Raw genomic sequence first — 114,678 nt, forward strand, 5'->3', positions numbered from 1 at the left:
CGGTCACAGGGCCGCGGGGATGAAGATCTCGACGCGGCGGTTGAGCTGCCGCCCCGCGGGGTTGTCGGCGCCGTCCACCTCGTTCGCCGCCACGGGGCGGCTCTCGCCGTATCCCACGGCCTCCAGCGGGGCGCTCACGCCGCGCTGCTGGAGCGCCTCGACCACGGCGCGGGCCCGGCGCTCGCTGAGCTCCTGGTTGTCCTCGTCGGATCCGATGGCGTCCGTGTGCCCGGACACGACCGCCTTCGCGACGCCCAGCTTCGCGAACACCGCGGCCACGGACTCGATCGTCGGGACCGCGTCGGGGCGGATGTCGCTGCGGGCGAAGTCGAACAGCACGCCGTCCTGGAAGGTGATGGTCGTGCCGCACGACGTGATCGGGTTCAACGCGGCCAGCGGGGGGAAGACGCCGAGCCGGGGGACCGGCGCGATCTTCTCGACGGTGACCGGCGTGCCGTTGACCGTGCCGGTGCCGTCGCCGAAGTTCTGGATGGTGACGGTGCCGTCGGTGTAGTTCCCGGCGCCGTCGCCGAAGTTCTGGATGGTGACGGTGCCGTCGGTGTAGTTCCCGGCGCCGTCGCCGAAGTTCTGGATGGAGACGTCGCCGTCGGTGTAGTTCCCCGAGCCGTCGCCGAAGACCTGGATGCTCTTGGTCGCATCGACGTAGTTCCCCGCCCCGTCGCCGAAGTTCTGGATGGAGATGGTGCCGTCGGTGTAGTTTCCGGCGCCGTCCCCGAAGTTCTGCACCGTGACGCCGTTGAGGGTGAAGCTTCCCGAGCCGTCGCCGAAGTTCTGGACCGATCCGTCGGGCCCCGTGAAGGTGCCCGAGCCGTCCCCGTACAGCAGCGCGGTGCCGGTCCCGGAGATGACCTGACCGCCCGCGTCGCACTGCGCCGCGGAGACCGTCACCCCCGGGATGTCGCTGACGTCGCGCTGCAGATCGATCGCGAAGGAGGAGGCGGAGGAGTCCAGCAGCGACAGATCCGGCAGCAGGAAGAGCGGCACCGGCGGGAACTGGCCGACGTCGTACCCCGGGACCGTCGCCACGGACGGCGTCGGGGATGTGTCGGGCGTCGGCGAGGCCGCGGAGGATGGCGTGCCAGACGCGCCGGCCGAGGCCGACGGGGCGGCGTCCGGAGCGACGGCGACCGAGCAGCCCGCGAGGGCGAGAGCGACGATCCCGGCGCCGATCCCGCACAGAAGCGGGCGAGCGGCGGGGACCAGAGAGGTGCGGTGCATGTGCATCAGGCTATCGGCGCGGTGTCGCGGGGATGTCGCGGACGTGTCGCAACCCTGCGACACGGCCTCCGAGACGATCGCACGCCACGCGCACGACGGACGGGGAGCGGAGCGGTTGTCCGGGAGACGCCCGCACGAGAGCATGGACGGGTCGCCGCCTCCCGCGGCGGGAGGAGGTCGTCATGGGATCGCCCGGACCGGTGCGCGTGCGGCGGATCTACGAGGAGCCCGCCTCGGACGACGGCCAGCGGGTCCTCGTGGACCGGCTCTGGCCGCGCGGCGTCAGCAAGGAGCGCGCGGCGCTCGCCGAGTGGCTTCGCGACGTCGCTCCGTCCACCGCGCTTCGTCAGTGGTACCAGCACGATCCGGACAAGCTCCCGGAGTTCGCCCGACGCTACGAGGAGGAGCTGAGAGACCCCGAGCGCGCGGCGGCCCTGGCGCACCTGCGGGACCTCGCCGCCGCAGGTCCCCTCACCCTGCTGACCGCCTCGCACGGCGGCGACATCAGCCACGCGGCGGTGCTGCAGCGGCTGCTCACTTCGTCCTGACCACAGCGCCGGTGCGTCGCCGCAGCTCGGTCGCGGCCGCGGTCACGGCGCCCACGATGCCGTCCCGGTCGACGGTCGCGTCCGCCGACCAGGTCACCGCGAGGGCGGCCGCGGGCCAGCCGGCGTGATCCGTCACGGCGGCGGCGACGGAGCGGAACCCCGGAGTCACCTCCCCGTCCTCGGTCGCGTGCCCGGCACGGCGGACCTCCCGCAGCACCTCCCGCAGCTCGGCGGGCCGGGTCGGGCCGCGCCCCGTGCGGTCCGCGAACGCGGAGGCGTCCGGGTACAGCGCCCGCACCTGCGCCGCGGGGAGCGCGGCGAGCATGGCCCGTCCGGTCGCGGTGAGATGGGCGGGCAGCCGGACGCCCACGTCCGTCACCAGCGCCGGGCGCCGGGCCGCCCGCTCCTCGACGATGTAGAGGACGTCCCGTCCGGTCATCACTGCCAGGTGCGCGCTCTCGCCGATCCGGTCCGCCAGACCCGCGACGACCGGACGCCCGAGCCGGGCCAAGGGCTCCTGGCGGGCATAGCCGCCGGCCAGCTCGAAGGCCGCGGTGCCGAGACCCCAGCGGCGCTCCTGCGGCAGATGCACGACGAACCCGTGATCCTCCAGCGTCGCGAGGAGGTGGTAGACCGTCGAGCGGGGGATCGACAGATCGCGGGCCAGGGCCGACGCCGCCACCGGTCCCGGCCGCCGGGCCAGATGGCGCAGGATCCGCAGCGTCTGGTCGGCCGCCGGGACCTGCGGACGATTGTCTGGGATCACAGACAAAGGTTGCCACAGCGATCGACCGCCCGGAAGGCCCGCGGTGTGGAATCGAGGCATGCCGGATCCCTCTCCCGTCCTCGTCGGCGCCGCGACGCTGACTCCCGCCGCCGTCGTCGCCGTCGCCCGCGACGGCGCCCGTGTCGAGATCGCGCCCGAGGCGCGCGCCCGCGTGGCCGCCGCGCGCGGGGTCATCGACGCGATGGCCGCCGATCCCCGTCCGCACTACGGCGTCTCCACGGGCTTCGGCGCGTTGGCCACGACCTTCATCGCGCCTGAGCGGCGCCGTCAGCTCCAGGCGAGCCTCATCCGCTCGCACGCCGCCGGCACCGGTCCCGAGGTCGAGACCGAGGTCGTGCGGGCGCTGCAGCTGCTGCGCCTGCAGACCCTCGCCTCCGGCCACACGGGGGTGCGGCCGGAGGTCGTCGACGCCTACGCGGCCATGCTCAACGCCGCGATCACGCCGATCGTCCGCGAGTACGGGTCCCTCGGCTGCTCCGGCGACCTCGCCCCGCTCGCGCACATCGCTCTCGCGGCCATGGGGGAGGGCGAGGTGCGGGGAGCGGACGGCGCCGTCCGCCCGGCCGCCGACGCGCTCGCGGACGCCGGCATCGAGCCGCTCGTCCTCGTGGAGAAGGAGGGGCTCGCCCTCATCAACGGCACGGACGGCATGCTCGGGATGCTCCTGCTCGCCCTCCACGACCTGGACACCCTGATCACGACGGCCGACCTCGCCGCGGCCATGTCCATCGAGTCGCAGCTCGGCACCGACGCGGTCTTCGCCGCGGACCTCATGGCCCTGCGCCCGCAGGTCGGGCAGGCAGCCTCCGCCGCGAACCTCCGCGCCTTCCTCGGATCCTCGCCGATGGTCGCGAGCCACAAGGGCCCGGAGGACGGACGCGTGCAGGACGCCTACTCACTGCGGTGTTCGCCGCAGGTGCACGGCGCGGCGCGCGACACGATGGCCCATGCCGCCTCCATCGCCGAGCGGGAGCTCGCGAGCGTCGTGGACAACCCCGTCGTGACCGCGGACGGGCGCATCGAGTCGAACGGCAACTTCCACGGCGCCCCGGTGGCGGCGGTCCTGGACTTCCTCGCGATCTCCGTCGCGGATGTGGCGTCCGTCTCCGAGCGCCGGACCGACCGCGCCCTCGACCCGGCGCGCAACCACGGCCTCCCGCCCTTCCTCGCCCACGAGGTCGGCGTGGACTCCGGCCTCATGATCGCCCAGTACGCCGCCGCCGGCATCGTCTCCGAGCTCAAACGCCTCGCCGTCCCGGCCTCGGTGGACTCGATCCCCTCCTCGGCGATGCAGGAGGACCACGTCTCGATGGGCTGGGCCGCGGCGCGAAAGCTCCGCCGGGCGGTCGACGGGCTGGCCCGGGTCCTCGCCGTCGAGATCATCACCGGCGCCCGCGCCCTGGACCTGCGTGCGCCGCTGGAGGCGGGGCCCGCCACCGGCGCGGTCCGCGACCTCGTGCGCACGGTCGCCGCGGGGCCGGGCCCCGACCACTTCCTCTCTCCCGACATGGAGGCGGTGACCGAGCTCGTCCGCTCGGGGGCCGTCGCCCGCACTGCGAAGGAGCACGCGAATGTCTGACCCGTCCTCGACCGGCGCACGTCCGCCGGTCCGCGCCCCGCGCGGCAACCAGCGCACCGCGAAGAGCTGGGGCGCCGAGGCCGCCAAGCGGATGCTGATGAACAACCTCGACCCCGAGGTCGCCGAGCACCCAGAGGACCTCGTCGTCTACGGCGGCACCGGCCGCGCCGCGCGCAGCTGGGAGGCGTACGACGCGATCGTGCGCACGCTCGACGAGCTCGAGCCCGACGAGACGCTGCTCGTGCAGTCCGGCAAGCCCGTGGGGGTCTTCCGCACCCACGAGTGGGCGCCGCGGGTGCTCATCGCGAACTCGAACCTCGTGGGCGACTGGGCGACCTGGCCGGAGTTCCGCCGCCTGGAGGAGCTCGGGCTCATGATGTACGGCCAGATGACGGCAGGATCCTGGATCTACATCGGTACCCAGGGGATCCTCCAGGGCACGTACGAGACGTTCGCCGCCGTCGCCCGGTCGCTCGGTCGCGACTCGCTGCGCGGCACGCTGACGCTCACCGGGGGTGCCGGCGGCATGGGCGGCGCGCAGCCGCTCGCCGTCACCCTCAACGAGGGCGCGGTGCTCATCGTCGACGTCGACGAGTCGCGCCTGGCCCGCCGGGTCGATCACGGCTACCTCGACGAGTACACGACCGACCTCGATGCCGCCATCGCGCGGGTCGTCGCCGCGAAGGAGGCCGGCGAGGCCCTCTCGGTCGGCGTCGTCGGCAATGCCGCGGAGGTGTTCCCGGAGCTGCATCGACGCGGCGTGCCGATCGACATCGTCACCGACCAGACGAGCGCTCACGACCCGCTGGCGTACCTGCCCGTGGGGATCCCCTTCTCGCAGTGGCGGGCGGAGGCCGAGCGCGACCCCGAAGGCTTCACGGCCCGGGCACGCGCCTCGATGGCCGCGCACGTCGAGGCCATGGTCGCGTTCCAGGATGCCGGCGCGGCCGTCTTCGACTACGGCAATTCGATCCGCGCCGAGGCGAAGCTGGGCGGCTTCGACCGCGCCTTCGAGTTCCCCGGCTTCGTGCCGGCGTACATCCGCCCGCAGTTCGAGGAGGGGCGCGGCCCGTTCCGGTGGGCGGCGCTCTCCGGGGATCCCGAGGACATCCGCAAGACCGACCGCGCGATCGCGGAGCTCTTCCCCGAGGACACGGCGCTGCACCGCTGGCTGGAGAAGGCGGGGGAGAAGGTTCGCTTCGAGGGGCTGCCCGCACGGATCTGCTGGCTGGGGTACAAGGAGCGTCACCTGGCGGGACTCAAGTTCAACGAGATGGTCGCCTCGGGGGAGCTGTCGGCTCCGATCGTCATCGGCCGCGATCACCTCGACTCCGGCTCCGTCGCGTCGCCCTACCGTGAGACGGAGGCGATGAAGGACGGTTCGGACGCGATCGCCGACTGGCCGCTGCTGAACGCGCTGCTGAACACGGCGTCGGGGGCGTCGTGGGTGTCGCTGCACCACGGCGGCGGCGTCGGGATCGGTCGGTCGATCCACGCCGGGCAGGTCACCGTCGCCGACGGATCCGAGCTCGCCGCGCAGAAGCTCGAGCGTGTGCTGACGAACGATCCGGGCACCGGCGTCATGCGGCACGTCGACGCGGGCTACGAGCACGCCAAGGACATCGCCCGCGAGCGCGGTCTCACGGTCCCGATGGGCCTGTGACCCGCGCAGTTCCCCATCGAGTGGTCAGTTTCTGCGGGTTCGGACGGCCCCGACCCGCAGAAACTGACCACTCGGCATCACCCAGAGGGAGGATGGCACCGTGCGCACGCTGATCACGAACATCGCGGAGCTGACGACCAACGACCCGCGGCTGGCGGCGGACCCGACGGGCGCGGCGGACTCGACGGGCGCGGCGGACTCGACGGGGACGGCGGACCCGACGGGGACCCTGCACGATGGGGCGGTGCTCGTCGAGGACGGGCGGATCCGCTGGGTCGGGCCGATCGGTGACGCACCCGCGCCGCGCGAGGCCGATGAGACCGTGGACGCCGCAGGGCGTGCCGTGATCCCCGGCTTCGTCGACAGCCACAGCCACCTCGTGTTCGGCGGGGATCGCGCTGCGGAGTTCGAGGCGCGGATGGAGGGTCAGAAGTATGCCGCGGGCGGCATCCGATCCACCGTCGCCGCCACACGCGCGGCCACGGACGACGAACTGCGCGCCCGGCTGCGCGGCCTCCTTGACGAGATGCACGCCCAGGGCACCACGACGGTGGAGGTCAAGAGCGGATACGGCCTGGACGTCGCGACCGAGGAGCGGCTGGTGCGGCTGGCGGCCGAGGTGACCGAGGAGGTCACCTTCCTCGGGGCGCACGTGGTGCCGGCCGAGTACGCGGACGACCCGGACGCGTATGTCGATCTCGTGACGGGGCCGATGCTCGACGCCTGCGCTCGGCACGCCCGGTGGATCGACGTGTTCTGCGAGACGGGCGCCTTCACGGTCGCCCAGTCGCGCCGGATCCTGGAGGCCGGGATCGCCCGAGGGCTGCGCCCGCGGCTCCACGCCAGCCAGCTCGGTCCCGGGGACGGCGTGCGTCTCGCGGTCGAGCTCGGCGCCGCATCCGTCGACCACGGCACGTTCCTGACCGACGACGACGTTGCGGCGCTCGCGGGGTCGGACACGGTCCTCACGCTCCTCCCGGGCGTGGAGTTCTCCACGCGCCAGCCATACCCGGATGCGCGGCGGCTCATCGACGCCGGCGTGACGGTCGCCCTGGCCTGCGACACCAACCCGGGATCCAGCTTCACGTCCTCGATGCCGTTCTGCATCGCCGTCGCCGTGCGCGACATGCGGATGACGGTCGCGGAGGCGGTGTGGGCGGCCACCGCGGGCGGTGCGGCGGCCCTGCGCCGGGACGACGTCGGCCGCATCGCACCGGGTGCCCGCGCCGACCTCGTCCTCCTGGACGCGCCGACCCGCGTGCACCTGGCCTATCGGCCCGGCGTCCCGCTCGTTCACCGCGTGTGGAAGGACGGCCTCCCCGTCGCTTGATCCCGGATCCGCGCGAGTTTGGGGCGCCCTCCGGGGAACCGGGGCGCGATACGGGGCCGGAACGCCCCAGAACCGGCCCCAAACCGGGGTCACGCACGCCCCGAACCGGGGTCACGCACGGTCGCGCAGGGACTCCTCACCGTGGCCGCGCGCGCAGTGCGCACAGCAGTAGACGACGCCGTCCGCCTCCACGCCGTGACCGATCACGCGGCACCCGCAGTGGGCGCACGTCGGTGCCATGGCGTGGATCGCGCACTCGAAGCTGTCGAACGTGCGCGTGCGGCCGGCCTGGGTGACGGTGAACGACCTGTCGTAGACGTTGCCGCAGACCTCGCAGACCGCCGTCGTCGTCGATCCCGCCGCAGCGTCGACCGCCCCGCTCATGCGGGGACCTCCTCGGCCTCCTCCAGCCGGGCACGGAGCATCCGCTTGCCCTGCTCGCCGGCCTTGAGGCTGTTGTGCTGCACCTTGCGGAACCACTCGGCGAGCTCCACGTCGCCGGCCTGCTCCGCGTCCTCGATGTACGTCTGCATCTTCCAGGCGTTGCGCAGCGACGCCTCCAGGACGCACACGAGGTTGTAGTTCTCGTCCTTCATCGCCCGTGCGGGCTGGTCCTCCATGATCGATCCTCTCTGTCGGGATCACCCCACCCTCGCGCGGGCAGGGCGGGGAGCCGAGGGGCTGGCGGACGCGGGGGCACGTGCGTATCCTGAACCGGCTCGGCCGGCCCGCGGGCCGGATCCTCGGCGTAGCGTGGACGGCATGACACGCATCCTCCTCATCGGCGGCCACGGCAAGATCGCCCTCCTCCTCGAGCCCCTGCTGGCCGCGCGCGGAGACGAGGTGACGGCCGTGATCCGCGACGCCGCCCAGGCGGAGGACGTCCGCCGCGCCGGGGCCGACCCGGTCGTCTTCGACGTGGAGCGCGAAGACCGCGCCGCGCTCGCCGCCCTCATCGCCGGACACGACGCGGTCGTGTGGTCGGCCGGCGCGGGCGGGGGAGACCCGGCGCGCACCCGGGCCGTGGACCACGATGCGGCGATCCGCTCGATGGACGCGGCGGCGGACGCCGGCGTCGGCCGCTACGTGATGGTGTCGTACTTCGGATCCTCGTCGGATCACGGCGTCCCCCCGGAGCACTCGTTCCACGCCTATGCCGAGGCGAAGGCGGCCGCGGACGAGCATCTGCGAGCCACGGCGCTCGACTGGACCGTCCTCGGGCCGAGCAGGCTCACCGACGCCGCGCCGACCGGACGGATCGACGCGACGGCGACGAGCTCGGGGGAGGTGCCGCGGGCGGACGTCGCGGCCGTCGTCGCCGCGGTGCTCGCCGATCCGTCCACCGTGCGGCGCACGATCCGGTTCAACACGGGAGGCGTCCCCATCCCGGAGGCGGTCGCAGGTCGAGCCGGCTGACGGATTCGGGGCGCGTTTCGGTGATCCGGGGCGCGTTCTGGGGCCCGGAAGCCCCAGAACGGACCCCGATCCCCCGGAACAGACCCCGGCTCAGCCGCGGGCGGCGAGCGCGGCGAGCAGCTCCAGGACGCCGAGCGCGGCGAGACGCACGGTGCGCCCGTCCTCGGCGTCGGCGGTGGCGTCGACCTCGGCGAGGTCCGCGCTCACGACCCGCGGATCCGCGGCGATCGCCCGGACGAGGGCCCGCAGCTCCCACGCGGCGAACCCGCCGGGGACGCTCGCCGGGCAGCCGGGCGTCGCCGCCCGGTCACAGGCGTCGACGTCGATGTCGAGGTGGACGCGCGGATCCGCGCCCGCTCCCGCGATCTCGACGGCCTCGGCCACGACGTCGTCGATCCCGCGACGGCGCACCTCGTCGATCGTGATGACCCGGATGCCCCAGTCGGCGGCGCGGGCGGCGTACGCGGCGGAGTTGGCGAAGTCCGCGATGCCGATCTGCACGATCCGCCGCGGATCGATCCGCTCCCGCTCGGGCGCGTCCTCGACGAGGCGGCGCACGGGCGAGCCGTTGGAGACGCCGTCGCGGAGGTCGAAGTGCGCGTCGATCGTGATGAGTCCCGACGCGCCCGCGCCCCGAGCGACCGCGTAGGTCAGGGAGTTGTCGCCGCCGAGGGCGATGACCAGGCGCGCCGTCTCGGCCAGCGCTCGGACCCGGTCGACCGTCCGGGCGACGCCGTCGTCGCCGTCGGGCTCGGTCACGTCGCCGGCGTCGGCGATGCGGAGGAGAGCGTCCAGGTCCTGCACCGGCGGGCCCATCACGGTCGGGCTATAGCGGCGCAGGGCCTCGCGGATCGCCGCCGGCGTCGCATGCGCGCCGGTGGGCGACAGCGACGTGCGCCAGGTGGGCACGCCCAGGAGCACGGCGTCGGCCGGGCCGTCGGGGGCGGGCCAGTCGCCGCCGCGCGGCCAGAGGGGATCGTGGGAGAGGGCCATGGCGGCTCCGTTCGAGTCAGACGCCCGGGATCAGGGCGTGGGCGACGGTGAAGATGGCCAGCCCCGCGAGCGCCCCGACCACCGTGCCGTTCAGGCGGATGTACTGGAGGTCCCGGCCGACCATCAGCTCGATCTTCTCGGTCGTCTCGGCCGGATCCCAGCGCTCGACGGTGTCCGTGATGATCGACGCGATGTCGTGCCGGTAGCGGTCGACGAGGAAGACGGCGGCGTCGGTCACCCACCCGTCGACGCGTGCCTGCAGGGCGGCGTCGGTGGAGAGGCGACGGCCGACGTCGGCGAGGGCGGCGACCGCGCGGCGGCGCAGGCCGCTGTCCTCGTCCGCGAGCGCGGTCAGCAGGCCGTTCTTGGCAGTGGTCCAGGCCTCGGCGGCGAGGGCGGCGACCTTCGGGCTGTCGAACACCGTCGCCTTGGCGTTCTCGAGCCGTGCGCGGGTCGCCGGATCGTGCTGGAGGTTGTCGGCGAGGCGGGCGAGGTAGCGGTCGACCGCGTGCCGGGCGGGGTGGGCGGGATCGGCCTGGACGGCGCGCACGAACTTGAGCGCCTCGTTGTAGGCGGCCTCGTCGACGAGCCGTTGGGCGACACGCGGGACCCAGGACGGCAGGCGCCGCGAGATCAGCCCCTCGAACGTGTCGCGATTGGCCGCGAGCCATGTCTCCAGGCTGTCGACCGCGAGGTCCACGGCGCCGTGATGGGCGCGGCTCTGCACGACCTTCTCCAGCCACCCGCCCGCGGCCGGGCCCCATTCGGGCTGGACGAGGTGCTCGCGCGCGAGGTCGGCGATCAGGTCGCGCACGTCGTCGTCGCTGAGCGCGCGGAGCACGGCCGCGGCGACGGTCGCGCCCTCCGCGGCCACGCGTTCGGCGTGCCGCTCCTGACTCAGCCACTCGCCGAGCCGCGCGGCGATGTCGGTCTCATCGAGCTTGGTGCGCACCACGTCGGCGGCGAGGAAGTTCGTCTCGACGAACTCGCCCAGGGAACGCCCGATCTCGTCCTTGCGGTTGGGGATGATCGCCGTGTGCGGGATCGGGAGGCCCAGCGGACGCCGGAACAGCGCGGTGACGGCGAACCAGTCGGCGAGGGCGCCGACCATGCCGCCCTCGGCCGCGGCACGGACGTAGGCCAGCCACGGGTACCGGTTCTGGAGCCAGAACGCGATGACGAACGCGACCGCCATCACGAGCAGCGCGACGAGGGCCACGGCCTTCATGCGCCGCAGCGACCGCAGGCGCTCGCGGTCGGCCTCGGAGAGCAGGGTGGGCGGTGCGGTCACCATGGTCGCTATCCTGCCACCCTCGTCCTGCCGACCCCGGACGCGCGGTCCGCGTGCCCGGGGAGGCCTCGGCGCCGTGTGCTGACGTCCGCCGACATCATCGGTCCGGCGGGGGATCGACCCGTTCCCGGCCGGATCCGGTCTACGCTCGGAGCGTGATCGAAGACATCAAGAAGCGCGCCCTGCACCGCGCCAGCATCCTGGAGGGCCAGCTGCGCGGGGTGACGCGGATGATCGAGGGCGAGGAGTACTGCATGGACATCATCACGCAGTCCCGCGCCATCCAGCGTTCGCTCGAGTCCCTCAACCGCCTCCTGCTGGAGAACCACCTCCGTACGCACGTCTCCCACATGTTCGACGAGGGCGGCCCCCAGCGCGATCAGGCCGTCGAAGAGCTGCTGAAGGCGTTCGACTTCAACTCGAAGTAGTCCGTCGGCGGGGGGACGTTTCGTCTCGTCGCTGCGCTCCTCGCTCAACGACCGCGAGCCGGGATCCGCTCAGGCGTCGAGCACCTCGAACGGCGGCAGGCCTGCGATGAGGCGCCGCGTCTGCACCGACAGCGTGACGAGGGACCCGATGAGGCGCACGACGTATCGGGGATCGGCGCGATCGCGCAGCCAGGCGTTGGGATCGTTCACGATGCCGGTCTGCGCGTCGACGCGGACGCGGTAACGGTCCAGGATCCACTCGAGGGGACTGCGTCCGCCGATCCGGTACTCGTGCGCCTCCTCCGGGATGCCGGTGAGGGTCAGGAAGGCGTTGTAGCGGATCGCGCTGCGGTCGCGGCGCGTCGTCCAGGTCATCCGATCGATCGCGTACAGCGCGGCGTCGTCGTCGGTGGGGGCGTCGATCGCCCGGACCTCGGCCAGCGGGAACTCGTCCGTCGCCTCGTACCCGAGGTGCAGCGCCGCCAGCGCCTCGCCGGTGCGGACGTACGCGCGGATGTCGGCCACGAACGGGATCCGCGGCAGCACGCGCTTCAGATCCGCCTCGTAGCGGCCGCGATACTCGGGATGGTGCAGGATCGCGTACACCGCGGAGAACACGTCGTCCTTCGTCAGCTCGTCGTCCTCGTAGACGCGCCGATACCGGGCGAGCGTCTCGTCGGTGATGTTGTCGACGCGCCGGTACCCGTCCACCACGACCTCGTCCTCCGTCGCATCGAGGCCGTCCAGGGCGTCGAGGTCGAGGCCGGCGGGCGCGGCGAGCGGCTCCCAGCGCCAGCGCGCGAAGACCTGGGCGTCGCCGACGACGTGGAGGTCCGGGATCGCGTCGACCATCAGCGGGACGTCCGCGCCGCGGGCGTTGACCGCGATGGCGCGGTTGGGGTGCGCCGGGGTCGGGAAGAGCCGGGGGAGCTGGTAGGTGCAGTTGTTCATCCGCTGCGTGGGATCGAAGTAGATCGGGGTGCGGACGAACGGGCGGTACACGCCCTCCCGGTAGCCCGCCTCGGAGTGGGTCGTCTCCCGGTCGCGGTCGACGTCGCCGAGGTTGACCCGGTCCCAGCTGCCCCGACGCGGGTCGCGGGTGACGAGCGTCCGCGGGCGGATGCCGCCGGCGGCGAGGGAACGGACCCGTCGCCGTTCGCCGTTCAGGAAGTCGACATGCCGGCGGACGTTCGCGCGCAGCAGCGTCCGGTCGAAATTGACGCACCACGCGTCCCGGTTGGTCTTGAGCCCGTTCGAGGACAGCGCGAACACCCCGTCCGGCCCGGACAGCGCGCGGAAGGCGCCGAAGCGCTCGTCGCGCTGGTTGAGCCAGTCGCCGGCGGCGTTGGGGAGGATCTCGCGGAACTCGGATCCGCGGAGGGACGCCTCGGTGCGCAGTGCGTCGAGCTTCTGCTCGCGGGTCATCGCGTCGCCCATGCTGCGGTAGCGGATCCGGGCGGGGCCGACGTGACCGGCGCGCTTGACGAGGACGGCGATCACGACGCCGGTCATGATGTCGAAGACGTTGCCGCCCTCGTTGCGTGCCGCGTCGCCGACCCGGCCGCGGATGCCGCCGCGCAGGTCGTAGAGGAAGACGTCGCTGAACTCGTCCCCGAAGGCGAGCCGCACCCCGTCCGCGGTGTTGCCGTCGACGAACCCCGAGTTGGACACGAACGCGATCACGCCCTCGTCGCCGATGCGGTCGGTGGCCCACCGGAGCGCGCGGAAGTACGAGTCGTAGAGCGAATTCTTCAGGGTCGCCGTGGAGCGTTTCGCGTAGGTCTCCTCGATCCTCGCGTCGAGGGCGGGGTAGCGGGCGTTCTGGTTGTCGTCGTTGGCGCTGCGCTGCCCGACCGAGTAGGGCGGGTTCATGACGATCACGTCGATCGGCGCGCGGCGCTGCCGTTCGAGGCGCTCGGTGTTCTCGGGGAACACCCCGCCGGCCAGCTCGTGGTCGCGTTCGTCCATCGCGAAGGTGTCGGTGAGGCTGATGCCGGGAAAGGCCGCCTCCCCGGCGTCCGGCGTCGTGCCGGTCAGCTCGCGGAACACGCTCTCGAGGTTGACGGCGGCGATGTAGTAGCTGAGCAGCACGATCTCGTTCGCGAAGAGGTCGTGACGGTACTTGTACGCGAGGTTCTCCGGCGGGACGAGGCCGAGCTGGAGGAGGCGGGTGAGGAACGTGCCGGTCCCGGTGAAGGGATCGAGGATCCGCACGCCCCGGTCGCCCAGGCCGCGGTCGAAGGCGGCCCGGAACGCGTCGTCGGCCGACCGGAGGATGTAGTCCACGACGTCGACCGGGGTGAAGACGATGCCCATCCGGTCGGCGAGCTTCGGGAACGCCTTCGCGAAGAACCGGTCGTAGAGCGTGACGAGGAGGCGCTGCTTGGAGGTGAAGTCCGGGAGACGGCGGATGTGGTCCGTGATCCCGGAGTAGAAGGACTCGAGCGGTTCCCGTTCACGGGCGAACGCCGCGTTCTCGGAGAAGGAGTCGATCACCTCCTGCATCGTCAGCGACACGGGGTTCGCCCGGGTGAACGAGTCGTCGGGGAACATGGCGTCGAAGACGGGCATCGTGATCAGGTGCTGCGCGAGCAGCTCGATCGCCTCGTCCTCGGCGATCTCGGGATTGACGGTGGCCCGGAGCGCCCGGAGGAAGGCCTGGAAGCGACCGCGGTCGCCCGGGGAGGAGTCCAGGTGCGCACCGATGAGCGTGACGTACGTCTGCGCGATGCCGGAGACGTCGTCCGCCCAGTCGTCCCAGTACAGTCGATCGCCGACCTTCTTCACGAGCTTGGCGTAGACCGCGTCCTTCCAATCGTCCGCGCCGAACAGCGGGAGGGCGGGGGAGACGGCCGCCGTCCTCGTGCGCGTCACGCGGTCGGCGGCGTCCAGGTCGTGATCGACCGCCCCGATCTCCCCGGGGGCTCGCGTGCGGGATGACGATGCGACCAGGTCGACATGAGCGACGACCACGGTCTCGGGGGAGCGGCCGGTCAGACCCATCCGGTTGATCTGGGCGTCCAACCGCTCGTCGTGGGAGCGAAGCGCCTGGAGGACCTGCCAGACGACCCGATAACGCTCATTGTCCTTCAGCGCCTCCTCGCCGGAGATCTGCTCCGGGATCGCGACGGGGAGGACGATGTACCCGCAGGTCTTCCCTACCGCGCGACGCATCACCCGTCCGACGGCCTGCACCACGTCGACCTGCGACTTGCGCGCGCTCAGGAACAGCACGGCGTCGAGGCCGGGGACGTCGACGCCCTCGCTGAGGCAGCGGGCGTTCGTCAGGACGCGCGCGGTCGGCGGTCCCGGACGCTCGATCCCCGGATCCTCGCGCAGCCACTGCAGAAGCGCGCCGCGCTCGGTCGCGTTCATGGTGCCGTCGACGTGGCGGCACTCGACGCCGAGATCATCGGTCGGGTCGTCGTTCAGGCGGTCCTGGAGGTGGGCGCGGACCAGGTAAGGGAAGTCCTGCTCGACCTTTCGTGACGTCTTGATGTCCCGCGTGAACGCCACCGCGCGGCGCATGGGGGCGATGTCCCCGCCGAACCCGTCGGCGAGATGACCGGACTGCCGCTTGGCCAGCGCGTTCCAGCAGCCGATGAGCTTGGCGACGTCGGTGAGGGGGAGCTCGTAGGATTCGAGCCGGAGGTGCTCGACGAACGATCGGGCGACCTGGTCCTCACTCACCCCGAGAACCAGGACCTTGTAGTCGGTCAGCAGGCCCCGCTCCACCGCCTCGCCGAAGCCGAGTCGGTACACGACGGGGCCGAACAGCGTCTCGTCGTCCATCGAGACGAGCTCGACGTCCCGCTGCCGGGCCTGGCTCTTCGCTTCCGGGGCGTAGATGCGCGGGGTCGCCGTCATGGAGAGGCGACGTTCGGCGTCGATGATCCGCGGATCGTGGATCTTCACGAACTCGGAGGGGTCCTCGTCCTCGGCGAGGCGGACACCCGTCGTGCGGTGGGCCTCGTCGCAGATCACCAGGTCGAAGGCGGGGACCCCGAGGCCCTGTGCGTCGCTGACGGCTTGGATCGACTGGTAGGTCGAGAAGACCACCGTCATGCCCTCCGACAGGTCGATCTCCTCGAGGAGCCGGAACAGCGTCGCCCCGTCCGTCGTCGCGGGGGCGGCGAGATCCTCCAGGGCCACGGTCGTGAGATCGCCGTTCGCGACGCGCCCGAGTCGCGGATCCGATCCGATCGCGAACGCCCGGAACGCCATGTCGGGGTCGTGCTCGCGGGACCACTCCTCCAGTGCCTGCTGCAGGAGCGCCAGCGACGGCACCGCGAACAGGACCGTGGACCGGCCGCCGCCCTGCTCTCGGGTGTAGCGCTCGGCGATCTTCAAGGCGGTGAACGTCTTGCCGGTGCCGCAGGCCATGACGAGCGTGCCGCGGTCGAGGCGGTCCTGCGTGAACGCGCGAAGCGTCGCTTGGACGGCCTCGTGCTGATGAGGGCGCAGCTGTCGACGGCCGTGGAGTCGCGGCGCCCGTTCCGGGGCGGTCAGGCGGTAGCTGGACCAGTCGATCTGGCTGTGGCGTAACTCCTGGAGCGTGATCCGGCTGATCCGCTTGGTGCGGTTCTTCAGCGCGTCCTCGGCGTTCGTCGACCATCGCCCGGACGTCGTGTCGACGACGATCCCGCCGGCGAACGGCTCTCGGCCGACGGCCTCGAAGAAGGAGTCCAGGTCGGACTTGCGCATCCGGTGGTCCGAGGCGAAGAACTTGACCTGGATGGCGAGGAGGTCTCCGTCGGTCGTCTCCGCGACGAGGTCGATCCCGGTGTCCCCGCGCCCGTCGCGCCCCGGCCAGTCCCGCCACAGCCAGACGTGGCGGAACTGGCCGGATCGCAGGGGATCGAGCCGCAGGTAGTGACGGACGAGCTCCTCCAGGTAGGCGCCCTGGACGCGCCGCGAGTCGGCCATGGCCCGGAACTCGTCCAGCAGCGCGTCGAGGGGAGTCTCGCCCGGCTCCTCGGACACGAAAGCGGGGGAGACGGGGAGGTCGTCCTCGGTCGGCATACGGCTTCGCTCCCGGTTCGGCGGCGCGGTCGGACGGGGTCGTCGACGCGTGTCTAAAACCCCGTGGCGTTAACCTATCGGAAGCAAGCCTTCGTCTTCTCGCCGGGGGCGATTACCAAGGAAGGGTGACCACCGCCTCCCGTGACCCCCGTGTCGTGCTCGGGGAGCGGATCGCGCAACTGAGGGTGCGCAGTCTGCTCACGGTCAACGGACTCGCCGCCGCGTGCGAGCTGGACCCGTCGAACCTCCGCAAGATTGAGAAGGGCGAGGGGAATCCGCGTCTGGCCACGGTGCTCAAGATCGCCGGCGTCCTCGAGATCGATCCCCGCGACCTGTTCGACGGACTCGACCCCTACGGTCTCACCGGCAAGGACCGTCCGCAGCCGCTCAGCGGCTTCGACGCGTCGTTCTGGCGCCGCGGCGACCGCATCGCCTGACGCGAGGCCGGGGTCTCCGGGGCGGCGCGGGTGAGCGCCATCGGCGCCGGGTGCGTCGTGGTGCTCTTTCGCTCTCGACGCCGAACGCCCGGCTCGGCCTTTCGGCGAGCCGGGCGTTCGGCGAGGGGGATGCGTGCGGTGCGGGGCGCGATCAGCCCAGCGGCGGGATGTCGTGGGGGATCGTGAGGACCCGGGCAGCGGCGGCGTGGCCGGCCGACAGTCGCTCCGCCATCTCCGCCCCCTCGAGCGTCGCCACCAGGAAGCCGGACGCGTAGGCGTCTCCGGCGCCGACCGGCTCCACGACCTCCACGCGGGGCGCCGGGACGAACACGGGCTCCGCGGACCCCTCGAACGCGGTGGCGCCGACGTCGCCGTCCTTCACGACGAGCAGTCCGGCATCCGGGATGTGGGCGCGGATCTCGGCGGGGGTGGCGGTGCCCCAGAGGCGCTCGGCCTCGTCGCGCCCGACGAAGGCGATGTCCGCACGGTTCGCCAGGCGCGCGAGCTCGCGCGCGGCGTCCTCCAGGGGCCACAGCGCGCGGCGGTCGTTCACGTCGAACGACACCAGCGCGCCGGCCTCGCGGGCGTCGTCGAAGAGGTGCTCGACCATCGCGGCGCAGCTGGCGGACAGCGCGGGGGTGATGCCCGTGGTGTGCACGATCCGGACCCCCGCGAGGCGCTCGGGGGAGAGGAAGCCGACGTCCATCCGCGAGGCGGCGGACCCGCGCCGGTAGTAGTAGACGGTCGAGGACTCGGCGCCGGGGTCCTTGAACATGACGCCGGTGGGCGCCTCCTCATCGCGCTCGACCCACAGTTCGACGCCCCGGGGCCGCAGTTCGTCGAGGATCCGCTCGCCGAGGGGATCCGAGCCCAGGCGCGAGGCCCAGGCGGCGGGGTGCCCGGCCGCGGCGACCTGAGCGGCCACGTTGGACTCGGCTCCGGCCAGCCCCAGGGTGGCGTGGGCGGCCGCGGAGAGCGGCGCGCCGTCCGGGGTCACGAGGAGCATGCACTCGCCCACGCAGACGAGCTCGGGGACGACGGAGGAAGCGGGGGAGGTGGTGGCGTTCGTCATGATGGCGGGAGTGAGACCGGTTCTGTGTCGGGGATCGGACTGGGATCGCGGTGGCGGAGGTCGGGGAAGGCGCGGACGAAGAGGATCGAGGCGGCGAGCCCCACGGCGGCGAACAGCGTCGCCGCGAGGTAGGCGCCCTGGGGGCCGCCGGTCTGGTCGATGAGGAAGCCGGCGATCGCGGATCCGGCGGCGGCCCCGATCAGCTGGCCGGTGCCGGCCCAGCCGAACGCCTCGGCCGTCTCCGAGAACTTGACGCTCGCCGTCGTGATCGCGAACAGGACCGCCAGCGCGGGAGCGACGCCGATGCCGGCGACCAGCAGCGTGCCGCCGAGCCAGAACACGTTGAGCGAGACCATGGTCAGCGCGAGCCCGACCGTGACGATCGCGAGCCGGCGCGCCATGGCCCACGGCCCGATCGGCACCCGGCCGCTGGCGAGGCCGCCGACGAGGCTCCCGAGCGCGAACACCGCCAGCACGATGCCGGACTCGATCCCGCTCTCGTGCTCGCCGCCGTGGCCGAAGGTGGCGACGACGCCGACCTCGACGGCCGAGCAGGCGCCGATGAGGAGGAAGCCGATGACGGTGGCCATCAGCACCGGGGGCTTCAGCACGACCCGCCCGAAACCGTGGCGGCTGCGCGGGATCCGCACCCGCCCGACCTCGGGGGAGAGGATGAACCAGGCCCCGCCGGCGACGAGGATCGCGGCCACGAGCAGCAGGCCCTGGATGGTCCCGATCTGGGTCGAGACCAGGGTGATCGTGACGGGCGCGAGGATCCAGATGATCTCCTGCAGCGACGCGTCCAGCGAGAACAGCGGGGTCAGCTGCGACGAGTTCACGAGCTTCGGGTAGATGGTGCGCACGGCCGCCTGGACGGGCGGCGTCGACAGTCCCGCGACCAGGCCGAGCGCCATGTAGCCGGGGACGGCGAGCGGAAGCAGCGCCAGCGCGAGGAACGCCAGCACGCAGACCGAGAGGGTGAGCGTGAGCACCCGGCGCATGCCCCAGGCGCCCATCCAGCGGCTCGTGATCGGGCCGGCGACCGCCTGGCCCACCGAGGCGGCGGCCAGGGCGAGCCCCGCCGCCCCGTAGGAGCCGGTGGTGTGCTCGACGTGGAGGAGGATCGCGAGGCTCGACATGCCGTTCGGGAAGCGCGCGGTCAGCTGCGCGGCGATCATGCGCCCCACGCCTGGAGTGCGCAGGAGTTCGCGATATCCCGATGCGGCCACGCGACCACGTTACCGGGGTCGCGACCGTGCCGTGGGGCGTCGAACCGGGGGCCCCGGCGCGACACGCCGACGACACGCCGGAGGGCGGATTCCACAGGCTGGGGAATGTCGGAGGCCGGTTCTAGCGTCCCCCCTGTGGAGGGATCCGCCGGGGCGGTCCGCGAGGCCCGGGAATCCGCGCTTCGCGGGGCTCGGATCCGGGTGATCGCCTGTGGATGAAACCGTGGACAACCTGTGTTGTATCAGGGGAGAGCGGTGGAAAACTACATGGATGTAACTACTATCCCTTGTGGTCGACCCGAATGTCGGTCCCCATATGTAGTATTGAAGTCCCGGTGAGGGTCCACCGGGTGAACACCGGGTTTTGAGGGGAAGAAGAGGCAGAACATGTCCATCACGGTTTACACGAAGCCTTCCTGCGTTCAGTGCAACGCGACGTACCGCGCGCTCGACGCCAAGGGCATCGAGTACGAGATCCACGACCTGTCGGAGGACCCGGCGGCGCTGGAGCAGGTCAAGGCCCTGGGGTACATGCAGGCGCCGGTCGTCGTCACCGACGAGGACCACTGGTCGGGCTTCCGTCCCGACAAGATCGACGAGCTCGCCTCGCGACTGGCGTAAGGCCGATCATGAGCGCCGTCGCAACCGCCGCGCCGCTCCTGGTCTACTTCTCGAGCGTGTCGGGCAACACCGCGCGTTTCATCGAGAAGCTGGGACTGCCGGCGAAGCGCATCCCGCTGCACCGCGGGGACGAGCCGCTCGTCGTCGATGAGCCCTTCGTCCTCGTCACCCCCACCTATGGCGGTGGCCAGGGGCGTGGCGAGGAGAAGGGCGCCGTCCCCAAGCAGGTGATCCGGTTCCTCAACGACGAGCGCAACCGGCGACACATCCGCGGAGTGATCTCCGCGGGGAACACGAACTTCGGCGATGCGTTCTGCCTCGCCGGCGACATCGTCAGCCGCAAGTGCCACGTGCCTCACTTGTACCGGCTCGAAGTGTTCGGCACACAGGAAGACGTCGATCGCGTGAGCGACGGATTGGAACGATGGTGGGTATTGCAGTCCAGCATGCAGAGCATGACGCAGTGAAGGAAGAGGCGGCCTTCAAGGTCAACCCGGCGTACGAGGGGCTGGACTACCACGCCCTCAACGCCATGCTCAACCTCTACGACGCGAACGGGAAGATCCAGTTCGACGCCGACAAGCGTGCCGCGCGGGAGTACTTCCTGCAGCACGTGAACCAGAACACGGTGTTCTTCCACTCCCTCAAGGAGCGCCTGGACTACCTCGTGGAGAAGGAGTACTACGAGGGCGCCGTCCTCGAGAAGTACTCGTTCGACTTCATCCAGAAGCTCAACGACCTCGCCTACTCGAAGAAGTTCCGCTTCGAGACCTTCCTCGGCGCGTTCAAGTACTACACGAGCTACACGCTGAAGACCTTCGACGGCAAGCGGTACCTGGAGCGCTTCGAGGACCGCGTCGTGATGACGGCCCTCGCGCTCGCGGACGGCGACGAGAAGCTCGCCGTCAGCCTCGTCGAGGAGATCATCTCGGGTCGCTTCCAGCCGGCGACCCCGACCTTCCTCAACGCCGGCAAGGCGCAGCGCGGCGAGCTCGTCAGCTGCTTCCTGCTGCGCATCGAGGACAACATGGAGTCGATCGCCCGCGGCATCAACTCCGCCCTGCAGCTGTCCAAGCGCGGCGGGGGCGTCGCCCTGCTGCTGTCGAACATCCGCGAGTCGGGCGCGCCGATCAAGCAGATCGAGAACCAGTCCTCGGGCATCATCCCGGTCATGAAGCTCCTCGAGGACAGCTTCAGCTACGCCAACCAGCTCGGCGCGCGTCAGGGCGCGGGCGCGGTGTACCTCTCCGCGCACCACCCGGACATCATGCGGTTCCTCGACACCAAGCGCGAGAACGCCGACGAGAAGATCCGCATCAAGACGCTGTCCCTCGGCGTCGTCGTACCGGACATCACCTTCGAGCTGGCGAAGAACGACGAGGACATGTACCTGTTCTCGCCGTACGACGTCGAGCGTGTGTACGGCGTGCCCTTCGGCGACATCTCCGTCACGGAGAAGTACCGCGAGATGGTCGACGACCCGCGCATCAAGAAGACGAAGATCAACGCGCGCGAGTTCTTCCAGACCCTCGCGGAGATCCAGTTCGAGTCGGGCTACCCCTACATCATGTTCGAGGACACGGTGAACAAGGCGAACCCGATCAAGGGCCGCATCAACATGTCGAACCTCTGCAGCGAGATCCTCCAGGTCAACACGCCGACCACGTACAACGAGGACCTCTCCTACAGCCAGGTCGGCAAGGACATCTCCTGCAACCTCGGCTCGATGAACATCGCGCTGGCGATGGACGCGGACGACCTCGGCCAGACCGTCGAGACCGCGATCCGCGCGCTGACCGCCGTGAGCAACCAGAGCCACATCGGCTCGGTCCGCTCCATCGAGGACGGCAACGACCGCTCGCACGCGATCGGCCTCGGGCAGATGAACCTGCACGGCTACCTCGCGCGGGAGCGGGTGTTCTACGGCTCCGAGGAGGGGCTCGACTTCACGAACATCTACTTCTACACGGTGCTGTTCCACGCGCTGCGGGCGTCCAACGCCCTCGCGATCGAGCGGGGCGTCGCCTTCGACGGCTTCGAGGACTCGACGTACGCGTCGGGGGAGTTCTTCGACAAGTACATCGAGCGCGCCTGGGAGCCCGAGACCGAGAAGGTCAAGGAGCTGTTCGCGGGCAAGCACATCCCGACGCAGCAGGACTGGGTCGCGCTGAAGGAGAGCATCCAGAAGCACGGCATCTACAACCAGAACCTGCAGGCGGTCCCGCCGACCGGATCGATCTCCTACATCAACAACTCGACGAGCTCGATCCACCCGATCGCGTCGAAGATCGAGATCCGCAAGGAGGGCAAGCTCGGGCGCGTGTACTACCCGGCGCCGTTCATGACGAACGACAACCTGGAGTACTACCAGGACGCGTACGAGATCGGCTACGAGAAGGTCATCGACACCTACGCCGCCGCCACGCAGCACGTGGACCAGGGGCTGTCCCTGACGCTGTTCTTCAAGGACACCGCCACGACGCGTGACATCAACAGGGCGCAGATCTACGCCTGGCGCAAGGGCATCAAGACGATCTACTACATCCGTCTGCGTCAGCTGGCACTGGAGGGCACCGACATGACCGAGTGCGTCTCCTGCATGCTCTGACCCTCGCGACCGCTTCGCTCGCTCAACGACCGATCTAGGAAAGACATGACCCCCGAATCGCTCAAGCTGGTCGACCACGTCCAGGCGATCAACTGGAACCGCATCCAGGACGACAAGGACCTCGAGGTCTGGAACCGTCTGGTGAACAACTTCTGGCTGCCGGAGAAGGTGCCGCTGTCCAACGACATCCAGTCGTGGAACACGCTCACCCCGGAGGAGCAGACGCTGACGATGCGCGTGTTCACCGGCCTCACGCTCCTGGACACCATCCAGGGCACGGTGGGCGCCGTCTCGCTCATCCCCGACGCGATCACCCCGCACGAGGAGGCCGTCTACACGAACATCGCGTTCATGGAGTCGGTGCACGCGAAGAGCTACTCCTCGATCTTCTCGACGCTGTGCTCGACGAAGGAGATCGACGAGGCCTTCCGCTGGTCGGTGGAGAACCCGAACCTGCAGAAGAAGGCGCAGATCGTCATGGACTACTACCGCGGGGACGAGCCCCTGAAGCGGAAGGTGGCCTCGACGCTGCTGGAGTCCTTCCTCTTCTACTCCGGGTTCTACCTGCCGATGCACTGGTCGAGCCGGGCGAAGCTGACGAACACGGCGGACCTCATCCGCCTGATCATCCGCGACGAGGCCGTTCACGGCTACTACATCGGGTACAAGTTCCAGAAGGGGCTCGAGCGGGTCGACCAGGCCAAGCGCGACGAGCTGAAGGACTACACCTTCTCCCTGCTGTACGAGCTCTACGACAACGAGGTGCAGTACACGCAGGACCTGTACGACGGAGTCGGCCTGACCGAGGACGTCAAGCGGTTCCTGCACTACAACGCGAACAAGGCGCTGATGAACCTCGGGTACGAGGCGATGTTCCCGTCGACGGTCACGAACGTGAACCCGGCGATCCTGTCGGCGCTCTCGCCGAACGCTGACGAGAACCACGACTTCTTCTCAGGGTCCGGCTCCTCGTACGTCATCGGCAAGGCCGTCGCCACCGAGGACGACGACTGGGACTTCTAGAAAGCTGGTGCAGGTCCGGCGCCTCCCTGTGCCGCGACCTTCGCTGACGGCCGACAGAGACAAGGATCCGCCCCACGCTCCTCCGGGAGGGTGGGGCGGATCCGTCGTGTGTGGGAGGCCGGCGTGCGTGGAGATTCGCCGTGTGCCGACCGCGATCAAGGGGATACGGGCGTCTACCGGATGTCGCGGGTGTGGGCCGCGGCGGCCGCGCGTGCTTCGGCATCGTCCAGCGGGCGATCGAGGCTGCGTTCCGCGCGCTGCGAGTACCAGATGGTCCAGCCGATCAGACCGATGCTCACGAGGGGCGATGCCGCAGAGAGAGCCGGCGCGGCGAGGCCGACCGGCACCGTGAGGATCAGGATCGCCTGCGCGGCGGCGAAGCACAGGAACGTGACACCCCAGACGAGCGTCAGCCGGCGATACAGCCACCGGAACGGGGTGCTCGTCTCCCAGAGGCGGAGCCACTCGCGGCGGCCCTCCATCCCGGGTGCAAGCAGTCGCTGGGTGATGCTGAACAGCAACGGCTTCCCGACGCGCAGCGTGGTCAGGGTCGCTGCGCCCCACACGCCGGTCATGACGACGCCCTTCCACAGCAGCATTCGTGGGTCCCCGGTCAGCAGCGATAGCAGCACCGAGACGAGGAACGACAGCACCACGATGCTGAGGAAGGCATCGACCGCTCGCGTCCGAATGCCGACATACAGTGCGCGCAGCAGCGCGACGCCACCGGCGGCGATCAGGGCGACGATCAGGCTCCCGCCGAGTGCGAGCACGAGGTAGTAGACGCCGAGCCAGAGTCCGACGTCGAGCGCGAGCCCGCCGATCAGGCGGAGCAGCCACGGCCGACGCGGCGCCTCCCGATCCGCGTCAGACATGACCACGAACCTACCCGCGGCGGCTTCGAATCGAAACCCACTCGATCACGTCACGAGCCGCGCGCAGCTGCGGGAGTGCGCCAGAGTCCCGGACTCGTGCTTGCGCAGGGGCGCCGGTCGCTCTATGGTGATCTAGTACTCTAGAAGAGTTGGTTCGAGGGAGAACGATGGTCACGCGACTGAAGCGCCGGCTGGGGCAGCTGGCCTCTGAACGGCGCGGAATGCTGATGGGGTTCCTGCCCGCGGGGTTCCCGGCGCCGGACGAGTTCCGCCGCGTCGCGCAGGCGGCGTTCGACGCGGGCCTAGATGCTCTCGAGGTCAGCATGCCCGGCCCCGCCCCCGCCCTGGACGGCCCCCTCATCCAGGCCGCCGCCGAGCGCGCGTCCGCCCACCTGGACGGGATCCCCGCGGCCCTGGAGCTGGCCGCGCGCAGCCGGTCGACCGACGACGACACGATCGTCGCCCTCGCCTACGCCTCGACGTTCGACGGGATCGCCACGGACGCGTTCTTCGACGCACTCGTCGCGGCGGACATCGACGCCTACCTCCTCCCGCAGCACCCCATGGCCGAACAGCTCGCCCTGGGCGCGCAGGCGCAGGCGCGGGGGATCGAGCCCGTGCTGTTCCTCTACCGGCAGGAGGACCTGCCGCTCCTCGCCGCGAGCGCGATCGACGAGCCCGTGATCTACCTCCAGTCGGCCGACCTCCGCACCGGCGGCGTCTTCAACCCGGCGAAGGCGCAGGAGCGGCTCACCGAGCTCGCCGAGGCCCTCGGCGAGCGTCGCTACCACGTGTGCGTCGGCTTCGGGGTGCGCGGCCCCGACGAGGTCGAGTCGCTCATGGCCACCGGTGCGGACGGCGCGATCATCGGCACCCAGCTCGTCCGCGCCGCGGAGGAGGGGCCCGAGGCCGTCACCGCGCTCGTCGACGCCGTCGCACCGGCCCTCGTCGGCCGCACGCTGCGGAGCGCGGAGGAGGTCATCCGATGACGGTGGAGGGGACCTGGAGTCCGCAGCGCATCTCGTTCAGCCGCAACGACGGACTGCCGAAGTACGTGGCGATCGCCCGCGCGATCACCCTCGCCATCACCGACGGCGAGCTGACCGCCGGGGAGACCCTGCCCGCGCAGAAGGAGCTCGCCGAGAGCTTCGGGGTCACGCTGATGACGGTCCGCCAGGCGATCCAGCTCCTCACGGAGCAGGACCTGCTGACGACCGAGCAGGGCAAGGGCACGTACGTGCGCAGTCGCCCGTTCCATCTCCCGCTCGGCCGGCTGGCAAGCCTCGCCGCCCAGGTCGAGGCGTCGGGGCGACGCCTGAGCACCGAGGTGCTGGGATTCGCGCCGATCGAGATCTCGCCGCTCGAACAGCAGCGGATGGGGCTGCCCGCGCCCGAGGCCGTCGAGCTGGTGCGACTGCGTTTCGTGGACGGCGTGCCGTTCATCCTCCAGACCTCGCTGCTGCCGCCCGAGTTCGCGCGCGGGGTCGAGCCGGACCAGCTCGTGGAGCGCTCCCTCTACGACGTCCTCCAGGACGCGCACGGGATCCGGGTCGAGCGCGCGCACGAGACGGTGCAGGCGACCAGCCTGGACGACGAGTCCGCCCGGCTCCTCGGACGCAGGACCGGCGAGTCCGCCCTGCTCTCGTCCCGGCTGACCTTCAGCTCGGACGGCATCCCGGTCCTGGACGACCGGGCGCTGACGGCCGGGGACACGGTCGTCGTGTCCGCCGAACGCCACGCCAACGACGGGGGGCTGTCGCTGGTGCTCTCCCGCGACGCGACGGCCCTCGCGGACAGCTCGCTCCCGTTCATGCGCGGAAGCCGCTGACGCCCTCACGACAGGAGATGACGATGACGTCAACGCTCACACGGACCGCCGTGCTCGGCACCCGCGGACTCAGCAAGGACTACGGTGCCGTCCGCGTCGTGTCCGACATCACCCTCGACTTCCACGCCGGCAGCATCCACGCCCTCCTCGGCGAGAACGGGGCCGGGAAGTCCACGCTCATCAAGATGCTCTCCGGTGCGACGGCGACGAGTGCCGGCGAGCTCCTCGTCGACGGACAGCCGCGGTCGTTGAAGTCCGTGCGCGACGGGCAGGCGCTCGGTGTCGTCGCTCTGCCGCAGGAACTGACGCTCGTCCCGACGCTCGGGGCGGCCGAGAACATCTTCCTCGGCATGCGGCCGCCGGGGGTCCGCGGGCTGGTCGACCGACGCCGCCTCGACCGCGACGCGGGCGAGCAGCTCGCCCGCCTCGGGCAGCGGATCCCGCTGAACGTCCCCGTCGGGGAGCTGTCGGCCGTCCAGCAGACGATGATCGCGCTGGCGAGGGCACTGGCCCGGGACGCCCGCGTGCTCATCCTCGACGAGCCGACGGCCGCCCTCACCGACACGGAGACGGAGCAGCTGTTCGGCGTGCTGCGCGCGCTGCGCGACGCCGGCACCGCGATCCTCTACGTCTCGCACCGCCTGGAGGAGGTCTTCGCGCTCGCCGACACGGCCACCGTCATGCGCAACGGGCGCCACGTGTGGACGAAGCCCATCGCGGAGACCGACACCGACGACGTCGTCTCGGCGATGATCGGGCGTGAGCACGGACAGGTGTACCCGCCCCGGTCCGACGCTCCGGGCGAGGTCGTCCTGCGCGTCGAGGGGCTCTCCGGGTACACGCTGCGGGACGTCACGCTGGAGGCGCGATCCGGTCGGGTGCTCGGGATCGCGGGGCTCGCGGGCGCCGGACGCAGCGAGCTGCTGAAGATCGTCGCCGGGGCCCAGCGCGCCCGAGCAGGGACGGTCCGGCTGGGCGACGCCGATGTCACCGGGCGCTCGCTCGGCGCGTCCATGGATGCGGGGATCTCCCTCGTGCCGGAGGAGCGCCGCAGCCAGGGGCTGGTCATGACGGACTCGGTGCAGGCGAACATCGCCCTCGCGAACCTCCGTGCGCTCAGCACCCTCGGGGTGCTCAGCCGCGCCCGGGAACGGGAGACGGCGCAGCGCCGGGCGACGGAGCTGCAGATCAAGGCGACCTCGATCCGCCAGCCCGTCGACGAGCTCTCCGGCGGCAACCAGCAGAAGGTCGTCCTCGCGAAGTACCTCGAACGCCGCCCCCGCGTCCTGCTGCTGGACGAACCGACCCGCGGCATCGACATCGGCACGAAGGCCGAGATCTACCAGCTGATCCGCCGGCTCGCCGACGAGGGCGTGGCCGTCCTGGTGGTGTCGAGCGAGATCCCCGAGCTGCTCGGCCTCGCCGACGAGATCGCCGTGCTGCACGAAGGACGACTCACCGGAGTCGTCCCGGCGGCGGGCGCCACCGAAGAGTCCATCCTCCACCTCTGCTACAGGAAGTCCGCATGATGACAACGACCGAGACGACCACGGCGACGACGCCGCGGCGTGCCGCGCTCCCCGCGCGCCTGGCCTCCTACGGAACCCTCATCGGCCTGGTCGGGCTGATCGTCCTGTTCGCCGCCATGAAGCCGCAGGTGTTCTTCACGCCGCTGAACTTCACCAACATCCTGGAGCAGGTCGCGATCCTGGCGATGATCGCGGCCGTGCAGACGGTGGTCATGGTGGTGGGCGACTTCGATCTGTCCGTGGGATCGCTCGCGAGCCTCGTCGGCGTCATCACCGCACAACTGCTGGTCGGCGGGATGCACCCGGCGGTGGCGGTGCTCATCGGCCTGGGCGCGGGCGTGATCGCCGGCGCCGTGAACGGGTTCCTCGTCGCCTACCTCGGGCTGTCCGCCTTCATCGCGACCCTCGCCACCATGACCTCGTTCTCCGGGCTCGCCCTGCTGCTCTCCAGCGGCACGACCGTCTTCGGTCTCCCGGACGCGTTCGTCTGGCTCGGGCAGGGCAGGCTCGGCATGATCCCGGTGCCCGTCGTCATCGCCGTCGTCGTCGCCCTGATCGTCTGGTTCGTCCTGTCCAAGACCGTCATCGGCCGCAGCTGGTACGCGGTCGGCGGGAACGCGGAGGCGGCGCGACTGTCCGGGGTCAAGACGCGCGCGGTGCGGTTCTCCGCGTTCCTCGTATCCGGGTTCGGCGCTGCGCTCGCGGGCATCGTCCTGACCGCACGGCTCGCCTCCGCGCACCCGTCCGCCGCGGATCCGTTCATGCTGTCCTCGATCGCGGCGGTGTTCCTCGGGATCACGCTCTCCCGGGCGGGCCAGCCGACGATCGGGGGGACGGTGGTGGGCCTCGGGATCGTCGGGGTCCTGAGCAACGGCCTCAACATCATGCAGGTCAACAGCTACGTGCAGCAGATCCTGACCGGTCTCATCATCGTCCTGGCGGTCAGCCTCAGCCGTCTGAGCAGGAAGCGCCGCTGACGTGACCGTCATCGCGGGTCTCGACTTCGGCACCTCGAGCGTGAAGCTCGCCGTGGCGTCCTCCGACGGCACGGTCCTCGCCCGGGCACAGGCTGGGTACCCGACCGTGACGGGACCGGGCGGGCGCGCCGAGCAGGATGCGGACCACTGGTGGGCGGCGGCCGCCGCGGTCATCGCCGAGACGGGACTGGGCGCTCGGATCGACGCGATCGGCGTCACCGGCCAGATGCAGGATCTGATCACGGTCGCCCGCGGGCGCGCCCGGGGCCCGGTGCTCCTCTACTCCGACACCCGCGCCGGCGCCGCGCACGCACGACTGCGGGCCGCGCACGGGGACTGGGAGGGGCGGACCGGGAACCACCAGGACCCGACGAACGTCGCGGCGAAGATCGCCTGGCTCGCCGAGAACGACCCGGACCGTCTGGACGGCGCCGAGCACCTGCTGTTCGGCGCACCCGGATACATCGCCTGGCGGGCGACCGGCGTCGCGGCCTGCGACGTCGTGACCGCGTCGACCACCGGACTGCTCGACGTGTCCCGCCGCACGTGGCTGACCGAGGTCCTCGTCTCGACGGGAGCGAGGGCCGAACAGCTCCCCGTGCTCCTGGGGGCCGGGTCGGACGACGCGCTGATCGGCGGCGTCGGCACGGCGGCGGCGGGGGAGCTCGGCGTGCGCGCCGGGATCCCCGTCGTGCACGCCCTGGGCGACGCGGGCTCGGCGACCGACGGCCTCGTGGGCGTCGCACCGGGTGACGCCTACGTCTACCTCGGCACCACCGGCTGGCTCGCCGCGGTCACCGAGGCGGACCCGGCCGCGGTCCCGTCGCCCATCCATTCGCTCGTGATGCCCGGATGGGAGACCCGGCTGCGGATCGGCGCCGTGCAGTCGGCGGGATCGACGGCGGACTGGTCGCGCCGGACGTTCCTCCCCGGGCTCGATTTCCGGGCGGTCGACGCGCTCGCGGCAGACCGCATGGCGGATCCGACGGCGCTCGGCGTCCGACCGCTGGCCCTGCCGGGGCTCGGCGGAGAGCGGACCCCGGTGCGCGACGCGGACTTCCGCGGGGCGTTCGTCGGCGTGCACGAGGCGACACAGCCGATCGACTTCCATCTCGCCGTGCTGACCGGCGTGGCTCTCGCGCTGCGCCACGCCAGCGACGAGCTCGGCATGGCCCAGCACCGCATCCCGCTCGTCGGCGGGGCGGCGTCCAGCCCGGCCTGGCGGCAGATCCTCGCCGACGTCTTCGGCGCGACGATCGTCACGGGTGAGGCGGAGGATCCGGGCACGCACTCTGCGATCCGGGCCGTCGGGTCCGTCCTCGGACTGCCGACCCGGCCGGAGCCGCTGTTCGGCACGCTCGACGCCGGGACCGCGACGCCACCGTCGGCCCAGGCCTCCGCGTACGAGCGCCTGATCCCCGTCCACCGTGCCCTGTACGACGCGCTCGCCCCGACCTTCCGCGATCGCTGACCCGTCCCGACCCACCCACGAAAGGCATCCACGATGAAGAAGACAAGGACCCTCGCGCTGATCGGCGGCATCGTCGCCGCCGCGAGCCTGGCCCTCACCGCCTGCTCCGGCTCGGCGTCGGCCGGCTCGGCGGGCAGCGGCGACGCCGCCATGACGATCGCCGTCGTCACGCCGTACCTCAGCAACGCGTCCACCAAGGAGGTCATCGACCTCTTCACCGAGGACGCGGAGTCCCGGGGCTGGCAGGTCAGCGTCGAGGACACCGCCGGCGACATGAACAAGCTCAACAGCGCGTTCCAGAACGCCGCGGCGCAGCAGCCCGACGCGATCGTGCTCGGCATGGGGGACCCCACCCAGGTCTCGCTCGGGCTGAAGTCCGCGGCGGATGCGGGCGTCCCGGTGTTCGCGATCGACGCCGCCGAGGCCGACGGCATCGCGGCCAACGTCACGAGCGACAACACCGACCTCGGCGAGCAGAGCGCGAACGCCCTGATCGAGGCCATGGGCGGCACGGGCGCGGTCGTCATGCTGACGCATGACCCGCACCCCGGAGTCAAGGAGCGTGCCGCCGGTGCGAAGGCCGTGTTCGAGAAGGCGGGCATCACGATCCTCGAGTCCAAGCACGTCGAGGTGCCCGGTCCCGTCGACGACGCCCGCAAGTCGGTGCAGGATCTCCTCTCCGCACACGGTGACGCGGTGACCGGCATCTGGGGCGGTTGGGACGAGCCAGCTCTCGGTGCCACGCAGGCGCTGCAGGCCGCGGGCGTCACGGGCGTCCCGGTCGTCGGCATCGACGGGCAGGACTTCGCCCTGGCCGAGGTCGCGAAGGGCGGCCCGTTCACCGCGACGGTGAAGCAGGACTGGGAGGCGATCGCGGCGCAGGTCGCCGATCTGATCGAGGCGAACGCCGCCGGCACTGCGCCGGAGAAGACGCAGTACGAGCTTCCGGGGACACTCGTCACGAAGGACAACGCCGGGCAGGACTGAGGCCCGCCGGCGAGACCGCGCACGTCCTTCTCCGGCAGGACGTGCGCGGTCTCGCCGCGCCTCCCGTCAGTCGAGGGCCGCAGAGACGGTCTCGGCGACGGCATCGATTCCCCAGTCGATGCCGAGCGGGGTCGCCGTGGACAGCGCCAGCCCCACCATGCGGTCCTCCAGAAGGGCCACGCGCTCGTGGGCAACCGGATCCCAGGACGCGAACGCCGCGTGCGCCGTCACCGCCTCCCGCCAGACGTCGTGCTCCGCGAAGGTCACGAAGACGTCCGGTTTCAGCGGGAGGAGCTCCTCCAGGCCGATCGTGAAGCTGCTCGGATCGCCGGCGCGGTGCTGGAGGGCGACGGTCTCGTCGAGCTGTCGGAGCCCGAGCCCTGCCAGCACCGTGCTGCGCGCGTCGGCCGTCCCGAAGAGGACGAGCTGGCCGTCGTCCGTCGGGACGAACCCCTGCACGTAGCTCACCCCGGACAACTCCGGATGGCGCGCGGCCGTCTCGGCGATTCGGTCCTCGACGCCCTCCCGGATGCTTACGGCGAAAGCGGGGCGCCCGAGGGCAACGCCCATGAGTTCGATGTGCTCGTCCACGGAGGTCGCCCAGGCTGTGCCGGGGAAGGCGATCGTCGGCGCGATCTCCGTCAGACGTCGGTACTCGGCTTCCGTGATGCCGGAGTTGATCGCCACGATGAGGTCGGGTCGCTGCGCGAGCACATACTCCAGATCCACTTCGCCGCGCTCCAACGACGCGTCGACCGCGGGGAGCGGGGCACCGAGTTCCTCGATCGCGTCCTCCACCCAGGGGTAGTACTCCCTCTCGCCGCCGGCCGCGATGCCCTGCGCGACGGGTACCGTGCCGAGCTGGATGGCGATGTCCGCCCCGCTCCAGCCGATCACGACGAGACGCTGGGGCTGCGCCCGGACGGTTGTCGTCCCATACGCGTGGTCGATCTCCACCGGGTAGGCACCGGCCTCAGGCTCAGCGAACACGCGTCGCTCGCCACCGTCCTCGGTCGGTGCGGACGGGGCGCATCCGGTCAGGACGAGGGCGCACACGAGGGCGGCGACGGCAGCGACAGCGGAACGGATCGACATGGAGACCTCGGGGACGTGGGAGCAACAGAACGGGGAGGCGGAGCTTCGCCTCTCGACGGTAACCACCGTCGGTTCCGCGGAACGGACAACGTCCATCGCGTTGCCGACAGCCCGCTTCCCGGCGCCTCTCCGGCCGGGCCTGCCCGGATGGGTCAGACCTGTGCCGAGCGGTCCGGGAGCTGCTGCAGCGTCCAGGTGTTGCCGTCCGGATCGGCGAAGCGCACGAACCGGCCCCACGCCTGCTCGTCGACGCCCTCCGCCTCGACGCCGAGTCCGCGCAAGTGCGTGAGCGCCTCGTCGGCGTCGGGGACGACCACCTGGATCGTGTTCTGGCGACCGGGCTCGAGGTCCAGCCCGAGGCCCGTGCCGAACGCGATCGAGCAGGCCGATCCCGGAGGAGTCATCTGAACGAACCGCAGCCCCTCGAACGGGACCTGGTCGTGGTCGGCATGGAAGCCGATCTTCACGTAGAAGTCCTTCGCGCGGTCGACGTCGGTCACCGGCACGAAGATGAGCTCGATCTTCCAGTCCATGCTCGCCCTCCTCTGCGGGAGTCCGTCTCCCGCTGCCGCACACGCTACGCCGGGGCACCGACACGGGACAGACCCGCCGGAACGGCCCTCGCGTCACGACTCGTCCCGCGCCAGAATGGGCCGGGACGCCGAGGAGAGGGAGAGCATGAAACAGGTCGCATTCGGGACGGGGACGGCCCCTGCGGTGATCGCGGGGATGATGCGGATCGCCGACAAGACGGACGCGCAGATCCGCGAGCTGTACGCCGCGGCGCGGGAGTCCGGCATCGACTTCTTCGACCACGCCGACATCTACGGCGGCGAGATGCACGCCTGCGAGCGGCGTTTCGCCGAGGCGCTGCGGCTGAGCCCCGCCGAGCGCGACGAGATCACGATCCAGACCAAGTGCGGCATCGTTCCGCAGCAGGGGATGTTCGACTTCTCGGCGGAGCACATCCTGCGCCAGGTCGACGGCTCGCTGCGCGCCCTCGGCACGGACCGACTGGACGTGCTCCTGCTGCACCGCCCCGATGCGCTCGTCGAGCCGGACGAGGTGGCCCGCGCGTTCGACCAGCTCGAGGCCTCCGGCAAGGTGCGCGCGTTCGGCGTCTCCAACCACACGCCGCGTCAGATCGACCTGTTGCGCACGGCGGTGCGTCAGCGCTTCGTCGCGAACCAGCTGCAGCTGTCTCTCGTGCACGCGCCGATCATCGCGCAGCCGGTCGCCGCGAACATGGCGGGTGTCGAGCAGAGTACCGTGATCGACGGCGGGGGGATCGTCGAGTACTGCCGGATCGAGGGGATCGCGATCCAGGCCTGGTCCCCGTTCCAGGCGGGCTTCTTCACCGGGGTCTTCCTCGGCCACCCCGAGTACGCGGAGCTGAACGCCGTCATCGATCGGCTGGCCGCCGCGCACGGCGTCACGCCGACGGGCATCGCGACGGCCTGGATCGCCCGCCACCCGGGCGGCTTCCAGACGGTGCTCGGGACGACGACGCCGCAGCGGGTGCGGGATGCGGCCGCGGGCGCCGACGTCGTGCTCAGCCGCGCCGAGTGGTACGAGCTCTTCCGCGCCGCCGGCCACCTCCTGCCCTGACACCCCCGTCCACCGCCGCCTCGGCCCCGCGTGGGGTCAGGCGGACCCGTGGGATCAGGCGGATGGGCGCGTGGGGTGCCTGTTCTGGTGCGTGTGCCTGATCTGGCGGGGCGTGGGGCGTGGCGCGGCGGTGGGGCGTAGGCGCCGCGCGGGATCAGGCGATCGCGCGGGATCAGGCGGGTGGGGGCGTGGGGTGCCTGTTCTGGCGCGTGTGCCTGATCTGGCGTGGCGTGGGGCGTGGCGCGGCGGTGGGGCGTAGGCGCCGCGCGGGATCAGGCGACCGCGTGGGATCAGGCGGGTGGGGGCGTGGGGTGCCTGTTCTGGCGCGTGTGCCTGATCTGGCGGGGGCGTGGGGCGCGGGGCGTGGGTGTGGGGTGGGGCTCCGCTGAGGGCGCGGCCACGGCGCTCACGCGTCTGCTCGGGCCTCCAAGGCGGCGAGGCTCACGGCGAGGGCCTGGAACAGGTCTCCGCGGGTCTCGTCGAACTCCACGACGCGGAGGGCGTCCCGCGGTGCGGCATCGATGCAGGCGCCGTACGGCACGTCGCCGAGGCCGAGGCCGACCTGGTCCGCGACGTCCTCCGAGCCGGCCGGGGCGTCCTTGAGGTGCAGCGCCGCGACGCGCTCTCCGAGCGCGGCGACCAGCGCGACCGGGTCCACCCCGGCGCGCATCGCCCAGTACACGTCGAGCTCCAGGGCGACCCGGTCGTCCAGTCGATCCGACAGGTGCTCCAGCGCCGTACGGCCGTCTCCGGCGTCGAACAGCTCATGGGCGTGGTTGTGGTATCCGAGCCTCGTGCCGTGGCTCGCGGCGATATCGGCGGCGGCGTTCATGTCGTCCGCGATGCGCGCGATCCCGTCCTCGGCCCTCCAGCGCGCGGCGGGCACCGCGGGGTCGATCACCAGCTCCACGCCCTGGGCGGCGGCCCGGGCGAAGACGGCGGAGAGATCCGTCTCCTCCGCGGCCGACACCGTGCGCTCATGGGCGCTCGGCATGCTGATCCCGTGCGCCGCGAGCAGGGCGGGCAGGGCCGGGAGATCGGCGAGCCGGTACCCCTCCGCGCGGGAGAAGCCGGTGTCCGCCAGACGCCGGACCGTGTCCGCGGCGTCCGTGCGCAGCCCCTCGCGGACCGAGTACAGCTGGACGACGGCGGGCGCGCTCACGTCACGCTCCCGATCTGCCACGGGACGAACTCGTCCTGGCCGATGCCGAGCTCCTCGCTGGCCGTCCTCTCCCCGGAGGCGACGCGGAGGATCGTGTCGAAGATCTCGCGGCCGACCTCGTCGACGGATCGCCCGGCGTCCACGATCCCGCCGGCGTCGACGTCGATGTCGTCCGCCATGGACAGGGCGAGCGCCGAGTTGGTCGCGATCTTGATGCTCGGCACCGGCTTGCAGCCGAGGACGGACCCGCGTCCCGTCGTGAAGCAGACGACCGTGGCTCCGCCCGCGACGAGCCCTGTGACCGAGACGGGATCGTATCCCGGGGTGTCCATGAACGACAGGCCGGGGGAGGGGATCGGCTCGGCGTACCGGAGGACGTGGCGGAGCTCCGTGCGGCCCGCCTTGGCGACGGCGCCGAGCGACTTCTCCAGGATCGTGGTGAGGCCGCCCTCCTTGTTGCCCGGCGACGGGTTGTTGTCGAGCGTGCCCCCGCCCGCCTCCGCGTACGCGCGCCACCAGTCGATCCGCTCCAGGAGCGCGCGGCCGACGTCCTCCGACACCGCGCGGCGGGTCAGCAGGTGCTCCGCGCCAAAGACCTCGGGGGTCTCGGCGAGGACGGATGCGCCGCCGAGTCCCACGAGCAGGTCGGAGGCGACGCCGAGGGCCGGGTTCGCCGTGATCCCGGAGTATCCGTCCGAGCCGCCGCAGTTCAGCCCGAGGACCAGCTCGCCGGCGTCGATCGGCTCGCGGCGCCAGGCGTCGATCCGGGGGAGCATCTCGCGGATCCGGCGCACGCCCTCCTCGACGGTGGCGCGGACGCCGCCGGTGCCCTGGATCGTCATCCGTTCGACGAGGACGTCCGGGGACACCTCCAGGTCCTGGGAGATGAGGTCGAGCTGAAGCATCTCGCACCCGAGCCCCAGCAGCAGCACCCCCGCCATGTTCGGGTGCTGGGCGTACCCCCGCAGGGTGCGCAGCAGCATCCGGGCGCCCTCCGAGTCCGAGATCAGCCCGCATCCGCTCTGATGGGTGAGGGCGACCACGCCGTCGACGTTCTCGAACTCCTCCAGGTCGTGCGGACGGAAGCGGTCGGCGATCATCTTCGCCGTCGCCGCCGAGCAGTTCACCGAGGTGACGATGCCGATGTAGTTGCGCGTCGCGGCGCGCCCGTCCGCGCGACGATAGCCCTGGAACGTCGGACGCCCCCCTTCCCACGACGGGGGATCGAGCCGGGCGGTGCCGAACTCGGCCTCCTGCCCCGCGTCCCGCATCCCGAGGTTCCGGGTGTGCACGTGGGCGCCGGGGGCGATGTCCTCGGTGGCCACCCCGATCGGCTGACCGTACTTGACGACGTCCGCCCCGCGGGGGACCGCGGCGATCGCCACCTTGTGGCCGCGCGGGACGGCGTCGAGGATCCGGACGTCGCCGTCCGGGAGCGGCGCGGTCGTCCCGGGCGCGAGGTCGGTCGTCGCGACGGCGACGTTGTCGTCCGGGGACAGGACGAGGACGGGGCGGGGCGGGGCGGACGGATCGGCCATGGGGCCTCCTTCGCGGGATCCGATGCAATTTCTTCGACCCATTCTGCAAGAACTATGACATATGCTGAATGCGATTGCAGAACGAGTCTACGACGCGAGCCTCCTCGCGTCCATCGCGAAAGGATCGTCATGGCTGCACGACAGAACTTCATGGCCGGGAAGCTCGCCGTCGAAGTGCACGAGACCGAACGGGAGATGGGGGAGGCCGCCGCACGGCGCGCCGCCGCCGTGATCCGGGACGCGGTCGACGCCCGCGGCGCCGCCCGCGTGGTGATCGCCACCGGCAACTCCCAGTACGCCTTCACGGATGCGCTGCGCGCGCAGGACGTGCCCTGGGGTGCGGTGACCGTCTTCCACATGGACGAGTACGTCGGGATCGACGAGGACCATCCGGCGAGCTTCCAGCGCTGGATCCGGGAGCGCATCGAGGACCCGCTCCGCCCTGCGCGCGTGGAGTACATCGGCGGTCAGGGCGACGCCGAGGCGGAAGCGGCGCGCTACGAGGGGCTGCTGCGCGCGGAGCCCCTGGACCTCGTGTGCATGGGGATCGGGGAGAACGGTCACCTCGCCTTCAACGAGCCGCACGAGGCCCGCTTCGACGATCCGCGATGGGCGCGGGTCATCACCCTCAGGCCGGAGTCGCGGCGCCAGCAGGTCGGAGAAGGGCACTTCCCGACGATCGACGACGTGCCGGCTCAGGCGATCTCGCTCACCATCCCCGCGCTCCTGTCGGCGCGCCACGTGCAGGTCTGCGCCCCGGAGCCGCGCAAGGCCGACGCCGTCCGTGCCACGGTGACCGAGCCGATCTCTCCCGCCTGCCCTGCGACGATCCTGCGCGAGACGCCCCACGCGACGCTGTTCGTGGACGCGTCCTCGGCGTCCCGGCTGGACCTCGCGCCGGCGGTCTGAACCCCGTGTCCCGAGACGGGGATGGCGCTCTCGCGGTCGTCGGCGGGCAGGTGCTGGTCGGCGGCGGATTCGTGCCGGCCGACATGCGGATGCGGGGCGGCGTCGTGGTCGCCGTGACACCGCGCGTGCCGGGCGGGCCGGCCGGGGAGGACCGGATCGCGCACGAGCGGGTGATCGACGTCGGCGGCTCGCGGATCACGCCCGGCCTCGTCGACGTGCACATGCACGGCGCCCGCGGGCACGCCTTCGCCGACGCGGACGCGGAGGGGCTCGCCGAGATCGAGCGTCACCTGCTCGCCGAAGGGATCACGTCCTACGTCGCCTCCCTGGCCTCGGCTCCCGCGGAGGCGCTCGACGAGGCGCTGGCGCGCCTGGACCGCGCGGCGGCGGTCCCGGACGGGGCGCGCCGGCTGGGCGTGCACCTGGAGGGCCCGTTCCTCGCCGAAGCGCAGCGGGGCGCCCATGCGGCGCCGGCCCTGCGCGCGCCGACCGAGGAGGACCGCGCGCTCCTCGCCCGGTGGCGCGGGCTGATCCGCATGGTCACGGTCGCGCCGGAGGTGGCGGGGGTGGCGGCGCTGGCCGCGGAGCTCGCGGCGGCGGGCGTCGTCGTCGCCGTCGGCCACAGCGACGCACCGGGCGCGGCGCTGGCCGAGATCCAGCGGGCGGGCGCCACGCACATCACGCACCTGTGGAGCGGGCAGTCCGCTCTGCGCCGTGACGGGCCGTGGCGGGTGCCCGGTCTCGTGGAGGCCTCTCTCGCCTCCCGCGGCATGACCGCCGAGGTCATCGCCGACGGGAAGCACCTGCCGGCGTCGCTGCTGGAGATCGCCCGCCGGTGCCTCGGCGCGGATCTGGTGATCGTGTCGGACGCGACCGCCGGGGCCGGGATGCCCGAGGGCTATCGCTATCGGCTGGGCGATGTGCGCTGCGAGGTGCGCGACGGCGTGGGGATGGTGGTCGGCGAGGACAGCTTCGCCGGCAGCACGACCCTCCTGCCGGCGATGGTCCGCCATCTCGTGCTCGAGCTCGGCTGGGACGCGCCTCAGGTGTTCCGCATGGCGACGGAGAACCCGGCCAGGGCGGTGGGCGTCGCCCACGAGCGCGGTCGCATCGACGTGGGGTGCGCAGCGGACCTCGTCGTCTGGGACGACGAGCTGTGGCCACAGCTCGTCGTCCGCGACGGCCGCGTGCTCGGCCGGTGACGGCGGCCCCGCGCCCGGGCTACTCCGGTCGCGGGGCGAGGCCCGTCGAGCTGCGCACGGTCAGCCGCGTCTCCAGGGTGATGGTCTCGGCGTCCGCGTCGGGGGAGTCCAGTCGGCGGACCAGGGCGTCGACGGCGGCGGAGCCGGCCTGCATTCCCGGGACGGCCACGGTCGTCAGCGTGGGGTAGGCCATCGAGGACATCGGGCTGTCGTCGACGCCGATGATGCTGAGGTCTCGGCCCACCGTGACGTGACGCTCGTTGAGACGGGCCATCACGCCCAGCGCGATGAGATCGTCGTAGGCGATGACGCCCGTGACGTCGCTGGCCAGCACGAGGTCGGCGGCGTGTACGCCGGACTGCACCTGCGGCTCGAAGGGCCCGTACTCGCGCATCGTCAGGCCGAAGGCGGCCGCCGCGTCCGCGACGGCCTTCTCGCGCTGCTGGTTCGACCAGGACCGGCGCGGTCCGTTGAGGTAGGCGATGGTGCGGTGCCCGAGCGCGGCCAGGTGCTCGACGGCCTGGCGCATGCCGTCGCCCGCGTCGATCACGATGCTCGTCTGATCCGGGACCACGCGGTTGACGAACACCGCGGGCCCGAGGGAGGCCAGCTGGGCGAGCGTCGCGCCGTCGCTGCGCGGCGAGACGACGATGAGCCCGTCCACCCGCGCGCGCATCTCGCCGGCGCGCACGGGCTCGTCGGCGGGGCGCTCGTCCGTGTCGGCGATCAGCACCGTGCGGCCCTTGGCCTGGGCGCGCGCCTGGACGGCCTTGATGATCGGGGGGAAGAAGGGGTTGCCGATGTCCGGCACAATGAGCCCGAGGATGTCCGTGCGTCCCGACGTCAGCGAGCGGGCGGTGTGGTTGGGCACGTAGCCCATCTCCTCGGCGATGCGTCGCACGCGCTCCCGGGTCTGGGCGTTCACCTTCTCCGGGGCCGACAGCGCGCGCGACACCGTCGAGCCCGACAGCCCGGCCGCCTTCGCGACGTCCGCAAGCGTCACTGACATCTCTCTCGTCCCCTCGTCGATCCTGGGCCAAACCTAGCCGAGGATTCCCCTCGGCCACCATGATTCTCACACCACTTCGGCAACATTGCTGACAACGACCGCAAAGACTGCATATTTACAGCAAGCGCTTGTAGCGCTAGTCTGAGGGCGGATCGCCCCCCCGGCGGTCCTCCCGAACATCGATGACGATTGAGAGCGACATGACTTCCCATCTCCGACTCGGCGTCGTCGGCTACGGCAACCGCGGAGTCATCGCGCAGCGGGCCGCCGAGCTCGACGGCGACGCCACGGTCGTGGCCGTGGTCGACCCCTCCCCGTACGGTCAGGCCCGGGCGACGAGGGACTTCGGCGACTCCGTGACGATCGGCCCGACCGTCGACACCCTCGTGGACGCCGGCGTGGACGCCGCGTTCGTCACGAGCCCGGACCACCTGCACGCCGAGCACGTCACCGCCCTCCTGGAGGCCGGGATCCCGACCTTCGTCGACAAGCCGCTGGCCACGACGCTCGAGGACGCCGACCGCATCCTCGACACCGCCGAGCGCACCGGCACCCGGCTGTACGTCGGACACAACATGCGCCTCATGCCGGTCTTCTCGACCATGCGCCGCTTGATCGAGGAGGGGGCGATCGGCGAGGTGAAGGCCGTGTGGTGCCGCCACTTCATCGGCGACGGCGGCGACCGCTTCTTCAAGGACTGGCATGCCGATCGCACGAAGGTCGGATCCCTGCTGCTGCAGAAGGCGTCGCACGACATCGACATCATCCACCTGCTCTCGGGCGGCTACACCACGCGGGTGACGGGCATGGGCGGACAGACGCTCTACCACCGGATCACCGACCGGGCCGACCGCAGCGGCCAGGTGGTCCGCGAGTGGATCTCGCGGGAGGACAACTGGCCGCCGCTGAGCCAGAAGGGGATGGCGCCCGTGATGGACGTCGAGGACCTCTCGATGATGCACATGGAGCTCGACAACGGCGTCCTCGCCAGCTACCAGGAGTGCCACTACACACCCGACTACTGGCGCAACTACACGGTCATCGGGACCGAAGGGCGCATGGAGAACTTCGGGATGTCCCCCGACGGCGGCGTCATCCGCGTGTGGGATCGCCGTACCGAGTACAAGGCCGAGGGCGACCGCGAGGTGCCCATCCCCGCCGCGGACGGGGGGCACAACGGCGCCGATCCGATCCTGTTCGAGGAGTTCCTGGCATTCGTCCGCAGCGGTCGCAAGACCAGGGTCTCGCCGATCGCGGCCCGTTTCGCGGTCGCTGCGGCGGCGCTGGCCACGGACTCTCTCCGCGACGGGTCCACGCCCCGAGACGTGCCGCCGCTGCGCGACGAGGTCCGCGCGCACTTCGCCGCGCAGTCCCTCTGAGCACCCGCTCGCCCCCCCGAGCGCCCGCTCGCCCCGTTTCCCGACAAGGATGTGAGGAAGACATGGATGGCACGATGACGATGTCCCGCCGTTCCCTGCTGATTCTCGGTGGCGCCGGCCTCGGCGCGCTGACGCTGGGACTCGCCGGCTGTACCGGGGAGGGCACGCCGACGTTCGGCGGCGTCACCTCCGACGCCAAGGAGTCCCCGATGCTCGCCGAACGGGTCAAGGCCGGGACGCTTCCGAAGCTGGAGGAGCGGCTGCCCTCCGCCCCGATGATCGTCAAGCCGGTCTCGGGGCCGGGCGCGTTCGGCGGCACGCTCCAGCGCGCCCAGACCTCGGCGACCGACGCCGGCATCGTGCAGGCGTTCGCCGCGGCCGGTCTCATCGAGTGGACGCTGAAGGCGGACGGCGCCCAGCCGAGCATCGCCGAGGAGTACCGCCGCAGCGAGGACAACCGCGAGTACCGATTCACGATCCGCAAGGGTCTGAAGTGGTCGGACGGCGAGCCCTTCACCGCGGACGACGTCCTGTTCGCGATCCAGAACTGGCTGGGGGACACGCGTCTGGTCCCGGCGCCGCCGGTGTGGTTCGCCGATGTCGGACAGACGCTGCCGACGGTGGCGAAGGACGGCGAAGACACCGTGGTGATCACCTTCCGCGAGCCCTTCGCCCTGTTCGAGAAGTACATGTGCCACCCGGCGGTCAGCACCCAGATCATCAAGCCGAAGCACTACCTCGCGGCCTTCCATCCCGACTACACCGACCAGGCGGCCGTCGACGCCGCGGCGAAGGCGGCCGGGTTCGACTCGTGGGACCAGTACTTCGGCGACCGCGACAACCCGTGGACCAACCCCGAGCGGCCGGTGATGGGGGCCTTCCTCGTCACCCGGCCCGCGAACGCGCAGAGCGGCACCGCCGAGCTGGAGCGCAACCCCTTCTACTGGAAGACGGACCCGGACGGGCGGCAGCTGCCGTACGTGGACCGGATCCAGGTGCAGGTGCTCGACCAGTCGGCGCTCGATCTGCGCGCGGCGAACGGCGACCTCGACTTCCAGGGGACCTTCGTCGGATACAACTCCTCCCAGGTGTTCCTCCGCAATGCCGAGCAGAAGGGCTTCTCCCTGCTGCGCTGGCAGTCGGTGGGATCGCTCCTGGCCCTCTGCCCGAACCTCTCGCACAAGGACGAGGCGATCCGCGCCCTGATGCTGAACGCGGACTTCCGCACCGCGCTGTCGTTCGCGATCGACCGCGAGGAGATCAACAAGACGCTGTTGGGCGGGCTCGGCATCGTCCGCCAGCCCAGTGCTACCGAGAACAGCCCGTACGACGTCGGCGGGGGCGGGACGGCGATCGAGTACGACCCCGATCGGGCCAACCGGCTGCTCGACGGGCTCGGACTCGCCCGCAGCGGTGACACGCGCTCCACCGCCGACGGGCGCCCGCTGGAGTTCACGGTCATCTACGTCGACGACAACGCGGGGATCGCGCGGTCGGACGCCCTCCAGATCGTGGCCAAGCACTGGGCCGCGGTCGGCGTGCGCGTGAACCTGCGCCCGGTGGACGCCACGCTCTACGCGCAGCTGCGCAGCACCAACGACTTCGACTTCGACGGCACCACCGTGATCGAGGACGACTGGGACCTGGAGCCGGTCTGGTACATCCCCACCTCCAGCGGGTCCCACTCCGCTCCTGCGTTCGGCATGTGGTACGCCACCAATGGCGCCGACGGCATCGCCCCGCCCGAGGAGATCAAGCAGCTCATGGACCTGTGGGACGAGCTGCGCACCGCGCCCGACGACGACACCCGCATCGCGGCGGGCAAGAAGATCATGGCCCAGCACGACGAGAAGGTCTACATGATCGGGCTGATGAAGCTGCCCTTCGCGCCGGTGATCGTCAGCAAGGATCTCCGGAACGTGCGCGACGACCAGCCGCCGCTGTCCTTCTACTACGGGCGTGAGGGGATCACCAAGACCGAGCAGGTGTCGTTCGCGTCCCCGGCCTGAACACCGTCCCGACCGGATCAAGGAGCACCTCTATGTGGAGATTCATCGGGATGCGCGTGCTGAACGTCGTGCCGACCCTGATCGCCATCTCGATCGTGGCCTTCTTCGTCATCCAGCTGCCTCCCGGTGACTTCCTCACCACGCAGGTGCAGGCGCTGGAGGCGCAGGGCCAGTCCGTGGACCCCGCGTTCGTGGAGGCGCTGCGGGCGCGTTACGGCATCGGCGAGCCGTTCTGGGTGCAGTACGGCAAGTGGATCGGGAACATCGTCATGGCCGGGGACTTCGGCCTGTCCTTCGAGTTCCAGCGCCCCGTCTCGCAGCTGATCCTCGAGCGGCTGCCGCTGACCCTCCTGCTGGGCGTGTCCACCCTGCTGGTGACCTGGCTGATCGCCCTGCCCGCGGGGATCTACTCCGCGATCAAGCAGCGCAAGACCCCGGACTACGTCATCTCGACCATCGGCTTCATCGCTCTCGCGACGCCGAACTTCCTCGCCGCCCTGGTGCTGGCGTACATCGGCTTCGCCTTCTTCGGCCAGAGCGTCGGCGGCCTGTTCTCCCCGGAGTACGTCAACGCGCCGTGGAGCTGGGCGAAGGCGGGCGACCTGCTCGCGCACCTGTGGATCCCGGTCGTGATCCTGTCGCTGGCCGGGACGGCCGGGATCATCCGCACGATGCGGGCCAACATGCTCGACGAGCTGCACAAGCCGTATGTCACGACGGCCAGGGCGAAGGGCATGACCGAGGGTGCGCTGATCCGCAAGTACCCGGTCCGCATCGCGCTCAACCCGTTCGTCTCGACCGCCGGGTGGCACCTGCCGCAGCTGTTCGACGGGGAGGTGATCGTCGCGGTCGTGCTGTCGCTCGGCACCGTCGGACCCCTGCTGCTGGACGCGCTGCGCTCGCAGGACATGTACCTCGCCGGCGGGGTTCTGCTGATCGTCGCCGTCCTCACGGTGATCGGGACGCTCCTGTCCGACATCCTGCTGGCCGTCGTCGACCCCCGAGTCCGATTTGGAAGAGCATGAGCATCCTCGCCCCCGCATCCCCTCCCGAGGCCGTCTCCGCCCCGCCGCGGTCCGCCTCGCAGCGTCAGCTCATCTGGGCGCGCTACCGCAAGCACCGCCTGGCGGTCGTCAGCCTCTGGGTGCTCGGAGCCATGTACGCCGTCGCGCTGTTCGCGGGCTTCTTCGCCCCGTTCTCCAGCCAGTCCACGAGCGCCGACCATGCGTTCCAGCCGCCCCAGGTGCCGCAGTTCAGCGTCAGCGACGGCCTGTTCGTGTACGCCACGACGGGAGAGACGGACATCGACACGCTCGAGCGCGTGTTCACCGAGGACAGGGACACGAAGATCACCCTCGGCTTCTTCGTCCGCGGCGACGAGTACCGGCTGCTCGGGTTCATCCCCGCCGACGTGCACCTGTTCGGCCCCACCGAGCCCGGACAGCGGTGGTACCCGCTCGGTGCGGACAAGAGCGGCGCGGACCTGCTGTCGAAGATCATCTACGGGGCGCAGATCTCCCTGTCGATCGGACTCGTCGGCGTCGCGATATCCCTCGTGCTCGGACTCGTGCTCGGCGGCGTGTCGGGCTACTTCGGCGGCTGGATCGACAACGTCATCCAGAGGGTGATCGAGTTCATCATGTCGATCCCGACCCTCCCGCTGTGGCTCGGGCTCGCTGCGGCGATCCCGCCCCGGTGGGGGCCACTGGAGACGTACCTGATGATCACCGTGATCCTGTCCCTGCTGGGCTGGACGAGCCTCGCGCGGGTCATTCGCGGGCGGTTCCTGCAGACCAGGGACGAGGACTACGTCCTCGCGGCGCGACTGGACGGCGTGAGCACGGGCCGGATCATCTCCCGGCACATGCTGCCCTCGTTCCTGTCGCACATCATCGCGACCGTGAGCCTCGCGGTCCCCGCCATGATCCTGGCCGAGACCTCGTTGTCCTTCCTGGGGCTGGGCCTGCGCGCCCCGGCGGTCTCCTGGGGCGTGCTGCTCCAGGACGCCCAGAGCGTGCAGGCGGTCGCGGCGGCTCCGTGGCTGCTGCTGCCGGGCGTCGCGGTCGTGGTGGCCGTGGTGGCGTTCAACTTCGTCGGCGACGGTCTCCGGGACTCCGCCGACCCGTACGGCAACTGAGAGGACGACGATCCATGACCGATGACATCCTGTCGATCGCGGGGCTTCGGACCTCGTTCTTCACCGACGGCGGGGAGGTCGAGGCCGTCCGCGGCATCGACCTCTCCGTGCCGCGGGGCACCACCACGTGCATCGTGGGGGAGTCGGGATCCGGCAAGTCCGCCACGGCGCGCTCGATCATGCAGCTGGTCGACGTCCCGGGACGCGTCGTCGGCGGATCCATCGACTTCCGGGCCGCGCCCGAGTCGGCGCCGGTCGACATCGCGGCCCTCCATCCGCGCGGGGCGCCGATCCGGGCGATCCGCGGCAAGGACATCGGCATGATCTTCCAGGAGCCGATGTCGGCGCTGAGCCCGGTGCACACGGTGGGCGACCAGATCGCCGACGTGCTGCGCACCCACGAGGGCGCGAAGTACAAGGACCCGGCCGTGCGCCGGCGCATCGTCGAGGAGCTGGAACTGGTCGGCATCCCCCGCGCGGAGGAACGGATCGACGCCTACACCTTCCAGCTGTCCGGCGGGATGCGCCAGCGCGTCATGATCGCCATGGCCCTGATCTCCCGTCCGTCGCTGCTCATCGCCGACGAGCCGACCACCGCCCTCGACGTCACCACCCAGGCGCAGATCCTGGACCTGCTGCGCGAGCTCAAGCAGAGCCTGTCGATGTCGATGCTCTTCATCACGCACGACCTCGGCGTCGTCGCCGAGGTCGCCGACCACGTCGTCGTGATGCGCCGGGGCGAGATCGTGGAACGGGGGAGCGTGGAGGAGATCTTCCACGCCCCGCAGCACCCGTACACCCGGCAGCTCCTCGACGCCCTCCCGCAGCGGCAGGCCGAGAACGGGGCCTCGGCCCGGCGTCGTGCGACGCCGTCGCCGCCCGAGGAGCGGGAGCGGCCGATCCTCGAGGTCCGGGACCTCACCGTCGAGTTCCAGGCCCGCACGGGCCGCCGCTTCGGCTCGCGCAGGACGAGCACCTTCCGGGCGCTCGACCGCGTGGGCTTCACGCTCGAGCGGGGCAGGACGCTCGGGGTCGTGGGCGAGTCCGGGTGCGGGAAGACGACGCTCGGACGGACGCTCCTGCGCGCCTACACGCCTCAGGACGGGAGCATCCTCTACCGCCACGACGCCGGCTCCGAGGTGGACCTCGCACAGGTGAGCGGTGCCGGCCTGCTGCCGTACCGTCGTCACATCCGGATGATGTTCCAGGATCCCTACGGCTCGCTGAACCCGCGCATGACCGTGGAGCAGGTGATCACCGAGCCGCTCGCGGCGGCGCGCACCGGGACGGCCGCCGAGCGCCGGGAGAAGGCGGCGTCGCTGCTGACCAGGGTGGGGCTGAGCCCGGACGCGCTCAGCAGGTATCCTCACGCGTTCTCCGGCGGGGAGCGTCAGCGCATCGGGATCGCCCGTGCCCTCATCACCGACCCCCGGATCGTCGTCGCCGACGAGGCGGTGTCGGCGCTGGACGTGTCCGTGCGTCGACAGGTGCTCGAGCTGTTCGCCGAGCTGCAGGAGGAGCTCGACCTGACGTACGTGTTCATCTCGCACGACCTCTCCGTCGTGGAGTCGATCAGCGACCACGTGGCGGTGATGTACTACGGGCGCATCGTGGAGTACGGCGTTGCCGAGCAGGTGTTCACCGACCCGCAGCACGGGTACACGCGGTCACTGCTGTCCGCCATCCCCGTGGCGGATCCGCGCGAGCGCGGGCGCCGCGAGCGCGTCGCGTACCGTCCGGAGGAGGGCGAGGTCACGATGCTCACCACCGACACCCGGGTCGTTCAGCCGCTCAAGTAGCCGATCGCCGACGGCGCCCGCGTAGCCGGGGAGCACCCACTGCCAGCGTCCGGCGGAGGCGTCCCATGCCCGGGTGCGCGCCTCCTGCTCGGGGGCGGGGCGCTCGTCGAGGTCGAGGCCGACCGCCGGTCCGCAGATGGCGGCGGCGACCGCCGCCGTGAAGCGGCGCGCGCCCCGCCCGACCAGCGTCAGTCGGGTGTACCGCCCCGTCGGGAGGAGGCCGTCCGCCGCGCCGACGACGGCGTGCAGAAGATCGCGCACGCGCGCGGCCTCAAGCGCGTCGCCGAGGCTCAGCAGGTCGCACAGCAGCGTGTAGTCGGGTCCGATGATGTCGTCCCCGCGGGCCGGCGCACGACCGACGGCGCGGACGGCGCCGGTCCCGCGGACGTCGAGCACGAGGGTCGCCGCCCTGTCGCCGTCGAGGACCTCGGCGTCGTCGTCCAGGCCGTCCGTGGGCACGCCGACGACGACCCGGAGCCGGTCGGTCGCCTCGTCCGGGGCGAACAGCACCGCCGAGGTGTGGATCCCGCGGTCGGTGAGCCAGAACCCCTGCCGGGCGACGCCGCCGCGGCAGCGGATCCCGGGGAACCACCGCGGCATGCGCGCCGGCGCCGGGTCCCCGGCGGCGAGCACGGCGTGGCGCAGCCAGTCCCGTGCGGACTCCGCATCCGCGGCCCGACGGGGGCCGGCGCCGCGGTCGGCGTCCTCGAGCGTGCGTTCGAAGATCATCGGCTCGTCGGGGTGGGCGGCCCGCACCCCGTCCGGGTACACGGCCAGATCGGCGGCGGTCGCCGGCGTCTCGTCGGCGGCCGGGCGGGCGTCCTCGGCGGTCGTCGGCGGCGCCTGCTCGTCGGCGAGCACGCGCCGGAAGAACGCCACGGCCCGTGCGCGCAGGGCGGCCGAGTATGCGTGCCCCTCGTCGGCGACCGCGAGCTCGACGGGAGGCATGCCGACGCGCTCGCGGACCTCGTCCATGCGCCGGACGGTGTCGAGGGTCCCCGCCAGGGGGAAGAAGTCGTAGGCGGCGGCGAGCACGAGGACCGGACGCGGGGCCATCGCCAGCAGCAGCTGGGCGTGGTCCACTCCATGCGCGAGACCTCCCCGCACGATCTGCTCGGCGTCCTGCGCCTGGCCGGACACGATCGACACGTCGCGTGCGGTGACGAAGGTCGCCGGCGCTGCGGCGGCCAGGCGATCCTCCACCGCGCACAGGAGGGTGACCAGGGAACCCCCGCCGCTGTGTCCGGTGACGCCCACCCGCCCCGGGTCCACGGCGTCGAGACCCTGCAGGACCGAGATGCCCGCTCGGGCGTCCTCGATGAAGAAGCGGGCGGGGGAGAACCCGTGCCACCAGCTCTGGACGCCGGCGTACGTGTGCTCCCTCGTCCCCCAGCCCACCGCGGGGGCCTCGCCGGGCGGGTAGCTGTGGCGCTCGCCCTGCCCGATCGGGTCCGGCACGAGCACGACGAGTCCCGCACGGCACAGGGCGCGGGCGAGGAGCTGGTACTCGGGGTCCGCCTTCGCCGCGTCCGTGTGCCCGCAGGCGAGCAGCACCGCCCCGGTCGGGGACGACAGGCCCGAGGGGGTGTAGAGGGTCGCCGGTACGTGGGCGCGCGGACGCGGGGCGTAGACGATCCGCTCGACGCGCATCCCGGGCAGATCGAACCCGCCGTGCACGGTGTGGGGGACGGGCCCGAGGGGCATCGGGCCGCCGAGCGCATCGTGGACGACCGCGCGGACCCTCTGCTGCAGCGCGCGGAGCCCCTCGGCGTCGCTGATCCCGTCCAGCGCACGCCGCCCCGCCTCGACCGCCTCGATCGTGCGTCGCTCGACGGCACGCCGCAGATCGTGCTCGGCGTCGTGGTGTCCGTTCAGGTGCGGTGCGAAAGCGAGGGACGGCGCCTGTCGCGGTGCCTCTCGCTGCGTCTCAGCGGTCATCGGGCCTCCTCGTCCGCGGGCCAGCCTAGCGCCGAGAACGGCGATTGGTGAATATTGCTGCATGCGCTTGCGACAGTTGCGGCTTCTTTGGCAGGGTGGAGGCATGACCGCTTCGGCCGCCCGCCCTCCCCGTCGCCGATACGCCCTCTGCGGGCTCTCCAACCGGGGCGTCGCGAGCTTCGCCCGGCCCCTGATGGGCGTCACGGGCGAGGGGCGCGACGCGGCGCTCGGCTACGGCACGGATCCGGACGACCTCTCCGGCTCCGCGGAGCTGGTCGCGGTGCTCGACGCCGACCCCGCCCGGACCGCGGCGTTCCTCGATACCGTCGTCCCGGAGGGGCACGCCGCCGTGCGCGGCTACGGTCCGGACGAGGTGGGGCGCATGATCGAGGAGACCGCGCCGGACGCGGTCATCGTCGCCACGCCGGACGCGACCCACGTCGACTACATCCTCGCCGCCCTGGAGCGCGGCGTCGACGTCCTCAGCGAGAAGCCGATGACCTCGACCGCGGCCGACGCCGCCCGCGTCCTGGCGGCGGAGCAGCGCTCGCGCGGCCGGGTGATCGTGACCCACAACCTGCGCTACTCGGCCCGTCACCTGGCACTGAAGCGCCTGATCGCCGAGGGAGGCATCGGCCGGGTCACCTACGCCACGCTCGAGTACCACGTGGACGCCCGGCACGGATCCAGCTACTTCCTCCGCTGGAACCGCACGCGGGCCCGATCCGGAGGCCTCTCGGTCCACAAGAGCACCCATCACCTGGACCTGGCGTCCTGGCTCGTCGACAGCGAGCCGGCCCGGGTGTTCGCCGTCGGCACCCGCAACCACTACGGTCCGGACGGCCCGCTCCGGCCGCGCGCGGGGGAGGAGGGCACGGATCCGTACTCCGCGCTCAGTCCCGACGCGGCCACCGAGGACGGGGCGCGCGTCGGCCTGTTCGGGCTGCCCTACGAGCTGCAGTATCCGCGCGGGCGCCGCTTCACGCCCTTCGACGAGGAGATCGACATCGAGGACACGTACGTCGCCACCGTCGAGTTCGCCAGCCGCGCCGCCCTCGCCTACACGATCGACTTCTCCTCGCCGTGGGAGGGGTACCGGCTGAGCGTCACCGGAACCCACGGACGCGTCGAGACCGTCTCCGGACGCGACCGGGAAGGGCGTCCGCTCCCCGGGTCCGATGCGCTCCGGCACGAGCCGCTGTTCGGAGAGCCCCGACGGATCGCGATCGACGCCGGACGCGGCGGGCACGACGGATCCGACACGACCATGCGCCGGCACCTCTTCGGGGCCGGGCTCGCCGACGCCGACCGGCTGGACGTGGCGGCGTCCAGCAGGCAGGCGGCGTTCGCGGTGGCGGCCGGTGAGGCGATGTGGCGCTCCGCCCTCTCCGGGCGCGCCGAGGACGTGGCGGCGCTGCTCGGGACGGAGGCGGCGGCATGATCCGGGACGCGCTGGGGCGGCTGTCGGAGGAGGCCGTGCCGGGGGTCTCGTCGTCCCGCGTTTCGCTTCCCGCCCGCCGGCCGAGCGGCATCGGGATCGTGCACCTCGGCGCGGGCGCGTTCTTCCGCGCGCATCAGGCGGTGTTCACCGAACGCGCCTTCGCCCGCGGCGGCGCGGACGGGTGGGGCATCCTGGCGGTGACCGGGCAGCGGCCGGACGTGGCGGACGCGCTGCGTCCGCAGGACGGGCTGTACGGCGTCCTGGAGCGCTCCGACGACGCCGACCGGGTCGACGTCGTCGGCTCGGTGCGCGACGCCGCGGCGGGGGAGCGGGACGCGGACCGGGTGGCCGCGGCGATCGCCGCCGAGGAGACGCACGTCGTGACCCTGACGATCACGGAGAAGGCGTACACCGGAGAGCCGTCGCGTCCGCTGCGGACGCTCCGCGACGGCCTCCAGCGGCGGGCGCGGAGCCACGGCGGCGCGCTCGCCGTCATCAGCTGCGACAACCTCCGCGACAACGGCGCCGTGCTCCGCGCCGCGATGGAGCGCATCGTCGACGACCGCACCCGACGCTGGATGAGGGATGCGGTGACGTTCCCGCGCACGATGGTGGACCGGATCGTCCCCGCGACCACGGACGACGACCGAAAGCGCGTACAGGCGCTTCTCGGAGTCCGTGACGAGGCGGTCGTCGTCGCCGAGCCGTTCGCGCAGTGGGTCATCGCGGACGAGTTCGTCGGACCGCGGCCGGAGTGGGAGCGGGCCGGAGCGATCCTCACCGATGAGGTGTCGCGCTGGGAGGACATGAAGATCCGCACCCTCAACGCCGCGCACCTGCTCCTCGCGTACGAGGGCGCCCTGCGCGGGCACGGGACGATCCACGAGTGCGCTGCCGACGCCTCGCTGGCGAGCGCCGTCCGCGGTCTCATGGCGCAGACGGCGCAGACCTTCACGGCGCCGCGGGGTGCCGATGTCGCCGGTTACCAGGCGCAGACCCTCGAGCGCTTCGCGAACCCGGCGATCGGGCACACGGTGCGCCAGATCGCGAAGGACGGCACGGAGAAGCTGCCGGTGCGACTGCTCGCGCCGCTGCGCGAGCTCCGCCGGCGCGGAACGGCCGCCGACGGATTCGACCTGATCGCTCGCGCGGTCGCGGCGTGGATGGCCCTGGTCCGTGTTCGGCCGGACCTCCTCGACGATCCCCGTGCCGAGGCCGTGGGCGCGGCCGCGGCCGGGAGCGGGGACCCGAGGAGCCTGGTCACCTCCCTGCTGACGCTGACCGACGTGTTCGGCACGGACCTCGCGGCGGATGCCGTCGTGGTCGACGCGCTCGTCGACCAGGTCGCCGACCTGCTCCGGCAGAGCCGCACTGCGTGACCCCCCGTCCCCTCTCGCCGTCCTCGCCGCCGCGTGGAATCAGGCGATCGCGTGGGATCAGGCGGGTTAGTGGGTGGAGTGCCTGTTCTGGCGCGTTTGCCTGATCTGGCGGGGCGTGTGTGCGCTGGGTTGCTGCCGCGTGGGGTCAGGCGATCGCGTGGGATCAGGCGGGTGGGGGCGCGGGATGCCTGTTCTGGCGCGTGTGCCTGATCTGGCGGGGCGTGTGTGCGCTGGGTTGCTGCCGCGTGGGGTCAGGCGGTCGCGTGGGATCAGGCGGGTGGGGGCGCGGGATGCCTGTTCTGGCGCGTGTGCCTGATCCGGCCGGGGGTTCCTCGGGGATGCGGGCGGCGCGGCTAGGCTGAGGGCATGGCGGTCCTCTTCTCGCTGTTGGTGCTCGCGCTCATGATCGGGGCGCTGATCGACATCATCACGCGCGAGGACGGGCAGGTGAAGCACCTGCCGAAGGTGTTCTGGATCATCCTCGTGGTCATCCTGCCGCTCGCCGGGAGCATCATCTGGTTCCTCGTCGGGCGCGAGTACGGCGACTCCGGCGTCCGCATCCCGCGGATGCGCGGCGAACGGCGCGGCCCGGCCGCGCCCGCGGCGCCGTCGGTCCCGCCGGCGCCGGTCGACACCCGGACGACCGAGCAGCAGATCGCCGACCTCGACCGCGAGATCGAGGAGTGGCGCCTGCGCGCGGAGATCGAGCGGCGCCGCCGCGAGTCCGGCGACGGGACGCCCTCGGACGGGAACGGCTCGGGCTCGTGAGCGCCCTGCCGCCCCCGCGTCCTCGCGCCGTGATCGGCGGCGGCAGCGGATACCTCGGCACCGCGCTGCGCGACGCCCTCCGCGTCGACGGGTACGAGGTCCGCACCATCGGCCGCTCCGGAACGGCCGATGCGCGATGGTCGGACCCGGACTCCCTCCGCCGCGTCGTGGACGGGGCGGAGCTCGTCATCGGCCTCGCCGGGAAGCGCGTGGACTGCCGCTACACGGACCGCAACCGCGAGGAGATCCTCCGCTCGCGGGTGGAGACGACCCGGGCGCTGCGCCGGGCCATCGCCGACGCCGCGCAGCCGCCCGCCGTGTGGATGAACGGAAGCTCGGCGACCGCCTACCGCTACGCGCTGGACCGCCCGCAGACCGAGGCCGACGACTCCCTCGACACCGGCTTCTCACCCGACGTCACCAGGGCGTGGGAGGCGGCGCTGTTCGAGGGCGAGCTGCCGGGGACCCGACGGATCGCCCTGCGCACCTCCCTGGTGCTCGGTCGCGACGCGCCGGTGATGACCATGCTCCTGCGGCTGGCCCGTCTCGGGGCGGGCGGCCCGCAGATCGACGGGTGGTGGTTCCCGCACCGCCGCTACCGCGGGATCGGACCGGAGCCGACCGAGCCGGCTCCGCCCGGATACGTCCGCTCGCACGGGCGGCAGATGTTCAGCTGGATGCATGAGGCGGACTTCGTCGAGGCGATCCGGTTCCTGCGCGACCACGACGAGATCTCCGGCCCTGTGAACATGGCGGCCCCGCACGCCGTGGACAACCGCACTCTCATGCGCACGCTCCGACGCGCCGTCCATGCCCCGTTCGGCATCCCCGCGTGGCGGTTCGTGCTGGAGCCGGGGATGTGGGTCCTGCGCACCGAGTCGGAGCTCGTGCTCAAGAGCCGGTGGGTGACTCCCGGCGTGCTCGCCGACGCCGGGTTCCGCTTCCGCTACCCGCGGCTCGACGAGGCCGTGGCGGACATCACCCGCCGCTGACGTCCGCGGGCCGCGAGGGACGGAAGAGGTCGATCAGCGCCCGGAGCCGATCCGTCATGTCGAGTCCCGGATCCAGCAGCCACTGGACCTGCAGCCCGTCCATGGCGGCGACGAGCAGGCTCGCCGCCGTGTCGGGGTCCAGGTCGCCGCGGAGGAGGCCGGCCTCCTGCCCGCGCGCGATCCGCCGCCGGAAGCCCTCGGTCGTGCGGCGGTAGCGTTCCGTGAAGTACGCCCGTCGTTCCGTGTCGGTGGTGTCCGCGGCGGCGAGGGCGGCGACGGTGGTGAAGAGGGCGACGAGCCCCGGCACGGTGGCGTTGTGGTCGACGAGGGCGAGGGACGCCCCGAAGCCGCCGTCGTCGTCGGCCGGGAACATCCGGCGGTTCACCTCGTCGCGGTGGCGCACGATCTCGAGCATCAGTCCCTCGCGGGAGCGGAAGTGGTGGAGCAGGCCCGGCTTGGAGCGCCCGACCTCGTCGGCGATGCGCTGGAGGGTCGCGGCGTCCCAGCCGTCCTCGGCGAGCACGCGGAGGGCGGCGTCGAGCACGTCGAGCCGGAACTGCTCGGTCTTGGCGTAGCTGCCGCGGCGTGCGCCGCCCTCGGGATCGGACATGGCGAAACTCTACCGTTGTTCCGGATTCGGGTGTAGCGTCGATGAAAACCGACCTCTGGTCGAGGTTCGGATATTCGACGACGAAGGCACCGGCATGACATCTCCCGAACTCTCCCTCCAGCTCTACACCGTGCGCGACGCCCTGTCCGCAGACCTTCCCGGAACCCTCGACCGCATCGCCGCGCTGGGTGTGCGCAACGTCGAGGCGTTCGGCTTCGTCGGCAACGCCGCGGCCCTCCGGGCGGCCTACGACGCCGCGGGGCTGACGGCACCGAGCGGCCACGCGAACTTCCTCTCCGACGAGCTGCGCTTCGGGGACGACGTGGTGACGGTGCCCCCGTTCACGTCGATCCTCGACGACGCCGCGACACTCGGCGTGGAGGTCCTGATCGACCCCATGGTGCTCGCTCCGCGCTGGTCGAGCGCCGACGAGGTCGCCAAGACCGCGGAGCGGCTGAACGGGCTGGTGGATGAGGCCGCGTCCCGCGGGATCCGGCTCGGCTACCACAACCACTCGCAGGAGTTCCATCACGACATCGACGGCGTCCCCGCGCTGGAGCACTTCGCCGGGCTCCTCGACGACCGCGTCGTCCTCGAGGTGGACGCGTTCTGGGCGGCGACCGGCGGGCAGGACGTCCCCGCTCTGCTCCGGCGCCTGGGCGACCGGGTCCGGCTCCTGCACATGAAGGACGGCGTGATCGGCGCCGATCCCTTCCGCGCGGACGACCCCACCGAGGTGACCCTCGATCAGCGCGTCGCGGGCGAGGGCGACCTCGACACGGGCGCGATCCTCGCCGCGGCCCCGGCCGCCGAGTACGCCGTCATCGAGTTCGACGTGTACGACGGCGACCTCTTCGACGCGATCGCGCGCAGCGCCGACGCCCTGCGCGCGGAGGGCGTGCGATGAGCGCCGGCCCCGTCGGAGTCGGCTTCATCGGCACCGGGATGATCAGCGACACGTACCTGGAGAACCTCACCTCCTTCCCGGACATCCGCGTGGTGATCCTCGGCGACATCGACACCGCGCGGGCGGCCGCGCAGGCGGCCAAGCACGGGGTGGCCGAGAGCGGCACCCCGGAGCAGGTGCTCGCGCACCCGGACGTGGAGATCGTCGTCAACCTCACGATCCCCGCGGCGCACGTGCCGGTGAGCCTGGCGGCGATCGCCGCGGGCAAGCACGTGTGGAGCGAGAAGCCGATCGGGATCGACCGCGACGCGGCCCGGGAGCTGCTCGCCGCCGCCGACGCCGCCGGGCTACGCGTGGGGATCGCCCCGGACACCGTCCTCGGGCCCGGGCTCCAGACCGCTCGCCGCGCCATCGCGCGGGGTGACATCGGCACGCCCCTGTCGGCGCAGACGGCGATGCAGTACATCGGCCCGGACGTCTTCCACCCGAACCCCGACTTCCTCTTCGCCCGGGGTGCCGGACCCGTGATCGACATGGGCCCGTACTACGTCACGGCCCTGGTCAACGTGCTCGGCCCGGTGGCGAGCGTGGCGGCGGTCGGGCTGCGCGGTCGCGAGGTGCGGACGGTGCAGGTCGGGGACCGGGCCGGGGCGGAGTTCCCCGTGGAGGTGCCCACGCTCGTCCAGGCGATCGCCCGCTTCGAGCAGGGCGCCACCAGCCAGAGCGTGTTCAGCTTCGACTCGCCGCTGGGCCGGACGGGCCTCGTCGAGATCACCGGCACCGAGGGCACCATGGTGATCCCGGATCCCAACACGTTCGGCGGGGAGGTCCGGATCACGCCGGTGCCCACCCTCGCCGGGATGCGGAGCGAGCCGGAGTGGCGCACCGTCCCGCGGGTCGGCGTCGAGGCCGGTCGAGGCCTCGGCGTGCTGGACATGGCGAGGGCGATCCGGGGCGGTCTGCCGCACATCGCCACGGGCGAGCTCGGCTACCACGTCTTCGACACGCTGATGGCGATCGAGGAGTCGGTCGGAAGCGGGCGGTTCGTCGACGTGGAGAGCACCGTCGGCGAGATCCCGCTGGTGCCGGAGGACCGGGATCCGTTCGAGGCGACGCTGTGACGCGATCGAACCTCTCCGGTATCGGGCTGCGCGCGGGGTTCCTCGGCACCGGGTTCATGGCGGCGGTGCACAGCCGTGCGGCGCGCGCCGCGGGGGCGGAGACCGCGGTGATCGCGGGCTCGCGTCCCGAGCGCGGTGCCGTGGCCGCCGGCGAGCTCGGCATCGCGGCGGCCGCCGCGGGCATCGAGGACCTGCTGGAGTCCTGCGACGTGGTGCACGTCTGCACGCCGAACGCGCGGCACGCGGAGCAGGCGCACGCCGCGATCGCGGCCGGGCGTCACGTCGTGTGCGAGAAGCCGCTGGCCACCACGGTCGAGGACGCCGAGGCGCTCGCCGCCGCCGTGACCGCCGCCGGGCTCGTCGGCGCCGTCCCGTTCGTCTACCGCTACCACCCGATGGTGCGCCGCGCCCGGGAGATCGTGGCCTCCGGGGAGGCGGGCGCCATCCTCACGATCGACGGCGCGTACCTCCAGGACTGGATGCTCCGGGCCACCGACACGAACTGGCGGGCCGACGCGGCCGCGGGCGGGGCGTCCCGTGCCTTCGCGGACATCGGCTCGCACCTGTGCGACCTCGTCGAGTTCGTGACCGGGGACCGCATCGTCGCGCTCAGCGCGCGGACCCGGACCGTGTTCGGCGAGCGCGGGGGCGCGAGCGTGGCGAACGAGGACATCGCCGCGGTGGTGGCGCAGTTCGCCGGCGGAGCCCTCGCCACCCTCCTGGTGAGCCAGATGGCCCCGGGCCGCAAGAACGGGCTCGTCATCGAGCTGCATGGGACCTCGTCCTCCGTGCGCTTCGAGCAGGAGGACCCGGAGCGCCTGTGGATCGGCGAGGAGAACGGTTCCCGGCTCATCCGTCGCGAACCCGGGATGCCCGGCGACCGAGGGCTGTCGCTCGTCCCGTCCGGTCATCCGATGGGCTATCAGGACGCCTTCGACGCGTTCGTGGCGGACGTGTACGCCGCCGTGCGCGGCGCGGAGCCGGACGGCCTGCCGACCTTCGCGGACGGCCTCCGCGCCGCCGTCGTCACCGCCGCCGTGCTGGAGTCCGCCGCCGGCGGCGGGCGCTGGGTCACGCTCGCGCCGGCCGCATCCGGCAGCACCACCACGGACATCGACACCGAGGAGAAGTCATGAGCACGCACCCGGTCACCCTGTTCACCGGCCAGTGGGCCGACCTGCCGTTCGAGGAGGTCGCGCGCCTCGCCGCCTCCTGGGAGTACGACGGCCTGGAGATCGCCGCGTCCGGCGACCACCTCGACCTCCAGCGCGCCGATGAGGACGACGCGTACCTCGCGTCCCGGAAGGAGATCCTGGATCGCCATGGCCTGACCGTCTTCGCCCTGTCCAACCACCTCGCGGGCCAGGCGGTCTGCGATGCGCCCATCGACTTCCGCCACCGCGCCATCCTTCGCGAGTACGTGTGGGGCGACGGCGACGCCGAGGGGGTGCGGCAGCGTGCCGCCGAGGACATGAAGCGCGCGGCCCGGGTCGCCCGCAAGCTCGGCGTGGACACGGTCGTGGGCTTCACGGGCTCGTCGATCTGGCCGTACGTGGCGATGTTCCCGCCGGTCGGGGCAGATGTGATCGAGGCGGGCTTCGAGGACTTCGCCTCCCGGTGGAACCCGATCCTGGACGTGTTCGACGGCGAGGGCGTGCGGTTCGCCCACGAAGTCCACCCGGGCGAGATCGCCTACGACTACTGGAGCTCCGTGCGGGCGCTGGAGGCGATCGAGCACCGCCAGGCGTTCGGCTTCAACTGGGATCCGTCGCACATGATGTGGCAGAACATCGATCCGGTGGGGTTCATCGTCGACTTCGCGGACCGGATCTACCACGTCGACTGCAAGGACACCCGGATGCGCCCGCACAACGGCCGCGCCGGCGTGCTCGGCTCGCACCTGCCGTGGGGCGACCCGCGCCGCGGCTGGGACTTCGTCTCGACCGGGCACGGCGACGTGCCGTGGGAGGACGCCTTCCGGGCCCTGGACGCGATCGGCTATGCCGGGCCGATCTCGATCGAGTGGGAGGACGCCGGGATGGACCGGCTGCACGGCGCCGCCGAAGCGGTGACGTTCGTGCGGTCCCTGCTGTGGCCGAAGCCCGCCGCCTCCTTCGACGCCGCGTTCTCGAACCAGTAGCCCGGGTCCGCCGCGTCCCGTGCGGTCACGCGGCCCGGTCAGCTCTCCCGGAGGCGGACGAGGCGCTCGTGCCCGTCCTCGGACAGCTCCGCCAGGTCGCCCCGCGACTTCAGGAAGTCGGAGAACGACCGGTAGCCGAGGGCCTTCTCACTGAACGACGGGTCCATGCGGCGCATCTGGGTCTTCACCGCGGAGCTGTGCAGCCATTCGTCGGCGTCGCCCTTGTCGTGTCCCAGACGCAGCGCCCGCTCCAGCGTCTTGGTCGCCTGGTCCTGGTCGGTGAGCGCGGGCGGGTCGGCGGGAGCGGGCGCCGTCTTGGCGGCGGGCGCCGTCTTGCCTCCGGTCGCCGGCGCCGCGGCCTTGGTCCTGGCGGTGCGCTTGGGCTCCGCCTTCGGCTCCTGCTTCGGCTCCGGCTGCGGCCGGGCGACGCCCGGGAGGGAGTCGTAGGCCTCGAACTCGTCGCACGCGGCCGCGAGGGACTTGGCGGTGGAGCCGGCCACGCCGATCCCGATCACGTAGCGGCCCAGGCGCTTGCACCGCTGCGCGAGCGGCACGTAGTCCGAGTCGCCCGCCACGATCACGACGTGGGTGAGCCCGGGCAGCCGGAACATGTCCTCGACGGCGTCGACGGCCAGGCGGATGTCCGCGCCGTTCTTCGCGTACGCCGCGGCGGGGAACAGCTGGACGAGGTCCACGGCCCGCGCGACGAGCTGCGAGCGGTAGTCGGCGTTGACGGGGGAGGACCAGTCCGCATACGCGCGGGTGAGCACGAGCGTGCCGAAGGAGGAGGCGTAGTCGATGATCGCCCCGACGTCGATCGCCGCGCGGGACAGCCTCTCGGCGACCTCGGCGTCGTTCGGGTCTTCCAGGATCCGTTGCCGGTCCTTGTTGTACGCGTTGCGCCCGTGGACCCGGTCGTACCAGGAGATGACGATGTTGTCGAAGTCCAGGTAGACGGCGACGCGGGTGTCCTGGGGGTCGGCCATGGGGTGCTCCTACGCGGTCTCGGAGGGGTATCGGACGCCGATCTGGGCGCGGATCTCGTCGAGGCACGCCATGATGGCCACGCTCTCGGCGACGGGGAGGAGGTCGCTGTCGAGGGTGCCCTCGGTGACGAAGCGCTCCGCGGCGCGCGCCTGGAACTGCATGCCGCGGCCGTCGACGGCGCCGTCGAACTCCTCGATCACGGTCCCGTCGGTGGCGGTCACGCGGAAGGTGGTCGGCGTGTACCAGACGCGGTCGATCTCGATCCGCGCCTTCGTGCCGACGATCGCGGCGGCGTTGGCACCGGCGCCGCGCGAGGACGACAGCGTCGTCGACACCGCTCCGCCCCCGTGGGTCATCACGGTGGCGACCTCGGCATCGGCGCCGTTGTCCAGGAGCCGTCCGACGGCCTTCACCGCGGTCGGCGCCCCGAGGACGTCCCACACGAACGAGATCGGGTAGATCCCGAGATCCAGGAGCGCGCCGCCGCCGAGCTCCAGCGCGTTGATCCGGTGGGCGGGGTCCGTCGGCAGGGACTGGGTGTGGTCCGCGGACACGGCGCGGATCTCCCCGAGCGTTCCCGCGGCGATGATCTCGCGGATCCGGGCCATGTGCGGCAGGTACCGCGTCCACATCGCCTCCATGACGAGCAGGCCCTTCTCCGCCGCGAGGGCGCGCAGCCCTTCCGCCTCGGCGGCGTTCACCGTGAACGCCTTCTCGACGAGGGCGTGCTTGCCGTGCTCCAGGGCGAGGCGGGCGTCGGCCGCGTGCATCGGATGCGGTGTCGCGACGTAGACGATGTCCACGTCGGGATCGGCCGCCAGCGCTTCGTAGGAGCCGTGTGCCCGCGGGATGCCGAAGCGGGCGGCGAACGCGTCGGCGGAGTCCTGCGAGCGGGATCCCACGGCGACGAGGTCCAGGCCCGCGGTGCGCAGGTCGGCGGCGAAGGCGGCGGCGATGCCGCCCGTGGCGAGGATGCCCCAACGAAGACCGGTCATGCATCCCAGCGTAGGGGCTGAGACAATGGAGCATGGCCGACTCCCTCCCCGGTTCCCCGCTGATCTCCGCCGTCGAGCTGCGTGAGCTCCTCGCCGCGGACGCCCCGGTCCGCCTGCTCGACGTGCGCTACCGCCTCGGCCACGACGACGGCCGGGAGCGCTACGCGGAGGGGCATCTGCCCGGGGCCGTGTTCGTGGATCTGGAACGCGAGCTCGCCGCGCACGGGGATCCCCGCGACGGGCGTCATCCGCTGCCGGAGGACGCGGATCTCGCGGAGGCCGTGCGCCGCTGGGGCGTGCGCGCCGAGGAGAGCGTCGTCGTCTACGACGACTCCCGCTCCCTCCCCGCCTCGCGGGCCTGGTGGGCGCTCACCCGCGCGGGACTCCGGGACGTCCGGGTGCTCGACGGCGGCCTGTCCGCGTGGCGGGCGATCGGCGGAGAGACGGAGCGGGGCGAGGTGATCCCCGCCCCCGGGGACGTCGAGCTGGGATCGCCCGGCACGGCCGACGTGCTCGACACCGATCAGGTCGCCCTCTGGACCGGCGTGCTCCTGGACGCCCGGGCCCCGGAGCGGTACCGCGGGGAGACCGAGCCCATCGACCCGGTCGCCGGGCACATCCCGGGCGCGCGGAACCTGCCGATCGCCGAGGTGCTCACCGAGGACGGGCGCTTCCGCGAGCCCGAGGAGATCGCGGACGCGTTCGAGGTCGCCGGCGCCGGGGAGAACATCCCGATCGCCGCCTACTGCGGCTCCGGGGTGACCGCCGCGCAGCTGGCACTCGCCGGCGCGCTCATCGGGCGCGAGGTCACGCTGTACCCGGGCTCGTGGAGCGCGTGGTCGAACACGCCCGGACTTCCCGTGGCCACGGGCGCGGACCCGGCGGAGGACGATCCGCTCGAGGGCTGATCGGCGCGGCATCGCGATTCGACACACGCTCGCCCGGGCGCGGCGTTTCGTCTCGTCGCTGCGCTCCTCGCTCAACGACCGGGGTGGCGGCTGTCGGCGGCACGGTGCCGGGTCAGAGCTCGGCGATGACCTCGCGCAACACGTCGGGGTCGTACCAGGGGATCTCGCCCCCGGCGAGGGCGTGGTAGCGCTCGTGGCCCTTCCCGAGGATCACGACGGTGTCGTCGGGGCGTGCCATCCGCACGGCCGCGGACATGGCCTCGCGCCGGTCGCCGATCTCCACGATCTCGGCGGACGACGAGCGAGCGCCGTCGATGAGCGCCGCACGGATATCGGCGGGATCGTCGTCGTACGGGTTGTCGTCGGTGACGATGAGCACGTCGGCCGTCATCGCCGCGAAACGGCCCATCATGCGCCGCTTGGCGGTGTCGCGATTGCCGTTCGCGCCGAGCACCGCGATGATCCGTCCCTGCGGGGAGGTGGTGCGGACGGCCCGCAGTGCCGCGGCGACCGCCTCCGGCTTGTGGGCGGAGTCGACGATCGCCGTGAAATCCTGCCCGAAGTCGAAGCGCTGGAGGCGCCCTTCGACGCTGGCGAGCTCGGCGATCCCGGCGGCCATGTCGGCGAGGGAGCGCCCGTCCTCGGCCAGCGCGGCGACCGCGGCGAGGATGTTGTTGACGTTGAAGGCTCCGGTGAGCTGCGTGCGGAACGGCACGGCCTCACCCTCGGGCGAGCGGACGAGGAAGCTCGATCCGTCCGGACGGAGCCGGATGTCCTCCGCGCGCCAGTCGGCGTCGGCGCCGGCGGCGGAGGTCGTGCGCACGGGGACGGTCGCCTGCGCGGCGAGCACGCGACCCCAGTGGGAATCGACGTCCACGATCCCGACCTTCGCGTGCTCCGGGGTGAGCAGCAGGGCCTTGGCAGCGAAGTAGTCGGCCTGGGTGGGATGGTAGTCGCGGTGGTCGTGGCCGAGGTTGAGGAAGATGCCCGCGTCGAACGCGAAGCCGTCCACGCGGCCCTGCACGAGCGCGTGACTGGACGCCTCGACCGCCGCCGTCGTCAGTCCCTGCTCGCGCATCACGGCGAACAGCGCCTGCAGCTCCGGGGCCTCCGGCGTCGTGAGCGTCGGCGGGAAGAGGACGTCGTGGATGGTCGTGCCGATGGATCCGATCGTGCCCGCCGAGTCCATCCCGGCGGCGGCCGCGACGTAGAACGCCGTGGTCGTCTTCCCCTGGGTGCCGGTGATGCCGACGGTGGTGAGGGCGTCGGCGGGGGAGCGGTAGAGGTGCACGGCGGCGGGCCCGACGGCACGGCGGGGATCCTCGACCACGAGGGTCGGCAGGGCGCCGTCGACGAGCGCGGCCCCCTCCACGTCCGTGAGGACGGCCGCCGCACCGGCCTGGAGCGCTCGATCGACGAAACGAGCCCCGTGCGCGCTCGCCCCGCGCAGAGCGACGAACAGGTCGCCGGGCCGCACGGCGTCGGTGGCGAGCGCCATGCCCGTGAAGGCCGTGGCCGGGCTCACCGGGGCGGGGACGATCTGGCTCGTCGCGGTGCGCAGCACGCCGGCGAGTTCGCCGAGCGTCGAGGAGAACCGCTCGACGGGGCGGGAGTCGAGGCGCGGCGTGGCGTAACTGGAGGCGGAGGGCATGACCTCCTGAGTCTACCGGCGCGTCCGCGCCCCGACCGGCGCGGCGTGCGGGCGCCGGAGCCTCACGACGCGCGCATGAACGCGGCGGCGGCGGCGACCAGGTCGTCGTCGGGCCGGACGCCGGTGTAGAGCACGAACTGCTCCAGCGCCTGGAGCGTGGCGACCTCTGCGCCGGTGATGATCCTCTTGCCCGCCGCACGGCCCACGGAGATCAGGGGGGTCTCCGCGGGGAGGGCGACCACGTCGAACACGGTCGCCGCGGCGTCGACGACGGACTCGGGGAAGGACAGCGCGTGCTCCTCCAGGCCGCCCGCCATGCCGATCGGGGTGACGTTGACGAGGATGTCGGCGGTGCGCTCGCCGAGGTCCGGCGCCCAGGCGAAGCCGTACAGGTCCGCCAGCGCGCGGCCGGCGCCCTCGGAACGGGCGACGATCGTCACCGCGCGGAAGCCGGCGTCCCGGAACGCCGCCGCCGTCGCCTTCGCCATGCCGCCCGAGCCGCGCAGGAGCACGGTGGCGGCCGGATCCAGGCGGTTGCGCGCGATCAGGGTCGCGATGGCCGAGTAGTCGGTGTTGTACGCCGTGAGGACGCCGTCGTCGTTGACGATCGTGTTGACCGAGTCGATCGCCGAGGCGGAGGCGTCCATCCGGTCCACGAGGGCGATCACGTCCTCCTTGTACGGCATCGAGATCGCGCAGCCGCGGATGCCCAGCCCGCGCACCCCCGCGAGCGCCTGCGCGAGGTCCGTGGGCGCGAAGGCCTTGTAGATCCAGTTCATCCCCAGCTCCTCATAGAGGAAGTTGTGGAAGCGGGTCCCGTTGTTGCTCGGCCGTGCGGACAGCGAGATGCACAGCGTCATGTCCTTGTTCAGGATGGGCATGCGCCCAGGCTACCCGCGCGCCGTCCCGCTGGCGTCGTCGCGGGCCGCTCACCGACCGGCGGCGAGGGCGTGATCCAGATCGGCGATGAGGTCGGCGGGGTCCTCGATGCCGATCGAGAGCCGGAGCGTCGTGGCGCCGATCCCCGCCGCGGCGCGCTGCTCGGCGTTCAGGTGCGAGTGGGTCATGGACGCCGGGTGGGCGACGAGACTGCGTGCGTCGCCGATGTTCGCCACCAGGCGGATGACGCGCAGCGCGTCCACGACCTCCTCGACCCGGCGTCGGTCCCCGTCCGGCGTGCCGGTGGGGGCGAGGTCGATCGAGAAGACCGAGGGAACGCCGCGCGGGAGGTAGCGCTCGGCGAGCGCGTGCCAGCGGTTGTCCGCCAGCCCGGGGTGATGCACCGCGGCGACGGCCGGGTGCGCGGCCAGGTGCTCGGCGATCCGCAGCGCGGAGGCCGACTGCCGGGAGACGCGCAGATCGAGGGTCTCGATCCCGAGGAGGATCTGGTGCGCGTTGAACGGGGAGAGGGACGGGCCCAGGTCGTGCACGTACTTCGACTTCACCAGGGTCGCGAACGCGAATCCCGGGCCGAACCGGTCCCACAGCACGAGGTCGCCGAACCGGGCGTACGGCGCGGTGAACTGCGGCCACCTCTCCGGCTCCGCGCCGAAGTCGAAGCTGCCGAGGTCGACGGCCACGCCGCCGAGCGACGTGCCGTGCCCGCTGAGGAACTTCGTGGCGGAGTGCACCACGAAGTCCGCGCCGTGCTCGCCCGGGCGGATCAGGTACGGGGTTCCGACGGTGTTGTCGATGACGAGCGGGACGCCGGCCGCGTGGGCGATGTCGGCGACCGCGCGGACGTCGAGGACCTGGGCGACGGGGTTCGCGACGGACTCGGCGAAGAACACCCGCGTCTCCGGGGTGACGGCGGCGCGCCAGGCCTCGGGATCGTCCTGGTCGACGAACGTGACCCCGATCCCGAAGTCGTCGAACGTCTCCTGCAGGAGGTCGACCGAGCCGCCGTAGAGCTGGTGCGCGGCGACGATGTGCCCGCGGCGTCCGGCCAGCGCGAGGAGGGTGACGGCGACGGCGGCCTGCCCCGAGGCGACCGCGACCGCCGAGACCCCGCCCTCGAGCGACGCGACGCGCTCCTCGAGGAGCTGCTGAGTGGGGCTGGCGTTGCGGCTGTAGATGTTGCCGACCCGGCGCAGGGCGAAGAGATCCGCCGCCTCGGCCAGGGAGGAGAACTCGTAGGCCGCCGACTGGTACAGCGGGGGCACGGCGGTGTTCTGCGCCTGGCCGGGGACGTATCCGGCCTGGATCTGCCGCGTGGCGAAGCGCGTCCCGGGCGCGGTCCCGGTGCCGTCGGTGTCGGTGGTCACGGCGCTATCCTCCCGCGCCGTGTCCGCGGACCCCGAGACGTGTGTCGAACTGTTGCACCGTCGGGCTCTCATCCCCTCCGGTCGGCCCGGCCGGGTGGATCCCTTGGCGCGGAGAACCGCCGTCCCGGCGGACTCCTTCGCGGGTTCCGTCCGTGGGAACGGTGTTTCTCCGCGCTTGGCGCGGCGGGGCGTGGGCGGCGGCGCGAGGGGATCAGGGGATGAGGATGATCTTGCCCCGGGCGGCGTGCGCCTCGACGAGCCGGTGCGCCTCGGCGGCCTCGGCGAGCGGGAGCTCGGGGCCGAACTCGACGGAGAACCGGTCGTCGGCGATCAGCGCGATCGTCTCCGCGAGGGCCTCCGCGCGCCACGCCTGCTCCTGCTCGGTGAGGGGCACCGGGCTTCCTCCGCTGAACGCGCGGATCCCGAACGAGGCGGCGTCCGGACCGCGCACGATGGTCGCGATCCGGTCTCGGTCCGCGACCAGGGAGAGGGACGTCTCGATCGCCTCGTCGGTGCCGGCGTTGTCCAGCGCCACGGTCGGCGCGGTGAGCCCCGCCTCGGCGAGGGCGGCGCGGACGCGGTCCTCGAGCCCGTCCCCGTAGGCGACGGGGATCGCCCCCAGCTCGCGCAGGCGCTCGTGCGTGGCGGGGCTGCCGGTGGCGACGACCGATGCGCCCCACGCCACGGCGAACTGGATCGCCGCCTGCCCGACGGCGCCGGACCCAGCGTGCAGCAGGAGGACGTCGCCGGATCCCACGCCGAGCGACCTCAGCGACTGATAGGCGGTGCCGGCGGGGATGCCGAGGGCGGCACCCTCGGCGGCGGTGACCGCGTCCGGAAGGGCGGCGAGATGCGCGACGGGCACGACGAGCGCGCTCGCGTAGGTGCCCAGCGTCTCGCGGATCGCGACCCGGTCGCCCACGGCGTACTCCGTCACGCCGTCGCCGACGGCCGACACCGTGCCGGCCCCGTCGAAGCCGACCCGCCGCGGCGCCGTGAGCGGAGGCAGCGGCCGCACGCCGCCGCGCTGCTTGGCGTCGATCGGGTTGACCCCGGCGGCCTCGATCCGCACCGCGACCTCGCCCGGCCCGGGCTCCGGCTCCGGGATCTCGACGAGGGTCAGGACATCCGGTCCGCCGATGGCGGAGTGCACGATCGCGTGAGCCATGACGCCAGGCTAACGCGGGTTCGGGGCGCGTTCGCCGGATTCGGGGCTCGTCGTGGGGGAGATCGACCCCGGATCCCGCCCCGAAACCAAAACCGGGATCAGCGGGACGCGAGCGCCTTCGCGATGCGCTGCGGGGATACGGGCTGCGCGGTGCCGAGTCGCTGGGCGAAGACGCTCACCCGGTACTCCTCCAGCAGCCAGCGCACCTCGACGAGCGCTTCCGGGGTGCCGGGGGAGAGCGGGATCGTCCCGCCCGCGTCGGTGTAGAGCGCCGCCACGCGCTCATACTCCGTCATGCGCGCGCGGTCCTTGCCCGGGGCCTCCGCGAGGGTCTTCAGCCGGTCGAGCATGGCCTCCAGGTATCTCGGCAGGTGCGTGAGCCGGTCGACGCCGGTGGACGTGACGAAGCCCGGCGGGAGAAGGCCCGCGAGCTGGGTGCGGACGTCGTTCAGCGGGCCGAGCAGCGCGAGGGAGTTCTGCTGCTTGATCGCGCGCTCGACGTCCCGCGAGCGGGTGAGGATCCGCGCGACCAGCGAGACGCAGGCGAACAGGCGGTCGACGATGGCCGAGGAGACAACGTCGCGGACCCGCGCGAACTCCTCCGCGGTCCGGACGACGCCGGATCCCTCCGCGCCGCCCGTCCCGGTCGCCTCGTCGATCAGCGCGCGGACGACGGCGGCACGGCAGTCCTCGATCAGGGCGGCGACGGACGCGTACGGCGAGGCGGCCAGCGCGAGCTTCTCGGCGCTGGTGAGATGCTCCTGCACGTACGAGACCGGCGAGGGCACCGCGAGCAGGACGAGGCGGAGGACCCCGTCGCGGGTGGCGGCGAGGGCGGCGTCGGCGGTCGCCTCGACGCGCACTGCCACGCTCTTGCCCTCGTCGACCAGCGCCGGGTAGCCGCGGACGACCCCGCCGGCCACACGCGTGTCCAGGACCTCCGGCAGCGCGCCCCCGACGGCCGCCGCGACCCCGTCCCAGGTGGCGATCCCCGATCGCTCGATCCCCGCACGCGCGCCGGGTCCCGCCGGTCCCGCTTCGGCGACGCGGGCGGCCCCGGCGGGACCCGCGGCCTTGGCGACCGAGCGGGCGACGCTGCTGCGGGAACGGTCGGCGAGGCGGGACTGCAGCTCGCCCAGGTCCCGGCCGGATCCGACCACGCGACCGCGCTCGTCCACGGCGCGGAAGTTCATCCGCAGGTGGCCGGGGACGCGGTCCTGGTCGAAGTCCGCCGTCGAGACCGGCTGGTTCGCCAGCGGCTGCACGAGTTTCGCGAGCGCCTCGGTGAGGCTTCGTTCGGGGAGGCCGCCGTGGTGCTCCGGACCGCTCGCCGCGAGCTCCTGGCCGAAGCGATCCGCCCAGTCGGCGGCGGGGACGACGTGACGGCGGATCGCCTTCGGGAGGGCGCGCAGCAGAGCGGTCACCAGCTCGGCGCGCAGGCCGGGGACCTGCCAGTCGAACCCCGTGTCGCGGATCTGCTGGAGCAGGGCCAGCGGGATCACCACGCTCACGCCGTCGTCGGGCGCCCCGGGCTCGAAGCGGTACGCCAGTCCCAGCACCTGGTCGCCCTGCGTCCAGCGGGTCGGGAACTCGCCCTGGTCGGCGCGTCCGTCGTCGTCGAGCAGGTCGCCCTCGCGCATGACGAGCAGCTTCGGCGTCGTCGCGAGCGCCTCGCGCCACCAGGACTCGAAGGAGCGGACGTCGAAGACCTCTGCCGGGATCCGCTCGTCGTAGAAGCGGAAGACGGCCTCGTCCCCGGCGAGGATGTCCCGACGCCGCTCGCGCTCCTCGAGCTTCTCCAGCCGGCGCCGCAGCTCCGCGTTGCTCCGCCAGAACGCGCTCACCCGCTTGTCGAGGCGGGACGGATCCCACTCGCCGTCGACGAGGGCGTGTCGCACGAACAGCTCCCGTGCGCCGGCGCGGTCGATGCGGGCGAACTGCACGCGCCGGCGCGGGATGATCTCGACCCCGAACAGGGTCACCTTCTCGAACGCGACGGCGGACCCGGCGTCCTTGGACCAGTGCGGCTCGGAGACCTGGCGCTTGGCGAGGCCCCCGGCCAGGCTCTCGGCCCACGCCGGGTCGATCGCCGCCACCGTCCGGGCGAAGGTCCGCGACGTCTCCACCACCTCGGCGGCCATGACCGCCTGCGGCGACTTCTTTCGCAGCGCCGAGCCGGGGAAGATCGAGAACCGGATGCCGCGCGCGCCGCGGTACTCCGCGATCCTCCGGCGCTGCTCCTTGGACGGGGTCTTGGTCGGCCCCTTGGCGGCCGTGCGCTCGTCCAGGACCCCGATCTGCGAGAGGAGCCCCGCCAGGAGTGCGCGGTGCACGGCGTCCGGATCGGCGGTGCCCGTCGCGTCCGGGGACTCCTCTTTGCGGTCCCGCGGCAGGAGGGAGCGCAGCTGACGGTGCACGTCGAACCACTCCCGCACGCGGACGTAGTTCAGGTGCTCGCTGCGGCACAGCCGCCGGAACGCGCTCGACCCGAGCGCGCGCTGCTGCTCGCGCAGGTGGTTCCAGAGGTTGAGGAGGGTCAGGAAGTCGCTCGTCGGGTCCGCGAACCGGGCGTGCGCGCGGTCGGCCTCGTCCCGGACCCCCTGCGGCGCCTCGGCCGAGGGGCGCTCGCGGACGTCCTGGATCGACATCCCCGCGACGATGGCGAGCACGTCGCGCGACACCCGCGGGCCGGCGGACCGTGCTTCCACCAGCATCCGCGCGAAGCGCGGATCGATCGGCATGCGGGCGATCTCGCGCCCGATGCGGGTCAGCCGCGGCGCGTCCTCGGCTCCCCGGCCCGACGGCGCCGACACGGCGCCGAGCTCGACCAGCAGGTCGAACGCGGCGCGGACGCCTCGCGCGTCGGGAGGGGTGAGGAAGGGGAAACGGGCGATGTCGCCGAACCCCAGGCTCAGCATCTGCAGGACGACGGAGGCGAGGGAGGTGCGCAGGATCTCCGGCTCCGTGTACTCCGGTCGCCGCGCGTAGTCGTCCTCGCTGTAGAGGCGGATCGCGATGCCGGAGCTCGTGCGGCCCGCGCGGCCGGAGCGCTGTGCAGCCGAGGCCTGGGAGATCGCCTCGATCGGGAGGCGCTGCACCTTCGAGCGGTTGCTGTAGCGCGAGATGCGGGCGGTCCCGGTGTCCACGACGTACTTGATGCCGGGGACGGTGAGGCTCGTCTCGGCGACGTTGGTGGCGAGGATCACGCGGCGCCGGAGCCCGGCGACCGAGGAGCGCTCGAACACCCGGTGCTGCTCCGCGGCGGAGAGTCGGCCGTAGAGCGGCAGGACCTCGGTGGGGGCGCGGTCGCCGGCGTACGCGGCGCGCACGGCGTCGGCCGCGTCGCGGATCTCGGCCTCGCCCGGGAGGAACACGAGCACGTCCCCGGGGGCCTCCCGGTCCAGCTCCCGCAGCGCCGAGACGATCGCGGACACCTCGTCGGCCGGTTCGGCGGCCGGTGCGCTCGCCTCCTCGGCGTCGTCCGCCAGTGGCCGGTAGCGGATCTCCACCGGGAAGGTCCGGCCGGAGACCTCGATCACCGGCGCGGGCGTCGGCTGGCCCTCCGGCTCCGCGGGAGGGGCGGCGAAATGTCGTGCGAAGCTCTCCGGGTCGATGGTCGCGGAGGTGATGACGACCTTCAGATCGGGGCGCTCCGGAAGGATCCTGTGCAGGTACCCGAGGAGGAAGTCGACGTTGAGGGAGCGTTCGTGCGCCTCGTCGATGATGATCGTGTCGTACCGGCGCAGCAGCCGGTCGCGGTGGATCTCGTTGAGGAGGATCCCGTCCGTCATCAGCGCGATCCGCGTGTCGGCGGACACCTGGTCGGTGAAGCGGACCTTGTAGCCGACGAGGCCGCCGAGCTCCACGTCCAGCTCCTCGGCCACGCGCTCCGCGATCGTGCGGGCGGCGAGCCGCCGCGGCTGGGTGTGCGCGATGCGCTCGCGCCCCAGCTCCAGGCAGATCTTCGGCAGCTGCGTCGTCTTGCCCGATCCGGTGGCGCCCGCGACCACGACCACCTGGTGGTCGCGGATGGCGGCGGCGATCTCGTCGCGCGCCGCGCTGACCGGCAGCTCCGGCGGGTACGTGATCACGGGAAGGGGCGCAGACATAGCCCTCCAGCCTATCGCGCCGTGCCGCGCACGCCGCAGCCGTCACACGAGCGCGGGGTCCGTCGTGAAGGTCACGGTGATCCAGTGGTTCGGGTCGCCGTCTCCGAGCTCCGCGACCGCTCGCCGACGGATCAGGTCCCAGTCCTCCAGCGTGCGCGCGTCGAGCCCCGCGGGGACGAGGAAGGCGATCTCGATCTGACGCGAACGGCCGACCTGGGCGGTGTACACGTGTGCGGAGCGGAAGCCGTGCTCCGCGACGATCCGGTCGGCGACGCTCTCCGCCTCGTCACGGAGCACCGAGGGCGTGGCGAGGGTGATCTCCGAGAACGCGCGCCGCAGCGTCCCGAACGGGACGGGCATCAGGACGCACGCCACGATCGCCAGGATCGCAGGGTCCACGTAGGACGCCAGGTGCGCGAGCGGCGTGCCTTCGATGAGCGCTCCGACCGCGAAGGCGATCAACAGGGCCGCGGTCACGCCACCGGTCATGATCCACCCCTTGACGTCCATCGCGACGAGGGCGGATCGGACCCGGCGGTTGGCGCGGTGCTCGACGATCGCGAAGGTCGTCGTGAGGACGAGGGTGATCGCCGCGTACAGGACCGCCGGACCGAATTCCACTGTCCGTCCGCCGTCGAAGAGGGCCAGAACGGCTTGCACGAGCGCATAGCCGGCGATCGCCATCAGGGTGAGCGCGTTGATCGCCAGCACCAGCGGCTCCAGATGCCAGAAGCCCATGCTGAAGCGTCGGGAAGGCCTTGCGCGAGCGAGCGGGCGATGAGGCCGGCCACCCGGATCGACAGGATCGACATCATCGCGTCGACGAGGGAGATCATCCCGTCGAAGGCGATGGCGAAGGATCCCGAGACGATGCCGAACCCGATCCCGAGCGCGGAGACGAGCAGCACTCCGGCCAGCGAGAGGATGAGCGTCTGACGTTCTGTATGCATGATTCCCCCTTTTTCTCGGCTGTTCCCGGCCATGGGTGGGGGTACCCGTGCGAACTCTCGGGGCACACCCTATCGCGACTTCGCGCTCGTCCGTCCGGTCCTCCGGCCTCCGCTGGGGTCCGTGGCGGTTGACTCGCAAACAACTTTGCGTTACAAAGTTAACGGCGCCGGGTTCCCGACGTCGGATCGGAGGAGGCCGAGATGTCGGAGAACGACGAGGGTGATGCGCCGCTCAGCCCGGAGCGGATGCTCGCGCTGCTGGAGGACCAGCAGCGCACCGTGACGGGCCGGATGGCGGCGTTCGTGCCGTGGATCCTGGCGAGCTGGGGTGTGGCGTGGCTGGCGGGCTTCCTCGTGCTCTGGTCCGATGCGAGCGGGCGTCCGATCGGGCAGCCGCCGTCCGCCGTCGCTGCGATCGTGTTCGCCGCGCTCCTCGTCGCCGCCGGGGCCGTCTCCGCGGTCCTGGGCGTGCGGTCGGGGCGGGGCACGCGAGGGACCCGCGAGTCGGCCGTGATCGGGATCGTCTACGGCAACCTGTGGTGGCTGGGGAGCCTCGCCGTCTGGGCGATCGGTCAGGCGCTGGTGCGCGCGGGCATGCCCGCGGACGCGCTCGGCACGTTCTATCCCGCCGTCTTCATCTTCTACGCGGGGATCATGTACGTGATGTCCGGGCTCATCTGGAAGGCCTATCCGATGATGGTCCTCGGGGTGTGGTCCGTGGTCGTGAGCGCTGTTGGGGCCTTCCTGCCCCCGCCGGCGCACTACCTGCTCTACGCGTTCGCCGGGGGAGGGGCGTTCCTGCTCGTCGCGCTCTGGAGCGCCTGGTGGGTGGGCCGGGCCCGACGCCGGGTGGCCGACGCGGGAGCGCGCTGATGGACGACCTCGACCCGGTGATCCACGCCCAGGCGCGGCTGCGGATCGTCGCCGCGCTCGCGACGCTGGACCCGGCGGACCAGATCACCTTCCCCCGGCTCCAAGAGCTGCTGGACATGACCGCCGGCAACCTGTCGACGCACCTGCGAAAGCTCGAGGAGGCGGAGTACGTCACCGTCGACAAGACCCACCGCGGCCGCACGCCGGTCACCTACATCGCCCTGTCCCGGCGCGGTCGCCGCGCCTTCGAGGACTACACCGCGCGACTGCGCGAGCTGCTGGGAGGAGCATCATGAGCGCCACGTCAGCGGGGTCCCTCGCCTCGTTCGATCGGGTGACCCGCCGCTTCGGCACGATGACCGCCGTGGACGACGTGTCGCTCGAGATCCCGGAGGGACAGATCCTGGGGCTCCTCGGGCCCAACGGGGCCGGGAAGTCCACGATGCTGTCCCTGCTCCAGGGACTGCGCCGCCCCACCTCGGGACGGGTCGCGTTGTTCGGAGGGAATCCCGCCGACCCGCGGACCCGGATGCGACTGGGGTGCACACCGCAGGAGACGGCGCTGCCGGAGACGCTGCGGGTGGGCGAGGTGCTCGACTTCGTCGGACGCCACTTCGAGGAGCGCGTGCCCACCGTGGAGCTCGCCGAGCAGTTCGGCTTCCGTGATCTGCTGCGGCGCCAGACCGGCGGGCTCTCGGGCGGGCAGAGGCGCCGGATCAGCGTCGCGCTCGCCTTCGTCGGCGCTCCGCGGCTCGTGCTCCTCGACGAGCCCACGACCGGCCTCGACGTCGACGCCCGGCGCGTGCTGTGGGAGGCGATCCGCGAACGCCACGCGCAGGGGGCGACGGTCGTCGTCACCAGCCACTACCTGGAGGAGATCGAGGCGCTCGCCCACCGCGTCGTGGTGGTCGACCGCGGGCGGCTCGTCGCGGACGACTCGCTGCACGGGGTGCTGGGACGCGTCGCCCGGTCCCGGGTGACCCTGCGCACGTCCGAGCCGGAGGTGGTCGCGGCGCTGGCCGAGGACGCCGCCGGCTCCCTGGACGCGGAGTCGGGGGAGCTGACCGTCATGGTCGGCGACGCCGACGGCTTCGTCCGCCGGCTCGTCGCGAGCGGGATCGACTTCTCGGGGCTCGGCGTGCGCGGGGCGACGCTGGAGGAGGCGTTCCTCGCTCTGACCTCGCCGGCGGGCGCCGATCCGTCCTCGTTCCGGGCCGATCCGTCCTCGTCCAGAAAGGAGGGCGTCCGATGAGCGTCGCCTCGCTGACCGCCGTCCACGCCAAGTACAGCCTTCTGGAGACGCTGCGCGTCCCGATCGCGGTGATCGGCACGATCGCGTTCCCCGCGCTCGCCCTGCTCTTCTTCGTCGTCCCGAATCGCGCGGTCGCCGACGACCCGTCGTTCGCGACGCAGGCGATCGTGTCCATGGGGGTGTTCGCCGTGATGTCGAACGGATTGTTCTCCTTCGGGCTGACGATCGCGGAGAACCGGGCCAAGCCGTGGGATCCGTATCTGCGGACGCTGCCCGCTCCCGGGATCGCGCGGGTGCTCGCGCACGTCTTCTCGACCGGCGCTCTGGGGCTGCTGGCCCTCCTGCCCGTCGTCCTGATCGGCGCCGTGGCGACGAGGGCCGAGGTCGAGCCGTGGCGAGTGCTGGCCGGGCTCGCGGCCGTCGCGGTGTCGGCGTTGCCGTTCATGCTGATCGGCACCTGCATCGGCTACGCGATGTCGCAGAAGGCGGCCATCGCCGTGGTGCAGGTCGTGATGTTCGGGCTGGCGTTCGCGGGCGGACTGTTCCTGCCGCCGATCCTGTTCGCGGACTGGCTGGACGTGCTGTCGCGGTTCTTCCCGTCGCGTCAGGCCAGGGAGTTCGTGATCTGGGCCGTGCAGGGCGGGGACCTGCCCTGGTGGTCCTGGACGGGGATCCTCGTGTGGACCGCGGTGTTCCTCGCCCTCGCTCTGCTGCTGTTCCGCCGCGACGAGGGGCGCCGGTTCCGCTGAGTGGTGCCGCGGCGCCCGCCGGTTCGGGTCGGGCGGGCGCCGCGGGGTCGTGAGGTCGGTTCCCGGTCTGTCCGGGTCGGGGACCGGCCGGCGGCTCAGCCGGGGACCGGCCGGTGGGTCAGAAGTGCGTGCCGCCGTCGATGCGGACCTCGGTGCCGGTGATGAACGCGCCGTCGGCGCTCGCCAGCATCGCCACGACGCCCGCGACCGCCTCGGGGCCGGCGAAGCCCTGTCCGATGGCCGGGGCCAGCTTCAGGAACAGGCTCATGTCGGCGTCCTCGGGAAGACCCGGTCCGGCGCTCTGTCCGCTGCGTCCGGAGCCGTCGGTCATCCCGGACGAGATGGAGCCGGGCTGCACGGCGGTGAAGCGGATCCCCTGCTTCGCGTACTCCGCGGCCAGCGCGTGGGTCATCGACTGCACCCCGCCCTTGCTCGCGGCGTACGCGGCCATGTAGGGATGGGCGAACATCGCCGACGTGGAGCTGAAGTTCACCACGGCCGCGTCCTGCCCGTCGAGCAGGGCGGGGATCGACTCGCGGATCATCAGGAAGGTGCCGACGAGGTTCACGCGCAGGATCGTCTCGAACTGCTCCAGCGTCGTCTTCGCCGTGTGCGAGGAGCGCAGGATCCCGGCGGCGTTGACCAGCACGTCGAGCCCGCCGAGGGCGTCCACCGCGGTCGCGACCGCGGCCTTCACGGAGGCCTCGTCGGCGACGTTCACCTCCACGGTGGTCAGGCGCGAGGCGGCGTCGCCGGCCTTCTCGACGGTGTCGGCGAGACCCGCGGGGCTGACGTCGGCGGCGACGACGCGTCCTCCCTCGGCGAGCATGCGCAGGACGGTGGCCTGGCCGATGCCGGATCCTCCGCCGGTGACGAGCGCGCGGCGACCTTCGTAGCGGTTCATGGTGTTTCCCTTCGTCGGTTCCGGGTCCGGGAGAGCCGGATCCGTCGGCACCGTCTTGCAGTGCCTAACTGGCACAACGTGTCATATTGTCACGAACGACGCGCGAGCGCCAGGTATTCCCGTACCCTCGGAGGATGAACGAGGCACCGGGCCTGCGCGATCGTCGGAGGGCCCAGACCGCGCAGGAGATCGCCGAGGCCGCCGCCGCTCTGTTCGCCGAGCGCGGCGTCTCGGGCGTGACGGCCGCGGAGATCGCCGAGCGCGCGGGCGTGTCGCTGCGCACCTTCTACCGGTACTTCGCCACGAAGGAGGACGCGGTCGCGCCCGTCCTCGAGGTCGGCGCCGCCCGGTGGCAGGCGGCGCTGGCGGAGTCCGCGGACGACCCCGCCGTCGCGATCCCTGCGGTGATGGGCGCCCAGCTCACGCCCGGAAGCGACGCGGAGGCCGACGGGCTCGCCCGGATGCGGCCGCTCCTGCGCGGCATCGACGAGGACCGCGAGCTGCGCGCGGTGTGGCTGCGCGTGAACGAGGAGTCGGAGCGCCGGCTCGTGACGATCATCCGGGACCGGGCCGGCGCGGACCGCTTCCAGGCCGGGCTCCTCGCCGCCGCCGCGACCGCCTCCATCCGGCTGGCTCTGGAGGAGTGGGCCAGGACCGAGGCGGGCGTGCACGGCGAGGGCTCGCCCGCGCAGCTGGCGAAGCGGGCCTTCGCGGCCCTCGCGCCGGCCGCCGCGTCCTAGTCTGGGGACATGACGATCCCTACTCTCGGACTCAACGACGGCCATCGGATCCCCCAGCTCGGCTACGGCGTCTTCAAGGTGCCGGCCGCGGAGACGGAGCGGGCCGTCAGCGACGCGCTCGAAGCCGGATACCGGCACATCGACACGGCGGCGGTCTACGGCAACGAAGAGGGCGTCGGTGCGGCCATCGCCCGCAGCGGCATCGCCCGGGACGACCTGTACGTCACCACGAAGCTCTGGAACGACCGCCACGACGGCGACGAGCCCGACGCGGCGATCGCGGAGAGCCTGGAGAAGCTGGGCCTCGACCGCGTCGACCTCTATCTCGTGCACTGGCCGACCCCCGCGAACGACAATTACCTGCACGCGTGGGAGAAGCTCATCGGGATCCGTGACCGGGGCCTGTCGACCTCCATCGGGGTCTCCAACTTCCTCGTGCCGCACCTGGAGCGCATCGTCGCCGAGACCGGCGTGGTCCCCGCCGTGGACCAGATCGAGCTGCACCCCGCGTACCAGCAGCGCGACGTCGTGTCGTGGGCCCGCGACAACGACGTCCGGATCGAGGCCTGGGGCCCGCTCGGGCAGGGCAAGTACGACCTGTTCTCCGTCCCCGCCGTCGCCGACGCGGCCGCGGCGCACGGCAAGACGCCCGCCCAGGTGGTCCTGCGCTGGCACCTGCAGCACGGCAACGTCGTCTTCCCGAAGTCCGTCCGCCCCGAGCGGCTGCGCGAGAACCTCGACGTGTTCGACTTCACCCTGACCGACACGGAGTTCGCGGCGATCGACGCCATCGACCCGGGCGACGGGTCGGGCCGCGTCGGCAGCCACCCGAACGACGTGAACTGACGGCGCACGCGCAGGACGGGCACCGAGAGCGAGGAGCGGATCATGGCGAACCGGCTCGCGGGATCCCTGAGCCCGTACCTGCGCGCGCACGCCGACAACCCGGTGGACTGGTACCCCTGGGGCGAGGAGGCGTTCGCGGAGGCGGAGCGGCGCGACGTACCGCTGCTGATCTCGATCGGCTACTCGACCTGTCACTGGTGCCACGTGATGGCGCGGGAGTCGTTCGCGGATCCCGTCACCGCGGCCGCGATTGCCGCCGGGTTCGTCGCCGTGAAGGTCGACCGCGAGGAGCACCCGGAGGTCGACGCGGCGTACATGGCCGCCGCATCCGCATTCACGCAGAACCTCGGCTGGCCGCTGACGGTGTTCACCACGCCCGGCGGCCACGCGTTCTACGCCGGCACGTACTGGCCGCCGACCGCCCGGGCGCCGTTGCCGGCCTTCCGCGACGTGCTCGGCGCGGTCCGGGAGGCCTGGGCGCTGCGCCGCGCCGACGTCGAGGCGTCGGCGGGCGCGGTGGCCGACGCGCTGGTCCGGGCCGCGGCCGACGCCGCCGCGGGTGACGCGCCGCTGCCGAGCGCCGCCGCGCTCGCCGAGGCCGCGCGCGGGATCGCCGCGCGCGAGGACGCGGTGCACGGCGGATTCGGCGGGGCGCCGAAGTTCCCGGTGGCCACCGCGCTGCGTTTCCTGCAGCAGCCGGTCGTGCGTCGCGAGGCCCCCGACGCCGCGGGCGCCGCCGAGCGGGCGCTGCGCGCGATGTCGGACAGCCCCCTGCGGGATCCGGTCGACGGCGGGTTCTTCCGCTACGCGACGCAGCGGGACTGGAGCGTGCCGCACTACGAGCGGATGCTCACCGACAACGCCCAGCTCCTGGACGTGGCACGGTGCTCGGACGCGTTCGCCGCCGGTGACGAGAGCGTCGCCCGCGGGATCGCCCGGTTCCTGCTCGATGTGCTTCGCCGACCCGGCGCGGCGGGGGAGCACGCCCTCTCCGGAGGCTTCGGCGCCGCCCAGGACTCGGAGTCGTGGATCGACGGGCTGCGCAGCGAGGGCGGCTACTACGCCTTCGACGCGGCGGGGCGCGCGGGGCTCGAACGGCCCGCCGTCGACGCCAAGGTGGTCACCGGATGGAACGGCCTCGCGATCGGCGCCCTCGCCCGCGCCGGGGCGCGGATGGCGGAGCCGACCTGGATCGAGGCGGCGGCCGAGGCGGCCCGGTTCGTGCTCCGGGTCAACCGGGACGCGGACGGGCGGCTCGTGCGGACCTCCACCGACGGCCGCGCCGCCGCGGCGGTCGCGACACGCGCCGACCTCGGTCTTCTCGCGGACGGCCTGTTCGCCCTCGCGCTCGCCACCGGTGAGGCGGAGTGGGCCGCCACCGCCCGCACCGTGCTGTCCGAGGCCGTGTCGCTCGGCGGGGACCCGGTCCTGTCGGCGCGCGGGATCGGCGGGACCGGCGACGACTCCGACGGGGACCTGCCCTCCGGGGCCTCCGCCCTCGCCGCCGCCGAGCGGACGGCCTGGCTCCTCGGGGCCGGGGAGGAGCATCGCGCTCGCGCGGAGGCGCAGGTCGCCGAGCGGGCGGGCCGCGCTCTCGCGCAGCCCTTCGCCCACAGCGCGACGCTGGCGGTGGCGGCCGGGCTGGCGGAACCGCCCCGGCAGATCGTCGTGGTCGCCGACGCGCCCGACGGGCCGCTGGCCCGCGCGGCACGGGCCGCGGACGCCGACCTCGTGGCCGTCGTCACCCCGGCGCAGGCCCGCGCGTTCGCCGAGGCGGGGTTCGCCCTGTTCGACGGCAAGGCGGCGTCGCCCGATGCGGGCGGAGCGGGCGGGGTCGCGTTCGACTGCCGGTCCTTCGTCTGCCGCCTGCCGGTGTCCGACCCGTCGGCGATCGCCCGGACGCGCTGAGGGGCGTTCCGCGCGACGTCGGCCCGACCTCGGCTCGGGGCCGGCGCGAGGTCGGGGCCACCCGTCGGATCGCCGGAAGAAGGCGAAAGGACTGTGCAGTCTGTTCAGTGTCGATGCGGAGAAACCGGTGCGACTGCGCGCCGTGCGCAAGGATGGCTGAACCGATTGCCTCATCGGACCGATCCGTCCTAGGGTGTCGCAACGTGCCGGTGATCCGGTCGCCACCCCTCACAGCAAGGACGCTCTGACGATGACCCTCCCCTCGCGCCCCGCGCTCGCGCACGTGCCCGCGTACCGCCAGGGGCGCTCCGCCCCGGCCGGTGCGTCGAAGCTCTCCTCGAACGAGTCGCCGCACCCTCCGCTGCCCTCGGTGGTGGAGGCGGTCCGCGAGCGCCTCACCGCACTGCACCGCTATCCGGACATGAGCGCGGCCGCGCTGATCGACCGCCTCGCGCGGCGCTACGACGTGGACCCGCGCTCGGTCACGGTCGGCGCAGGCTCGGTCGAGCTCGCAGCGCAGCTCATCCACGCCGTCGCCGGCGAAGGCGACGAGGTGGTCTTCGCCTGGCGCTCCTTCGAGGCCTATCCGTCCCTCGTGCGCATCGCGGGGGCGACGCCCGTCCCCGTGCCGCTCGACGCCGACCACCGCCACGATCTCGACGCGATGCGCGCGGCGATCACCGACCGGACGCGCCTCGTCTTCGTCTGCAACCCGAACAACCCCACCGGCACCGTCGTGACGGCCGCGGAGCTGGAGCGGTTCGTGGACGCCGTCCCGCGCGACGTGCTCGTCGTCGTCGACGAGGCGTACGTCCACTTCGACCGCACCGCGCGCGTCGACGGCGAGGCCCGGGGTCTCGGGATCGACCTCTTCCGGCGCTACCCGCACGTGGCCGTCCTCCACACCTTCTCGAAGGCGTACGGTCTGGCGGGGCTGCGCATCGGCTACGCGATCTCGCCGGTCTCCGTCGCGGACGACCAGCGCAAGGTCGCCGTGCCGTTCGGCGTGACCGACCTCGCGCAGGCGGCGGCCCTGGCGTCGCTCGACGCCGAGGCGGAGCTGGCGGTCCGGATCGACGAGGTCGTCGCGCAGCGCGACCGGCTGGCCGGGATGCTCCGCGACGCGGGGTGGCCCGCCGTCGCCTCCGAGGCCAACTTCGTCTGGGTCCCGGCGGGTGACCGCGCCGCGGAGCTGGACGACCTGCTGACCGCGGGCGGGGTCGTGGCCCGGACGTTCGCCGGGGAGGGGGTGCGGATCTCCTCCGGATCGGGGGAGGACGTCGACCGCGTCGCCGCCGCGCTGGCCGCCCGCACCGTCGAGGGGGTGCGCGCATGAGCGCCGAGGTCCCCGTCGTCACCACCACGACCCGCGGCCTGCAGCCCGGCCTCACCCGCCGCCAGATCTCCATGATGGGTCTGGGCGGGGCGATCGGCGCCGGCCTGTTCGTCGGCTCCGGCCAGGCGATCGGGATCGCCGGTCCGGCGGTGCTGATCTCGTACTTCGTCGGCGGCGCCATCGTCGTGCTCGTCATGGCCATGCTCGCGGAGATGGTGGCCGCGCGTCCGAGCTCGGGGGCGTTCAGCTCCTACGCCCAGCGGGCCCTCGGACGCAGCGCGGGAAGCGCGGTCGGATGGCTCTACTGGATCCAGCTCATCGTCGTGATCGCCGCGGAGGCGACCGGCGCGGCCGGCATCGTGGCCGGATGGGTGCCGGGCGTCCCGGCCTGGGTCTGGGTGCTCGTGTTCGTCGCCGCCCTGACCGCGGTCAACCTCTTCGGCGTGCGCAACTACGGCCGTTTCGAGTTCTGGTTCGCGGCCGTCAAGGTCATCGCGATCATCGCCTTCCTCGTCGTGGGGGTGTGCGCGATCCTCGGCCTGATCCCCGGCGTGCCCGCGACCGGCATCGGCAACCTCGTGGCTCACGGCGGCTTCGCTCCTGCGGGCGTCGCCGGTGTCGCGGCCGCGCTGCTGATCGTCGTGTTCGCGTTCGGGGGCACCGAGGTCGTCGCGATCGCGGCGGCCGAGTCCGACGACCCGGCCCGCAACATCCGGCGCATCGTGCGCGAGGTGATGGTGCGCATCCTCGTCTTCTACCTCGGGTCGATCTTCGTGATCGTGACGGTCCTGCCCTGGAACGACCCCGCGGTGAAGGAGGGCCCGTTCTCCGCCGTCCTGGCGACGATCCGGGTGCCCGGCGTGGACCTGGTGATGTCGGTGATCGTCGTCGTCGCGCTGCTGTCGGCGATGAACGCCAACATCTACGGCGCCTCGCGGATGGCGTTCTCGCTCGGCGAGCGCGGGCTCGCCCCGCAGGTCGTCACGCGCACGAGCGCGGCGGGCGTTCCCCGGGTGGCCGTGCTCGCCTCGGTCGCGTTCGGCTTCGTGACCGTCGGATTGAACTGGGCGTTCCCCGACGTCGTGCTGCCGGCCCTGCTGAACGTCGTCGGATCCACGCTGCTGGTGATCTGGGTCTCGACGGCCGTCGCGCAGATCGTGCTGCGCCGTCGCGCGGACCGCGCCGGCGAGGACATGCCGGTGCGGATGTGGGGCTTCCCGTGGCTCTCGTGGCTCTGCCTGGCCCTGCTGGTCGGGGTGATCGTGCTGGCGATGACCGACGCGGCCGCGCGCACGCAGCTGCTGCTCACCCTGGGCCTCACGGTGGCACTCCTCGTGATCGCGCGGCTCACCCGCGGGATCTCCCGCCCGGGCGTGCTGCGCGAGACCGACGCCGACGGGGCGTGACGTGCGCATCGACCGGCTCGACGCCGACCTCATCCGCCTGCTCACCGAGACGCCGCAGCTGCCCGTGCTGGAGTGTGCGCGTCGGCTGGGCGTCGCCCGCGGGACGGTGACCAGCCGACTCGTGCGGCTCCACGAGGCCGGCGTGATCGAGGGGATCGTGCCCCGTGTCGATCCGGGCGGCTTCGGCTACGGACTGGTCGCGTTCTGCCTGGTGGAGATCGATCAGAAGATCGGTCACGACGAGGTGGCGGCGGCGCTGGCGGACGCGGTGCCGGAGATCATCGACATGTACACCGTCACGGGGGCCAGCGACATGCAGCTGCGCCTCGCCGCCCACGACGCCGAGCAGCTCCAGGACGTGCTGGACCGCGTGGCACTGGTCCCTGGCGTCGCGAGGACGGCGTCGTCGATCGCGATGCGCACGCACCTGTCCAACCGCACGCTGCCGCTGGTGGATCACGTCGCCGGAGGCCCGGGGGTCTCGGTCTAGCTCCCCGCCGTCGTCCCGATCCGCACATCGAGTCCCGATCTGCACACGGACCCGCAGGGATCCTGTGCAGATCGGGGCGATGTGTGCAGATCGGGACACGTCACCCCGGCGTGCGGTCGGATCAGACCCAGCTCGGCATCCAGTTGTGCAGGAGCCAGAAGTCGTAGGGCACGGCGATGCCGGTCCAGAGCGGATAGAAGAACGCGGACACCAGCAGCACCGCGACCACGACGACGAGCACCGTGCGCTGTCCGGCCTGCCGGCGGTGTCGCGGGGCATCCGGCGACCCGGCGATCTCCCGCAGCGTCAGCACGAGGGCGAGGATGAGGAAGGGCGCCATCGCCACCGTGTAGAACTGGAAGATCGTGCGGCCCGGGACGAGCAGCCACGGCAGGTACGTCGCCGCGAGCCCGACCAGCGGGATCGCGAACGACCAGGGCATCGGCCGCCCCTCACCCAGACCGCGCACGAACCGGAACAGCAGGTACAGCGCCGCCGCCACGCCCAGGTACCACAGCAGCGGATTCGGGATGGTCGAGATCGTCGCGATGCAGTCGTCCGATCCGGGGCACGGCGCGTCCCGCCCGCCGACCCACACCGCCGTCGGACGCAGTAGCAGCGGCCACTGCCATGCGGGGCTGGCGTACGGGTGCCCGCTCGTGAGCGAGACGTGGAACCCCATGATCGCCTCGTGGTACTTCCACAGTCCGACGAACGGATTCGGATCGATCCGCCGGTCGTAGCCGCCGGTGCTCGCGAACCACCCGGCCCAGGAGGCGAGGTACACGACCAGGGCCGGGGGGACGAGGAGCAGGAACGACACCGGCCCCTGCCGCAGCGCCGCATCCGTGGGCCAGAGCACCACGCCGGCACGGCGGCGGGCGAGGGCGTCCGTGACGACGAGGTACAGTCCGAGCGCCGCCAGGGCGTACAGACCCGACCACTTCACCGCCGTCGCCGCGCCCAGGGCGAGCCCGGCGGCCACGATCCAGGGGCGCCGCCACAGCACACGTCCCCAGAGGGGCGGGGCGTCGTCGCGGGCGTGCGTGCGCGGATCCTGGAGGCGGTGCATCGTCCGGCGCCGGTCGAGGAGCACGAAGAGGAACCCCAGGAGGACGAAGAACGTGAGGATCCCGTCGAGCAGCGCGATCCTGCTGAGCACGATCCCGAGTCCGTCCACGGCCAGGAACAGCCCGGCGATCGAGGCGACGGCGATCGAGCGGGACAGCTCGCGGGCGATGAGGTAGACCAGCAGCACGGAGAGCGTGCCGAGCACCGCCGTCATGAGCCGCCAGCCCGCGCTGGATCCCGGCCCGAGCAGGCCCAGCCCCAGCGCGACGATCCATTTGCCCAGCGGCGGGTGCACGACGAAGCTCGTGTCGGTCTGGAGCGCGCTGGTGTCGCCCCGTGCGAACAGCTCGTTCGCGGTGGCTCCGTCGGCATCCCGCCAGACCCCCTCGTACCCCTGCACCCACAGCGACCACGCGTCCTTGACGTAGTACGTCTCGTCGAAGGCGAGCGAGTGGGGATGGCCGAGGTTCGCGAAGCGAAGGATCCCGGCGAACAGCGTCAGCGCCAGCGGCGCGAGCCACGTCATCAGACGGCGGCGGCCCGGCTCCAGCATCCAGGAGGCGCGCACCCGCTCCCAGGCGGTCGGCCGCAGGTCGACGGAGGGGAGCAGAGGCGCGGTCACCCGCCCAGCCTATGCTGGGCAGGTGCTGATCCTCGCGGCGACCCCGATCGGGAATCTCGGCGACGCCTCGGCGCGTCTGATCGAGGTGCTGGAGAACGCCGTGGTGGTGGCCGCCGAGGACACCCGGACGACGCAGCGGCTGCTCCAGGCGCTGGGCATCGGCAACCGGCCACGCCTCATCGCCCTGCACGATCACAACGAGAAGGCGAGGGCCGCGGAGCTGGCGGCGATCGCCGCGGACGAGGACCTCGTCGTGCTCAGCGATGCGGGGATGCCGACCGTCAGCGATCCGGGGTACGGTCTCGTGGCCGCGGCCGTCGAGCAGGGCGTGACGGTCACGTCGATCCCGGGTCCGAGCGCCGTGGTCACCGCGCTCGCGGTGTCGGGGCTGCCCACGGACCGGTTCGCGTTCGAGGGCTTCCTGCCCCGCAAGGCCGCGGAGCGCGCCCGTGCGCTGCACGCCCTCGCCGCCGAGGCGCGCACGCTGATCTTCTTCGAGTCGCCGTCCCGGCTGGCGGCGACGCTCGCCGACATGGGCGACGCGTTCGGGGACGACCGCCGCATCGCCGTGTGCCGCGAGCTCACCAAGCTGTACGAGGAGGTCCGGCGCGGCACGGCCCGCGAGCTGGCCGCCTGGGCCGCCGCGGGCGTGAAGGGTGAGATCGTCGTCGTCGTGGAGGGCGCGCCGGAGCGCTCGGTGTCGCCCGACGACGCGCTGGCGCAGGTGCAGGACCTCGTCGCCGGCGGCGTCCGGCTCAAGGAGGCCGCGGCCGAGGTCGCCGCGCAGACGGGGCTGTCCTCGCGGGAGCTCTACCAGGCGGCGCTCGCCGCCCGTGGCCGCTGAGCGAGGCGGTGCTCGGTGAACCGGCCTGCGGCTGGCCGGTTAGCCTGGGGACATCCGCAGACCGGAGCCATCGGAAGGAGCGCCGGATGGCGAAGACGCCGACCGTGTACGACGTCGCCGAGCACGCGGGCGTGTCCATCGCGACGGTCTCGCGGGTCCTTCGCCTGCCCGATGCGGTGCGTCCGGCGACCCGCGACCGCGTGCATGCGGCGATCGCCGCCCTCGGCTACGTCCCGAGCGGCAGCGCCCGCGGGCTCGCCGAACGGCGCACCGGCGTGCTCGGCCTGTACTTCCCGGGTTTCGACGCGGTCGACGAGGTGCTGGACTTCGACGCTCTCGCGGGCGACGCCTCGCCGGCGCCGCCCTTCACGGTGGCGCGCGAGCCGGAGGACGCGGCCGGGCCCGAGGACGCGCAGGGATCCATGCTGTTCATGGACGAGGTGCTCCGCGGCGCGGAGCTCGAAGCCTGGCGGCAGGGGTTCGTCCTCATGGTGGGGGTCGGCCGGGACGATCCCGTCCGCTCGACGGTGCGCGACATGGCCGGGCGCGTGGACGGCCTGGTGGTCCTCGCCTCCAGCGTGCCGGACGACGAGCTCGACCACCTCGCGCAGCGGATCCCGGTGGTCGTGCTGTCGGGGCCGGCGCACGGTGACCGCTTCGACCACGTCACCGTCAGCAACACCGAGGCGATGGCCGAACTGACGCGCCACGTGCTGGCGCGGACCGGTGGGCGGGCGCCGGCGTACGTCGCGGGGCCGGCGGACTCCCCGGACAGCGCGGAGCGGTGGACCGGGTTCGCACGCGCGGTCGCGGACGCCGGCATCGCGATCGACGAGGTCCGCGTGCTGCGCGGCGACTTCACCCGGGCCTCGGGCCGGCGTGTCGCCGACGAGCTGCGGGCGAGCGGACTGCCCCCGGCGCTGATGTCGTCCAACGACCAGATGGCGCTGGGGGCGCTCGACGGCTTCCGCGACGCCGGGATCCGTGTTCCGGAGGACCTCGTCGTCACCGGCTTCGACGGCATCGACGCCGCCGCGCATGCCTCGCCGCGACTGACCACCGTGCGCCAGCCGATGATCGAGCTCGGCCGAGCCGCGGTGCAGGTGCTCGCACGGCGCCTGGAGGATCGCGACGCCGCGCCGATGTCGGTCCGGCTGCCCGTCGAGATCGTGCTGCGCGCAAGCTCCCTGCCTCCGGCCTGAACACCGCCGACTCGGGCCCGCCCGGGCGGAGGGGGTTGTGATCGTCAAATGTATGCGCTTACAATCAGAGGGCGCGGCAGGGACGCCGCGCAGGCCCCCGAGCTTCGGGAGGCCCTGATGACAGAGACGACATGGGGTCACACCGTGACACAGACGCACACGAGCGGACGCTGGAGGCGCATCGCCGCCGCCGGTCTCGCGGCCGCCGCGCTCGCCCTCAGCGGGTGCAGCATCCAGATCACGTCCCAGCCGGATCCCTCGATCGGCGACGACACGATGCTCATCAACGCCGATCACGGGAACCCGCTGTTCACCCGCAACTTCAACCCGTACCTGACCAACACGCGCACGGCGTCGCGATGGATCTACGAGCCGCTGATCCTGATCAACCCGCTCGACGGCGCGCGCCACCCCTGGCTGGCCACGGACTGGGCCCAGCCCGACGCCCGCACCATCGTGATGACGCTGCGCGAGGGGGTCGAGTGGAGCGACGGCACGCCGTTCACGGCGGACGACGTCGCCTTCACGTTCCAGATGCTGAAGGACACCCCGTCCCTGGACATCAAGGGGGCGTGGCAGCACGTCGACACGATCGAGACCTCGGGCGACACCGTGACGTTCCGGCTGAAGAGCGAGGACGCGCCCTCGCTCTCGATCATCGGGCAGACCCTCATCGTGCCCGAGCACATCTGGTCCGAGGTGAAGGACCCGGGAACGTGGCGCAACGAGGAGCCGGTCGGCACCGGGCCGTTCGTCCTCGGCAACTACAACGACCAGCAGTACTCGATGGACAAGTACGACGGCTATTGGCAGGCCGACAAGGTGCAGATCGAGCACGTGCTGCTGCCGTCCACGAACACCCAGCTCGACACCGTCTCCCGCGGGTACGACTGGGCCTACTCGTTCATGTCCGACATCGAGGGCACGTGGGGCGCGGCGAGCCCTCACAACCAGTGGTGGTTCCCCGCGGGCGGAGTGATCTCGCTCATGCCGAACCTGGAGAAGGCGCCCTTCGACGACGTGAACGTCCGCCGGGGCATCTCCCTCGCGCTGGACCGGGAGGCCATCGCGGAGACGGCGTCCGAGGGGTACATGCAGGCGGCGGGGCAGACCGGCCTGATCCTGCCGAACCAGGAGGAGTACCTGGATCCGTCGATCCCGGATCAGGGGATGATCGCCCAGGACCGGGACGCCGCGCTCGCCGCCTTCGCCGCGTCCGGCTTCACCCTCCAGGGCGACCGTCTCGTCGGCCCGGACGGCAACCCGCTGGAGTTCTCGCTCACCACGGCCAACGGCTACTCGGACTGGACCCGCGCGGCGCAGGCGGTGCAGCGCCAGCTCGACGCGGTCGGGATCACCGTGAAGCTCGTCCTGCCGCAGCCGGCCGGCTACCAGAGCGCGATCAGCAACGGCGACTTCGAGATGGCGATCGGCGGCATGGGCAACGGCGACGTGTTCCAGGCGTTCAACAGCCTCCTGTCCAGCGACTTCTACGTCCCGACCGGGGAGGCGACGTCCAACAACTTCCAGCGGTACCGCTCCGACCGCGCCGACGCGCTGCTCGCCGAGTACCGCTCCACGGTGGACGAGGGCAGGCAGGCCGAGATCGTCAGGGAGCTGCAGGGCATCGTCTACGACGAGCTCCCCGTGATCGGGATGTACTACGGCGGCATCTGGGGGCTGTTCAACGACGCGAAGTTCACCGGCTGGCCGTCCGCGGAGGACCCGTACATGATCCCGCAGAACTATGACTCGGCGCCGCTGATGATCTTCACGCGCCTCCAGCGCACGGACGAGGAGGCGGGCGAATGAGATATCTGCTGCAGAAGCTCGGGCTGTTCGTCCTCACGCTGTGGGCGGCGGTCACGCTGAACTTCTTCCTGCCGAGGCTGATGCCCGGTTCGCCGGCGGACGCCGCGATCGCGAAGCTGTCGCAGAACGGCCCGGTGTCCGAGGCCACGCGCGCCGCCATCGAGGCGCAGCTGGGCGTGCCGAGCGGCTCGCTGTGGGACCAGTACGTCGCCTACCTGGGGCAGGTCGTGCGCCTCGACTTCGGGGTCTCCTACACGTTCTATCCGCAGAGCGTGGCGAGCATGGTGTCCACGGCCCTGCCGTACACGATCGGCCTGGTCGGCATCGTCACGATCCTCGCGTTCGTGATCGGCACGCTCATCGGCGTCGCCGCCGCCTGGCGGCGGGGCACGTGGCTGGACTCGCTGCCGACTCTGACCGGCTCGTTCCTCAGCACCTTCCCGTACTTCTGGACCGCGCTGCTGCTGTTGTTCTTCCTCGGCTACGTGCTGCACTGGTTCCCGACGACGGGGGCGTATGCGGCGACGACCACGCCCGGCTTCACGGGGGAGTTCCTCGCCGACCTCCTCCGGCACGCGACGCTCCCCGCGCTCACGATCCTGTTGACGTCGCTCGGCGGCTGGATCATCGGGATGCGCAACGCGATGATCAACACCCTCGGCGACGACTACGTCACCTTCGCCGAGGCCAACGGGCTGAAGGGACGCACGATCGCCCTGCGGTACGCGGCGCGCAACGCCATCCTGCCGAACCTCACCGGGTTCGGGCTCACCCTCGGCGGCGTCGTGGGCGGCTCGATCCTGGTGGAGCAGGTCTTCGGGTACCCCGGCATCGGGTACCTGCTGTTCAACGCCGTGATCGGGCAGGACTACCCGCTCATGCAGGCGCTGTTCCTGATGATCACGGTCAGCGTGCTCGTCGCCAACTTCCTCGTCGACATCCTGTACGGCGTGCTGGACCCAAGGACCCGCCGATGACCACCACGATGAACCTCAAGACGCCTCCGACGACGATCGCGTCGCCGAGCCGCTGGCGCTCCCTCGGCCGGATGGTCGGCACGTTGTGGGGCAACGGCAAGGCGCGGCTGGGCCTGTGCATCCTCGCCTTCTTCGTCCTCGTCGCCGTGTTCGCGCCGCTGCTGGCGCCGTACGACCCGAAGGACACCTCGTTCGAGCGCAACGCCGACGCGTCCGCCGCGCACTGGCTCGGGACGACGGCGGCGGGCGAGGACGTGCTCAGCCAGCTCATCCACGGCGCGCAGATCAGCCTGCTCGTCGGCTTCGCGGCGGGGATCCTCTCCACGGTCGTCGCCGTGCTGATCGGACTGAGCTGGGGCTACCTTCGCGGCTTCGCGGGCGAGGCGGTCGGGTTCGTGGTGAACCTGTTCCTCGTCATCCCGGGCCTTCCGCTCATGATCGTGATCGCCGCGTACCTCCAGAACGGCGGGATCCTCATGATCGTCGCGGTGATCGTGGTGACCGGCTGGGCGTGGGGCGCGCGGGTGCTGCGCAGCCAGACCCAGTCGCTGCGGGGCAGGGACTTCGTCGCCTCCGCGCAGTTCTCCGGCGACAGTCCCGCACGGATCGTGTTCCGGGAGATCCTGCCGAACATGACCTCGATCATCGCCGGCACGCTCTTCGGGGCGGCGACGGCCGCGATCCTCGCGGAGGCCGGCCTGGAGTTCCTCGGCCTCGGCGACTCCAGCATCGTGAGCTGGGGCACGATGCTCTACTGGGCCCAGAACTCCAACTCGCTGCTGACCGGACAGTGGCTGCTCCTGTTCGCGCCCGGCCTGTGCATCGCGCTCCTGGCGCTCAGCCTCACACTCATCAACTTCGGCGTGGACGGCATCTCGAATCCGCGCCTGCGGGAAGGGAAGGGCCGATGAACGCGACGACGACCGCGTCGACGCCGGCGGAGCCCGAGGTCCTCCTCGACGTCCGGGAGCTGTCCGTGGAGTACGCGTCGCCGGGGCTCGCCCCCGTGCGGGCCGTCGAGGACGTCTCCTTCACCCTGCGCCGCGGCGAGTTCGTCGGCCTCGTCGGCGAGTCGGGATCCGGCAAGTCCACGCTCGGCTTCGCGCTCACCCGCCTGCAGAAGCCGCCGGCGCGCATCAGCGGGGGACGGATCCTGTTCGGCGGTCGCGACATCCGGGAGCTCGATGCGGAGCAGCTGCGCCGCCAGCGGCAGGGCGGCTTCGCCATGGTGCTGCAGTCCGGGATGAACGCGCTGAACCCGGTGCGGACGATCCGCTCGCATTTCGCCGACGTCTTCGCGGCCCATGACCACGTCCCGCGCGAACGCCGCGACGAGCGGATGCGGGAGCTCGTCGGCAAGGTCGGGCTCGGGCCGGAGGTGCTGGCGCGCTACCCGAGCGAGCTGTCCGGGGGCATGCGGCAGCGCGCGTCGATCGCGATCGCGCTGTCCCTCGAGCCGCAGCTCATGGTGTTCGACGAGCCGACGACGGCGCTCGACGTGCTCGTCCAGCACGCGGTGATGGACACGATCCGGTCGCTGCAGCGCACGGAGGGGTTCACCGCGATCCTCATCAGCCACGACCTCGGTATCGTGCTGGAGGCGACGGACCGCGTGATGGTGATGCACGAGGGACGCATCGTCGAGGACGCGCCGAGCCGGGACATCCTGGAGCGGCCGCAGGACGAGTACACGCGGATGCTGCTGAGCCACTACGCCGACCCGCGCGCCGAGTCGATCTCGATCCCCGGCTTCGTCGACCTCGGCACCCGCCGGCGCGAGGGCAAGGCGCGCACGGACGTGACCGAGACCGTGCCGACCGTGTCCGCGCGCACCACCCGCCGGGCCGATGCGGCCATCGTCGTCGACGGCGTGTCCAAGGTCTATCCGGCGCCCCGCCGCGGCGAGCGCCCGGTGACCGCCGTGGACGACGTCTCGTTCCGGCTGGAGCCGGGGGAGGCGCTCGCCCTGGTGGGCGCGTCCGGATCCGGGAAGTCCACGCTGGCGAAGCTGATCACCGGGGTGGAGCGCCCGACGGCGGGTGCGATCCGCTTCGGCGACGTGGACGTCCCGGCCCTCCGGCGACGGGGCCTTCGCGACCTCCGCAAGGACGTGCAGATGGTGTTCCAGGACCCGTACGCGGCGCTGAACCCGCTGCATACGGTGGAGTACGCGCTGACCCGTCCCGTGGTGAACTACACCGGGCTCCGGGGGCGCGAGGCGCGGGCGCGCGTCCTGGAGCTGCTGGAGACCGTGGGCCTGACGCCGGTGGAGCAGTTCGCGGCGAAGCTCCCGCATCAGCTGTCCGGCGGCCAGCGCCAGCGCGTGGTGATCGCGCGGGCGCTCGCGAGCGACCCGCAGGTGCTCGTCGCGGACGAGCCCGTGTCGATGCTGGACGTGTCCCTCCGCGCCGGGGTGCTGGCGCTGCTGGAGGATCTGCGCGAGCGCTGGGGGATCAGCATGCTCTACATCACCCACGACCTGCTGAGCGCGCGGCTCGTCACCGAGAACATCCTCGTGCTCAACCGCGGCCGGGTCGTCGAGCGCGGCGAGACCGCCCGGGTGCTCCGCCACCCGGAGGACCCGTACACCGTCGAGCTCCTCGACGCCGTGCCCAACCCGGCGCGCGCCCGCTGAACCGGCGGCGCCGCGCGCGCCGACACCGAACCGCAACGAAACGACAAGAAGGGAGCACTCGTGCTCGCATTCCCCGATGGCTTTCTCTGGGGAGCCGCCACGGCGGCCCATCAGGTGGAGGGGAACAACATCGCCAGCAACTGGTGGGTCATGGAGCATGCGCCGGGCACCACGATGGTGGAGCCCTCCGGCGACGCGGCCGACCACTTCCACCGGTACCCGGAGGACATGAGGCTGCTCGCCGAGGCGGGGCTGAACTCGTACCGCTTCTCGGTCGAGTGGGCGCGCATCGAGCCGGAGCGCGGCTTCGTGTCCCGGGCCATGATCGACCACTACCGGCGCATGATCGACGCCGCGCGGGAGCACGGCCTCGATCCCACGGTCACGCTGATGCACTTCACCGTGCCGCGGTGGTTCCAGGAGGACGGCTTCTGGCGTGCGGCCGACGCCGTGGATCTGTTCGCCCGGTACACGGAGACGGTGCTGCCGATCCTGGACGGCGTCGAGTACGTCTGCACGATCAACGAGCCCAACATCGCGGCCATGCTCGCGGGAGGGGAGGACGCCGCCAACCTCGTGGCGCACGGCCTTCCGAAGCCCGACCTGGGCGTCGCGGACACGCTGCTGGCCGCGCATCGGCGCGCGTCCGAGATCCTGCACACCGTGCCGGGGATCCGGGCGGGATGGACGATCGCCACCCAGGCGTTCCACTCGACGGGCGAGCCGGGCGCGGACGAGATGCTCCACGAGTACGGGTACCCGCGGGACTTCTGGTACCTGGAGCAGTCGGCGGGCGACGACTTCGTCGGGGTGCAGGCGTACACGCGCACGTTCATCGGGCCGGAGGGTCCCGTGCCCGTGTCGGCGGACGTGGAGACGACGCTCACGGGCTGGGAGTTCTTCCCGGACGCGTTGGAGCTCGGCGTGCGCAGCGCGTGGGAGCTCTCCGGCGGCGTCCCCGTGCTGGTGACGGAGAACGGCATCGCGACGGGCGACGACGAACGCCGCATCGCCTACACGCGCGGTGCGCTGGAGGGCCTGCACCGGGCGATCTCCGACGGGATCGACGTGCGCGGCTACCAGCACTGGAGCGCGCTGGACAACTACGAGTGGGCCAGCGGCTACCGGCCGACGTTCGGGCTCATCGCCTTCGACCACGAGACCTTCGCACGCACGCCGAAGCCCAGCCTCGCCTGGCTCGGCGACGTCGCTCGCCGAGGCGGCCTCGCCGACTGAACCCGTCTGGCGCGGGCGGCAGCCCTGCGTGCGGGACGGCTTCGTGCGGGACGGCTTCATGCGGCACGGCTTCATGCGGCGATGTGCGCCCGCGTCGGATCCTCGTGTCGGATCCGTCCGCAGAACCGACACATCTCCGCGCGGGCGGTCGGCCTCGCCGGTGAGGGAAAGCCCTTAGGGGCGTGGCCCGCGGCGCGGAAGTGCGGCAGGGTGGCGGGAGGAGGTCCCATGGACGCGATCGTCTTCCTGCTGATCCTCGCCGCCGCGGTCGCTGCGTTGCGCGCGAGACGGACGTGGGTCGTGCTGTGTTTCGTCGCCGTCGCCTTCGGGATGGCGACGGCGCTGTTCCTGCACCACGTGACGGATCCGCTGGGGGTGAGCCTGTGAGCGCGACGAACGCACTGCCCTCGGGGCCGGAGGCCGGGACGGCGCACGACGGCGTCGCGACGCCGCGGATCCTCGGTCTGCTGTCGTTCTGGGCGCACGTGGGATTCCTCGCCGCGTACGTCGGCATCCTCAGCACGGCGATGTTCTGGTTCCAGTTCGCCCAGGGCGAGTTCCCGTGTCCGCTGTGCATCACGCAGCGGATGGCGATGATGCTCGCCTGCCTGGGGCCCCTGTACGTCGTCGCGCGGGCGCTGCGCGGGACGAGCTCGCTCGCGGCCCTGGCGACCGGATCGGGGATCGCGATCCTCGGTGCGGTGCTCGGGATGGCGATGTCGGGGCGCCAGGTGCTCCTGCACATCGCGCCGGGGGATCCGGGCTACGGGACCGCGGTCCTCGGGATGCACCTCTACACCTGGGCGCTGGTGAGCTTCGTCGTCGTCCTGGTGTTCTGCGCGGCGATGCTGGTGCTCGGCCGATGGGTGGTCCCGGTCGCCCCCGCCGGGCGGGCGGCGCGCGTCCTCGTCTGGGCCGTCGTCGCGCTGTTCCTGTTGACCGTGGCGATCAACGCGGTGGTCGTGTTCGCCGAGGCCGGCTGGAACTGGTACCTCCCCGACAACCCGACCGGCTATCGCCTCTTCGAGGGGTGACCGATCGCGCGACGCCCCTGGACTGTAACCCGCGCGGGGGCGTCGCCGGTCCCGCCTAGAATCGAGGGCATGCCCGCAGGCGAATCGTTCTACATCACCACGCCGATCTACTATCCCTCCGACGTGCCGCACATCGGCCACGGCTACACCTCCGTCGCCGTGGACACGCTGGCGCGCTGGCACCGCCAGGCCGGGGACGACGCGTGGATGCTCACCGGCACGGACGAGCACGGGCAGAAGATGCTGCGCGCGGCGGCCGCCAACGGCGTCACCCCGCAGGAGTGGGTGGACCGCCTGGTCGGGGAGAGCTGGTTCCCGCTGCTGAAGACGCTCGACGTCGCCAACGACGACTTCATCCGCACCACGCAGGAGCGGCACGAGACCAACGTGCAGAAGTTCTTCCAGGCGCTGTACGACCGCGGCTACATCTACGCCGGAGAGTACGAGGCGCTGTACTGCGTGGGCTGCGAGGAGTTCAAGCCCGAGTCCGAGATCGTCGACGGCACGGGTCCCTTCGAGGGACTGAAGGTCTGTGCGATCCACTCCAAGCCGCTGGAGCTGCTGCAGGAGAAGAACTACTTCTTCAAGCTCAGCGAGTTCCAGGACCGCCTGCTGGAGCTGTACCGGACCGAGCCTGACTTCGTGCGCCCGGACTCCGCGCGCAACGAGGTCGTGTCCTTCGTTTCGCAGGGGCTCAAGGACCTGTCCATCTCCCGCTCCACGTTCGACTGGGGGATCCCCCTGCCGTGGGATCCCTCGCACGTCATCTACGTGTGGGTGGACGCCCTGCTGAACTACGTCACGGCGGTGGGCTATGGCACCGACGAGGAGCAGTTCGGCCGCCGCTGGCCCGGCTACCACGTCGTGGGCAAGGACATTCTGCGCTTCCACGCGGTGATCTGGCCGGCCATGCTGATGGCGGCGGGCCTCGAGGTGCCGCGCGGCGTCTTCGCCCACGGCTGGCTGCTCGTCGGCGGCGAGAAGATGTCGAAGTCCAAGCTCACCGGCATCGCGCCGACGGAGATCACCGACGTCTTCGGCTCCGACGCGTACCGGTACTACTTCCTGTCCGCGATCGCCTTCGGGCAGGACGGCTCGTTCTCCTGGGAGGACCTGTCGGCGCGGTATCAGTCCGAGCTCGCCAACGGCTTCGGCAACCTCGCCTCCCGCACCGTCGCGATGGTCGAGCGGTACTTCGACGGCGCCGTCCCCGCGGCGGGGGAGTACACGGAGCAGGACCGCGCCGTGCAGCAGGTCGTGGCGGCTGCCGCGGCGGACGCGGACGCCGCGATGGAGCGCTTCCGGATCGACGAGGCGATCGGCGCGATCTGGACCATCGTGGACGAGCTGAACGGCTACATCACGGAGAACGAGCCGTGGAGCCTGGCGAAGGACGAGTCGCAGCGCGCGCGTCTCGGCACCGTCCTGTACACCTGCGCGGAGGGACTGCGCGCCCTCGCCGTGCTGCTCTCGCCGGTGATGCCACAGTCCACCGCGACGCTGTGGGCGGCGCTGGGCGCGGAGGCCGAACTGGGTCCCCTCACGGCGCAGCCCGTGCGCGAGGCCGGACGCTGGGGCCAGCTGCCCGCGCAGACGCGCGTGCGGACGCTCGCCCCGCTGTTCCCGCGCGTGGAGGCGACGGCCTGAGGAGGCGACGGATATGACGCATCCGGACACCTACGTCCGTGAGCGCTCCGCGGACGGCCGGAAGGACCTGCGCTACCCGCCCGCACCGGAGCCGCTCGCGGTCCCGGTCTATGACAACCACTGCCACCTGGAGATCGAGGACGGGGACGACCCGCTCACGCTCGCCGAGCAGCTCGATCGCGCCGAGGCCGTGGGGATCGCCGGGGTGGTCCAGGCGTCCGGCGACATCGAGTCGTCGCGCTGGGCCGTCGCGGCGGCCGAGGCCGACCGACGGGTGCTCGCCGCCGTCGCGATCCACCCCAACGACGCGCCGACCTATGCTGCGCACGGACGGCTCGACGAGGCGCTCGCGGTGATCGATGAGCTCGCCGCGCATCCCCGGACGCGGGCGATCGGCGAGACCGGACTCGACTACTTCCGGACCGGCGAGGACGGGCGCGCCGCGCAGCACACGTCGTTCGAGGCGCACATCGCCCTGGCCAAGAAGCATCGTCTGGCGATGCAGATCCACGATCGCGACGCGCACGACGACGTCCTCGCGACGCTGTCGCGGGCGGGTGCGCCGGAGCGGACGGTGTTCCACTGCTTCTCCGGAGACGACGCGATGGCCCGGACGTGCGCCGACGCGGGGTACTACCTGTCGTTCGCCGGCACCGTGACGTTCAAGAACGCGCAGAACCTCCGCGACGCCCTCCGGGTGACGCCTCTCGACCGGATCCTCGTCGAGACCGATGCGCCGTTCCTCGCGCCCGTGCCGCTGCGCGGGCGCCCGAACGCCCCGTACCTCATCCCGATCACCCTGCGGTTCATGGCCGCCGAGCTCGGCCTGGACACGGACGCGCTCGCCGCGCAGGTCGCGGAGAACACCCGCGCGGTCTACGGCGCGTTCGACTGATCGCGCGTCCGGCGCAGGCGCGTCAGGCGGGGTCGGGCTCCGCCGCCGGCTCGGCGTCCGGGATCGGTTTCGCGGCCGCGATGTGCGAGATGGGGCGCCACACGAGCGCCAGCGTGATCGCGGCGCCGACGAAGGCGAACCACCACGGCGCCGTCAGTCCCCAGAACTGCGCGATCGTTCCGCCCAGCGCCTGGCCGATCACCATGCCCGCGAAGACCCCGACCATGTTGACCGATCCCACTCGTCCCTGCAGCTCGTGCGGGACCAGACGCTGGCGGACCGTCGTCGAGATCGTCCCCCACACGAACGCGTACGCCCCGAACCCGACCATGATCGCGAGGGCGACGGTGCCGGATGTGGTCAGGGCGAAGGCGAGGTGCATCACGACCTCGAGCGAGAGGCAGATCCGCATCAGCGCCGCGAACGACACGTGCCGCTCCAGCCAGCCGAAGCTCAGGGTCGCCAGCAGGCCGCCCGCGGCGGACGCGGTCGTGAGCGCGCCATAGCCGACCGCGCCCATCTTCAGGTGCTCCGTCGCGTACAGCACGAGCACGCCCCACGGCGCCGCCCAGGTGACGTTGAAGGCGAGGATGATGATCACGAGCATGCGCACGGGCGGGTTGCGCCAGAGCCAGCGCATGCCCTCTGCGATGTCGGTGTGCACCGCCGTCCGTTCGCGTGCCCGGGACGTTCCCGCTCCCGCGGCGTCCTGGTCGGGGCGCGGAGGCACCGGTGTCCGTGCGATCCGGGCGATGAGCACGATCGCCAGGCCCAGGCACAGCACCTGCACGAGGAAGGGCCAGAACGCGCCCAGCGCGAAGAGGAACGCGCCGAGGGGAGGCCCGGCGAACTGGTTCGCGACCAGGAACCCGGCCTGAAGGCGGGCGTTGCCGATCCCGAGGTCCGCCTTCCGGACGAGCATGGGCAGCAGCGTGCTGCCGGCGGTGTCCACGAACACCTCCGCCGTGCCGTAGAGGAACGCGGCGGCCAGGACGATGCCGATCGTGGCCGATCCGGTGAGGAGGAACACCGCCAGGGCGAGGACCACGACGCCGCGGGCGGCGTTGGCGACCATGACGAGGCGTCGTCGGTCGAAGCGGTCGGCGATGGCCCCGGCGTGCAGACCGAACAGCAGCCAGGGCAGGAACTGGAGCATGGCGCCGGCCGCGACGAGGAACGGCGCGTCCGTCATCGAGGCGATGAGCAGGGGAGCGGCGGCCAGGGCGATCCCGTCCCCGACGTTGCTCGTCCAGGAGGAGGCCAGCAGCCACCGGAAGTCCGTTCCCATTCGCCGCGGTGCGATGAGCTCCCCGAGAGTGGTCACCCGCTTGATCATAGGGCGGGGCGAGGACACCGGGAACGGCCTGCGGATGCGGGATGATGGGGGGATGACCGTCACCCTGCTCGGCGCGACCGAGATCCGCCGCCTGGCCGCCGAGCTCGACGTGACCCCGACGAAGAAGCTGGGGCAGAACTTCGTCGTCGACGCGAACACGGTGCGGAAGATCGTGCAGGCCGCGGACGTGCGCGAGGGGGAGTCGGTCGTCGAGATCGGCCCGGGGCTCGGATCCCTGACCCTCGCGATCCTGGAGGCCGGTGCGCGGGTGACCGCGGTCGAGATCGATCACCGCCTGGCGGCGCATCTGCCCGAGACGGCACGGACGCACGGCGTCCCCGAGGCCGCGTTGACCGTGGTCGACGCCGATGCCCTGCGCGTCACCGAGCTCCCCGGCGATCCGACGGTGCTCGTCGCGAACCTGCCGTACAACGTGTCGGTGCCGGTCCTGCTGCACTTCCTGGAGACCTTCGAGCGGATCCGGCGGGGCGTCGTGATGGTGCAGGCGGAGGTCGCCGAGCGGCTCGCCGCGAAGCCGGGATCCAAGATCTACGGCGCTCCCAGCGTGAAGGCCGCCTGGTACGGCCCGTGGCACCTCGCCGGCACGGTCTCGCGGCAGGTCTTCTGGCCGGTGCCGAACGTCGACAGCCTGCTCGTGGGGTTCGTGCGCGATGCCGAGCCGCGCGGATCCGAGCAGGAGCGGCGCCGGACCTTCGCGATCGTGGACGCGGCGTTCAACCAGCGGCGGAAGATGCTGCGCCAGGCGCTGTCCGGGATGTTCGGCGGCTCGGCGGCGGCGTCCGCCGTGCTGGAGGCCGCGGGCGTCGCCCCGACGGCGCGCGGCGAGGACCTGACGGTGGACGACTACCACCGCATCGCGCGCGCCGCGGCGTGAGATCCGGGGCGCGATCCGCGGGTTCGGGGCGCCGGATGGGGCTCGCCGGCACCGGGAGGCGCCCCGAAACCCGGGAATGCGCCCCGAAACCGGAGCCTGCGGCCGGCGCGCGAGGGCTACCCTGACAAGCGTGACCGATTCGCGTTTCCGCCCCGACGTGCCCGATGTCCACCGCCCGTACTCCGCCGCGCCGGACCGGTACGAGCGCGCCCGGTTCCGCCAGGTCGGCTCCTCGGGGCTGTACCTGCCCGCGATCTCGCTGGGGCTGTGGTGGAACTTCGGCGACAACATCCCGCTCGACAACCAGCGCGCGCTCCTGCGCCATGCGTTCGACCGCGGGATCACGCACTTCGATCTCGCCAACAACTACGGCCCCCCGTACGGCTCCGCGGAGAAGAACTTCGGGCGCATCCTCGCCGAGGACCTCCGCCCGTACCGGGACGAGCTCATCATCTCGTCCAAGGCCGGGTGGGACATGTGGCCGGGTCCCTACGGCGACCTCGGCAGCCGGAAGTACATCCTCGCCAGCGCGGAGCAGTCGCTGACCCGGATGGGGCTCGACTACGTCGACATCTTCTACTCGCACCGGGTGGATCCGGTGACGCCGGTCGAGGAGACCGTCGGGGCGCTGGACACCCTGGTCCGCCAGGGCAAGGCGCTCTACGTCGGGATCTCCTCGTACAGCGCCGAGCGCACCGAGGCCGCGATCGACGTGGCCCGCGACCTCGGGACGCCGCTGGTGATCCACCAGCCCGCCTACTCGATGCTCAACCGCTGGGTCGAGGACGGTCTCACGGACACCCTCCGCGAGGAGGGGATGGGCGCGATCGCCTTCACACCTCTCGCCCAGGGGCTGCTCACCGGCAAGTACCTCCAGGACGGCACGGCGGAGCGGGCGCAGAAGCGCGGCTCGCTCCCCGACGCCCCGCTGAGCGAGGAGGGGCTGACGACGCTGCGTGCGCTCGCGGACATCGCTCGCGAGCGGGGTCAGTCCCTGGCCCAGCTCGCGCTGCAGTGGGTGCTGCGCGACGACGTCGTGGCGTCCGCGCTGATCGGCGCCTCGCGGCCCGAGCAGCTCGACGAGAACCTCGCGGCGCTGGACGCCGCGCCGCTCACGGACGAGGAGCTGTCGCGCATCGACGAGCTCGCGGGGCGCATCGACGTGAACCTCTGGGCGCGCTCCTCGGAGCTGTGAGCCGATCATGAACCCGGCCGCCCTCCCGTCCGTGCGCGTGCGGGCGCCGGGGAAGATCAACCTCTTCCTCGGCGTCGGCGGACGCCACGACGACGGCTACCACGCCCTCGCCACCGTGTTCCAGGCGGTGTCGCTCACGGAGGACGTGGTCGCGACCGCCGCCCCCGGCTTCCACCTCACCGTCGAGGGCGAGGTCGACCCGGAGTCCGTGCCGACGGACGACCGGAACCTGGCCATGCGTGCGGCCAAGCTCCTGGCGTCGGCGACGGGATACGAGGGCGGCGTGCACCTCGCGGTGCACAAGAGCGTCCCGGTGGCCGGGGGGATGGGCGGCGGCTCGGCCGACGCGGCGGCGGCGCTCGTCGCGTGCGACGCGCTGTGGGGGACGGGGCTCAGCATCGCGCGTCTGCACGAGCTGGCCGCGCGACTGGGCGCGGACGTCCCGTTCGCCCTGCACGGCGGCACCGCGGTCGGGACCGGCCGCGGCGATGTGCTCACGCCGGCGCTGGCGCGCGGCCGGCTCGACTGGGTGCTCGTGCCGAGCGACGAGGGCATGTCCACGCCGGCGGTCTACGGCCGCCTGGACGCGCACCGCGACGAGGAGGGGGTGCTCGCGGACGACCCGCCGCTCTCGCTCGACGTCCCGCCGGCCGTGCTGCAGGCGCTGCGCGCGGGCGATCCGCACGTGCTCGCCGACGAGCTGCACAACGACCTGCAGGTCGCGGCCCTGCTGGACCGACCGGATCTGCAGACGGTGATCGACGAGGGCGTGGCCGCCGGGGCGCTGCGGGGGATCGTCTCCGGCTCCGGCCCGACGGTCGCGCTGCTGTGCGAGGGGCCGGGCATCGCCGCACGGGTCCGGGAGCGTCTGGGCGCGTCCGGACGCCGGGCGCTCCACGTGCATGGCCCGGTCCCCGGCGCGCGGGTCATCGGCTGAACCCCGGATGAACGGTCGCCGACGACTCCGAATCCGTGATCGGGAGCGCCGGGTCCTTCCGTAGCGTGACGTCCGGACGCAGCGGAATCGCTGCCAGGACGACGGGAGATCCGGATGGGACTGTTCAACCGAAAGTCGATGCAGGAGCGCCAGGCCGACGCTGCCAGGATGGCCGAGGACATCGCCGAGGGGCGCGGGTTCATGGGCAGGATGACCAAGGCCTTCATGGGCAGCGAGTTCACGGACAGCATGAAGCAGGGGATGGCGGCGCTGAACGCGCCCGAGCAGTTCGCGGCGCTGGTCGCGTCCGGCGTCCCGGTGGAGATCGCGACGGTCGTGTCGGTGCAGGACACCGGGATGACGATCAACGACAACCCGAGCGTGGTCCTCGTCGTGGATCTCGACGGGCGGCAGCAGGCGCTCACCACCTTGGTCTCGCGCCTGGAGATCCCGCGGGGCGGCGACCGGGTGCGGCTGGCGCGGGACCCGCAGACGACCCAGCTCCTCTACGGCGGACTGGCCTAGCGCCGGCGCGGATGCGGCGGACCCGGAGGCAGGTCATAATGGGGAGACCCATGTGACCGTGCACATTCCGGGAGGCCGTGTTGTCCAGCCCTCCCGATCGCGCCCGGATGCCGAGCATCCGGGACGTGGCGCGGTTGGCCGGCGTCTCGCACCAGACCGTGTCGCGGGTGCTCAACGAGCATCCCAGCATCCGCCCCGAGACGAAAGCCCGGGTCCTGGACGCGATCGCGGTCCTGGACTACCGGCCGAACGTCGCCGCCCGCGCGCTGGCCACCAGCCGCTCCAGCACGCTCGGGATCCTCTCGGCCACCACGGGGGAGTTCGGCCCCACCTCGTCCATCGCCGCGATCGAGGACGCCGCGCGCGCCGAGGGATACTCGGTGAGCACCCTGAACCTGCCGGAGACGACGCCGGAGGCGATCGGCGCCGCGGTGCGGCAGCTCGTGCGCGAGCACGTGGACGGGATCGTCGTCCTCGCGCCGCAGGTCCGCGTGTTCAACGTGCTGCGGGGGACGGCGGTCGCGGTCCCGTTCGTGAGCCTGCAGACGGCCTCGGGATCCGACGGTGTGAGCCTGTCCGCGGACCAGGTCGCCGGCGCCCGCATGATCACCGAGTACCTGATCCGGCTCGGGCACACCGACATCCTGCATCTCGCGGGTCCGCAGGACTGGATCGAGGCCGAGTCGCGGATGCGGGGGTACCTCGAGGCCCTGCGCGACGCGGACCTGCCGACGTTCCCCCCGATCCGCGGCGACTGGACGGCGGACTTCGGGTACTTCGCGGGACAGGAGCTCGCCCGCCGCCGTGACTTCACGGCCGTGTTCGCCGCGAACGACATCATGGCGATCGGGCTGATGCACGGCTTCCGCGACGCCGGGCTGCGCGTGCCCGCCGACGTGAGCGTGGTCGGGTTCGACGACATCCCGGTCGCGGCGCACGTCGCCCCGCCGCTGACGACGATCCACCAGGACTTCCCCGAGCTCGGGCGTCGCGCCGTGCAGATCCTGCTCGCCCTCATCCGCGGCGAGGAGCCTCCGTCGTTTGGGCCGGTGGTGCCCGTCCTCTGCGGTCGCGAATCCGCCGCGTCACGGTCCTGACGCGAATCGCGCGCCGCACTTGACAGTACGGGGGCGGCGATGCACGATGTTACCCAATGTGAACGGTCACATCGGAGGTGGCCGTCGGTATCGAGGAAGTCCCGTGAGCACCACAGCAACGTTGCCGGCCGTGTCGGGCCCCATCCTGGAGATGCGGTCCATCACGAAGCAGTTCCCGGGCGTGAAGGCGCTCGCGGACGTCTCGCTGACGGTCCGGACCGGCGAGATCCACGCAATCTGCGGGGAGAACGGCGCCGGCAAGTCGACTCTGATGAAGGTCCTGTCCGGCGTCTACCCCTACGGCTCCTACGACGGGGAGATCCTGCTCCACGGGCAGGAGCAGCGCTTCCGCGACATCGCGGCGAGCGAGGCTGCGGGCATCGTGATCATCCACCAGGAGCTGGCGTTGATCCCCGAGCTGTCGATCACCGAGAACATCTTCCTCGGCAACGAGGTCCGCCGCGGCGTCCGCATCGACTGGACCGAGCAGAAGCGCCGCACGGTGGAGCTTCTGGCGCGGGTGGGACTCAACGAGGATCCCGACATCGCCGTCAAGCATCTCGGCGTCGGCAAGCAGCAGCTGATCGAGATCGCCAAGGCGCTGAACAAGGACGTGAAGCTCCTCATCCTGGACGAGCCGACGGCCGCGCTGAACGAGAGCGACTCGCAGCACCTGCTCGATCTCATCCTCGGGCTCAAGGCCAAGGGGATCACGTCGATCATCATCAGCCACAAGCTCAACGAGATCGAGCAGATCGCGGACGAGATCACCATCATCCGCGACGGCCGCATGGTCGAGACGCTCGACATCGGCCGGGGGGAGATCAACGAGGACCGCATCATCCGCGGCATGGTCGGACGCTCCCTGGAGAGCCGATACCCCGACCGCGAGCCCGAGATCGGCGAGGTCTTCTTCCAGGTCAAGGACTGGTGGGTCCAGCACCCCACGGTCTCCGAGCGGATGGTCGTGAAGGGGTCGAGCATCGAGGTCCGCCGCGGCGAGGTCGTCGGCATCGCCGGGCTCATGGGCGCGGGGCGCACCGAGTTCGCGATGAGCATCTTCGGGCGCTCCTACGGGACGTTCCTGTCCGGGACCGTGATCAAGGACGGCCGCGAGATCACGATCCCCGACGTGCGCAGCGCCATCCGCCACGGCCTGGCCTACGTCAGCGAGGACCGGAAGGTGCTCGGGCTCAACCTCCTCGACAGCATCAAGAGGTCCATCGTGTCGGCGAAGCTCTCCAAGATCGCCCGGCACGGCGTCGTCGACGACCGCGCGGAGGCCTCCGTGGCCGAGCGGTACCGTCGGTCGCTGCGCATCAAGACACCGACCGTGGAGCAGGGCGTGAACACGCTCTCCGGCGGCAACCAGCAGAAGGTCGTGCTGGCGAAGTGGATGTTCACGGATCCGGATCTGCTCATCCTCGACGAGCCCACGCGCGGGATCGACGTGGGCGCGAAGTACGAGATCTACGCGATCATCAACGAGCTCGCAGCGCAAGGCAAGGGCGTCATCGTCATCTCCAGCGAGCTGCCGGAGCTGCTCGGCATCTCCGACCGCATCTACACCGTCTTCGAGGGACGCGTCACCGACTGCATCCCCGCATCCGAAGCCACCCCGGAGGCGCTCATGCGCAGCATGACCTCCCTGACCCAGAAGGCGCAGACCACCGCATGAGCACGACGACCGAGACCGAGAAGCGCGGCTTCCATTTCGGCGACATCCGGAAGATGTTCGGCGGAGGGCAGTCCACCGGCCGGCAGTTCGGCATCCTGGGCAGCCTGATCGTCATCATCGCGGTGTTCCAGATCTGGACGCTGGTGGCCAAGGGCACCGGGCTCACGCTCGCGCCGGGGAACGTCATCAACGTCGTCAACCAGTACTCCTACATCCTGATCCTCGCGATCGGGATGGTGATGGTCATCATCATGGGCCACATCGACCTGTCGGTCGGCTCGGTGGCCGCCTTCACCGGGATCATCGTCGCCAAGTCCATGGCGGAGTGGCACTGGCCCTGGTGGGCGGCCATCCTGCTGGGCGTGGGCGTGGGGGTCCTCGTCGGGGCGTGGCAGGGCTTCTGGGTCGCGTTCGTCGGGGTCCCCGCGTTCATCGTGACCCTGGCCGGCATGCTCTTCTTCCGGGGCGCCAACCAGTTCATCGGGGACTCGGCGACCGTGCCGGTACCGAAGGAATTCCAGTACATCGGGGCCGGATACCTCCCGGAGCTGGCGCTTCCGCTGAACTTCAACGTGCCGACGATGATCCTCGCGGTGCTGGCCGTCTGCTGGGTGGTCGGGTTCGAGTTCTGGCTGCGCCGGTCGCAGCGCAAGATCGGGGCCGAGCAGGCGCCGCTGTGGGTGAGCATCGTCAAGGTGGTGCTGATCTCCGCCGTCATCCTCTACGCCGGCTGGCTGTTCGCGACCGGCCGCGAGGGCACCAGCTTCCCGATCTCCGGGGTGATCCTGCTCGTGCTCGTCATCCTGTACACCTTCCTCACGCGCAACACCGTGTTCGGGCGGCACATCTACGCCGTGGGCGGCAACCGCCAGGCCGCCCGGCTCTCGGGCGTGAAGGATCGCTGGACGGACTTCTTCGTGATGATGAACATGTCGGTCCTGGCCGCGGTCGCCGGAATGATCTACGTCGCCCGTGCCACCGCCTCCGGTCCGCAGGACGGCAACGGCTGGGAGCTGGACGCGATCGCCTCCGTCTTCATCGGCGGCGCGGCCGTCTCCGGAGGTATCGGCACCGTGATCGGCTCCATCATCGGTGGCCTCGTCATGGCGTTCCTCAACAACGGTCTCGCGCTGCTCGGCTTCGGCGCCGACGTCGTCGCAATGATCAAGGGCCTCGTGCTGCTCGTCGCGGTCGGCATCGACGTGTGGAACAAGCAGCAGGGACGCCCCTCCGTGACCGGGTTCCTCACCCGGCGCCTCTCCCGGCGCGAGCCGGAGCCCTTCCCGACCCCCGCGAGCCCGTCGGCGAGCGGAAAGTAGGCGGTCGTCGCCGCGACCGCCGGACACCAGAAAAGAGATCACATGAAGAAGCGAATCCTGCTCGGGGCGACAGCGCTCGTCGCCGCCGGCGTCATGGCTCTCGCCGGCTGCTCCTCGGAGCGCGGCGGCGGCTCGGGCGGCACCTCCGAGGGCGGATCCGAGACCTCCGCTCCCGCCGGTTTCGAGGCGGGCGCGACGATCGGCGTCGCCCTCCCGGACAAGACCAGTGAGAACTGGGTGCTCGCGGGCAAGCTGTTCACGGACGGGCTCGAAGAGGCCGGGTTCAAGGCCGACGTCCAGTACGCCCCGGCCAGCAACACCGTGGCCGAGCAGCAGAACCAGATCCAGGCCATGGTCACGGGCGGAGCGAAGGTCATCATCATCGGCGCGAAGGACGGCAAGCAGCTGTCCACGCAGGTGCAGGCCGCGCACGAGGCCGGGGCGACGGTCATCGCCTACGACCGTCTGATCGAGAACACGGACGCGGTCGACTACTACGTCGCCTTCGACAACTTCAAGGTCGGACAGCTCCAGGGCCAGGCGCTCCTGGACGGCCTCGAGGCCCGCGCCGGTCACCCGGCCCCCTACAACGTCGAGCTCTTCTCCGGGTCGCCGGACGACGCCAACTCGGCAGTCTTCTTCGACGGGGCCATGGAGGTCCTCCAGCCGAAGATCGACGACGGCACGCTCGTCGTGGCGTCCGGGCAGACCGACATCAAGCAGACAGCGACCGACGGCTGGAAGGCCGAGAACGCGCAGCGCCGGATGGACTCGATCCTCACCTCGACGTACGGGGACAAGACCGTGGACGGCGTGCTGTCGCCGAACGACACGCTGGCCCGGGCGATCATCACCTCCGTCCAGCAGGCCGGCAAGCCGGTTCCGGTCGTCACGGGGCAGGACTCCGAGGTGGAGTCGGTCAAGTCGATCATGGAGGGCATCCAGTACTCCACGATCAACAAGGACACCGCCCTGCTCGTGGAGCAGTCGATCAAGATGGTCGGCCAGCTCCAGAAGGGCGAGGAGGTCGACGTCAACGACACCGAGCAGTACGACAACGGCGTGAAGGTCGTTCCCTCGTACCTGCTCGACCCGGTCATCGTCACGAAGGAGAACGCCGCCGAGGCGTACGCCAACGTGCCGAACCTGCTGGAGATCGTCAAGCAGTACCAGTGACCGCCGGCGGCGTCCTCGTCGCAAGCGGAACGCCGAAGGGCCGCACGGTCGTGACCGTGCGGCCCTTCGCGATGGCCGGGGCATCGGAAATCGGGCGTCAGCGGCATCGCCGCATGCGACGGATCGCCGCGGATGAGCGAGGGCGTCAGCCGGTGAGAGACAGCGGGGGATCGGTCCTCGCCCGCCCGCCGAGGCGCGGCGTGCGCGCCGGATCGGTCCACGGCGGCGGGAGGAACCACACCCGCGCCGCAACGCCGGTGCCGTCGATCCGGATGTCCCAGCCGTTGTCGTGGATGAGATGGTGGCAGGTCTCGCAGAGGAGGACCCCGTTGTCGAGATCGGTGGGGCCGGTGTCGCGGGTCCACCACCGGATGTGGTGGACCCGGGTCAGATGCGGCGGGAGACCGCACATCGCGCACCCGCCGTCGCGTTCGGTCAGCGCGAGCTTCTGAGCCCGGCTGAAGAGCCGCCGCCGTCGACCCCAGTCGAGGATCTCTCCCCGGCTGCCGCAGACCCAGGGGATGACGCTTCCCCCGGCGGCCATCCGGCGGGCCGTGGCGATGCTCACCGGCTGTGCGATGCCGTCGATCGTCGCGGACCCCGTGCCCGTCTGGAGATCGTCGAGCCCGACGCGCACCACGACCGTGGCGCCGTTCAGGGGCATGCTCCGCTCGCAGCCGAGCGGATGGGCGGCGAGATGCGACAACGCATCCGCGCGGATCTGCGCGACCGGGCGGCGGTCGGCGTCCACGGCCCCGGGGCGGCGCCCCTCACGCGTGGCCGCGAACTCCGCGGAGACGTATCCGTCGATCGCGGCGAGGAGAGGGGCGCCGGATTCCGGGTCGAATCGGCCGTCGAGGTGGATCATGCCGTCCCGCTCGACGATCGTCAGCGAGCGCTGCGCGCGCAGCTGCTCCTCCCGGGGCGCAACGCCGTCCGGGTCCAGCCAGGCCTCGGCGCGAACGATCAGTCTCCGGATCTCGTCCATCGAGAGTCCCGGCACCTGCTCCGTCAGCACCTGCTCCGCTTCGGCGACCCGCTGTGCGCCGACCGTCACGCGCACCCGGTCGAGCAGCGCGATGACCGCACCGGCCGCGGACGCGCCGATCGTGCCCGCGTGCAGCGCGGCCTGCACCGCCGGATACCGTGCCGGCATCGGCTCACCGATCAGGTTGGTCCGCGGTGCCGTGGCCTCGCCGACCTTCACCAGGCGCTGCGCCTCGCCCGCGGAGGCGCCGGTGCTCGTCGCGATGAGGTGGGCGGGCGTACGGAACCCCTGCTGCTTCGCCAGGCTCTCCGGCCCGAGCTCCGGGCGGGACTCCTCCGCGATGCGGGCGGCGATCTCGGCGTGCACCGCGTCGAGCCGGCGCCGGACCAGGCCGGCGGCGTCGTTCGCGGCGATCAGGTCCGCGCGGGTGAGCGTGGCCCCGTCCGACCGCGCCGACGCCAGGGCGGCGGCCGTCTGCTGGAGGATGCGGATCAGATCGGGCATACTCCGAGCCCAACTTCGGACGGCCCGACATTCGAAGAGATGTTCGAAGAGAGACTCATCCGTGACCTGGAATGCAGGCATGGCGGATCCTCCGCCGTCCGGGGCGACATCCTCAAGAACGACGAGGGGTGCGAGCCCGCTCCCGGCGGGCGCGGAACGTGCGCGCGGAGCCGTCTACCCTGGTAAAGACATGGCACATCTCCTCGGGGCCGAAGGCCTCCACCTCGAATTCCCCACCCGCATCGTCTTCGACTCCGTCACCCTCGGGGTCGAGGAGGGGGATCGCATCGGGATCGTCGGACGCAACGGCGACGGGAAGTCGAGCCTCCTGGCGATGCTCGCCGGTCGCCTCGATCCCGACGCCGGCCGGGTGACGGTCCGCGGCGGAACGCGGATCGGCGTGCTCGACCAGGCCGACGTCCTCGACGACGCGCTGACCGTCGCCGCGGCCATCGTCGGCGATGTACCGGAGCACGAGTGGGCGGGGGACCCGCGGGTCCGCGACGTCATCGACGGCCTGGTCGGCGACCTCGAATGGACGGCTCCCGTGGCGGCGCTCAGCGGTGGCCAGCGGCGCCGGGTGGCGCTCGCGCGGCTGCTGGCGGGCGACTGGGACATCATCGCGCTGGACGAGCCCACGAACCACCTGGACGTCGAGGCGATCACCTGGCTCGCGGCCCACCTGAGGAAGCGCTGGGCGGCGAACCAGGGCGCGCTCCTGGTCGTCACCCACGACCGGTGGTTCCTCGATGAGGTGTGCACGGAGACCTGGGAGGTGCACGACCGGATCGTCGAGCCCTTCGAGGGCGGGTACGCGGCGTACATCCTGCAGCGGGTCGAGCGAGACCGCATGGCGGCGGCGACCGAGGCCAAGCGGCAGAACCTCGCCCGCAAGGAGCTCGCGTGGCTCCGTCGCGGCGCCCCGGCGCGGACGAGCAAGCCGAAGTTCCGCATCGACGCGGCCAACGCCCTCATCGCGGACGTGCCGGAGATCCGGGACCGCGTCGCGCTGCAGTCGCTCGCGGTGACGCGCCTGGGCAAGGACGTCGTGGACCTGGTCGACGCCGGCGTCACGTATCCCGCGACCGACCTGAGCCCGGAGCGGACCGTGCTGCGTGACGTGGAGTGGCGGATCGCGCCGGGGGAGCGCACCGGGATCCTCGGCGTCAACGGCGCGGGGAAGTCCACGCTCCTGGGACTCGTCGCCGGGACCCTCGCGCCGACCTCGGGGCGCGTCAAGCACGGCAAGACGGTCCAGGTCCGCACGCTGACCCAGCGCCTGGACGAGCTCACGGAGGTCTGGGACGACCCCGTGCGCGTGGTGATCGGGCGCCTGCGGACCACGTACACGTTCGGGACCGGATCCAAGGCCGCCGAGCTCACGCCGGGCCAGCTCCTCGAGCGGCTCGGGTTCTCCTCCGCGCAGCTGTCCACCCCGGTGAAGGATCTGTCCGGCGGGCAGCAGCGGCGACTCCAGCTGCTGCTCGTCCTCCTCGACCAGCCGAACGTGCTGATCCTCGACGAGCCGACGAACGACATGGACACCGACATGCTCGCGGCGATCGAGGACCTGTTGGACTCGTGGCCGGGCACGCTGCTGGTCGTGAGCCATGACCGCTACTTCCTGGAGCGGGTGACGGATCAGCAGTACGCGATCCTCGACCAGCGCCTGCGTCATCTTCCCGGCGGAGTCGACGAGTACCTGCGTCTGCGGGAGCGCGAGCAGGCCGCCGGAGCCTCGGTCGTCGAGCGAGCGAAGCGAGACGAGGCGCCGGCGTCGGCGACGGCCCTCGACGGCGCGGCGCGCCGGGCGGCGGAGAAGGAGGTCTCGGCGCTCGAGCGGCGCATGCAGAAGCTCGCGGCCCAGATCGATGCCGCCAGGCACGCCTTGGCCGAGCACGACCAGTCCGACTACGCCGGTCTCGGCGAGCGGATGAAGGAGATCTCCGCCCAGGAGGCGGAGGTGACAGAGCTCGAGGAGCGCTGGTTCGCGCTGACCGAGCAGCTCGGCTGAGGGCGCGATTCCTGGACCCGGTTCCAATATCCCGGTTGCACCGCGAGGTGCGCCGCTCGCTACAGTGGAGCGGATGAGCACCGGGAGCCCTGCCGACGTGACCCGAGCCCGCCTCCTCTCCGCCGCCGCGGAGGAGTTCCTGGAGCGCGGCTATGCGGCCGCGTCGCTCTCTCGGATCGCCGAGCGGATCGGGCTCACCAAGGGCGCCTTCAGCCACCATTTCCCGACGAAGGACACGCTCATCGACGCCATGATGAGTCACGTCGTGACGCACGCGCCCGAGATCGTCCGCGCCGCGGAGGAGGCGTTCCCCGAGAGCCCCGTCCGCGCGTGCGTGGCGGTCATGGGCGGGACGGCGGCGGCCGCCCACCGCGATCCGGTCGTCGCGGCGGCCATGCTGCTCTTCCAGGATCTGTCCGTGGACAGCCGCCGGGTCGCGCCGATGCGTCGCACGATGGCGGAGATGCTGGAGGGCAGGCTGCGCGGCGCGGTCGAGCGGGAGGGATACACGCTCACGATGCCGATCGACGACGCCGTCCAGTACCTCGTCATCGTCCTGGAGGGGTTCCTCCCGGCGAGTCGGTTCCCGGACACGTTCCGCCCCCGTCATGAGCCCCTGTTCGTCCGAGCAGCGCTCGCGGGGATCGGGATCGGCGACGCGGAGGCGGTCGTCCGCGACGCTCTGACGCACCTGACCGTGGCGGAGAGGGCCGACTGAGATCCGACGCGGACGCGCCGGCGGTCCTGCGCGGTTGCGTCGTCGCTCGGTGGCGTCTACGCTCGACGGACGGGATAGACGACCGTCTATCTCCACTGGGGGCGAAGTCCGGGGGAGCCGGTCAGGGGGATGACCGCTCGCGCCGGACCTGGGCCCGTGCACGGTCGGACGATGCGCGGGCCCCGCCCGCCCCTGTCGTGACCGCGTCGCAGGGAATACCGTGACCCTGTCGGACGCTGAGACCCCCGCGGGCCTCGCCGCGCCCGCCCCTCGACGCCGCGATCGTCCGGACCCCGGACGCCCGATGGCCCGCGCCTCCGGAGGTGGACATGGAAGGTCTCGAGATCACGGTCCTGCTCGGACTCACGATCCTCGTCGGCACTCTGCTCGCCCCACGGCTGCGCCTCGCGCTGCCGCTGGTCCTCGTGGTGCTCGGGCTCCTCCTCGGTTTCGTCCCGGCGCTGCGGCAGGTGCAGCTCCCGCCGGAGACGGTCCTGCTCCTGTTCCTCCCCGTCATGCTGTTCTGGGAGAGCCTCACCACGTCGCTGCGCTCCATCCGCCGCGATGTCCGCCACATCCTGCCGATGAGCACGCTGCTGGTCGTGGCGTCCGCGTTCGCCGTGGCGGGAGCGGCCGTGCTCCTCGGTCTGCCGTGGGAGATCGGCCTCATCCTCGGCGCCGCGGTCGCGCCGCCCGACGCCACCGCGGTCGCCGCGCTCGGACGGCTTCTGCCGCACCGCATGTTCATGAAGCTCAAGGCGGAGAGCCTCACCAACGACGGCACCGCGCTCGTGCTGTACGCGATCGCCGTGACGGTCGCGACCGGTGGGCGCATCACGCCGTGGTCGGTCACCGGGACCGTGATCGTGTCCTATCTCGGCGGGATCGCCGCCGGCGCGGCGGTGGCCGGGGCGGCCGCGATGGCGCTGCGCCGGATCCGGTCCACCCTCGCGATCAACCTCACGCTCCTGCTCGTCCCGTTCGCCGCCTTCCTCGTGGCCGAGCTCGTGCACGCCTCCGGGGTCCTCGCCGTGGTGGTCGCCGGTCTCGTCGTCGCGTACGTCCTGCCGCAGATCACGACGGCGGCCTCGCGCCGCCAGGCCGACGCCGCCTGGCCCTTCGGGGTGTTCCTGCTCAACGGAGCGCTGTTCGTCCTCATCGGGCTGGAGGTCCAGTACGTCGTCCACGAGGTTCCGTTCGCACGCATCGGCCGGCTCGCGCTCGTCACCCTCGCCGTCTGGGCGACCCTGTTCGTCGTCCGCTACCTCTTCCAATGGCTGAGCGTCCCGTTCCTGCGCTCCGGCGGTCCTCGGCCGGCGACCGGCGTTCGCGGTCGGGCGCGGCTGGTCTCGACGGTGGCGGGTATGCGAGGGGCAGTGTCCTTGGCCATCGCGCTGTCCGTGCCCCTGACGACATCCGACGGCGCTGCCCTCACCGGACGGGAGGACGTCATCGTGGTCACGGCCGGGGTGATCCTGCTGAGCCTTCTCGTGCAGGGCCCCCTCCTGCCGGCGGTGGTGCGCTGGGCACGTCTGCCTGTCGATCACACCGAGGACGAGGAGTACGAGCTCGCCGAGAGGACGATCTCCGGTGCCGCGCTCACGGCTCTCGACGACCTGGCGCGCGAGCACGGCGTGAGCGACGAGGTGCGCGACCGGATCCGATTCGAGGGGTACCAGATGCTCGAGCTCGCCAACGCCAGGACCATGGCGCGGGAGCAGGCGCTCATCGATGCCGAGGCGGAGGCGCTGGACGTGCTCCTCGACGAGCCGGATCCGCTGGCCGCGTCGACCGGCGCCGCGGTCGAGGCGACGCCGTTGCAGATGATCGCCTCGTCCACGGACGTCGACCTGCGGCAGCGCTCGCCGATCCTGCGCCACGAGGAGCACACCCGGCTGAAGCTGGCGATGCTGGACCGCAAGCGCGAGGTGCTGCGGGGACTGCGCCGGGCGGGCACCGTGGACGATCTGGTCGTGCGCCGGGTCTCGGCGCGACTGGATCTGGAGGAGGTCAGGCTGCGAGGCGTCGAAGAGTTGGCCTGAGGGCGCGCGGACCGGGCAGCGTCGGCACGTCGGTCAGGGGCGGATGAACACCCCGGTGCCCTGGGGGAGCTCCGCCAGCTTGGCGATCGCGGCCTCGTCCACCCGCAGGCAGCCGTTGGAGTTCGCCCCGGTGCGATCGTCGTGATAGTGGAACGCCGTGACGGCGGCCTCGGCGCCGCCGAAGCCGTCCAGCGTCGGCGACTGCACCGACAGGTAGACCAGGGGGTGACCCCGGGTGTACTCGAACTCGGGCACGGTACGGGTCATCATGATGAAGGACCGGCCCACTGGCGTGGGCGACTCCGCCATGCCGGAGCCGAAGTCCGTCGCGATCGTCTCGCGCGCGCCGCCGCGGACGATCTCGATGGTGCGGGCGGAGAGGCTGACCTCGACGACGGCCTCGGCGGGCGCGAGCTCGACGTCGGCCGCACGCAGCCACCCCGTGATCTGGCCGGCGTTGCCGCCGGAGGGCAGGGCCTGGCGACCGGTGAGGAGCACCCGGACCCAGTTCTGCTGACGCTCCACCACGGCGACCGTGGTGCCGTCGAACGTGTAGTCGCGGGGGAGGGCGGCCACGGGCGGCCCGAGGGGGTCCGCCCAGACGGGTGCCGCCTCCCCGGTCACCCGGGCGGTCAGCCCGAGGAACGGCGCGTCGGGCGTCGGATCGACGGGCAGGGCCGGGATGACGGCGAACACGTCCGCCTGGGGGAGGGTCGCCGTGTCGTACGCGATGTTGTTCGCGGGGAATCCGGCGGGAGCGGCGGAGGTCGGCGTGGGGGTCGCGGACGCGGACGCCGTGGGCTTCGGCGTCGGGTGTGTCACGGGCTCGGCGGAGCGGGGCCACAGCAGCACCGCAAGCAGGGCGACCAGCAGCGCCGCGATCAGGGCGACGAGCACCCACCCGCGGCGTCCGAAGCGGCGGCGGGGCGGGGTGTCGACAGTCTGGTCAGCGGCATCCACGGATCCATCCTCCGACGGGCGGCCTCCGTGCGGCAACCGCGGTGTTCCCCTGCACGGCGCGCGGGGCCCCCGCCGCGCTCGCTGTGACGCCGTGTGACGGCCGGATTCGGACGGGACCGGATCCCGCATCTACCGTGTCTGAGTCCCCCGAGAGAGGAACCCACAGCCATGTCCCGTCGTCTCACCTCCGTGCTCGCCGCCGCCACCGCGGCCGCAGCGCTCGTCGTCTCCCTCGCCGGCTGCGCGTCCGGCTCCGCCGGTGCCGAGAACGGCTCCGCCCCCGACGAGGTCGTCACCATCGGCGTCGTCGGCAAGAGCGACGCCCAGTGGCCCGCCTTCGTCGCCGCCGCGAAGAAGGAGGGGATCACCGTCGAGCTGAAGGACTTCACGTCCTACGAGGAGCCCAACCCCGCCGTCACCGAGGGCGACCTCGACCTCAACCAGTTCCAGCACATCGTCTACCTCGCGCAGTACAACGTCGCCTCGGGCGAGGACCTGCAGCCGATCGGCTCGACGGCGATCTACCCGCTGGGCCTGTACTCGCAGAAGTACGACGACGTGAAGGACATCCCGGAGGGCGGAAAGGTCGCCGTCCCGGACGACGCCTCCAACCAGGCGCGCGCCCTCCTCGTCCTGCAGTCGGCCGGGCTCATCGAGCTCAAGAGCGGCGGGACGATCTTCTCGGACCTGGCCGACGTCGACGAGGGGAAGTCCAAGGTCGCCGTCACGGCTCTCGAGGCCGCGCTGATCCCGACCTCCCTCCCGGACGTGGACGCCGCGATCATCAACAACGACTTCGTCGAGCAGGCCGGTCTCTCCTTCGAGGACGCGATCGCCCAGGACGACCCGCAGGACGCCAACGCGCTGCCGTACGTGAACATCTTCGCGGCGCGCGCGGAGGACAAGGACAACGAGACCTACAAGAAGCTCGTCGAGATCTTCCAGACCGACCCGGCGGTGCAGAAGGGGCTGCTCGAGTCCTCGGGCAACACCGGCGTGCCGCTGCAGACGCCTGCGGAGGACCTGCAGGCCTCGCTGACGACGGTCGAGAAGGACGTGAAGGCCCACAAGGGCTGACCGCGGTCCCACCCGCGCAATGAGAGAATCGGGCGGCGCCACGAGCGTCGCCCGATTCGTCCTGTCGAAGCACACCGGAGCACCACCATGCCGATCGTGAGTCTGCGAAACGTCACGAAGTCCTACCCGTCGCCGCAGCGAGACGCCCCCGCCGTGACCGCGGTCGACGACGTGTCCCTCGACATCGAGAAGGGCGATGTCTTCGGCATCATCGGCTATTCGGGGGCGGGCAAGTCCACCCTCGTACGCCTGATCAACGCCCTGGAGCCGGCCTCCTCCGGCTCGATCGTGGTCGACGGCACGGACATCACGACGCTGCCGGAGAAGGCGCTTCGGACGCTGCGCGGCGGCATCGGGATGATCTTCCAGCAGTTCAACCTGTTCTCCTCGAAGACCGTGCGGGCGAACGTCGCCTACCCCCTGAAGCTCGCCGGCTGGTCGAAGGCGGACATCGACGCCCGGGTGAGCGAGCTGCTGGCGTTCGTCGGCCTGAGCGACAAGGCCCGCGCCTACCCGGAGCAGCTCTCCGGCGGCCAGAAGCAGCGCGTCGGCATCGCGCGCGCGCTCGCCACCCGCCCCGCGATCCTGCTCGCCGACGAGGCCACCAGCG

97 protein-coding genes and 1 pseudogene (1 of these 98 only partly in view) are annotated in these 114,678 nt (G+C 71.8%); 68 read left to right on the forward strand and 30 right to left on the reverse strand.

Going from position 1 to position 114,678, the window contains the following annotated elements; all coding sequences use genetic code 11:
• Nucleotides 1–3 precede the first annotated feature (3 nt).
• Entirely contained in the window at nt 4–1,239 is a 1,236-nt protein-coding gene (locus V6R91_RS13315) for an OmpA family protein (RefSeq protein WP_336395710.1), read from the reverse strand.
• Nucleotides 1,240–1,421: 182 nt separating this feature from the next.
• Between V6R91_RS13315 and V6R91_RS13320 the strand changes: the two genes are divergently transcribed.
• A complete protein-coding gene (locus V6R91_RS13320) occupies nt 1,422–1,787 on the forward strand; it encodes a DUF488 domain-containing protein (RefSeq protein ID WP_271062716.1) in 366 nt (121 codons plus the stop codon).
• On the opposite strand, the gene V6R91_RS13325 is transcribed toward V6R91_RS13320, so the two are convergent.
• Nucleotides 1,774–2,559, reverse strand: coding sequence for an IclR family transcriptional regulator (locus tag V6R91_RS13325; RefSeq protein ID WP_378821312.1), 786 nt, complete (start codon nt 2,557–2,559; stop codon nt 1,774–1,776). The genes V6R91_RS13320 and V6R91_RS13325 overlap by 14 nt on opposite strands.
• A 52-nt stretch (nt 2,560–2,611) precedes the next feature.
• On the opposite strand from V6R91_RS13325, the gene hutH reads away from it, so the two are divergent.
• The 3 genes from hutH to hutI all read left to right on the forward strand — a co-directional run bounded on the left by hutH (nt 2,612) and on the right by hutI (nt 7,146).
• Nucleotides 2,612–4,153: a histidine ammonia-lyase gene (gene hutH / locus V6R91_RS13330; RefSeq protein WP_271062714.1), complete on the forward strand. Its 1,542-nt coding sequence runs from the start codon at nt 2,612–2,614 to the stop codon at nt 4,151–4,153.
• Nucleotides 4,146–5,816: a urocanate hydratase gene (hutU, locus tag V6R91_RS13335; protein ID WP_336395711.1), complete on the forward strand. Its 1,671-nt coding sequence runs from the start codon at nt 4,146–4,148 to the stop codon at nt 5,814–5,816. Before hutH ends, hutU begins: the two co-directional genes overlap by 8 nt.
• 100 nt (nt 5,817–5,916) lie before the next feature.
• Nucleotides 5,917–7,146 carry an imidazolonepropionase gene (gene hutI / locus V6R91_RS13340; RefSeq protein ID WP_336395712.1) on the forward strand — a complete coding sequence of 410 codons (1,230 nt, stop codon included), beginning with the start codon at nt 5,917–5,919 and terminating at the stop codon, nt 7,144–7,146.
• Between the two features lie 111 nt (nt 7,147–7,257).
• Here the strand turns inward: hutI and V6R91_RS13345 are convergent, their stop codons facing one another.
• The gene (locus tag V6R91_RS13345; protein ID WP_067244891.1) at nt 7,258–7,530 is read right to left on the reverse strand and encodes a hypothetical protein; all 273 of its coding nucleotides are present in this window, start codon (nt 7,528–7,530) and stop codon (nt 7,258–7,260) included.
• Complete coding sequence (locus V6R91_RS13350; RefSeq protein WP_336395713.1) at nt 7,527–7,766, reverse strand: hypothetical protein; 240 nt, start codon at nt 7,764–7,766, stop codon at nt 7,527–7,529. The genes V6R91_RS13345 and V6R91_RS13350 overlap by 4 nt, the downstream gene beginning before the upstream one ends.
• 142 nt (nt 7,767–7,908) lie before the next feature.
• Between V6R91_RS13350 and V6R91_RS13355 the strand changes: the two genes are divergently transcribed.
• Nucleotides 7,909–8,562 carry an NAD(P)H-binding protein gene (locus tag V6R91_RS13355; protein WP_336395714.1) on the forward strand — a complete coding sequence of 218 codons (654 nt, stop codon included), beginning with the start codon at nt 7,909–7,911 and terminating at the stop codon, nt 8,560–8,562.
• A 90-nt stretch (nt 8,563–8,652) separates the two neighbouring features.
• On the opposite strand, the gene V6R91_RS13360 is transcribed toward V6R91_RS13355, so the two are convergent.
• The gene (locus V6R91_RS13360) at nt 8,653–9,555 is read right to left on the reverse strand and encodes an arginase family protein (protein ID WP_336395715.1); all 903 of its coding nucleotides are present in this window, start codon (nt 9,553–9,555) and stop codon (nt 8,653–8,655) included.
• Nucleotides 9,556–9,571: 16 nt separating this feature from the next.
• Nucleotides 9,572–10,849, reverse strand: coding sequence for a DUF445 domain-containing protein (locus V6R91_RS13365; protein WP_336395716.1), 1,278 nt, complete (start codon nt 10,847–10,849; stop codon nt 9,572–9,574).
• Nucleotides 10,850–11,001: 152 nt separating this feature from the next.
• On the opposite strand from V6R91_RS13365, the gene V6R91_RS13370 reads away from it, so the two are divergent.
• The gene (locus V6R91_RS13370) at nt 11,002–11,274 is read left to right on the forward strand and encodes a metal-sensitive transcriptional regulator (RefSeq protein WP_067244882.1); all 273 of its coding nucleotides are present in this window, start codon (nt 11,002–11,004) and stop codon (nt 11,272–11,274) included.
• Between the two features lie 69 nt (nt 11,275–11,343).
• On the opposite strand, the gene V6R91_RS13375 is transcribed toward V6R91_RS13370, so the two are convergent.
• Entirely contained in the window at nt 11,344–16,296 is a 4,953-nt protein-coding gene (locus V6R91_RS13375) for a type ISP restriction/modification enzyme (protein ID WP_336395717.1), read from the reverse strand.
• 125 nt (nt 16,297–16,421) lie between these two features.
• Between V6R91_RS13375 and V6R91_RS13380 the strand changes: the two genes are divergently transcribed.
• Complete coding sequence (locus V6R91_RS13380) at nt 16,422–16,733, forward strand: helix-turn-helix domain-containing protein (RefSeq protein WP_231820297.1); 312 nt, start codon at nt 16,422–16,424, stop codon at nt 16,731–16,733.
• 151 nt (nt 16,734–16,884) lie between these two features.
• Here the strand turns inward: V6R91_RS13380 and V6R91_RS13385 are convergent, their stop codons facing one another.
• Together V6R91_RS13385 and V6R91_RS13390 are read right to left on the reverse strand one after the other, a co-directional pair.
• On the reverse strand, nt 16,885–17,805 hold the full coding sequence (locus tag V6R91_RS13385; protein WP_336395718.1) for a sugar kinase: 921 nt from the start codon (nt 17,803–17,805) through the stop codon (nt 16,885–16,887).
• Complete coding sequence (locus V6R91_RS13390; RefSeq protein ID WP_336395936.1) at nt 17,802–18,983, reverse strand: MFS transporter; 1,182 nt, start codon at nt 18,981–18,983, stop codon at nt 17,802–17,804. The genes V6R91_RS13385 and V6R91_RS13390 overlap by 4 nt, the downstream gene beginning before the upstream one ends.
• A 438-nt stretch (nt 18,984–19,421) precedes the next feature.
• Between V6R91_RS13390 and nrdH the strand changes: the two genes are divergently transcribed.
• From nrdH to nrdF, 4 genes are read left to right on the forward strand one after another with little or no spacing between them, the layout of a single operon-like run.
• Nucleotides 19,422–19,655 carry a glutaredoxin-like protein NrdH gene (gene nrdH / locus V6R91_RS13395; RefSeq protein WP_067202914.1) on the forward strand — a complete coding sequence of 78 codons (234 nt, stop codon included), beginning with the start codon at nt 19,422–19,424 and terminating at the stop codon, nt 19,653–19,655.
• An 8-nt stretch (nt 19,656–19,663) separates the two neighbouring features.
• Nucleotides 19,664–20,122, forward strand: a complete 459-nt coding sequence (gene nrdI / locus V6R91_RS13400) for a class Ib ribonucleoside-diphosphate reductase assembly flavoprotein NrdI (RefSeq protein WP_084344453.1) — start codon at nt 19,664–19,666, stop codon at nt 20,120–20,122.
• Nucleotides 20,119–22,263 carry a class 1b ribonucleoside-diphosphate reductase subunit alpha gene (nrdE, locus tag V6R91_RS13405; RefSeq protein ID WP_336395719.1) on the forward strand — a complete coding sequence of 715 codons (2,145 nt, stop codon included), beginning with the start codon at nt 20,119–20,121 and terminating at the stop codon, nt 22,261–22,263. The genes nrdI and nrdE overlap by 4 nt, the downstream gene beginning before the upstream one ends.
• A gap of 45 nt (nt 22,264–22,308) precedes the next feature.
• Nucleotides 22,309–23,286: a class 1b ribonucleoside-diphosphate reductase subunit beta gene (gene nrdF, locus V6R91_RS13410; protein ID WP_067244868.1), complete on the forward strand. Its 978-nt coding sequence runs from the start codon at nt 22,309–22,311 to the stop codon at nt 23,284–23,286.
• Between the two features lie 173 nt (nt 23,287–23,459).
• On the opposite strand, the gene V6R91_RS13415 is transcribed toward nrdF, so the two are convergent.
• Nucleotides 23,460–24,161: a VC0807 family protein gene (locus tag V6R91_RS13415; protein WP_336395720.1), complete on the reverse strand. Its 702-nt coding sequence runs from the start codon at nt 24,159–24,161 to the stop codon at nt 23,460–23,462.
• Nucleotides 24,162–24,328: 167 nt separating this feature from the next.
• On the opposite strand from V6R91_RS13415, the gene V6R91_RS13420 reads away from it, so the two are divergent.
• Genes V6R91_RS13420 through V6R91_RS13445 form a run of 6 tightly spaced genes read left to right on the forward strand, consistent with a single transcriptional unit; the run spans nt 24,329 to nt 30,953 of the window.
• Nucleotides 24,329–25,150, forward strand: a complete 822-nt coding sequence (locus V6R91_RS13420; RefSeq protein WP_336395721.1) for a tryptophan synthase subunit alpha — start codon at nt 24,329–24,331, stop codon at nt 25,148–25,150.
• A complete protein-coding gene (locus V6R91_RS13425; protein ID WP_219085496.1) occupies nt 25,147–25,989 on the forward strand; it encodes a GntR family transcriptional regulator in 843 nt (280 codons plus the stop codon). The genes V6R91_RS13420 and V6R91_RS13425 overlap by 4 nt, the downstream gene beginning before the upstream one ends.
• Before the next feature lie 23 nt (nt 25,990–26,012).
• Complete coding sequence (locus V6R91_RS13430; protein ID WP_231820315.1) at nt 26,013–27,518, forward strand: sugar ABC transporter ATP-binding protein; 1,506 nt, start codon at nt 26,013–26,015, stop codon at nt 27,516–27,518.
• The gene (locus tag V6R91_RS13435; RefSeq protein ID WP_231820316.1) at nt 27,515–28,495 is read left to right on the forward strand and encodes an ABC transporter permease; all 981 of its coding nucleotides are present in this window, start codon (nt 27,515–27,517) and stop codon (nt 28,493–28,495) included. Before V6R91_RS13430 ends, V6R91_RS13435 begins: the two co-directional genes overlap by 4 nt.
• A gap of 1 nt (nt 28,496) precedes the next feature.
• On the forward strand, nt 28,497–29,966 hold the full coding sequence (locus V6R91_RS13440) for an FGGY family carbohydrate kinase (protein ID WP_336395722.1): 1,470 nt from the start codon (nt 28,497–28,499) through the stop codon (nt 29,964–29,966).
• Nucleotides 29,967–29,999: 33 nt separating this feature from the next.
• A complete protein-coding gene (locus V6R91_RS13445) occupies nt 30,000–30,953 on the forward strand; it encodes a sugar ABC transporter substrate-binding protein (protein ID WP_336395723.1) in 954 nt (317 codons plus the stop codon).
• A 66-nt stretch (nt 30,954–31,019) separates the two neighbouring features.
• Here the strand turns inward: V6R91_RS13445 and V6R91_RS13450 are convergent, their stop codons facing one another.
• Together V6R91_RS13450 and V6R91_RS13455 are read right to left on the reverse strand one after the other, a co-directional pair.
• On the reverse strand, nt 31,020–32,048 hold the full coding sequence (locus V6R91_RS13450) for an ABC transporter substrate-binding protein (RefSeq protein WP_336395724.1): 1,029 nt from the start codon (nt 32,046–32,048) through the stop codon (nt 31,020–31,022).
• A gap of 152 nt (nt 32,049–32,200) precedes the next feature.
• Entirely contained in the window at nt 32,201–32,581 is a 381-nt protein-coding gene (locus tag V6R91_RS13455) for a VOC family protein (RefSeq protein WP_336395725.1), read from the reverse strand.
• 145 nt (nt 32,582–32,726) lie between these two features.
• Between V6R91_RS13455 and V6R91_RS13460 the strand changes: the two genes are divergently transcribed.
• Entirely contained in the window at nt 32,727–33,656 is a 930-nt protein-coding gene (locus V6R91_RS13460; RefSeq protein ID WP_231820321.1) for an aldo/keto reductase, read from the forward strand.
• 406 nt (nt 33,657–34,062) lie between these two features.
• Here V6R91_RS13460 and V6R91_RS13465 read toward each other — a convergent pair whose 3' ends face one another.
• Entirely contained in the window at nt 34,063–34,818 is a 756-nt protein-coding gene (locus tag V6R91_RS13465; RefSeq protein WP_336395726.1) for a sugar phosphate isomerase/epimerase family protein, read from the reverse strand.
• Complete coding sequence (locus V6R91_RS13470; protein ID WP_336395727.1) at nt 34,815–36,356, reverse strand: UxaA family hydrolase; 1,542 nt, start codon at nt 36,354–36,356, stop codon at nt 34,815–34,817. The genes V6R91_RS13465 and V6R91_RS13470 overlap by 4 nt, the downstream gene beginning before the upstream one ends.
• Before the next feature lie 129 nt (nt 36,357–36,485).
• On the opposite strand from V6R91_RS13470, the gene V6R91_RS13475 reads away from it, so the two are divergent.
• A complete protein-coding gene (locus tag V6R91_RS13475; RefSeq protein WP_336395728.1) occupies nt 36,486–37,265 on the forward strand; it encodes a glucosamine-6-phosphate deaminase in 780 nt (259 codons plus the stop codon).
• A 5-nt stretch (nt 37,266–37,270) separates the two neighbouring features.
• Nucleotides 37,271–38,467 carry an N-acetylglucosamine-6-phosphate deacetylase gene (locus V6R91_RS13480; RefSeq protein ID WP_336395729.1) on the forward strand — a complete coding sequence of 399 codons (1,197 nt, stop codon included), beginning with the start codon at nt 37,271–37,273 and terminating at the stop codon, nt 38,465–38,467.
• Between the two features lie 19 nt (nt 38,468–38,486).
• Here the strand turns inward: V6R91_RS13480 and V6R91_RS13485 are convergent, their stop codons facing one another.
• Entirely contained in the window at nt 38,487–39,476 is a 990-nt protein-coding gene (locus V6R91_RS13485) for a LacI family DNA-binding transcriptional regulator (RefSeq protein WP_271060962.1), read from the reverse strand.
• A gap of 200 nt (nt 39,477–39,676) precedes the next feature.
• Between V6R91_RS13485 and V6R91_RS13490 the strand changes: the two genes are divergently transcribed.
• The 9 genes from V6R91_RS13490 (at nt 39,677) to V6R91_RS13530 (ending at nt 53,318) form a co-directional block, all read left to right on the forward strand.
• The gene (locus V6R91_RS13490) at nt 39,677–40,855 is read left to right on the forward strand and encodes a Gfo/Idh/MocA family protein (RefSeq protein WP_067250050.1); all 1,179 of its coding nucleotides are present in this window, start codon (nt 39,677–39,679) and stop codon (nt 40,853–40,855) included.
• A gap of 74 nt (nt 40,856–40,929) precedes the next feature.
• Nucleotides 40,930–42,864, forward strand: coding sequence for an ABC transporter substrate-binding protein (locus V6R91_RS13495; RefSeq protein WP_336395730.1), 1,935 nt, complete (start codon nt 40,930–40,932; stop codon nt 42,862–42,864).
• A gap of 32 nt (nt 42,865–42,896) precedes the next feature.
• Nucleotides 42,897–43,889 (forward strand): ABC transporter permease, encoded by a 993-nt coding sequence (locus V6R91_RS13500; protein WP_067250044.1) that lies wholly within the window; start codon nt 42,897–42,899, stop codon nt 43,887–43,889.
• On the forward strand, nt 43,886–45,001 hold the full coding sequence (locus tag V6R91_RS13505; protein WP_067250041.1) for an ABC transporter permease: 1,116 nt from the start codon (nt 43,886–43,888) through the stop codon (nt 44,999–45,001). Before V6R91_RS13500 ends, V6R91_RS13505 begins: the two co-directional genes overlap by 4 nt.
• Nucleotides 45,002–45,015: 14 nt before the next feature.
• Nucleotides 45,016–46,800: an ABC transporter ATP-binding protein gene (locus V6R91_RS13510; protein ID WP_336395731.1), complete on the forward strand. Its 1,785-nt coding sequence runs from the start codon at nt 45,016–45,018 to the stop codon at nt 46,798–46,800.
• A gap of 2,041 nt (nt 46,801–48,841) precedes the next feature.
• The gene (locus V6R91_RS13515; protein ID WP_271062505.1) at nt 48,842–50,179 is read left to right on the forward strand and encodes a Gfo/Idh/MocA family protein; all 1,338 of its coding nucleotides are present in this window, start codon (nt 48,842–48,844) and stop codon (nt 50,177–50,179) included.
• Nucleotides 50,176–51,558 carry a mannitol dehydrogenase family protein gene (locus tag V6R91_RS13520; RefSeq protein ID WP_336395732.1) on the forward strand — a complete coding sequence of 461 codons (1,383 nt, stop codon included), beginning with the start codon at nt 50,176–50,178 and terminating at the stop codon, nt 51,556–51,558. Before V6R91_RS13515 ends, V6R91_RS13520 begins: the two co-directional genes overlap by 4 nt.
• Nucleotides 51,559–51,924: 366 nt before the next feature.
• Nucleotides 51,925–52,326 carry a PLD nuclease N-terminal domain-containing protein gene (locus tag V6R91_RS13525; RefSeq protein ID WP_067249778.1) on the forward strand — a complete coding sequence of 134 codons (402 nt, stop codon included), beginning with the start codon at nt 51,925–51,927 and terminating at the stop codon, nt 52,324–52,326.
• A complete protein-coding gene (locus V6R91_RS13530; protein ID WP_442928123.1) occupies nt 52,323–53,318 on the forward strand; it encodes an epimerase in 996 nt (331 codons plus the stop codon). The genes V6R91_RS13525 and V6R91_RS13530 overlap by 4 nt, the downstream gene beginning before the upstream one ends.
• On the opposite strand, the gene V6R91_RS13535 is transcribed toward V6R91_RS13530, so the two are convergent.
• Nucleotides 53,305–53,928 carry a TetR/AcrR family transcriptional regulator gene (locus V6R91_RS13535; protein ID WP_336395733.1) on the reverse strand — a complete coding sequence of 208 codons (624 nt, stop codon included), beginning with the start codon at nt 53,926–53,928 and terminating at the stop codon, nt 53,305–53,307. The two genes, V6R91_RS13530 and V6R91_RS13535, sit on opposite strands and share 14 nt — an antisense overlap.
• 94 nt (nt 53,929–54,022) lie before the next feature.
• Here V6R91_RS13535 and V6R91_RS13540 point away from each other — a divergent pair, with 94 nt between their 5' ends.
• The 4 genes from V6R91_RS13540 to V6R91_RS13555 are packed head-to-tail and all read left to right on the forward strand — an operon-like array spanning nt 54,023 to nt 58,096.
• Complete coding sequence (locus V6R91_RS13540; protein ID WP_231820323.1) at nt 54,023–54,835, forward strand: sugar phosphate isomerase/epimerase family protein; 813 nt, start codon at nt 54,023–54,025, stop codon at nt 54,833–54,835.
• Nucleotides 54,832–55,956, forward strand: coding sequence for a Gfo/Idh/MocA family protein (locus V6R91_RS13545; RefSeq protein ID WP_067249770.1), 1,125 nt, complete (start codon nt 54,832–54,834; stop codon nt 55,954–55,956). The genes V6R91_RS13540 and V6R91_RS13545 overlap by 4 nt, the downstream gene beginning before the upstream one ends.
• Nucleotides 55,953–57,092, forward strand: coding sequence for a Gfo/Idh/MocA family protein (locus tag V6R91_RS13550; protein ID WP_336395734.1), 1,140 nt, complete (start codon nt 55,953–55,955; stop codon nt 57,090–57,092). Before V6R91_RS13545 ends, V6R91_RS13550 begins: the two co-directional genes overlap by 4 nt.
• Nucleotides 57,089–58,096 (forward strand): sugar phosphate isomerase/epimerase family protein, encoded by a 1,008-nt coding sequence (locus V6R91_RS13555; RefSeq protein ID WP_336395735.1) that lies wholly within the window; start codon nt 57,089–57,091, stop codon nt 58,094–58,096. Before V6R91_RS13550 ends, V6R91_RS13555 begins: the two co-directional genes overlap by 4 nt.
• Before the next feature lie 38 nt (nt 58,097–58,134).
• On the opposite strand, the gene V6R91_RS13560 is transcribed toward V6R91_RS13555, so the two are convergent.
• Nucleotides 58,135–59,082 (reverse strand): NYN domain-containing protein, encoded by a 948-nt coding sequence (locus V6R91_RS13560; protein ID WP_067248308.1) that lies wholly within the window; start codon nt 59,080–59,082, stop codon nt 58,135–58,137.
• 9 nt (nt 59,083–59,091) lie between these two features.
• Nucleotides 59,092–60,078 carry a Gfo/Idh/MocA family protein gene (locus tag V6R91_RS13565; protein ID WP_067248310.1) on the reverse strand — a complete coding sequence of 329 codons (987 nt, stop codon included), beginning with the start codon at nt 60,076–60,078 and terminating at the stop codon, nt 59,092–59,094.
• A gap of 32 nt (nt 60,079–60,110) precedes the next feature.
• Here V6R91_RS13565 and V6R91_RS13570 point away from each other — a divergent pair, with 32 nt between their 5' ends.
• Entirely contained in the window at nt 60,111–60,986 is an 876-nt protein-coding gene (locus V6R91_RS13570; RefSeq protein ID WP_067248314.1) for a sulfurtransferase, read from the forward strand.
• Between the two features lie 112 nt (nt 60,987–61,098).
• Here V6R91_RS13570 and V6R91_RS13575 read toward each other — a convergent pair whose 3' ends face one another.
• The 7 genes and pseudogenes from V6R91_RS13575 to V6R91_RS13605 all read right to left on the reverse strand — a co-directional run bounded on the left by V6R91_RS13575 (nt 61,099) and on the right by V6R91_RS13605 (nt 71,128).
• Nucleotides 61,099–62,637 carry a UDP-N-acetylmuramoyl-L-alanyl-D-glutamate--2,6-diaminopimelate ligase gene (locus V6R91_RS13575; RefSeq protein ID WP_336395736.1) on the reverse strand — a complete coding sequence of 513 codons (1,539 nt, stop codon included), beginning with the start codon at nt 62,635–62,637 and terminating at the stop codon, nt 61,099–61,101.
• Between the two features lie 62 nt (nt 62,638–62,699).
• The gene (locus tag V6R91_RS13580; protein WP_336395737.1) at nt 62,700–63,518 is read right to left on the reverse strand and encodes a shikimate 5-dehydrogenase; all 819 of its coding nucleotides are present in this window, start codon (nt 63,516–63,518) and stop codon (nt 62,700–62,702) included.
• 48 nt (nt 63,519–63,566) lie between these two features.
• Nucleotides 63,567–64,901, reverse strand: a complete 1,335-nt coding sequence (locus tag V6R91_RS13585; RefSeq protein WP_336395738.1) for an O-acetylhomoserine aminocarboxypropyltransferase/cysteine synthase family protein — start codon at nt 64,899–64,901, stop codon at nt 63,567–63,569.
• Between the two features lie 211 nt (nt 64,902–65,112).
• Nucleotides 65,113–66,069 carry a quinone oxidoreductase family protein gene (locus tag V6R91_RS13590; protein WP_336395739.1) on the reverse strand — a complete coding sequence of 319 codons (957 nt, stop codon included), beginning with the start codon at nt 66,067–66,069 and terminating at the stop codon, nt 65,113–65,115.
• 98 nt (nt 66,070–66,167) lie between these two features.
• A pseudogene (gene hrpA, locus V6R91_RS13595) lies at nt 66,168–70,178 on the reverse strand (ATP-dependent RNA helicase HrpA); the annotation flags it as partial.
• 42 nt (nt 70,179–70,220) lie between these two features.
• A complete protein-coding gene (locus V6R91_RS13600; RefSeq protein ID WP_336395741.1) occupies nt 70,221–70,916 on the reverse strand; it encodes a cation diffusion facilitator family transporter in 696 nt (231 codons plus the stop codon).
• Complete coding sequence (locus V6R91_RS13605) at nt 70,862–71,128, reverse strand: hypothetical protein (RefSeq protein WP_336395742.1); 267 nt, start codon at nt 71,126–71,128, stop codon at nt 70,862–70,864. Before V6R91_RS13605 ends, V6R91_RS13600 begins: the two co-directional genes overlap by 55 nt.
• A 201-nt stretch (nt 71,129–71,329) precedes the next feature.
• Between V6R91_RS13605 and V6R91_RS13610 the strand changes: the two genes are divergently transcribed.
• Genes V6R91_RS13610 through V6R91_RS13625 form a run of 4 tightly spaced genes read left to right on the forward strand, consistent with a single transcriptional unit; the run spans nt 71,330 to nt 74,002 of the window.
• The gene (locus V6R91_RS13610) at nt 71,330–72,001 is read left to right on the forward strand and encodes a hypothetical protein (RefSeq protein WP_271061755.1); all 672 of its coding nucleotides are present in this window, start codon (nt 71,330–71,332) and stop codon (nt 71,999–72,001) included.
• Nucleotides 72,001–72,297, forward strand: a complete 297-nt coding sequence (locus V6R91_RS13615) for a transcriptional regulator (protein WP_336395743.1) — start codon at nt 72,001–72,003, stop codon at nt 72,295–72,297. The genes V6R91_RS13610 and V6R91_RS13615 overlap by 1 nt, the downstream gene beginning before the upstream one ends.
• A complete protein-coding gene (locus V6R91_RS13620) occupies nt 72,294–73,253 on the forward strand; it encodes an ABC transporter ATP-binding protein (RefSeq protein ID WP_336395744.1) in 960 nt (319 codons plus the stop codon). Before V6R91_RS13615 ends, V6R91_RS13620 begins: the two co-directional genes overlap by 4 nt.
• On the forward strand, nt 73,250–74,002 hold the full coding sequence (locus tag V6R91_RS13625) for an ABC transporter permease (protein ID WP_067248344.1): 753 nt from the start codon (nt 73,250–73,252) through the stop codon (nt 74,000–74,002). The genes V6R91_RS13620 and V6R91_RS13625 overlap by 4 nt, the downstream gene beginning before the upstream one ends.
• Before the next feature lie 118 nt (nt 74,003–74,120).
• On the opposite strand, the gene V6R91_RS13630 is transcribed toward V6R91_RS13625, so the two are convergent.
• Nucleotides 74,121–74,906, reverse strand: a complete 786-nt coding sequence (locus tag V6R91_RS13630) for an SDR family NAD(P)-dependent oxidoreductase (protein WP_336395745.1) — start codon at nt 74,904–74,906, stop codon at nt 74,121–74,123.
• Between the two features lie 134 nt (nt 74,907–75,040).
• On the opposite strand from V6R91_RS13630, the gene V6R91_RS13635 reads away from it, so the two are divergent.
• The 6 genes from V6R91_RS13635 (at nt 75,041) to V6R91_RS13660 (ending at nt 81,632) form a co-directional block, all read left to right on the forward strand.
• Nucleotides 75,041–75,646 carry a TetR/AcrR family transcriptional regulator gene (locus V6R91_RS13635; protein ID WP_067248351.1) on the forward strand — a complete coding sequence of 202 codons (606 nt, stop codon included), beginning with the start codon at nt 75,041–75,043 and terminating at the stop codon, nt 75,644–75,646.
• A 9-nt stretch (nt 75,647–75,655) separates the two neighbouring features.
• Nucleotides 75,656–76,492, forward strand: a complete 837-nt coding sequence (locus tag V6R91_RS13640; RefSeq protein ID WP_067248354.1) for an aldo/keto reductase — start codon at nt 75,656–75,658, stop codon at nt 76,490–76,492.
• A 42-nt stretch (nt 76,493–76,534) separates the two neighbouring features.
• The gene (locus V6R91_RS13645; protein ID WP_336395746.1) at nt 76,535–78,400 is read left to right on the forward strand and encodes a thioredoxin domain-containing protein; all 1,866 of its coding nucleotides are present in this window, start codon (nt 76,535–76,537) and stop codon (nt 78,398–78,400) included.
• Nucleotides 78,401–78,650: 250 nt separating this feature from the next.
• A complete protein-coding gene (gene hisC / locus V6R91_RS13650) occupies nt 78,651–79,736 on the forward strand; it encodes a histidinol-phosphate transaminase (RefSeq protein ID WP_336395747.1) in 1,086 nt (361 codons plus the stop codon).
• A complete protein-coding gene (locus V6R91_RS13655; protein ID WP_271061031.1) occupies nt 79,733–81,142 on the forward strand; it encodes an amino acid permease in 1,410 nt (469 codons plus the stop codon). The genes hisC and V6R91_RS13655 overlap by 4 nt, the downstream gene beginning before the upstream one ends.
• Nucleotide 81,143: 1 nt before the next feature.
• Nucleotides 81,144–81,632, forward strand: a complete 489-nt coding sequence (locus V6R91_RS13660) for an Lrp/AsnC family transcriptional regulator (RefSeq protein ID WP_271061030.1) — start codon at nt 81,144–81,146, stop codon at nt 81,630–81,632.
• A gap of 121 nt (nt 81,633–81,753) precedes the next feature.
• On the opposite strand, the gene V6R91_RS13665 is transcribed toward V6R91_RS13660, so the two are convergent.
• Nucleotides 81,754–83,325, reverse strand: coding sequence for a dolichyl-phosphate-mannose--protein mannosyltransferase (locus V6R91_RS13665; protein ID WP_336395748.1), 1,572 nt, complete (start codon nt 83,323–83,325; stop codon nt 81,754–81,756).
• A 22-nt stretch (nt 83,326–83,347) separates the two neighbouring features.
• Here V6R91_RS13665 and rsmI point away from each other — a divergent pair, with 22 nt between their 5' ends.
• The 11 genes from rsmI to V6R91_RS13720 all read left to right on the forward strand — a co-directional run bounded on the left by rsmI (nt 83,348) and on the right by V6R91_RS13720 (nt 95,607).
• Nucleotides 83,348–84,169 (forward strand): 16S rRNA (cytidine(1402)-2'-O)-methyltransferase, encoded by an 822-nt coding sequence (rsmI, locus tag V6R91_RS13670; RefSeq protein ID WP_336395749.1) that lies wholly within the window; start codon nt 83,348–83,350, stop codon nt 84,167–84,169.
• A gap of 86 nt (nt 84,170–84,255) precedes the next feature.
• Nucleotides 84,256–85,371, forward strand: a complete 1,116-nt coding sequence (locus V6R91_RS13675) for a LacI family DNA-binding transcriptional regulator (RefSeq protein ID WP_336395750.1) — start codon at nt 84,256–84,258, stop codon at nt 85,369–85,371.
• 144 nt (nt 85,372–85,515) lie between these two features.
• Nucleotides 85,516–87,183, forward strand: a complete 1,668-nt coding sequence (locus tag V6R91_RS13680; RefSeq protein WP_271061027.1) for an ABC transporter substrate-binding protein — start codon at nt 85,516–85,518, stop codon at nt 87,181–87,183.
• A complete protein-coding gene (locus V6R91_RS13685) occupies nt 87,180–88,160 on the forward strand; it encodes an ABC transporter permease (protein WP_067248217.1) in 981 nt (326 codons plus the stop codon). The genes V6R91_RS13680 and V6R91_RS13685 overlap by 4 nt, the downstream gene beginning before the upstream one ends.
• On the forward strand, nt 88,157–89,071 hold the full coding sequence (locus tag V6R91_RS13690; RefSeq protein ID WP_067248214.1) for an ABC transporter permease: 915 nt from the start codon (nt 88,157–88,159) through the stop codon (nt 89,069–89,071). Before V6R91_RS13685 ends, V6R91_RS13690 begins: the two co-directional genes overlap by 4 nt.
• Complete coding sequence (locus tag V6R91_RS13695; RefSeq protein WP_336395751.1) at nt 89,068–90,795, forward strand: ABC transporter ATP-binding protein; 1,728 nt, start codon at nt 89,068–89,070, stop codon at nt 90,793–90,795. Before V6R91_RS13690 ends, V6R91_RS13695 begins: the two co-directional genes overlap by 4 nt.
• A 60-nt stretch (nt 90,796–90,855) precedes the next feature.
• Nucleotides 90,856–92,031 carry a glycoside hydrolase family 1 protein gene (locus V6R91_RS13700; RefSeq protein WP_336395752.1) on the forward strand — a complete coding sequence of 392 codons (1,176 nt, stop codon included), beginning with the start codon at nt 90,856–90,858 and terminating at the stop codon, nt 92,029–92,031.
• Between the two features lie 228 nt (nt 92,032–92,259).
• Complete coding sequence (locus V6R91_RS13705; RefSeq protein WP_157518237.1) at nt 92,260–92,418, forward strand: DUF5993 family protein; 159 nt, start codon at nt 92,260–92,262, stop codon at nt 92,416–92,418.
• Nucleotides 92,415–93,065: a disulfide bond formation protein B gene (locus V6R91_RS13710; RefSeq protein WP_336395753.1), complete on the forward strand. Its 651-nt coding sequence runs from the start codon at nt 92,415–92,417 to the stop codon at nt 93,063–93,065. Before V6R91_RS13705 ends, V6R91_RS13710 begins: the two co-directional genes overlap by 4 nt.
• A 69-nt stretch (nt 93,066–93,134) precedes the next feature.
• Nucleotides 93,135–94,712, forward strand: a complete 1,578-nt coding sequence (gene metG, locus V6R91_RS13715) for a methionine--tRNA ligase (RefSeq protein WP_271061021.1) — start codon at nt 93,135–93,137, stop codon at nt 94,710–94,712.
• 13 nt (nt 94,713–94,725) lie between these two features.
• Nucleotides 94,726–95,607 (forward strand): TatD family hydrolase, encoded by an 882-nt coding sequence (locus V6R91_RS13720; RefSeq protein WP_336395754.1) that lies wholly within the window; start codon nt 94,726–94,728, stop codon nt 95,605–95,607.
• A 22-nt stretch (nt 95,608–95,629) separates the two neighbouring features.
• Here the strand turns inward: V6R91_RS13720 and V6R91_RS13725 are convergent, their stop codons facing one another.
• On the reverse strand, nt 95,630–96,931 hold the full coding sequence (locus V6R91_RS13725) for an MFS transporter (protein ID WP_336395755.1): 1,302 nt from the start codon (nt 96,929–96,931) through the stop codon (nt 95,630–95,632).
• A gap of 64 nt (nt 96,932–96,995) precedes the next feature.
• Between V6R91_RS13725 and rsmA the strand changes: the two genes are divergently transcribed.
• From rsmA to V6R91_RS13765, 8 genes are all read left to right on the forward strand, one after another.
• Entirely contained in the window at nt 96,996–97,838 is an 843-nt protein-coding gene (gene rsmA, locus V6R91_RS13730; protein ID WP_336395756.1) for a 16S rRNA (adenine(1518)-N(6)/adenine(1519)-N(6))-dimethyltransferase RsmA, read from the forward strand.
• Nucleotides 97,839–97,968: 130 nt separating this feature from the next.
• The gene (gene mgrA, locus V6R91_RS13735) at nt 97,969–99,033 is read left to right on the forward strand and encodes an L-glyceraldehyde 3-phosphate reductase (protein ID WP_231820354.1); all 1,065 of its coding nucleotides are present in this window, start codon (nt 97,969–97,971) and stop codon (nt 99,031–99,033) included.
• A 7-nt stretch (nt 99,034–99,040) separates the two neighbouring features.
• Complete coding sequence (locus V6R91_RS13740; RefSeq protein ID WP_336395757.1) at nt 99,041–99,970, forward strand: 4-(cytidine 5'-diphospho)-2-C-methyl-D-erythritol kinase; 930 nt, start codon at nt 99,041–99,043, stop codon at nt 99,968–99,970.
• Nucleotides 99,971–100,084: 114 nt separating this feature from the next.
• A complete protein-coding gene (locus tag V6R91_RS13745; protein WP_271061016.1) occupies nt 100,085–100,495 on the forward strand; it encodes a hypothetical protein in 411 nt (136 codons plus the stop codon).
• 107 nt (nt 100,496–100,602) lie between these two features.
• Entirely contained in the window at nt 100,603–101,592 is a 990-nt protein-coding gene (locus V6R91_RS13750; protein ID WP_067245486.1) for a LacI family DNA-binding transcriptional regulator, read from the forward strand.
• Nucleotides 101,593–101,638: 46 nt separating this feature from the next.
• A complete protein-coding gene (gene mmsA / locus V6R91_RS13755) occupies nt 101,639–103,270 on the forward strand; it encodes a multiple monosaccharide ABC transporter ATP-binding protein (RefSeq protein WP_442928124.1) in 1,632 nt (543 codons plus the stop codon).
• Nucleotides 103,267–104,589 (forward strand): multiple monosaccharide ABC transporter permease, encoded by a 1,323-nt coding sequence (gene mmsB / locus V6R91_RS13760; RefSeq protein WP_271061015.1) that lies wholly within the window; start codon nt 103,267–103,269, stop codon nt 104,587–104,589. Before mmsA ends, mmsB begins: the two co-directional genes overlap by 4 nt.
• 42 nt (nt 104,590–104,631) lie before the next feature.
• Nucleotides 104,632–105,765: a sugar-binding protein gene (locus V6R91_RS13765; protein WP_336395758.1), complete on the forward strand. Its 1,134-nt coding sequence runs from the start codon at nt 104,632–104,634 to the stop codon at nt 105,763–105,765.
• A gap of 145 nt (nt 105,766–105,910) precedes the next feature.
• Here V6R91_RS13765 and V6R91_RS13770 read toward each other — a convergent pair whose 3' ends face one another.
• Nucleotides 105,911–107,257 (reverse strand): HNH endonuclease signature motif containing protein, encoded by a 1,347-nt coding sequence (locus V6R91_RS13770; RefSeq protein WP_336395759.1) that lies wholly within the window; start codon nt 107,255–107,257, stop codon nt 105,911–105,913.
• A gap of 190 nt (nt 107,258–107,447) precedes the next feature.
• Here V6R91_RS13770 and V6R91_RS13775 point away from each other — a divergent pair, with 190 nt between their 5' ends.
• The 3 genes from V6R91_RS13775 (at nt 107,448) to V6R91_RS13785 (ending at nt 112,031) form a co-directional block, all read left to right on the forward strand.
• Nucleotides 107,448–109,271 carry an ABC-F family ATP-binding cassette domain-containing protein gene (locus tag V6R91_RS13775; RefSeq protein WP_271061052.1) on the forward strand — a complete coding sequence of 608 codons (1,824 nt, stop codon included), beginning with the start codon at nt 107,448–107,450 and terminating at the stop codon, nt 109,269–109,271.
• 73 nt (nt 109,272–109,344) lie between these two features.
• Nucleotides 109,345–109,989: a TetR/AcrR family transcriptional regulator gene (locus tag V6R91_RS13780; protein WP_271061051.1), complete on the forward strand. Its 645-nt coding sequence runs from the start codon at nt 109,345–109,347 to the stop codon at nt 109,987–109,989.
• Between the two features lie 329 nt (nt 109,990–110,318).
• Entirely contained in the window at nt 110,319–112,031 is a 1,713-nt protein-coding gene (locus tag V6R91_RS13785) for a Na+/H+ antiporter (RefSeq protein ID WP_336395760.1), read from the forward strand.
• A 33-nt stretch (nt 112,032–112,064) separates the two neighbouring features.
• Here the strand turns inward: V6R91_RS13785 and V6R91_RS13790 are convergent, their stop codons facing one another.
• On the reverse strand, nt 112,065–112,991 hold the full coding sequence (locus V6R91_RS13790) for a L,D-transpeptidase (protein ID WP_336395761.1): 927 nt from the start codon (nt 112,989–112,991) through the stop codon (nt 112,065–112,067).
• 168 nt (nt 112,992–113,159) lie between these two features.
• Between V6R91_RS13790 and V6R91_RS13795 the strand changes: the two genes are divergently transcribed.
• Both V6R91_RS13795 and V6R91_RS13800 read left to right on the forward strand, forming a co-directional pair.
• Nucleotides 113,160–114,068, forward strand: a complete 909-nt coding sequence (locus V6R91_RS13795; RefSeq protein WP_336395762.1) for a MetQ/NlpA family ABC transporter substrate-binding protein — start codon at nt 113,160–113,162, stop codon at nt 114,066–114,068.
• Between the two features lie 87 nt (nt 114,069–114,155).
• On the forward strand, nt 114,156–114,678 hold the 5' portion of the coding sequence (locus tag V6R91_RS13800) for a methionine ABC transporter ATP-binding protein (protein ID WP_271061047.1). Its footprint extends 515 nt past the window's final position; 523 of the gene's 1,038 nt are visible here — the first part of the coding sequence; it begins with the start codon at nt 114,156–114,158; its stop codon lies off the right edge, out of view.

It is taken from the genome of Microbacterium sp. CCNWLW41 (assembly GCF_037083505.1).

Excerpts from the sequence above, each read along its gene's own strand:
- nrdH (WP_067202914.1), top strand. The coding sequence starts at position 19,422 with ATGTCCATCACGGTTTACACGAAGCCTTCCTGCGTTCAGTGCAACGCG.
- V6R91_RS13365 (WP_336395716.1), bottom strand. The coding sequence starts at position 10,849 with ATGGTGACCGCACCGCCCACCCTGCTCTCCGAGGCCGACCGCGAGCGC.
- V6R91_RS13500 (WP_067250044.1), top strand. The coding sequence starts at position 42,897 with ATGTGGAGATTCATCGGGATGCGCGTGCTGAACGTCGTGCCGACCCTG.
- V6R91_RS13545 (WP_067249770.1), top strand. The coding sequence starts at position 54,832 with ATGAGCGCCGGCCCCGTCGGAGTCGGCTTCATCGGCACCGGGATGATC.
- V6R91_RS13415 (WP_336395720.1), bottom strand. The coding sequence starts at position 24,161 with ATGTCTGACGCGGATCGGGAGGCGCCGCGTCGGCCGTGGCTGCTCCGC.
- V6R91_RS13345 (WP_067244891.1), bottom strand. The coding sequence starts at position 7,530 with ATGAGCGGGGCGGTCGACGCTGCGGCGGGATCGACGACGACGGCGGTC.
- hisC (WP_336395747.1), top strand. The coding sequence starts at position 78,651 with ATGACCCTCCCCTCGCGCCCCGCGCTCGCGCACGTGCCCGCGTACCGC.
- V6R91_RS13425 (WP_219085496.1), top strand. The coding sequence starts at position 25,147 with ATGACGGTGGAGGGGACCTGGAGTCCGCAGCGCATCTCGTTCAGCCGC.
- V6R91_RS13315 (WP_336395710.1), bottom strand. The coding sequence starts at position 1,239 with ATGCACCGCACCTCTCTGGTCCCCGCCGCTCGCCCGCTTCTGTGCGGG.
- V6R91_RS13630 (WP_336395745.1), bottom strand. The coding sequence starts at position 74,906 with ATGAACCGCTACGAAGGTCGCCGCGCGCTCGTCACCGGCGGAGGATCC.
- V6R91_RS13535 (WP_336395733.1), bottom strand. The coding sequence starts at position 53,928 with ATGTCCGATCCCGAGGGCGGCGCACGCCGCGGCAGCTACGCCAAGACC.
- V6R91_RS13625 (WP_067248344.1), top strand. The coding sequence starts at position 73,250 with ATGAGCGTCGCCTCGCTGACCGCCGTCCACGCCAAGTACAGCCTTCTG.
- V6R91_RS13505 (WP_067250041.1), top strand. The coding sequence starts at position 43,886 with ATGAGCATCCTCGCCCCCGCATCCCCTCCCGAGGCCGTCTCCGCCCCG.
- V6R91_RS13590 (WP_336395739.1), bottom strand. The coding sequence starts at position 66,069 with ATGGCTCACGCGATCGTGCACTCCGCCATCGGCGGACCGGATGTCCTG.
- V6R91_RS13765 (WP_336395758.1), top strand. The coding sequence starts at position 104,632 with ATGAAGAAGCGAATCCTGCTCGGGGCGACAGCGCTCGTCGCCGCCGGC.
- metG (WP_271061021.1), top strand. The coding sequence starts at position 93,135 with ATGCCCGCAGGCGAATCGTTCTACATCACCACGCCGATCTACTATCCC.
- V6R91_RS13485 (WP_271060962.1), bottom strand. The coding sequence starts at position 39,476 with ATGTCAGTGACGCTTGCGGACGTCGCGAAGGCGGCCGGGCTGTCGGGC.
- V6R91_RS13520 (WP_336395732.1), top strand. The coding sequence starts at position 50,176 with ATGATCCGGGACGCGCTGGGGCGGCTGTCGGAGGAGGCCGTGCCGGGG.
- V6R91_RS13770 (WP_336395759.1), bottom strand. The coding sequence starts at position 107,257 with ATGCCCGATCTGATCCGCATCCTCCAGCAGACGGCCGCCGCCCTGGCG.
- V6R91_RS13455 (WP_336395725.1), bottom strand. The coding sequence starts at position 32,581 with ATGGACTGGAAGATCGAGCTCATCTTCGTGCCGGTGACCGACGTCGAC.
- V6R91_RS13525 (WP_067249778.1), top strand. The coding sequence starts at position 51,925 with ATGGCGGTCCTCTTCTCGCTGTTGGTGCTCGCGCTCATGATCGGGGCG.
- V6R91_RS13580 (WP_336395737.1), bottom strand. The coding sequence starts at position 63,518 with ATGCCCATCCTGAACAAGGACATGACGCTGTGCATCTCGCTGTCCGCA.
- V6R91_RS13430 (WP_231820315.1), top strand. The coding sequence starts at position 26,013 with ATGACGTCAACGCTCACACGGACCGCCGTGCTCGGCACCCGCGGACTC.
- V6R91_RS13470 (WP_336395727.1), bottom strand. The coding sequence starts at position 36,356 with ATGGCCGATCCGTCCGCCCCGCCCCGCCCCGTCCTCGTCCTGTCCCCG.
- V6R91_RS13705 (WP_157518237.1), top strand. The coding sequence starts at position 92,260 with ATGGACGCGATCGTCTTCCTGCTGATCCTCGCCGCCGCGGTCGCTGCG.
- V6R91_RS13355 (WP_336395714.1), top strand. The coding sequence starts at position 7,909 with ATGACACGCATCCTCCTCATCGGCGGCCACGGCAAGATCGCCCTCCTC.
- V6R91_RS13385 (WP_336395718.1), bottom strand. The coding sequence starts at position 17,805 with ATGACGAACGCCACCACCTCCCCCGCTTCCTCCGTCGTCCCCGAGCTC.
- V6R91_RS13360 (WP_336395715.1), bottom strand. The coding sequence starts at position 9,555 with ATGGCCCTCTCCCACGATCCCCTCTGGCCGCGCGGCGGCGACTGGCCC.
- V6R91_RS13685 (WP_067248217.1), top strand. The coding sequence starts at position 87,180 with ATGAGATATCTGCTGCAGAAGCTCGGGCTGTTCGTCCTCACGCTGTGG.
- V6R91_RS13640 (WP_067248354.1), top strand. The coding sequence starts at position 75,656 with ATGACGATCCCTACTCTCGGACTCAACGACGGCCATCGGATCCCCCAG.
- V6R91_RS13490 (WP_067250050.1), top strand. The coding sequence starts at position 39,677 with ATGACTTCCCATCTCCGACTCGGCGTCGTCGGCTACGGCAACCGCGGA.
- V6R91_RS13445 (WP_336395723.1), top strand. The coding sequence starts at position 30,000 with ATGAAGAAGACAAGGACCCTCGCGCTGATCGGCGGCATCGTCGCCGCC.
- V6R91_RS13515 (WP_271062505.1), top strand. The coding sequence starts at position 48,842 with ATGACCGCTTCGGCCGCCCGCCCTCCCCGTCGCCGATACGCCCTCTGC.
- V6R91_RS13720 (WP_336395754.1), top strand. The coding sequence starts at position 94,726 with ATGACGCATCCGGACACCTACGTCCGTGAGCGCTCCGCGGACGGCCGG.
- V6R91_RS13555 (WP_336395735.1), top strand. The coding sequence starts at position 57,089 with ATGAGCACGCACCCGGTCACCCTGTTCACCGGCCAGTGGGCCGACCTG.
- hutH (WP_271062714.1), top strand. The coding sequence starts at position 2,612 with ATGCCGGATCCCTCTCCCGTCCTCGTCGGCGCCGCGACGCTGACTCCC.
- V6R91_RS13745 (WP_271061016.1), top strand. The coding sequence starts at position 100,085 with ATGGGACTGTTCAACCGAAAGTCGATGCAGGAGCGCCAGGCCGACGCT.
- mmsA (WP_442928124.1), top strand. The coding sequence starts at position 101,639 with ATGTTACCCAATGTGAACGGTCACATCGGAGGTGGCCGTCGGTATCGA.
- V6R91_RS13570 (WP_067248314.1), top strand. The coding sequence starts at position 60,111 with ATGGCCGACTCCCTCCCCGGTTCCCCGCTGATCTCCGCCGTCGAGCTG.
- V6R91_RS13620 (WP_336395744.1), top strand. The coding sequence starts at position 72,294 with ATGAGCGCCACGTCAGCGGGGTCCCTCGCCTCGTTCGATCGGGTGACC.
- V6R91_RS13675 (WP_336395750.1), top strand. The coding sequence starts at position 84,256 with ATGGCGAAGACGCCGACCGTGTACGACGTCGCCGAGCACGCGGGCGTG.
- V6R91_RS13780 (WP_271061051.1), top strand. The coding sequence starts at position 109,345 with ATGAGCACCGGGAGCCCTGCCGACGTGACCCGAGCCCGCCTCCTCTCC.
- V6R91_RS13460 (WP_231820321.1), top strand. The coding sequence starts at position 32,727 with ATGAAACAGGTCGCATTCGGGACGGGGACGGCCCCTGCGGTGATCGCG.
- V6R91_RS13450 (WP_336395724.1), bottom strand. The coding sequence starts at position 32,048 with ATGTCGATCCGTTCCGCTGTCGCTGCCGTCGCCGCCCTCGTGTGCGCC.
- mmsB (WP_271061015.1), top strand. The coding sequence starts at position 103,267 with ATGAGCACGACGACCGAGACCGAGAAGCGCGGCTTCCATTTCGGCGAC.
- V6R91_RS13390 (WP_336395936.1), bottom strand. The coding sequence starts at position 18,983 with ATGATCGCCGCGCAGCTGACCGCGCGCTTCCCGAACGGCATGTCGAGC.
- V6R91_RS13690 (WP_067248214.1), top strand. The coding sequence starts at position 88,157 with ATGACCACCACGATGAACCTCAAGACGCCTCCGACGACGATCGCGTCG.
- V6R91_RS13510 (WP_336395731.1), top strand. The coding sequence starts at position 45,016 with ATGACCGATGACATCCTGTCGATCGCGGGGCTTCGGACCTCGTTCTTC.
- V6R91_RS13540 (WP_231820323.1), top strand. The coding sequence starts at position 54,023 with ATGACATCTCCCGAACTCTCCCTCCAGCTCTACACCGTGCGCGACGCC.
- V6R91_RS13350 (WP_336395713.1), bottom strand. The coding sequence starts at position 7,766 with ATGGAGGACCAGCCCGCACGGGCGATGAAGGACGAGAACTACAACCTC.
- V6R91_RS13750 (WP_067245486.1), top strand. The coding sequence starts at position 100,603 with ATGCCGAGCATCCGGGACGTGGCGCGGTTGGCCGGCGTCTCGCACCAG.
- V6R91_RS13795 (WP_336395762.1), top strand. The coding sequence starts at position 113,160 with ATGTCCCGTCGTCTCACCTCCGTGCTCGCCGCCGCCACCGCGGCCGCA.
- hutU (WP_336395711.1), top strand. The coding sequence starts at position 4,146 with ATGTCTGACCCGTCCTCGACCGGCGCACGTCCGCCGGTCCGCGCCCCG.
- V6R91_RS13435 (WP_231820316.1), top strand. The coding sequence starts at position 27,515 with ATGATGACAACGACCGAGACGACCACGGCGACGACGCCGCGGCGTGCC.
- V6R91_RS13560 (WP_067248308.1), bottom strand. The coding sequence starts at position 59,082 with ATGGCCGACCCCCAGGACACCCGCGTCGCCGTCTACCTGGACTTCGAC.
- V6R91_RS13635 (WP_067248351.1), top strand. The coding sequence starts at position 75,041 with ATGAACGAGGCACCGGGCCTGCGCGATCGTCGGAGGGCCCAGACCGCG.
- V6R91_RS13320 (WP_271062716.1), top strand. The coding sequence starts at position 1,422 with ATGGGATCGCCCGGACCGGTGCGCGTGCGGCGGATCTACGAGGAGCCC.
- nrdI (WP_084344453.1), top strand. The coding sequence starts at position 19,664 with ATGAGCGCCGTCGCAACCGCCGCGCCGCTCCTGGTCTACTTCTCGAGC.
- V6R91_RS13610 (WP_271061755.1), top strand. The coding sequence starts at position 71,330 with ATGTCGGAGAACGACGAGGGTGATGCGCCGCTCAGCCCGGAGCGGATG.
- rsmA (WP_336395756.1), top strand. The coding sequence starts at position 96,996 with ATGACCGTCACCCTGCTCGGCGCGACCGAGATCCGCCGCCTGGCCGCC.
- V6R91_RS13565 (WP_067248310.1), bottom strand. The coding sequence starts at position 60,078 with ATGACCGGTCTTCGTTGGGGCATCCTCGCCACGGGCGGCATCGCCGCC.
- V6R91_RS13605 (WP_336395742.1), bottom strand. The coding sequence starts at position 71,128 with ATGCATACAGAACGTCAGACGCTCATCCTCTCGCTGGCCGGAGTGCTG.
- V6R91_RS13420 (WP_336395721.1), top strand. The coding sequence starts at position 24,329 with ATGGTCACGCGACTGAAGCGCCGGCTGGGGCAGCTGGCCTCTGAACGG.
- V6R91_RS13695 (WP_336395751.1), top strand. The coding sequence starts at position 89,068 with ATGAACGCGACGACGACCGCGTCGACGCCGGCGGAGCCCGAGGTCCTC.
- V6R91_RS13615 (WP_336395743.1), top strand. The coding sequence starts at position 72,001 with ATGGACGACCTCGACCCGGTGATCCACGCCCAGGCGCGGCTGCGGATC.
- V6R91_RS13645 (WP_336395746.1), top strand. The coding sequence starts at position 76,535 with ATGGCGAACCGGCTCGCGGGATCCCTGAGCCCGTACCTGCGCGCGCAC.
- V6R91_RS13475 (WP_336395728.1), top strand. The coding sequence starts at position 36,486 with ATGGCTGCACGACAGAACTTCATGGCCGGGAAGCTCGCCGTCGAAGTG.
- V6R91_RS13775 (WP_271061052.1), top strand. The coding sequence starts at position 107,448 with ATGGCACATCTCCTCGGGGCCGAAGGCCTCCACCTCGAATTCCCCACC.
- V6R91_RS13495 (WP_336395730.1), top strand. The coding sequence starts at position 40,930 with ATGACGATGTCCCGCCGTTCCCTGCTGATTCTCGGTGGCGCCGGCCTC.
- V6R91_RS13785 (WP_336395760.1), top strand. The coding sequence starts at position 110,319 with ATGGAAGGTCTCGAGATCACGGTCCTGCTCGGACTCACGATCCTCGTC.
- V6R91_RS13740 (WP_336395757.1), top strand. The coding sequence starts at position 99,041 with ATGAACCCGGCCGCCCTCCCGTCCGTGCGCGTGCGGGCGCCGGGGAAG.
- nrdF (WP_067244868.1), top strand. The coding sequence starts at position 22,309 with ATGACCCCCGAATCGCTCAAGCTGGTCGACCACGTCCAGGCGATCAAC.
- V6R91_RS13600 (WP_336395741.1), bottom strand. The coding sequence starts at position 70,916 with ATGGGCTTCTGGCATCTGGAGCCGCTGGTGCTGGCGATCAACGCGCTC.
- V6R91_RS13375 (WP_336395717.1), bottom strand. The coding sequence starts at position 16,296 with ATGCCGACCGAGGACGACCTCCCCGTCTCCCCCGCTTTCGTGTCCGAG.
- V6R91_RS13575 (WP_336395736.1), bottom strand. The coding sequence starts at position 62,637 with ATGCCCTCCGCCTCCAGTTACGCCACGCCGCGCCTCGACTCCCGCCCC.
- V6R91_RS13655 (WP_271061031.1), top strand. The coding sequence starts at position 79,733 with ATGAGCGCCGAGGTCCCCGTCGTCACCACCACGACCCGCGGCCTGCAG.